This window comes from Ideonella sp. (assembly GCF_041918995.1).
Taxonomy (GTDB): Bacteria; Pseudomonadota; Gammaproteobacteria; order Burkholderiales; family Burkholderiaceae_C; genus Ideonella.
Genome location: NZ_JAYRUN010000002.1, coordinates 165086 through 279403 on the forward strand (window position 1 = coordinate 165086; position 114318 = coordinate 279403).

The window sequence follows — 114318 nt, forward strand, 5'->3', positions numbered from 1 at the left end:
ACATCGACAACACGCCGTTCTACCCGGCCAGCTACCCGAACTCGAACGTGATCGCGGTGGCCTCGCTGAACAGCAACGGCACGATGTCGAGCTTCTCCAACTACGGCCTGAACACGGTGGACCTGGGGGCACCGGGTGCCGGCATCAACTCCACCGTGCCGACCAACTCGTACGCGTCGTACAGCGGCACGTCCATGGCCACGCCGCACGTGGCCGGCGCGATCGCCCTGTACGCCAAGCGCAACCCCGGCCTGAACGCCGCGCAGCTCAAGGCGGCGATCCTCGGCAGCACCACCGCCACCGCCTCGCTCAACGGCAAGACGGTGACCGGCGGCCGGCTGAACGTCGGCGGCTTCTGACGCGCGGAGGCGCAGCGCACGGCGCCTGAGGCGCCGTGCGCCCCACGCCAAGGGCCGGGTTTCCCGGCCCTTTCTCATGGCCGGCCCGCGGCCCCCTGGTACACTGCCGCCAGCCCCGCGAGGTCCAGCCTCGACGGTGGTCTGTCAGTCCTGACAGCGCGCCCGCCCTGCCTCCCATGCAGGGCCCCCTGTGTGGTGCGCACCTTCATCCGGCCGGGCCCCTGGCTGGTCCCCCGACCCCACCGCCTCGGTGGCCTGTGTCGCGGGTGATGGGCCCGGCGTGAAGCCCCCCGCGGGCCCTCCATCACCCATGTCCTTCGATTCCCTCGGCCTGGCCGAACCGATTGTTCGTGCCGTTCGCGAACAAGGCTATTCCCAGCCCACCCCCATCCAGGCGCAAGCCATTCCCGCCGTCCTGCAGGGCGGCGACCTCATGGCCGGCGCGCAGACCGGCACCGGCAAGACCGCCGGGTTCACACTGCCGCTGCTGCACCGGCTGGCCGCGCAGGGCCCCAAGCGCGACGCGCGCGGACGCATCGCCATCCGTGCCCTCATCCTCACCCCCACCCGCGAGCTCGCGGCCCAGGTGGAGGAAAGCGTGCGCACCTACGGCAAGTTCCTGCCGCTGACCAGCATGGTCATGTTCGGCGGCGTCGGCATGCAGCCGCAGATCGACCGCCTGCGCAAGGGCGTGGACATCCTGGTGGCCACGCCCGGCCGCCTGCTGGACCACCACCAGCAAGGCACGCTGGACCTGTCGCAGGTGCAGATCTTCGTGCTCGATGAAGCCGACCGCATGCTCGACATGGGCTTCATCCACGACATCAAGAAGGTGCTGGCCATCCTGCCGCAGCACAAGCAGAGCCTGCTGTTCTCGGCCACCTTCAGCGACGACATCAAGGCGCTCGCCGACCGCCTGCTGAACCAGCCGGCGCTCATCGAGGTGGCCCGGCGCAATGCCACCGCGGACACCATCGCCCAGAAGGTGCATCCGGTGGGCCGCGACGGCAAGAAGGAGCTCCTGGCCCACCTCATCCGCCAGGGCGACTGGCACCAGGTGCTGGTGTTCACGCGCATGAAGCACGGTGCCAACCGCCTGGCGGAGTTCCTGAACAAGAGCGACATCAGCGCCATGGCCATCCATGGCAACAAGAGCCAGGGCGCACGCACCAAGGCACTGGCCGACTTCAAGAGCGGTGAGCTGCAGGTGCTGGTGGCGACCGACATCGCGGCACGCGGCATCGACATCGACCAGCTGCCCCACGTGGTGAACTTCGAGCTGCCCAACGTGCCCGAGGACTACGTGCACCGCATCGGCCGCACCGGCCGCGCCGGCGCCCAGGGCGAGGCGGTCTCGCTCGTGTGCCCGGACGAGGAGCTCTTCCTGCGGGACATCGAGAAGCTGATCAAGCGCCAGATTCCCCGCGAGGCCGTGCCGGGCTTCGACGTGCCGGCCGGTGAGAAGGCCGAGCCCATCGTGCTGGGCCGCATGACCATCGGCGTGGGGGGCACCCGCCGCGGTGGCGCAGGCGGTGGCGGCGGTGGCGGTGGCCGGGGCGGTCGGCCCGGCGGCGCCCACGCCATGGGCGGCGGCGGCCAGCCGTCCTCCCGCGGGCCGGCCGGCCCGTCCCGGGGCGGTCGTGGCGGTGGCGGTGGCGGTGGCGGTGGCGGCGGCCCCCGCGGCGGCCAGGGCGGCCACGGCGGCGGCGGTGGCCGCTCGTCGCGCGGCGGCGGCCGGGGCTGATGCCAGCCAGGCGCGGCCGGCGACCCTGACGCGATCCGGCCCGCTGCGTGCACTCTTGTCGGTGGCTTCGCGCCCGTGGGACACTGCCCCATGGACCGCCACACGCCCCCCCCATTCGACCTCGACGCCCTCACCTGGCTGGAGCTGGGTGAGGCGCATCGCCTGCTGATCGACCGCTTCCCCCGCCTCGTCATGGGGCTGGACCTGGACGGTCGCATCCGCTGGATCAACCCGGCCGGTGCCCAGGCCCTGGGGCACGACCCCGAGGAGCTGGCGGGCCAGCCGCTCATCGGCACGCTGCTGCGCCAGGACGACGTGGTCGCCCGGGCGGCCGAGCTGTCCGAGGACCTCGGCATCGACGTCCCCGCCGATGCCGCCGTCTTCTCGGCCCGGCTGCGCGAGGGCCTGACCGACGACCACGCCTGGGTGCTGCGCCGCCGCGACGGCGAGCCGCGCACCACCGCCCTGTCGCTGGGCACCCTGCGCAACGCCCACGGTGGGGTCACCGGCCTGATCGCCGTCGAGGCCGAGGGCGAGGCGCCCGCGGACGCTCCCATCCCGCTCACGTTGCACGACAGCCTCACCGGCCTGCCCAGCCGCGCCGTGCTCGCCGACCGCGCCGAGATGGCCATGCAGCGGGCGGCCCGCGCCGGCACGCGCCTGGGCGTGCTGCTGATCGAGCTGGAGGGCTTCGACGAGCTGTGCGAGCGCCATGGGCCGACGCTCGGCGACGACCTGCTGCGTGCCACCGCCGGCCGCCTGCATTTCGAGCTGCGCAAGACCGACACCGCCGTCCGCCTGGACCGCGGCCAGTTCGTGGCGCTGCTGGTCGACATCCAGCAGGCCGAGCAGGCCGAGATGGTGGCGCACAAGGTCGCCTCGGCCCTGGCCGGGCCGGTGAACACCGGCGTGGAGGTGCTGCACCCCAGCGCGCGCGTCGGCGTGGCGGTCTACCCCGAGCACGGCGACCAGCTGCTGCCGCTGTTGCAGGCGGCGGAATCGGCCCTGCGCGCGGACGACCAGGGACGCGTGGCCGCCGTGGCCGTGGCGGCGCCGGCCGGGGAGTGACCGCCAGCCCCATGCAGATCGACTTCTTCGGCGCGGCCGACACCGTCACCGGGTCGCGGCATCTCGTCACCTGGGGTGGCCAGCGCGTCCTGCTCGACGCCGGCCTGTTCCAGGGCTTCAAGGTGCTGCGTGAGCGCAACTGGTCCCCAGCGCCCTTCGAGCCGCGCTCGCTGGACGCGGTGGTCCTCAGCCATGCCCACCTCGACCATTCCGGCTACCTGCCGGTGCTGGCCAAGCGCGGCTTCAAGGGCCCCGTGTGGTGCTCGCACGCCACGCGCGACCTGGCCGAGGTGCTGTTGCTGGACGCCGCCCACCTGCAGGAGGAAGACGCCCGGCGCGCGAACCGCTACGGCTACTCGCGCCACGACAAGGCCTTGCCGCTGTTCACCAAGGCGGACGCGAAGAAGGCCCTGTCACTGTTCAAGCCCATCCGCGAGGGCCAGGCGGCCCGCATCGGCGGGCTCAGCGTCACGCTCACGCCGATCGGCCACCTCCTGGGCGCCAGCGCCGTCACGCTGGCGCATGGCCAGGAGAAGCTTGTGTATTCCGGCGACGTGGGCCGCCAGCACGACCTGCTGATGCCGGCGCCCCAGCACCCCGGCGAGGCCGACGTCCTGATCGTGGAATCGACCTACGGCAACCGGCTGCACCCGCCCGAGGACGTGCAGGCGGAGCTCGCTGCCATCGTGCGCGAGACCATCCACCGCGGCGGCTCGGTGCTGCTGCCCGCCTTCGCCGTGGGGCGAGCCCAGGCGCTGCTGGTGGTGCTGCAGCGCCTGAAGGCAGCCGGCGAGATCCCGGCGCACCTGCCCATCTACCTCGACAGCCCCATGGCCATCGAGGCCACCGAGCTGTACCGGCGCCACCGCCGGCTGCTGCGTGTGCCGCAGCGCGAGATGGCCAACCTGTGCGACGGCGTGCGCCTGGTGACCACCGGCGTGCAGTCGCAGCGGCTGGCCAATGCACGCATGCCAGGCGTCATCATCTCCGCCAGCGGCATGGCCACCGGCGGCCGGGTGCTGCACCACCTGAAGGCACTGGCGCCGGACCCTCGGCACCACATCGTCTTCGCGGGCTTCCAGGTCGGGGGCAGCCGCGGGGCGCTGCTGGTGGGCGGCGCGCGCGAGGTGAAGATCCACGGCGAATGGGTGCCGGTGAACGCGTCCGTCACCCACCTGGAGGGCTTCTCCGGCCATGCCGACCAGCGCGAGCTGATCGACTGGATGAGCCGCTTCCACCGCCCGCCGCGCCAGACCTTCATCGTGCACGGCGAGCCGGAGGCCAGCGACGCCCTGCGCCAGCTGGTGGGCCGCGAGCTGGGCTGGGCCGCGCGGGTGCCGCCCCAGGGCGGCCGCTTCATGGCCTGAGCCCACCCGCCCGGGTCGCCCGGGCGGTCAGAAGTGGATGCCGCGCATCATCTGCTGCAACGCCACGGCCTCGGGCGACAGCTGCGGCTTGCCGCCCTTGCCACCCTGCGCCGCGTCGGAGTCGGGGAACATGCGGAAGCTGGTGTTCATCACGATCTGGGCGACGCGCGGCACCAGGGCGTGCATGAGCTGGCCCGTGATGCCCAGGCGCGTGGCGATGCGCACCGGCTTGTACACGCAGGCCTGCGCGATCATGTCGGCCGCCTCCTCGGGGCTCAGCGTGGGCACGTTGTTGTAGATCTTGGTGGGCGCGATCATGGGCGTGCGCACCAACGGCATGTTGATCGTGGTGAAGCTCACCCCCTGGTCGGCGTACTCGCTGGACGCGCAGCGGGTCCAGGCATCCAGCGCCGCCTTGCTGGCGACATAGGCAGAGAACCGCGGGGCGTTCGTCAGCACGCCAATGGAGCTGATGTTCACCACGTGGCCGCGGCGCTTGCTCACCATGCCGGGCAGCAGGCCCATGGTCACGCGCAGGCAGCCGAAGTAGTTCAGCTGCATGGTGCGCTCGAAGTCGTGGAAGCGATCGTAGCTGTTCTCGATCGCCCGGCGGATGGACCGGCCGGCGTTGTTGATGAGGAAGTCGACGCCCCCGAACTGCTCGTTGAGCCAGGCGACCATATCGCCGCAGCTCTGCTCGTTGGCGATGTCGGCCGAGTAGATGTGCACCTGGGCGTCGTCGCCCGCGTGCGCCACGATCTCCGCCTGCGCCTCCTTGAGCTTGACCTCGTCGCGCGCACAGATGACGGTGATGGCGCCGGCTTCGGCGAACTTCCTGGCCGCGGCCAGGCCGATGCCCGAGGAGCCCCCCGTGACCAGCACCACCTTGCCGCCCACCGTGCCGCGCAGTGAACGGTCGATCAGCAGGTCCGGGTCCAGGTGCCGTTCCCAGTAGTCCCACAGCAGCCACGCGTAGTCGTGCAGGTTGGGGCAGGCGATGCCCGAGCCCTTCAGCGCGGCCGTCGTCTCGCGGCAATCGAAGCGCGTGGGGTAGTTGACGAAGGTGAGCATGTCCTCGGGCAGCCCGAGGTCGTTCATCACGGCCTGGCGCACGCGGCGCACCGGGGCGATGGCCATCAGCCCCTTCTTGACGCTCTTGGGAATGAAGCCCAGCAGCGCCGCGTTGACGAACAGGTTCATCTTCGGCGCGTGGGCGGCCTTGGCGAAGATGTCCAGCACGTCGCCCACGCGGTAGCCCACCGGGTCCACCAGATGGAAGCAGCGGCCACGCAGGTCCGCCTTGGCGTGGCTGATGTGGTCGAGTGCGTCCACCACGAAATCCACCGGCACGATGTTCACGCGCCCGCCCTCCAGGCCCACCGCCGGCATCCACGGCGGCAGGATCTGGCGCATGCGCTGGATGAGCTTGAAGAAGTAGTAGGGCCCGTCGATCTTGTCCATCTCGCCGGTGCGCGAGTCGCCCACCACCATGGCGGGGCGGTAGACCGTCCAGGGCAGCTTGCTCTCCTGGCGCACGATCTTCTCGGACTCGTGCTTGGTCATGAAGTACGGGTGGTCCAGCCCCTCGGCCTCCTCGAACATGTCCTCGCGGAACACGCCCTCGTACAGCCCGGCGGCGGCGATCGAGCTGACGTGGTGCAGGTGCCCGGCGTCCACGGCGCGGGCGAACTCCACCACATGGCGCGTGCCTTCCACGTTGACGCGCACCTGCGTCTCCTCGTCGGCGGACAGGTCGTACACGGCCGCCAGGTGGTAGACCGCGTCGATCTGGCCCTTGAGCGTCTTCAGGGTCTCGGCGGCCACCCCGAGCTTCTTCTGCGTCAGGTCGCCGGTCACGGCGACCGCACGCGCCTTGGACACGCCCCACTCCTGCAGCAGGGCGGGCACCTTGTCCTCGCTGCCCGGCCGCACCAGGAAGTACACCGTCGAGCCTCGCCGCCCCAGCAGCTTCCTGACCAGGCGTTTGCCGATGAAGCCGGTGGCACCGGTGACGAAATACCGCATGAAGCTCTCTCCTGGGGGCAATGTCGACGACAGGGGATTGTGCGGCGTCCGTCCCGGTCGGCCGTTCGGCGCTTACCCCAGATGGAGGCGGCGCCCTAGCGCTTTAGGATGCCGCCTCCAGACGCGCTCTCTACACTGACCATTGGCAGTGTCGCCAAGGACCGCAAGAACACGCGCACGCAGCTGCGCTCAGAGGAAGGACCCGACCATGGTCAAGAAGCTCAAGAAGATGGCGCAGCAGAAGGCCAGCTCCCCGGCCGGGCTGCTCGACAACCAGCTGGCCGGCGCCGTGAAGGCCTCCGCGCAGCAGATCTGGCTGGCCGGCATGGGTGCCTTCGCGAAGGCCCAGGAAGAAGGCGGCAAGGTGTTCGAGGCCCTGGTCAAGGAGGGCGTCGGCCTGCAGCGTCGCACCCAGGCCGTGGCCGAGGAGCGCCTGGGCGAAGTGACCGGCAAGATGAGCGCCATGGCTGGCGAGGTCACCACCAAGGCGAACGCCTCCTGGGACAAGCTGGAGTCCATCTTCGAAGCCCGCACCGCCAAGGCACTGGGCAAGCTGGGCGTGCCCACCGCCAAGGACGTGGCCGAGCTGACGGCGCGTGTCGATGCGCTCGCCTCCGCCGTGGCCCAGCTGGGCGGTGACGTGGCCGCTCCCAAGCGCAGCCGCCGCGCCGCGGCCGCCGCCCCCGTGGCCGACAAGCCGGCCGCTGCCAAGAAGGCGGCACCGCGCGCCAAGGCCGCCAAGGCCGCGGCACCGGCACCGAAGAAGGCGGCGCCCGCCAAGGCCGCACCGCGCAAGGCGGCCCCGCGCAAGGCCGCCGCCAAGTCGGCGCCGGCCGCCGAGGCCACCACCGCCTGATCGCGGGCTGACACCGCTTGAGCCGCCCCGCCCGCTCCGCCTCCCCGGCTGCCCCGGCGCGCATCGCGCTGGCGCTGGCCGGTGGCGGGCCGCTGGGCGCCATCCACGAGATCGGCGCCCTGTGCGCCCTCGAAGAGGCGCTGCCGGGGCTCGATTTCACCCAGCTCAACGCCTACGTGGGCGTCTCTGCCGGCGCCTTCATCGCCGCCGGGCTGGCCAACGGCATGACGCCGCGCCAGATGTGCGCCGCCTTCATCGACGGCGACGGCACCGACGACCTCATCGACCCGCGGCTGTTCACGCGCCCCGCCTGGCGGGAGTACCAGCGCCGCCTGCGCCGCCTGCCCGGCATGGCGGCGCGCGCCGGCTGGGACTGGCTGGCCGGCGGGGCCTCGCTGGCCGGCGCGCTCTGCCGCCTCGGCGGCGCGCTGCCCACCGGCCTGTTCGACAACCAGGCCATGCAGGCGCAGCTGGAGCGCGTGTTCTCCGCGTCCGGGCGCACGAACGACTTCCGCCAGCTCGCGCGACCGCTGGTCGTCGTGGCCACCGACCTCGACACCGGCGAGGCCGCACCCTTCGGGCTGCCAGGCTGGGACGACACCCCGATTGCGCGGGCGGTCATCGCCAGCGCGGCGCTGCCCGGCCTGTACCCGCCGGTGGCGATCCACGGGAGGCACTACGTCGATGGCGCGCTGAAGAAGACGATGCACGCCTCGGTGCTGCTCGACCAGGGGCAGGACCTGCTGATCTGCCTGAACCCGCTGGTGCCCTTCGACGCGTCGCAGCGCACGGGCGCCACCGGCGAGGGACACACCGGGCGCATCCCCCACCTGGCCAGCGCCGGCCTGCCGGCCGTGATGAGCCAGACCTTCCGCTCGCTCATCCATTCGCGCCTGGAGCTGGGCATGCGCGGCTACCGCCGCAGCCACCCGGCGTGCGACATCGTGCTGCTGGAGCCGGACCACCACGACCCGCGGCTGTACCACGCCGGCACCTTCAGCTACAAGCGCCGGCGCGAGCTCGCGGAACACGCCTACGGCCAGACGCGCCGGCTGCTGCGCGCGCGCAGCGCCGAGCTCGCCCCGGTGTTCGCTGCCCACGGCGTGCCGCTGGACGCCGACGTGCTGATGCGTGAACGGCGCCTGCTGCCCAAGCTGGCGCTGCGCCGCTCGGGCAACGACCTGGCGGAGCGCCTGCACCACGTGCTGGACCAGCTCGAGGCGCGGGTGCGCGACCACGCGCCCGCGCTGGTGGAGCGCCGCGGCCACGCCCGCTGAGGCCGCCGCCGCGCGCGCCCGGGCGCGTCAGCCCAGGTAGCGCGCCTCCAAGTGCGCCCGGAAGTGGGCCGGGTTGAGCGGCTCGCCGCTGATGCGCCGGGAGAGCTCCTCGGTGGTCCAGCGGCTGCCCTGCTGCCAGATCTGCTCCTTGAGCCAGTCGAACACCGGTGCCAGGTCGCCCGCCATCAGGCGCGCGTCCAGGTCGGGCAGGCTGCGTCGCATGGCGGCAAACCACTGGGCCGCGTACATGGCACCGAGCGTGTAGCAGGGGAAGTAGCCGAACAGGCCCTCCGGCCAGTGCACGTCCTGCATGGGGCCATCGGCAAAGTTGCCGCGCGTGTCGATCCCGAGCAGCTCCTGCATCGCGGCGTCCCACAGCGCGGGGATGTCGGCCGCCTCCGCGTCGCCCGCGATCAGGGCACGCTCGATCTCGAAGCGCAGGATGACGTGGGCGGGGTAGGTCACCTCGTCGGCGTCCACGCGGATGAACCCGGGCTTCACGCGGGTGAGCAGGCGATGCAGGTTGCCGGGCATGAAGGCCGCCTGGTCGCCGAAGGCCTCCACCAGCAGCGGTGAGAGCAGCGCGGCGAAGCCCGCATGGCCGCCCAGCTGCATCTCGAAGGCCAGGCTCTGGCTTTCGTGGATGGCCATGGAGCGCGCCTCGGCCACGGGCTGGCCCAGCAGCGCACGCGGCAGGTTCTGCTCGTAGCGGCCATGGCCGGTCTCGTGGATGGTGCCCATCAGGCTCTGCAGGAAATCGTCCTCGCGAAAGCGCGTGGTCAGGCGCACGTCCTCGGGCACGCCGCCGGAAAACGGATGGGCGCTGACGTCCAGCCGGCCGGCGTCGAAATCGAAGCCGAGCAGGCCCATCACGCGTTCGCACAGCGCGCGCTGCGCGGCGACGGGAAACGGCCCGTGCGGGCTGAGCACCACCTCGCGCGACTGCTTGTCGGCCACGCGGCGGATGAGGTCCGGCAGCCAGGTGCGCAGCTCGGTGAACACCGCGGCCACCTGGGCGCTGGTGGTGCCGGGCTCGTACTGGTCCATCAGCGCGTCGTAGGGCGCGAGGCCGGTGGCGTCCGCCAGGCGCTGGGCGCACTCGCGGGTGACGGCCAGCACCTGCTGCAGGTTGGGCAGGAAGCCGGCCCAGTCGTTGGCGGGGCGCTGCTGTCGCCAGGCGTGCTCGCAGGCGCTGGTGACGCGGCTGCGCTGCTCCACCAGCGCCTGCGGCAGGGCGGTGGCGGACAGCCACTGGCGGCGGATCTCGCGCAGGTTGGCCGCCTGCAGCGCATCCAGCGGCTCCGCGCCGGCGGCATCGAGCTGCTCGCCCAGCGCCGGGTCGGTGCGCATCTGGTGCAGCAGGCCGGTGATCTCGGCCAGCGCATCCGCGCGCGCCGCGTGTCCCTTGGGCGGCATGTTCGCCGCCAGGTCCCAGTACGCGATCTGCTGCAGGTGGTTGAAACGGTGGATGCGCGTGAAGCGGTGGCTGAGCGCGTCGTAGTGCGGGGTCGCGGAAGGCATGGGGGCAGCCGCCGGCCGGTGGGCCGCGGCGAGGCAGAGGAAAGACGGGGTGGGACCGATTGTCCGCGCCCCGGTTCCGGCGACCAGCGGGCTTTCGCCACCCTCTCATGGGGGATGGCGGTCAGCGTACGTAGCCGGACTACGGGGATTGGCCACGGCAGAAGCGTTGCGGCCGATTACCTTGTCGCACCGGGGTAACCCACTACGTTCCCCTGTCGACGCTTGCAGGCCGCCCCATCCGGTAGTGAAACTGCATTCCCCGGCCTTGGCCGGATCCCACCCCGCGGACACGCGTCATCCGGTGGCCTGGTTTGGCCTTTCCCACCACGAGGAGCCCCCATGCCCCAGAGGAGACACGCCCTGAGCGCCGCCGTCGCGGTGGTGCTGACCAGCCTGCCGTTGCCCGGCACCGCCGCGCTGAACCCGAAAGACACCTCCGTCCAGATGTTCCAGTGGAGCTGGCCCGACATCGCCCGCGAGTGCACCGAATGGCTGGGCCCCCAGGGCTACGGCGCGGTGCAGATCTCCCCGCCGCATGCCTCGAAGGTGGCCGACGGCTGGTGGGGCGTCTACCAGCCCGTCAACTACCTCGACCTCACGAGCCGCATGGGCACGCCCGCGCAGCTGCAGCAGATGATCGACACCTGCCACGCCGCCGGGGTGCGGGTGTACACGGACGTGGTGGTGAACCAGATGGCTGACGGCAGCGGCACCGCCACCGACGGCAGCACCTGGGACGGCGGCAGCCTGCGCTACCCCGCCTTCAGTGGCTTCGACTTCCATCCGCACTGTGTCATCCAGCCGGCGGACTACGACGGCCCGTCCGGGCGCCAGCGGGTGATGGACTGCCGCCTCGGCGGTCTGCCCGACCTGGCCACCGAAAGCGGCTACGTGCAGGGCCAGATCACCGACTACCTGCGGCGCCTGCTCGACATGGGTGTGGATGGCTTGCGCATCGACGCGGCCAAGCACATGCCGGTGGCGCCATGGCAGGCGATCCTGTCGGCCGTGCGCAGCACGCATCCGCTGACCCGCCAGGGCGAGCCCCTGTGGGTCACCCAGGAGATCATTCCCGACGGCGGCGTGGACCGCGCGGCGTACTTCGGCCTGGGCACCGTGAACGAGTTCAAGTTCAGCTACGCCATGCGCCAGGTGTTCCGCGGGGAGGACGGCCTGGCCCTCGCCGACATCCCGGCCCTCATGGGCAGCTGGGGCCAGTGGGGCGGCAGCTGGGGCTTCATGCCGCCGCAGCACGCCACCGTCTTCGTGAACAACTGGGACACCGAGCGCAACGGCAGCTCCCTGACCACGGCCAACCACTCACCGGGTGCGGTGAACGACACCGTGGGCACCAAGCGCTACGACCTGGCCAACATCTTCATGCTCAGCCAGGGCTATGGCGAGGCCCAGCTGCACTCCGGCTTCCGCTTCACCCACCATGACGACGACCGTCCCGCCGCGAGCCCCTACCGGGACGGCCAGCCGCAGATCAACGTGGTGTGGGATTTCGTGCACCGCTGGAGCGACATCTCCCCCCTGGTGAAGTTCCGCTCGGCCATGGCGGGCCAGCCGCAGCAGCGCTGGACGGTGGGCGACAACCGCCAGCAGGTGGCCTTCAACCGCGGCAATGCCGGCTTCGTCGCCCTCAGCAACAGCGGCCAGACATGGCAGCGCACCTTCGCCACCGGCCTGCCGGCGGGCACCTACTGCAACGTCGTGCAGGGCACGCTCACCCCCGACGGCAGCGCCTGCACGGGCGCCACCATCACGGTGCAGGCCGACGGCAGCGCCGCGCTCACGATCGGGCCCAACGACGGCAGCAGCGTGCCGGCGGTGGTCATCTACGGGCCAGAGGGTGGCCGGCCCGGGCGGCAGCGGCTGCGCGGTGCGCTTCACCATCGCCGAGGCCCGCACCCAGTGGGGCCAGGAGGTGGTCGTCGTGGGTGACACCCCGGCCCTGGGCCAGTGGAACCCGGCACGCGGCGTCCCCTTGCGCATCCAGGGCAGCGGGGCGGACGCGCCCTGGAGCGGCACGGTGACGCTGCCGGCGCGCAGCCGCGTGCAGTACAAGTACCTGAAGTGGGACGGTCGCCAGGCGGTGTGGGAATCCGCCCACCCCACGCCCAGCGGCAACCGCGAGTTCAGCAGCTGCGCCTCCGGCCGGTCGCAGCGGCGCGAAGACGGCGCGTTCCGGCACTGAACCGGGGCGCGCCGGCGCCTCACCCGGTGGGCCAGTGGAGCTCGCCGGGGAACCACCAGAGCAGGGCCGCCGTCATGCTGACATAGCGCGCGAACTTGCCGATGGCCATGTACAGCACGCACGGCCAGAACGGCAGCTTGAGCCAGCCGGCCACGGCACACAGCGGGTCGCCCACGGCCGGCAGCCAGCTCAGCAGGCAGGCCTTGGGGCCGAAGCGCTGCAGCCACTGCAGCGCGCGCGCCTCGTGCGGGGGCCGGTGCTTGATGTGCTCGTACGCCCGCTCGGCGCCATACCCCATCCACCAGCTGATGGCCCCGCCCAGCGTGTTGCCGACGGTGGCCACCGCCACGGCCGGCCAGAACAGCGTGGGGTCCAGCTTCACCAGGCCGACCACGGCGAACTCCGAGCCGAGCGGCAGCAGCGTGGCCGACAGCACGGAGATGAGGAAGACGGCGGTCAGGCCCAGCTTGGGCACCGCCAGCGCCGTCAACAGCCCCTCCACCCATGACAGGATGCTCGATTCCATCAAGGCCGATTATGGGTGGCGGGCGTCACAATCGCGGCGGGGCCCCGCGCCGCCCCGTTCCCGTTGCCCTGTCACGACCCGAGGCCCACCATGCTGCGTCACCTTCGCCGTTGTCGAGTCGCCCTGATGGCCGCCCTGGCAGCCCTGCTGGGATGGGCGCCGGCCGCCCCCGCGTCGGCCCAGGCCTGCGCGCAGCTGGTGGCCTCGGGCAACCCCGAGTACCCGCCCTACCTCTGGCGCGACCCGGACAACGAGAACCGCCTCATCGGCGCCAACGCCGAGATGATGCAGTGGCTCGCGCGCGAGATCGGCGTGCCCATCGAGGTGCAGTACAGCGGGCCCTGGGGCCGCGTGCAGGAGGAGACCCGGCTGGGCCACCTGGACATGATCGCCGGCGCCTTCTTCACGCTGCCGCGCACCGAGTACATGGACTACTTCCACCCGGCGTTCTACGAGACGCGCTCGGTGATCTGGACGCGCGGCGACGACAGCGGCATGAAGTTCCGGCGCTGGAACGACCTCATCGGCCGTCAGGGCGTCACCGTGATCAACAACAGCTTCGGCGAGGAGTTCGACCGCTACGCCAAGGACAAGCTGCGCATCAACCAGGTGGCCAGCCTGGAGCAGGCGATCCAGATCGTGCAGAACCGGCGCGCCGACTACCTCGTCTATGAGGACTACCCCGGCCAGGCGTTCCTGGCGCGGCGCAACATCAGCGACGTCAAGATGCTCGGCGAGCCGGTGGCGCGCGAGAACCTCTACGTGACCATGTCCCACCGCTCGGCGTGCAACTCGCCCGAGCTGCGCGGGCGCATCGCCCGCGCGCTGTACAAGCTGCAGCGCGACAAGGCCATCATGACGGGTTTCATGGACCGTGCCATCAACCTGTGGCGACGCCAGCAGAACGGCAAGCCCTGACACGCCGTGGATGCACCCGGCGCGCCCGCGCAGGCCGCCGGGCGGGCCACCGGGGCGCGGCCGGTAGAATCCCTGCCTTCTTTTTGAGCAGCCGATGTCGCCCGCCCCTTCGTCCCCCTCCCTGCTGCGGCCCATGCACATCGGGCCCCATCGGCTGGCGAACAACCTGTTCGTGGCGCCGATGGCGGGTGTGACGGACCGGCCCTTCCGACAGCTGTGCCGGCGCCTGGGCGCCGGCCACGCCGTCAGCGAGATGGTCACCTCGAAGCGCGAGCTCTGGGATTCGCTCAAGACCTCCCGGCGCGCCAACCACGAGGGCGAGCCCGGCCCCATCGCCGTGCAGATCGCCGGCACCGAGCCCGCGATGATGGCCGAGGCGGCCGCCTACAACATCGACCGCGGCGCCCAGATCATCGACATCAACATGGGCTGCCCGGCGAAGAAGGTGTGCAACACCTGGGCCGGCTCGGCGCTGATGCGCGACGAGGCGGGCGCCCTGGCCATCGTCGAGGCGGTGGTGGCGGCCTGCGCGCCGCGCGGCGTGCCCGTCACGCTCAAGATGCGCACCGGCTGGTGCGCCGCCGAGCGCAATGCGCTGTCCATCGCCCGGGCCGCCGAAAGCGCCGGCGTGGCGCTGGTCACCGTGCACGGACGCACGCGCGAACAAGGCTATGGCGGCCAGGCCGAGCACGACACCGTGGCGGCCATCAAGGCGGCGCTGCGCATCCCCGTGGTGGCCAACGGCGACATCGACACGCCCGAGCGTGCCGCCGAGGTGCTGCGGGCCACGGGCTGCGACGCCGTCATGGTGGGCCGCGCCGCCCAGGGCCGGCCGTGGATCTTCGCCGACATCGCCCACTACCTGGCTCACGGCGCGCACCGGCCGGCGCCCGCCACGCGCGATGTGCAGCGCTGGCTCACCGAGCACCTGAGCGACCACTACCGCCTGTACGGCGAGGCCAGCGGCGTGCGAAGCGCGCGCAAGCACATCGGCTGGGCCGTGCGCACCCTGCCCGGCGGCGAGGCCTTCCGCGCGGCCATGAACATGCTCGACGACGCCGATGCCCAGTGGCACGCGGTGACCCGCTTCTTCGACCACCTTGCCGACCGCCACGAGCGCCTTCCCGTGCCCGCGGCGGCCAACCCCGACCACTTCACCCTTTCCGCCTGACGCGCGCGCCTGCATCGGCGGTGCGCCCGGCGTGCCGCGGGCGCGCCGTCACCGCCCGGCGGCACGCAGCCCACCCCTTCGCATGAGCAAGAAAAGCATCGAGGACTGCGTCCGCGAGACCCTGACGCAGTACTTCAAGGACCTGGACGGCGCCGAGCCGCATTCGCTGCACGACATGGTGATCCGCACGGTGGAGAAGCCGCTGCTGGATGTGGTGATGCAGCAGGCCGGCGGCAACCAGAGCAAGGCCGCCGAGTGGCTGGGCATCAACCGCAACACCCTGCGCCGCAAGCTGCTCGAACACCAGCTGATCTAGCCGCCCGGCGCGCCCGCCCGGCCGGCCCGAACGATTCCACACTTCACTGAGCCCCTCCCCATGACCCGACTCACCGCCCTGCTCTCGGTCTCCGACAAGACCGGCATCGTCGAACTGGCCCAGGCCCTGCACGGCCACGGCATCCGCCTGCTGTCCACCGGCGGCACCGCCAAGCTGCTGGCCGGCGCCGGCCTGCCCGTCACCGAGGTGAGCGAGGTCACCGGCTTTCCCGAGATGCTCGACGGCCGGGTGAAGACGCTGCACCCGCGCGTGCACGGTGGCCTGCTGGCCCGGCGCGACCTGCCCGAGCACATGGCCGCGCTGCAGGCGCACGGCATCGACACCATCGACCTGCTGGTGATCAACCTCTACCCCTTCGCGCAGGCCACCGCCAAGGCCGACTGCACGCTGGACGACGCCATCGAGAACATCGACATCGGCGGGCCGGCCATGCTGCGCGCCGCCGCCAAGAACTGGCAGGACGTGGGCGTGGTGATCGACCCCGCCGACTACCCGCAGGTGCTGGCCGAGCTGCAGGCGTCCGGCGGCCAGCGCCTGACGCGCACCACCAAATTCATGCTGGCCAAGAAGGTGTTCGCCCACACCGCCGCCTACGACGGCATGATCGCCAACTACCTCACCGCCCTGGAAGCCGGCGCCGAGGACCGCACCGCGGCGGTGCCGGCCCGCGCCGAGTACCCGGCCGTGTACAACCTGCAGCTGCACAAGGTGCAGGGCATGCGTTATGGCGAGAACCCGCACCAGAGCGCCGCGTTCTACCGCGAGGCGCAGGTGGCGCAGGGCCTGCTGGCCGGCTGGACGCAGATCCAGGGCAAGGAGCTGAGCTTCAACAACATCGCCGACGCGGACGCGGCCTGGGAGTGCGTGAAGGCCTTCGACCTGCCGGCCTGCGTGATCGTCAAGCACGCCAACCCCTGCGGTGTGGCGGTGGGCGCCACGCTGCTGGAGGCCTACGAGAAGGCGTTCAAGACCGACCCCACGAGCGCCTTCGGCGGCATCATCGCCTTCAACCGGCCGCTGGACGCCGACGTGGTGGCCGCCATCCACGAGCGCAAGCACTTCGTCGAGGTGGCGATCGCGCCGCAGGTGACGCCCGCCGCGCGCGAGGCCTATGCCAGCAAGACGAACGTGCGCCTGCTCGAGGTGCCCATCAGCGGCGCCGTGAATGCGCTCGACTTCAAACGCGTGGGCGGCGGCCTGCTGCTGCAGTCGGCGGACAACGTCGATGTGGTGGGTGAGCTGAAGGTGGTCACCAAGGTGCAGCCCACCGCGCAGCAGCTGCAGGACCTGCGCTTCGCCTGGACCGTGGCGCGCTTCGTCAAGAGCAACGCCATCGTGTTCTGCAAGGACGGCATGACCTTCGGCGTGGGTGCGGGCCAGATGAGCCGGCTCGATTCCGCCCGCATCGCCAGCATCAAGGCGCAGGCCGCCGGCCTGTCGCTGCAGGGCACGGCCGTGGCCAGCGACGCGTTCTTCCCGTTCCGCGACGGCCTGGACGTGGTGGTGGACGCCGGCGCCACCTGCGTCATCCACCCGGGCGGCTCCATGCGCGACGACGAAGTGATCGCTGCCGCCGACGAGCGCGGCATTGCGATGGTGCTCACCGGCACCCGCCATTTCAGGCACTGAGAAAGCCACCTTGGACCTTGGGCTACTGTATTTCTATACAGTATCTCCATGGACCTGATTGCCAAGCTCGCGGTGCTGGCCGATGCGGCCAAGTACGACGCGTCCTGCGCGTCCAGCGGCAGCACGAAGCGTGATTCGCGCGATGGGGTGGGCCTGGGCTCCACCGAGGGCATGGGGATCTGCCACAGCTACACGCCGGACGGGCGCTGCGTGTCGCTGCTGAAGATCCTGCTCACGAACCACTGCCAGTTCGACTGCCTGTACTGCGTCAACCGGGTGAGCAGCAACGTGCCGCGGGCGCGCTTCCGGCCCGCGGAGGTGGTGCAGCTCACGCTGGACTTCTACCGTCGCAACCTCATCGAGGGGCTGTTCCTGTCCAGCGGCATCATCCGCAGCCCCGACTACACCATGGAGCAGCTGGTGGAGGTGGCACGCGCACTGCGCGAGGACCACCACTTCCGCGGCTACATCCACCTCAAGACGATTCCGGATGCCGCGCCCGAGCTGCTGGCCGCGGCCGGCCGCCACGCCGACCGGCTGAGCATCAACCTGGAGCTGCCCACGCCCGCCGGCCTGGCCGCCCTGGCGCCCGAGAAGGACGCGGTGGGCATCCGCCGCTCCATGGCGCGGCTGCGGCTGCTGATCGACGACGCGAAGGACGCCGGGCGGCCGGCCGCGCCGCGCGCCGGGGCGGCGCTGCGGCCCCGCGCCGCCACGCCGCCGCCCTTCGCGCCGGCGGGCCAGAGCACGCAGATGATCGTGGGCGCCGATGGCGCCGACGACCGCACCATCCTGGCCACCAGCCACACGCTGTACGCCAGCTATGGCCTCAAGCGGGTGTACTACTCGGCGTTCAGCCCCATCCCCGATGCCTCGCGCCAGCTGCCGCCGCATGCGCCGCCCCTGCAGCGCGAGCATCGCCTGTACCAGGCCGACTGGCTGATGCGCTTCTACGGCTTCGCGGCGGACGAGATCGTGCCCGGGCCGTCCCGCCCGGGCGGCGACGCCGGCCTGCTGCGCCTGGACGTGGACCCCAAGCTCGCCTGGGCACTGGCCCATCCCGAGCGCTTCCCCGTGGACCTGAACACCGCGCCGCGCGAGCTGCTGCTGCGTGTGCCCGGCCTGGGTGTCAAGGCGGTGGACCGTCTGCTGGCCAGCCGCCGCGTGCGGCGGCTGCGGGCCGACGACCTGCAGCGCCTGCGCGTGCCGGTGAAGAAAGTGCTGCCGTTCGTGGTGACGGCCGACCACCGGCCGCGCGCGGCGACGCGCGACGCTGTGCCTGCCACCGGCCTGGGCCGTGTGCCGGTGCAGGCGTCGCTGTTCGACGCGCCCGCCGCGGCCTGACACGCAGGCCCTGCCATGCGCTGCGTGTGGCTCGCCGCGGAGACCGACACCGAGGGCTGGCGCCGCGAGGCCCGCGCCCTGCTGCGCGCCGGCGTGGCACCGCACGCGGTGTCCTGGGGCGTGGCCGGCCCGGTGGGCGATCCACGGGGCAGCGGGCCGCTCGACGCCTGTGAGCCGACGCCCGGTCTGTTCGATGGCGCGCCGCCACGCGACGATGACGACGGTGCCCCCGGGTGCGCCGGCGTGCCCGCGCCACGCGTGCCGGCCGCCTTCCCCGCCCTGGCCGACAGCGCGCTGCTGCACCGCGACCCCGGCCGCTTCGCCCTGCTGTACCGCTTGCTCTGGCGCCTGCAGCAGGAGCCCGGCCTGCGCGGCGACCCGCTGGACGCCGACTGGCTGGCCGCGCAGGCGCTGGCCCAGGCGGTGCACCGCGACCAGCACAAGATGCGCGCCTTCGTGCGCTTCCACGAGCGGCCCACGCCCCTGGGCCCGCAGTACGTGGCCTGGTTCGAGCCCGGGCACCACACGCTCGCCTCGCAGGCCGGCTTCTTCCAGCGCCGCTTCGCCCGCATGCGCTGGGCGATCTTCACGCCCGACGCCAGCATCGCCTGGGACGGCCACTGCCTGCACCACGGCGGCCCCGCCCGCCGCGATGAGATCCCCACCGAGGACGCCACCCAGGCGCTGTGGCTCACCTACTACGCCAGCATCTTCAACCCGGCGCGCCTGAAGCTGGCGACGATGGCGCAGCACATGCCGCGCAAGTACTGGCACAACCTGCCCGAGGCGCGCTTGATCGCGCCCTTGGCGGCCGCGGCGGCGCAGCGCGCCGAGGCCATGGTGGAGCGCCCCGGCACCCTGCCCCACCGCCGTCGCACCGTGGCCATGGTGCCTGCCGACCCCTCCCACCGCGATCCGCCCGCCGCCGGCGCCGACCCGCACGCCGCGCTGGCCGCCGTGCGGGCGCAGGCGCAGGCCTGCACCGCCTGTGCCCACGGCCGGCAGGCCACCCAGGCGGTGGCGGGCGAGGGGCCGCCAGGCGCGGCCCTGATGCTCGTGGGCGAGCAACCGGGCGACCAGGAGGACCTGCAGGGCCGCGCCTTCGTGGGCCCCGCCGGCCAGCTGCTGGACCGTGCGCTGGCCGAGGCCGGCATCGCGCGCGAGGCGGTCTACCTCACCAACGCGGTGAAGCACTTCGGCTTCACGCTGCGCGGCACCCGGCGGCTGCACAAGACGCCCGGCCAGCAGGAGGTGCTGGCCTGCAGCCGCTGGCTGGACGAGGAGATCGCGCTCGTGCAGCCCACGCGCCTGCTGGCGCTGGGTGCCACCGCGGCCCGCGCCCTGCTCGGGGCCGCGGTGTCGGTGTCCGCCTCCCGCGGCGCGCCGCCGCTGCGCCGGCCGCAGGACGGCCTCGAGGTGCACGTCACCTGGCACCCCGCCGCCCTGCTGCGCATGCCGCCCGACGAGCGCGAGCGCGCCTGGCCGCGCTGGGTGGCCGACCTGCGGGCGGCGGCCTCTCAGATCGGCGTGGCCAGGTAGGCCCTGCGCACCCCGTGGTGCAGCCCCGTGCCGAGGATCTGCCCCACGTCGTTGATGTCCTCGGCAGTCCTCAGGGTCCAGCCCTGGGCCTGGGCGTCGGCCAGCGTGTTGAGTTCGTGCATCCGGCCGTCCACCCACAGGAATGCCAGCCAGCGGAACGAGCCTGGCGACTGCGACCACATGCCCTGGCCGACGACCATGTCGTGCCGGTTCAGGGCCGTGGCCACGGTGGACGAGGTGGTGCCGGGCAGACGCCCCAGCGTGATCAGCTCCCCCTCGCGCAGCAGGAAGGGAATGTCGGGCCCGCGCGGCACGGCGCGCAGGAAGCCGCAGACGTGTCCGGCGTCGTTGATGCCGCGCACGCCATGGTCGGTGGTGCCGGGCAGGTCCAGCACCCGCACCACGCCATGTTCCATCACGAAGCCGGCCGTCACCAGATGGCGTCCGGTGCGGTACAGCATGCCGCCCACCGTGCCGCTGCCGTTGATGCACAGGGCATCCCAGAAGCTGGCGCGCGCAGGGGGCTCATGCAGACGCACCGCCCCGTCGGCGTAGAGGTAGAGCTGCGCATCGATCGTGAGCCCCACCACCTCGCGGCGCTGGCTGATGTCGCGCGCGCTGCGCAGATGCGGCGCGCCCCGCACCTGGAGGTCGCGGCGTTGCATGCCGTCCCACATCCAGCAGGCGTAGGTGCCTGGGTGGTCGGGCTGGTCGTCACCGACCACCAGGCCGTCGTCGTTGATGCCGTTGCCCCGGTGCGCCACGCCGGTCCACGGCTGGTCGACCAGCGCGCCGGCCGGGCCGCGAAAGGCCACCCCGTTGGCGTCCCGGTCATTCTTCAGCGCCTCGCCGGTGGCGATGCCGTGCAGGTTGAGGGCCCGGGGGCGCACCGCGGGACCACCCAGGTCGCCCAGGTCCTCGATGCGGTAGCGCGGCGGTGAACCGGCGCGGGCCGGGCCGGGCCAGGTGCCGGCGGCAGCGAGGGCCAGGGCGCCAAGCGTCTGGCGACGGTTCAAGGAAACGGACATGGCGGCGGGCTCCGGCGGGCAGGAGCGCGCATTGTGGGCGGGCCGCCCCGGTATGGGCCGCCCGAGCCAGGGGATGGCCAGGGGCTCAGCGGCTGTGCGAGGTCAGCCGCGCCAGCGGCGACGCCAGGGCCACGCCCGCCGCGGCGTCGCCCGTCTCGGCCACGCCCTCGCCGGTGAGCGCCACCGCCGAGCCGGCCTCCGCCGCCTGGCCGCGCATGGCCAGGCCCACGGCCAGGATGTCGATGACCAGCAGGTGCAGGATGCGGCTGACCATGGGCAGGTGGGTGGTCACGTCCTCGGGGTAGTCCACGATGAGCGCCACGTCGGCCTTGCGCGCCAGCGGCGTCTGGCTGGCGGTGATGGCGATGACCTGGGCGCCGCGCGCGCGGGCCTTGTCCACCACCTCCAGCAACTCCGGCCGCTTGCCGCTGGGGCTGATGACCACGGCCACGTCGCCGGCCTTCAGCACGTCGGCCGCCAGCAGCTGCAGGCGCGGGTCGGTGTAGGCCATGCTGGGCAGGCCGAAGCGCAGGAACTTGAACTGCGCGTCCTGCGCCACCACGCCGTAGTGGCCGGCGGCGTAGAAATCCACCCGGTGCGCGGCCAGCAGCAGCTCGGTGGCGCGGTGGCTCATCTCCCGGTTGAGCTGGCTGCGCAGCTGCAGGATGGCCGACGCCGTGTTGCCCAGCACCTTGCTGCCCAGCTCGACCATGGAGTCGTCGGTGGTCACCTGGGTGTGGGTGATCGGCACGGTACCGGTGAGGCTGGAGGCCAGGCGCAGCTTGAAGTCGGACAGGCCCTCGCAGCCGAGCGAGCGGCAGAACCGGATCACCGTGGGCTGGCTCACGTTGGCCGCCTTGGCGATCTCGGCGATGGGGTCGTTGAGCACCGAGCGCGGGTGCGCCAGCACATGGTCGGCCACGCGCAGCTCGGCCGGCGTGAGGTCGCCGCGCGCTCGGCGGATCTGCGTGAGCAGGGTGGACGCCGGCGTGGTGCTGAGGGTGCGCAGCTGGGCATCGAGCACCGCCGACGCGCCGATGAAGGTGGCGTGCTCGGCCGTGATGACGAAGGTGGGGATGTCGCCCACGTAGCGGCTGAAGCGGCCCTTGTCCTCGAAGCGGGCGCGGAACGGGGAGCGGTCGAAGGCGGCGCCCAGGCGCGGCACGATGGTGCCGCCGATGTAGATGCCGCCCAGCGCACCCAGCGTGACGGCCAGGTTGGCGGCCGCGGTGCCGAGCATGGCGCAGAACACCTCCAGCGTGTCCACGCAGACGGGGTCGGTGCCGTCCAGCGCATGCTGGGTGATCTCCGGCGCGGACAGCTCACGCACCGGCTGGCCGGCGTGCGCCGCCAGCGCGCGGTGCATCAGCTCCAGGCCGGGCCCCGAGAGCAGGCGCTCGAAGGAGACGTGGTCGAACTGCGTCCACGCGTGGCGCAGGATGGCGACCTCGCGCTCGTCGCGCGGCGAGAAGCTGGTGTGCCCGCCCTCCGAGCCCAGCGCCATCCAGCCCTCGCCGGCCGGGATGAGGCCCGACATGCCCAGGCCGCTGCCCGAGCCGAGCAGGCCCATGACGTTGCGCTTGCGCGCCGTGCCGCCGCCCACCTGGCGCACATCCTGCGGCCCCAGGCGCGGCAGCGCCATGGCCAGCGCGGTGAAGTCGTTCAGCACCACCAGCGTCTCCAGCCCCAGGCGCTGCCGGGTCTGCTCGATGGAGAACTGCCAGTGGTAGTTGGTCATGCGCACCTGGTCGCCTTCCACCGGGTTGGCGATGGCGACGGCCGCGTGCTGCACACCCAGGCCCGCCGGCAAGGTGGCCAGGTAGGCCGCCACGGTGGCCTGGAAATCCGGGTGGTCCGCGCAGCGCAGGTTGGCCAGGTGCTGGAACTGGCCAGGCGACACCTCGAGGGCGAATCGGGCATAGGTGCCGCCGATGTCGGCGAGCAGCCGGGGGCTGTCGAAGGTGGCCATGCGGTGGGGAGGTGGGCGCGGGGGCGGTGCCGGGATGGGCCGATTATCCGGCCGCCCCCGCCCGGGGCGCCGCCCGGCGGCGTCAGCGCACGAACACCACCGCGCTGCGGGCCGGCACGTCGAAGCGGCCGGTGGCGCGGTGCATGCGGGCCTGCGTGGCGACCCGGCGGTCGGCCGCGCCGCGACGGGCCTGCACCGGGTGCAGCCGCCAAGCGGCCCCGGCCTCGTCCGGCAGGGTGATGGACTGCGGCGTGTCGGCTGCGTTGAGCAGCACCATCACCGCGCCGAAGCGGGCGCCGGGCAGGCCGCGCCCGTCCAGGCGCGCGGCGATGAGCCAGGGGTTCGCGCCCGGGCCGCTGCCCGGGAAGCTCAGGCGCTGCATCACCTCGTCGGCGGTGCGCAGCCGGAACAGCGTCGTGCTGGCGCGCATGGCCAGCAGGTCCAGGAAGCCGGCGCGGGTGAAGGCCATGTCGGCCGGCGTCGGCGCGAGGCGGGCCGCGTCCGCCAGCAGCGGCTGGAACACCGGCCAGCTCGCCTCGTTGTCGCCGGCGGGCGGCAGGCCGCTGCCGAAGGCGCTGCGGCGGCCGGACCAGTCGATGCGGTTGAACCAGTCGCCCGAATCGAAGCTGTTGCGGTCCAGGCTCTTGCTGCGCAGCAGCTCGCCGCCGGCATGGAAGTAGGCCACGCCCTGGCTGAAGGCCACGCTGGCCAGCGACAGCAGCTGCACCCGCGCGCGCTCGTGGCCGTCCAGGCCGCGCGGCAGCTTGAGCAGGTGGTTGTCGAACAGGGTCTGGTTGTCGTGGTTCTCCACGTAGTTCACCACCTCGGCGGGCTCGCTCGCATAGCCTGCGGGCTGGCCGGCATAGTCCAGCGCCGCCAGCGGGCGGGTGCGGCCGTCCGCGGGCGTGAGGCGGTAGCCGCGCAGCGTGCCGGCCAGTCCGGCGCGGACCAGGTCGGCCTGGGTGCGGGCCTCCTGCGCGCGCGCGTGGTCGGCGGCCACGCCGCCGTGCACCCAGCCGCGGCGCTGCGTCAGGGCGATGCCTGAATCACCTGCCGAGCCACCGCGCACCGCGTCACGCGCGCGGTCGCTGAAGGTGCCGATGCCCGTGCCGTTCAGGCTCAGCTGCGAGGCCTGCACGAAACGGCGGCCGTCGGCCACCTCGCCGAAGTTCCAGCCTTCGCCGATCAGGTGCACGGGCCGGCCGGCCGCCGCGTCCACCACCGCCTGCAGGCGCTGCATGGCCTCGCGCGGCTGGTGGCCCATCAGGTCGAAGCGGAAGGCGTCGATGCGGTAGGCGCGCGCCCACAGCGCCACCGAGTCGATCATGAGCCGCGCCATCATGGCGTGCTCCGTGGCGGTGTTGTCGCAGCAGGTCGAGCGCTCCACCCGGCCCTGCGCATCGAGACGGTGGTAGTAGCCGGGCACGATGCGGTCCAGCACCGAGGGCAGCGACTGCCCCGAGGCGGAGGTGTGGTTGTAGACCACGTCCATGCCCACGCGCAGGCCGGCGCGGTGCAGCGCCATCACGGCGGCGCGCAGCTCGCGCACGCGCACCGCCGGGTCGACCGCGTCGGTGGCGTAGCTGCCCTCGGGGGCGTTGTAGTGCCAGGGGTCGTAGCCCCAGTTGAAGCAGTCGGTGGCGGCCACCGCCCGCAGCGCGGCCTGCGGCGCCGGGCTGTCCGGCGCGGCCGCGGGAAGGCGGGGGGTGACGCAGCCGCGCTCGGGCACGCTGGCCAGGTCGAACACCGGCAGCAGGTGGACGTCCGTCAGGCCGGCGCGCGCCAGGTCGCGCAGGTGGCGCATGCCCCGCGAGCCGGCATGGGTGAAGGCCAGGTAGCGGCCGCGGTGGGCGGCTGGCACGTCCGGGTCGTGCAGCGAGAAGTCCCGCACGTGCAGTTCGTAGATCACCGCATCGGTGGGCGCGGCCAGCGCGGGCGCCCGGTGGCCGTCCCAGCCCGGTGGCTTCAGGGCGGCATCGTCCAGGTCGAGCAGCGCGGCACGCGCGCTGTCGGCGGTGAGGCTGACGGCGTAGGGGTCGGTCACCCGGTTGCGCACCCAGCCGGTGCCCGGCACGTACACCTCCACCAGGTAGGTGTAGGTGCGGCCCCGCCAGTCGGCCGGCGCGCGCGCCTGCCAGGCGCCGGTGCGCGGGTCGCGCTGCAGGGGCAGCCACGCGGTCGCCGGCCCCTCGGGGGCCGCATGCACGCAGACCCCGACGGCGCGCGCCGTGGGGGCCCAGAGATGGAAGCCGGTGGGCTGGCCGCGCCGCGTCACCGCGCCCAGCTGCGGCAGCACCGCCGGGTCCGCCGCGGCCGGGAAGAGCGCGTCGAGCAAGGCGGCATGCTGCGGCGCCGTCGCGGCCTGCACGCGCGGCGCCCCCGATGACACCCCGTCGGGCGACGTGCGCACCAGCCACCAGGCCCCCGGCAACCGTCCGGCGACACCGGCCGCGGCCGCGGCAGGCAGCGCCAGCGTCATGCCCGGCGCCAGGTGCCGCCAGCGCTCTCCCGGCGCGGCGGCGGGGGCGCGCCCCTCACCCTGCGACCCGGCCGCGTCCAGGCGCCAGGCGCTGGCCGTGGGCGGCAGCGGCTGGCCCGGCCGAGGCGCCTCGCGGGCCTCGGGGTCGTGCAGCAGCCAGAAGGCGGCAGGCGCGGCGGAGCCAGCCTCCGCCGTGGGCGCGCCCGGCCAGTGCAGCCGCCGGTCGTCCAGCCACACCGCCTCGGCGTGGGCCGGCTCGCCGGCGGGGGCAGGGCTGAGCAGGGTGGTGTGGCCGGGCGCGTCGCAGGCCGCCGGAACCGCCGCGGCCACCGGGCCGGCGAGGGCCGCGGCGCTCACTCCGGCCGCGACGGCGGCGGCGACGGCGACGGCGGCAGGCCCCCGCCGGAAGCAGGACATGGGCGCTCGCATCGTGCAGGTCGGGGAAATCCGGTGGAACATAGGTAGCAAAACTACATCATGCCGCCACAACGGATGGTGCGGATCCAGGAGTTGCCCTATGCTCCGCACGCACTGCATGGCCTGGTGATCCCATCGATGAAGTACCTTTACTACATTGTCTGCCTGGGGGCGCTGTGCGCCACCGTGGCCGCTGCGCCGGCTCGGGCGCAGCCGCCCGCCGACAGTGCGCGGGCCGCGGCAGCGGTGGACCGCCGGCCGGTGCCGTGGGCGCCGACGTCCAGTGGCCTGCCCGCCGGGTGGCAGCACGGCGTCTTCATGGAGATCTTCGTCCGCGCCTACCAGGACTCCGACGGCGACGGCATCGGCGACCTGCGCGGCCTCGTCCAGCGGCTCGACCACCTGGCGGACCTCGGCGTGCGCGGGCTGTGGCTCATGCCCATCCAGCCGAACGCCGACGGCGACCACGGCTACGCCACGACCGACTACCGCGGCATCGCCCCGGAGTACGGCACGCTGGCCGACTTCGACCTGCTCATCCGCGAGGCGCACGCACGCGGCATCGGCGTGGTGATGGACTACGTCATCAACCACAGCGCCGCCGAGCACCCCTGGTTCGTGGACGCGCGCAGCCGGCCGGACAGCCCCTGGCGCGCCTGGTACGTGTTCCGCCCGCAGCGGCCCGCCGGCTGGGACATCTGGGGCAAGAACCCCTGGTACAGCACCGCGGCGCAGCCCTGGCGCTTCACCGGCCCTCCCAAGGACCTGCCCGAACCCACGCCGGCGCAGGCCGCGTCGCCCCTGGGGGCCTACTTCGGCACCTTCGGTCCGCACATGCCGGACTTCGACCTGACGAACCCCGAGGTGCTGGCCTACCACCTGGACAGCCTGCGCTTCTGGCTCAACCGCGGCCTGGACGGCTTCCGGCTGGACGCCGTGCCGCACATGGTGGAGCGCGACGCGGTGCACTGGAACGACCAGCCGGAAAGCCGCGCCCTCACGCGGCGGCTGCAGCAGGAGATCCACCGCTACCCCGGCCGGTACGTCGTCTGCGAGGCCACCGCCGAGCCCGCGGCCTATGCCGACGAGGCGGTGTGCGGCGGCGCCTTCGCCTTCGGCCACGTGCAGCACTACGTGGCCGCCGCACGCGGCGATGCAGCCGCCGTGCAGGCGCTGGCGCGCTTCCCTGTGGCCGCCACGCCGCGCCTGGCCACCTTCGTGTCCAACCACGACATCTTTGCCGGCCTGCGCCTGTGGGACCAGGTGGGCGGCGACGAGGCGCGCTACCGCCTGGCGGCCGCGGGCTACCTGCTGCAACCCGGCACCCCGTTCGTCTACTACGGCGAGGAGATCGGCCAGGCCAGCGTGCCGGGCCTGGCCGAGGACCTGCCCATCCGCTCGCCCATGAGCTGGGCCGCCGACGCGCGCGGCCCGGGCGCCTTCACCACCGGCACGCCCTTCCGGCCGGCGGCGCCCAACGCCGCCTCGCACCACGTCGCCGCGCAGCGCAGGGACGCCGGCTCGCTGCTGGCCTTCTACCGCACGCTGATCCGGCTGCGCAACGACCGGCCCTCGGTCGCCCGCGGTGGCTACGAACACCCCGTGGCCCAGGGGCACACGCTGGCCTTCCAGCGCCGCCTGGGCAGCGAGCGCACGCTGGTGGTCATCCACTACGGCAGCGAGCCGGCGCGGCTGGTGATCCCGGGGCTGGCCCCCGGCGCGGTGCTGACACGGCTGTTCCCGCCGGGTGACGGCGCGGACGGCCTGCCGCCCGACCCCCGTGGCCTGTCGCTGCCGCCGCAATCCGTCCACGTCTTCGACATCCGATGAGCCACGCCCTTCTCCGTCAGCTCGCCATGGCCGGCCTGGCCGCCATCTGCGCGCTCGCCAGCGCCGCGCGGGCCGCGTCCATCGCCCGGGTGGACCCGCCGCACTGGTGGGCCGGCATGCGGGCGCCCACCGTGCAGCTGCTGCTGCAGGGCCAGGACCTGGGCGGCCTGCAGGCCCGGGTGCAGTCCGGCCCCGCGGGGGTGCGCGTGGCCCGCACCACCGCCCTGCCCAACCCGCGTTACCTGGCGGTGGAGCTGGCCGTGCCGCCCGGGGCGGCGCCCGGGCCGGTGACGCTGGCACTGCAGCGTGGCGGCCGCACGCTGCTGACCCACCGCTACACGCTGCGCGCCCGGGCGCCCGGCTCGGCCGGGCGCGCCGGCTTCGGCCCGCAGGACGCGGTGTACCTGCTGGTGCCGGACCGCTTCGCCAACGGTGACCCGGCCAACGACGACCATGACGGGCTGGGCGACCCCACGAACCGCGCCGAGCCCGGCGGCCGCCACGGCGGCGACCTGGCCGGCATGACCGCCGCCCTGGACTACATCGCCCGCCTGGGCTTCACCCAGGTGTGGCCCACGCCCCTGCTGGAGAACCGCCAGCCGCGCTACAGCTACCACGGCTACTCGGCCACCGACCTGTACCGGATCGACCCCCGCTTCGGCACGCACGCCGACTACCTGCGCTTCACCGCCGAGGCGCGCGCCCGCGGCATCGGCGTGATCCAGGACCTGGTGCCCAACCACATCGGCTCCGGCCACCCCTGGCTGGCCGACCCGCCCGCGCCCGACTGGTTCAACCGCCAGGGCGCCCCGTATGCGGAGACCAACCACCGCCACGTGACGGTGGCCGACCGCTACGCCGCCCGGGCGGATGCCGAGGCCTTCCAGGACGGATGGTTCGTGCCCACCATGCCCGACCTGAACCAGCGCCATCCGGTGCTGGCGCGCGCCCTCATCCAGCAAGCCATCTGGTGGGTGGAGGAAGCGGGCCTGTCGGGCATCCGCGTGGACACGCACCCGTACTCGGACAAGGCCTTCCTCGCACGCTGGGTGGCCGCCATCCGCGCCGAGTACCCCCGGCTCGCGTTGGTGGGCGAGGAGATGACCGAGCACCCCGTGCTGGTGGCCTACTGGCTGCAGGGCTCGCCGGTGGCCGACACGGCGCCCGAGGCGCGCTCGGCCATGCCGGCGATGATGGACTTCCCGCTGTACGGCGTGCTCAGGCAGGCCCTCACCGAGCCGGAGGGCCAGGGCTACGGCGTGGGGCTGGGGCGGCTGTACGAGGCGCTGGTGAACGACCGGCTCTATCCCGCCCCTGAACGCCTGTGGCTGTTCGACGGCAACCACGACACCTCGCGCGTGTTCTCCGCGCTCGGCGAGGACCTGGCGCTGAACCAGCTGCTCGTGGCCTACCTGGCCACCGCCGTGCGCACGCCACAGTTCTTCTACGGCGGCGAGGTTCTGATGACCAGCCCGCTGCACCGCGACGACGGCATCGTGCGCAGCGATTTCCCCGGCGGCTGGCCGGGTGACCGCGTCAACGCCTTCACGGGCGCGGGCCTGAGCGCCGCGCAGCGCGAGATGCAGGCGACCGTGCAGCGCCTGTTCACCTGGCGCCGCACGGCCACGGCGGTGCACCGCGGCCGCTTCCTGCACTTCGCGCCCGACCGCGGCACCTACACCTACTTCCGCCGCGACGATGCCACCGGCGCCACGGTGATGGTGGTGCTGAGCAAGGCCACCGAACCGGTCACGCTGGACACGCGGCGCTTTGCCGAGGTGCTGCCGGCCGGCACGCGCGGCGTGGACGTGCTGAGCGGCGCGGCGGTGGACTTGGGGCATGCGCTGGTGGTGCCGCCGCGGCGGGCGATGGTGATCGAGCTGGCGAGGTAGGACCCGGCGCCCACCCTCGATCGGTTCGGACTGGGCTCGTCCCACCCCGTTCTGCATGAGCTGGTCGAAGGCCCTGTCCCTTACCGTTCAGCCTGAGCCCTTCGACAAGCTCAGGACAGGCCTGTCGAAGGCCCGCGTGCCAAGGCCGGCGCGCGCCACCCCCGACACCCGCCCCACCGGGCTCATGCGTCCGCGCCCTCGGCCTGGCGGCCGAGGGTCCGCTGCGATGCTCGGCCGGCCGGCACGCCGCCGAACTCGCTGCGCGGGCTGTCGCCCGCTGCGCTCAGACACCGGACGGCGAGTCAGAGGACGAGGCGCGCCAGACCGGCGCGCTGCCGGCCGTCCTGCGCTTCTCGCCGCTCCCGAAATCGCCCGGCGTGGCGGGTGTCGGGGGTGCCGGGGAGGCGTGGGTGCGGCGGCGAGGGAGGGCCCTCGACAGGCTCAGGCCGAACAGGTGGGGTGGCTCAGCCGAACGGTCCGTGAGCGAGCGGAGCCCTCCCCGTTCGCCCTGAGCTCGTCGAAGGGCTGCGTGACAGGACGAGCCGCTCGCCTGCCGGCGCCGGCGCCCGCCCCGGCCGGCGATTTGGGAGCGCCGAGAAGCGCAGGACGCGGGTCGGCGCGCGTCAGCGCGCATCGTGATCTGACTCGCGGCGACTGTCCGAGCGCAGTGAGCGCAGCGAACGAAGCGAGTTGAGCCGCGCGACCCGGGGCCGAGCATCGCAGGGCACCCTCGGCCTTCAGGCCGAGGGCGCGGACGCATGAGCCGGCCGGGGTGGGTGCCGGTGCGGGCTGGCACACCCCTTGAACGCCAAGGGCCTCCGACAGGCCTGTCCTGAGCTTGTCGAAGGGCTCAGGCCGAACAGAGAGCTGTGCGGGCCTTCGACAGGCTCAGGCCGAACGGCCAGGGGGTGCTCGGGCCGAACGGCCAGGGGGTGCCCAGGCCGAACGGCCAGGGGGTGCCCAGGCCAAACGGCCCGGGGTGGCTCAGGCGGAAACGCATTCCACCCAGCGCCAGCCCCAGCCGGGCAGCTCCACGGTTCCCAGCCCATCGACCGGCGCGCACGCCGCCTCGCCGCCCAGGTTCACCACCACCGTCAATGCCTGCCCGCCGCGCGCCCGGCGGAAGGCGAAGAGGGCGGGATGAGGCACATCGATGGGCTCCAGCGGCCCTCCCCAGGCCCCATTGGCGAGCGCCGGGTGGCGCCGCTTGAGCTGCAGCAAGGACGTGAAGAACGCCTCCAGAGGCCGGTCGCCCCAGGCGATGGGGTCCTTCTCGAAGAAGGCCAGGCGCCGGTCGAGCCCCGCCTCCTGGCCGCCGTACACCAGCGGCATGCCGGGCAGCGTGGCGGCCAGCACCGCCATGGCGCACAAGGCCTCGCCGAACAGCTCCACGTCACTGCCCTTCCACGCATTGATGTCGTGGTTGCTCGTGAAGGTCATGCGGTAGGCGTCGGCGGGAAACGCCGTCGCCCGCTCGTGCAGGTGGCGCAGCAGATCCGGCTTGCCTGCCCGCCCCTGCGCCATGGCCACCATCAGCTCCTGCAGCGCCCAGTCGTAGGTCATGTCGAAGGCCCGCGCGTGCAGGCCCGGGTCGCTCCATTCGGCCAGCAGGAACACCGGCTTGATCGCATCGAGCGCGGCGCGCGCACCGTTCCAGAAGTCGGTCGGCACCAGGCCCGCCACGTCGCAGCGAAAGCCGTCGACGTCCACCTCGCGCACCCACCAGGCCATGGCCTCCACCATGGCGGCGCGCAGCGCGGGCTGGCGGTAGTCCAGCGCCACCACGTCAGTCCATTCTTCCCTCGCCGCCCCCTCGCCGAAGGTGACCGAGGCGATCTCGCCGCGGGCATCGGTCTGGTACCACTCGGGGTGCGCCGACAGCCATGGGTGGTCCCACGCGGTGTGGTTGGCCACCCAGTCGAGGATGACGCGCAGGCCCAGCGCATGCGCCCGCGCCACCAGCGCACGCAGCTCGTCGAGCGTGCCGAACTCGGGGTTCACGGCGAGGTGGTCCCGCACCGCGTAGCCGCTGCCGAGCGTGCCCTTGCGGTGCCGCTGGCCGATGGGGTGCACGGGCATGAGCCACACGATGGCCACGCCCATGCGCTGCAGCCGTGGCAGGTGGGCGGCGAAGGCGTTGAACGTGCCCTCGGGCGTGTACTGCCGCAGGTTGACTTCGTAGATCGTCGCCTGACGCGACCAGGCGACATGCGCCACCGGGTCCACCGACTCCTGCGACGCGCGGACCATCTCAGGGCAGGCGCAGCAGCTCGAAGGGCCCGCGCCCGCTGGCGGCGGTGATGAGCCCCAGCACCCGCGTGATCTCGTCGCTCACCATCGGCCAGGTGAAGCGCCAGCTCCAGTTGCCGCCCAGCACGCCGGGGATGTTCATGCGGTGCTCGCTGGGCAGGCCCAGCACGTCCTGCAGCGGGAACACCGCCATCGCCGCCACCGAGTTGCAGCAGGCGCGGATCATGGCCCAGTGCACATCGTGCTCGCCACAGGCCAGGTAGCTGCCCGCGAAGGCCCGCTCGCGCACGCCGGCGTGCTGCCACCATCCGCGCACGGTGTCGTTGTCGTGCGTGCCCGTGTAGGCCACGCAGGCCGGCGTCCAGGTGTGCGGCAGGAACTCATGGTCGGCCTGCGCGCCGAAGCCGAACTGCAGGATCTTCATGCCCGGGAAGCCGCAGGCGTTCCGCAGCGCATGCACGTCCGGCGTGATGTAGCCCAGGTCCTCGGCCACGATCGGCAGGCGGCCCAGCTCGGCCTCGATGGCCGCGAACAGCGCGCGGCCCGGGCCAGGCAGCCAGCGCCCCTGGCGTGCGTCCGGGCTGTCGCCCGGGATCTCGTAGTACTCCGCGAAGCCACGGAAGTGGTCGATGCGGAAGATGTCGGCGCTCACCAGCGCGCGGCGCACGCGTGCCGTCCACCAGGCGTAGCCTTCGTCGGCCATGCGGTCCCAGCGGTACAGCGGGTTGCCCCAGCGCTGGCCCAGCGGGCCCAGGTCGTCGGGCGGCACGCCGGCGACCACGGTGGTGCGGAACTGCCCGTCCAGGTGGTACAGGTCCGGCCGCGACCAGCAGTCGGCCGAATCGTGCGCCACGAAGATGGGCAGGTCGCCCATCAGGGCCACGCCGCGGGCCTTGGCGTACGCCTTCAGCGCCGCCACCTGCTCGGCGAAGCACCACTGCACGAAGCGCCAGAAGGCGGTCTCCTCGGCATGCTCGCGCCGCGCCGCGGCCAGCGCGGCCGGCTCGCGCCGCGCCAGCGGGGCGGGCCACTCCCACCACGGCTGGCCGCCGCGCGGCGAGCGGATCGCCATGAACAGCGCGTAGTCGTCGAGCCAGCCGGCCTCGGCGGCGCAGAACGCGTCGTGCGCCGCGCGGTCGGCCGCGCCCGCCTGCGCGCGGAAGCCCGCGAAGGCGTCGCGCAGCCGCGCCTCGCGCCAGGGCAGCACCCGCCCGTAGTCGACCCGTTCGGCGCAGAAGCCGCCGGCCGGCAGCGCCGGCGACACCAGCCAGCCGCGCTGGACGAGCGGCTCCAGCGCCACCATCCACGGGCTGCCGGCAAACGCGCTCACGCCCTGGTAGGGCGAGTCGCCGGGGCCGATGGGCGTGCTGGGCAGCCACTGCCACACGCGCTGCCCCGCGGCCTGCAGCCAGTCCACGAAGCGGTAGGCATCGGGGCCGAAGTCCCCCAGGCCGTGCGGGCCGGGCAGCGAGGTGATGTGCAGCAGCACGCCGGCGCGGCGCTGCGTCAGGTCCTGGAGCGCATGGGTGGCGGCGGGCGCAGCGGAGCAGGTGGTCATGGCAGGAAGTCGGGGTCGGGGTCGAAGGTGTCGGGCAGCTCGCACAGCACCAGCAGGCTGCGCGCCGGCGCGGTGAAGTGGTGGCTGGCCGCGCGGCCGTGGCCGCCGGGCAGCTGGCCGCTGCTGTCCAGGCGCAATGCCCAGTCACCGGCCGGCAACACGAAGGGCACCGGCTGGGGCGTGGGGTTGAAGATCAGCAGCCAGTCCAGCACGCGCTCGTGGCGCGCGGCGGCATGGCCATGCAGGCGGCAGGCGAAGGGCAGGGACGCGGCCGCGTCGCCGCCCGCGGCCGGGGGCGTCTGCCAGTCGACGGGCTGCATCGCCGTGCCGTCGGCGGTGAGCCAGGCGATGGCGGCGTCCCCCGGGCCCGGCGGGCCGGCCACGAACCAGCGCGGGTGGCGCAGCAGCGCGGCCTCCTGCCGCAGCGCGGCCAGCGCCTCCACGAATCGCTGCAGCGGCTCGTCGGCATGGTCCCAGTCCAGCCAGCTGGTGGGGTTGTCCTGGCAGTACGCGTTGTTGTTGCCACCCTGGCTGCGGCCGAGCTCGTCGCCCGCCTGCAGCATGGGCGTGCCCTGGGCCAGCATCAGCGTGGCCAGCAGCGCGCGCTGCACGCGGGCGCGGGTGTCGCGCACGGCGGGGTCGTCGCTCGGGCCCTCGGGGCCGAACGCCGCGCACAGCTCGCCGTCGCGGCCGTCACGGTTGTCTTCGCCGTTGGCGTGGTTGTGCTTGGTGTCGTGGCTCACCAGGTCCGCGAGCGTGAAGCCGTCGTGGACCGCGATGAAGTTCACCGACGCCGCCGGCGCCCGGCCGGCGTGGTGGAACAGGTCGCTGCTGGCGGTGAAGCGGCGGGCGAACTCGCCCCGCGACACGCCCCGGCCCAGCCAGTAGCCCCGCGCGGCATCCCGGAAGCGGTCGTTCCACTCCAGGAAGCGGCCCGGGAAGTGGCCAAGCTGGTAGCCCTGCGGGCCGGCGTCCCAGGGCTCGGCGATGAGGTGCGCGCGGGCCAGCACCGGGTCCTGGCGCAAGGCGGTGAAGAACGCCGCCTGCGGATCGAAGCCCGCCTCCGTGCGTCCCAGCACCGGCGCCAGGTCGAAGCGGAAGCCGTCCACGCCCATGTCCTGCACCCAGAAGCGCAGGGAATCCAGCACGAACTGGGTGACACGCGGGTGCGCCAGGTTCAGGGTGTTGCCGCAGCCGGTGTGGTCGGCATGGCGGCCGGGGTCGGCCGGGTCGAGCCGGTACCAGCTGCGGCTGTCCAGGCCGCGCCAGCTCAGCGTGGGCCCGTGCTCGTTGCCTTCGGGCGTGTGGTTGTAGACCACGTCCAGCACCACCTCGATGCCCTGCGCATGGAGCGCGTCCACCATGGCCCGGAACTCGGCCGCCACCGCCGCGGGGTCGTCCGGCTGGCTCGCCAGGCGCGGGTCCGGGCAGAAGAAGCCCAGCGTGTTGTAGCCCCAGTAGTTGACCCGGCCGCTGCCGTGCAGGTGCGGCTCGTCCAGGTGGTAGTGCACCGGCAGCAGCGACACCGTGGTCACGCCCAGCGCGCGCAGGTGGGCTACCGCCGCCGGGTGGCCCATGCCGGCATAGGTGCCGCGCCACGGGGGCGGGATGGCGGGATGCAGCCGGGTGAAGCCCTTGACGTGCACCTCGTACAGCACCAGCCGGTCGGCCGCGTGGCGCGGCGGTGACGGGCGTCGCGAGGCCGGCGGCGGCGCCGCCACGCGCGCCTTCAGCGCCGACGCCGCGTTGTCGCGCGCATCGAAGGACCGCGGGCCGTCCGGATGGCCCAGCGTGTAGCCGTGGTGCTCGGGCCGGCCCTCGAAGCGGCCGACGATCTCGCGGGCATACGGGTCCAGCAGCAGCTTGTGCGGGTTGAAGCGGTGGCCCTGCCCGGGCGCATGGGGCCCGTGGGCACGCAGCCCGTACACCAGGCCCGCGCGGGCGCCGGGCAGGAAGCCATGGAACACGCCGTCGACGGGGCCGTGCAGCGGCACGCGCGCGGTCTCCTCGCCGCCTGCCGCATCGAACAGGCACAGCTCGATGCGCTCCGCATGCTCCGACCACACGGCCACGTTCACCCCGCCGTCGCGCACATGGGCGCCCAGCGGCTCGGGGCGGCCGGCGAGCAGAGGGAAGGACGACGCGGACGGCATGTCGCTACGGCGCCGGTGGGCGGCGGGCCACGCCGCACAGGAGGCGGGCGGATCTGGCGAACGGGCAGGTCATCCCCGCTCCCCCGCCAGGAACACCACCGACAGCGGCGGCAGGTGCAGGGCCACCGACACATCGCGTCCTTCGCATGCCACCGGCTCGGCCACCCGCGGCCCCTCGTGCCGCAGGCCGCTGCCGCCGTACGCCGTGGCGTCGGTGTTCAGCAGCTCGCGCAGGCGCAGCACACCGGCCGGCAGGCCGATGCGGTAGCCCGGCCGCGGCACCGGCGTGAAGTTGCAGACCACCACCACCGTGCCACCCGCGCCATCGTGCCGCGCCCAGGCGAAGACCGAGTTCTCCGCGTCCTCCTGGGCCAGCCATTCGAAGCCGGCGGCCTGGGCATCCAGGCGGTGCAGCGCGGGCGTGCCGGTGTACAGGTGGTTCAGGTCGCGCACCAGCGCGTGCACGCCGGCATGCCGCGGATCGTCCAGCCGGCGCCAGGGCAGGAACGCGTCGTGGTGCCACTCGTCGGGCTGGGCGAACTCCTGGCCCATGAACAGCAGCTTCTTGCCCGGGTGGCCCCACATGAAGCCGTAGTAGGCCCGCAGGTTGGCGAAGCGCTGCCAGTCGTCGCCCGGCATCTTGGCCAGCATCGAGCCCTTGCCGTGCACCACCTCGTCGTGCGAGATGGGCAGCACGTAGCGCTCGCTGAACGCATAGCTGAGGCCGAAGCGGATCTTGTCGTGGTGCCAGCGGCGGTAGATCGGGTCCTGGCGGATGTAGGCCAGGGTGTCGTTCATCCAGCCCATGTTCCACTTGCAGGCGAAGCCCAGGCCGCCCTCGCCCACCGGCGCCGTGACGCCGGGGAAGGCGGTGGATTCCTCGGCCATCGTCACCGTGCCGGGGGCGTCCGCCGAGACGCGCGCATTCACCTCGCGCAGCAGCGAGATGGCCTCCAGGTTCTCCCGGCCGCCGTGCACGTTGGGCACCCACTGCCCCTCGGGGCGCGAGTAGTCGCGGTACAGCATGGAGGCCACCGCGTCCACGCGCAGGCCGTCGACGCCGTGGCGCTCCAGCCAGTACAGCGCGCTGCCGGCCAGCCAGTTGCGCACCTCGTGGCGGGCGAAGTTGGGGATCAGCGTGTTCCAGTCCCGGTGCACGCCCTCGCGCGGGTCGGCGTACTCGTACAACGGTGTGCCGTCGAACTGCGCCAGGCCATGCCCATCGCTCGGGAAGTGCGCCGGCACCCAGTCCAGCAGCACACCGAGCCCGCGGGCGTGGCAGGCCTCGACGAAGCGCGTCAGCCCCTCGGGCGGCCCGAAGCGCGCGCTGGCGGCGTACTGGCCCAGCGTCTGGTAGCCCCAGGAGCCGTCGTACGGGTGCTCGGTGATGGGCAGGAGCTCCACATGGGTGAAGCCCATGCCCGCGGCGTACTCGGGCAGCGCCGCCGCCAGGTCGTCCCAGGTGGGGAAGGCGCCCGAGCCGAGCCGCTTCCAGGAGGGCAGGTGCACCTCGTAGATGGACACCGGCGCGTCGGTGCGATTGGCCTGCGCGCGGCCGGGCGGCAGCGCGCGCGGTGCGGGCAGCCCCGCCACGCGGCTGGCGGTGTCGGGCCGCAGCTGCGCGGCGCGGGCATAGGGGTCGGCCTTGAGCGGCAGCAGGGCCCCGTCGCGCGCCACCACCTCGAACTTGTAGAGGTCGCCCTCGATGACGTGCGGAACGAAGATCTCCCACACCCCGCCCTCGTGGCGGTAGCGCATGGGATGGCGTCGGCCGTCCCACTGGTTGAAGTCGCCCACGACGCTCACGCGACGGGCGTTCGGCGCCCACACCGCGAAGCGCACGCCCGCCACCCCCTGCAGCGTCATGGCGTGCGCGCCCAGCACGGTGTAGGGCCGCGGGTGCCGGCCCTCGCGCAGCAAGTCCAGGTCGGCATCGGCCAGCAGCTTGCCGAAGGCATAGGCGTCGGCCACCTCGGCCAGCAGCGCGCCGTGGGCGTCGTGCAGGCGCAGCCGGTAGGCGAAGCGCTGGTGGCGGCGCGGAATCGGCGCCTCGAAGAAGCCCTCGGGGTCGCGTGCCTTCAGCCGCGTGAGCAGCCGGCTGCTGCGGGCATCGAGCACATCGATGGCGGACACACTGGGCCAGATGACCCGCAGCCACAGCTGGCCATCGTCTTCATGGTGCAGGCCGAGCACCGAAAACGGGTCGCCATGGCGGGCGGCCAGCAGGGCCTGGACATTCGTGTCGTCGAGCATGCGGCGTCTTATACGCTGACCGGGCAGCCCGCTCAGCCGCGCTCGGGCACGGCCCAGACACGTTCCACGTAGTCGCGGATGGTGCGGTCGGCCGAGAACGCGCCCATGCCGGCCACGTTGCGCAGCGCCTGCCCGGCCCACGCCGCGGGTTGCCGGTACAGCGCATCCACGCGCTGCTGCGCGGCCACGTAGTCGGCGAAATCGGCCAGCAGCAGGTAGCGGTCGGTGTGCAGCAGGCTGTCCACCAGCGCCCGGTAGCGCGCCGGCTCGTCCGGGCTGAACTGCCCGCCGGCGATGGCGTCGAGCACCCGCTGCAGCGGGGGGTGCGCCCGCGCCACCTCGGCGGGGCGGTAGCCCGCGGCGACCGTGCGCACCACCTCGTCGGCACGCAGGCCGAACACGAACATGTCCTCCACGCCCATGGCCTCGGCCATCTCGATGTTCGCGCCGTCCCAGGTGCCGATGGTCAGCGCGCCGTTCAGGGCGAACTTCATGTTGCCGGTGCCCGAGGCCTCGGTGCCTGCCGTGGAGATTTGCTCGGACAGGTCCGCCGCGGGCAGGATCGCCTCGGCCAGGCTCACGCCGTAGTTGGGCAGGAACACGAGCTGCAGCCGCCCGGCCACGCGCGGGTCGGCATTCACCACGGCGCCGATGTCGTGCGCCAGCCGGATCACCTGCTTGGCCGTGTGGTAGGCCGAGGCCGCCTTGCCGGCGATCAGCACCGTGCGCGGCTGCCAGTCGCCCCCGGGGGCGTCGACGATGGCCTGGTAGCGGGCCACCACGTGCAGCAGGTTGAGCAGCTGGCGCTTGTATTCGTGGATGCGCTTGATCTGCACGTCGAACAGGCTGTCGACGTCGACGCGCAGGCCGGTGTCGCGCAGGACGCGCTCGGCCAGCCGGCGCTTGTTCGCCCGCTTCACGGCCAGGAACTCGCGCTGCAGCGTCGCGTCGCCCGCATGCGCCTTGAGCGTCGCCAGCTGCGACAGGTCCTTGCGCCAGGCGGTGCCGATGTGCGTGTCCAGCAGGCGCGCCAGGCCGGGGTTGGCCTGGGCCAGCCAGCGCCGGGGGGTGACGCCGTTGGTCACGTTGTGGAAGCGCTCGGGCCAGAGCGCGGCGTATTCGGCGAAGATGGTCTGCACCATCAGCTCGCTGTGCAGGGCCGAGACGCCGTTGACCCGGTGCGAGGCCACGATGGCCATGGCCGCCATGCGCACCCGCCGCTCGCCGTGGCCGCCGGGCTGCCCGGCCGCGCCTTCGTCGATGAGCGACATGCGCGCCACGCGCGCGGCGTCGCCGGGGAAGCGGGTGCGCACCTGCGCCAGGAAGCGCTGGTTGATCTCGTACACGATCTGCAGGTGCCGCGGCAGCAGGCGCTCGAACAGCGCCACCGGCCAGGTCTCCAGCGCCTCCGGCATCAGCGTATGGTTGGTGTACGAGACGGCCGTGGTCGTGATGGCCCAGGCGGCGTCCCATGCCAGGTGGTGCTCGTCCAGCAGCAGGCGCATCAGCTCGGCGGGCGCCAGCGCCGGGTGGGTGTCGTTCAGGTGGACGGCGTTGCGCTGGCCCAGGGTGGCCAGGGGCTGGCCCTCGGCCAGGTGGCGGGCGATCAGGTCCTGCAGCGAGGCGCTGACGAGGAAGGCCTCCTGCTTCAGGCGCAGCGCGCGACCGGCGTCCGTGGAGTCGTCGGGGTAGAGCACCCAGTTCAGCGCGTCGGCCGCCACCAGGTGCCGGGCCGCGCCGGCATGGTCGCCGTGGCAGAACGCACCGAAGTCGATCGGGTCCGCGGCCCGGGCCTGCCACTGGCGCAGCGTGGCCACACGCTCGCTGTGGTGGGCCGGCACGATGAAGTCGAAGGCCTCGGCCTCCAGACGCTCCGCGGGGCGCCACTGGTGGCGGCCCTCGCCGTCCACCTGCACCTCGCCGCCGAAGCCCACGGGATAGCGCAGTTCGGGGCGGCGCAGCTCCCAGGGCTCGCCATGGGCCATCCAGTCGTCCGGGCGCTCCACCTGGCGGCCGCCGGCGATGCCCTGGGCGAACATGCCGTAGCGGTAGCGCAGGCCGTAGCCGAAGGCGGGCAGGCCCTGCGCCGCGAACGCGTCCAGGAAACAGGCCGCCAGCCGGCCCAGGCCACCGTTGCCCAGCGCGGCGTCCGGCTCGCGCTCGAGCACATCGGACAGCTCCAGCCCGTGGTCGGCCAGCAGCGTGCGCAGCTCCGCCTCCAGGCCCAGGGCGGCCAGGGCATTGCCCAGCGCCCGCCCCATCAGGAACTCCATCGACAGGTAGTGCACCCGGCGCGAGACACGCTCGTCGTCCGGCGCCGCGTCCTCCGCCTGGGTGCGCGCCCAGCGCTGCTGCAGCAAGGCGCTGCAGGCCGCCGCGGCGGCGCGCAGCAGCAGCTCGGGTCCCGGCCGCGCGGCAGACACGGCCAGGGCGGCCTGCACCTGCTGGCGGAAGGCCGCGCGCAGGGACAGGGCCGGCTCGGCCGCGGGAGAGGGGGGACGCGGAGGACGGGAAGCAGCGGTCATCGTCATGGTGAATGGCGTACGGCCGGCGCGGCAGGCGCGCACGGGCAATGAAGAGGGCGGCAGCGGCGGGCGTCCGCCGCGCGGTCGAAAAGTATCGCCGGATTCGCCGTATTTCTGTAGTTTGACTACATATGGTTAACCCGAACGCCATCCTAAGTGCATGATTTCCCTATGGCAATACCTCGCCGTCGGCATCGAAGAGACGTTGTCGTCGGCCACGACGGAATGTATATTGTCTACATCAAGCAAACGAGCGAGACAAGCCGATGCGCCGTCGCGTGCACCGGCCGAAAGGCATTGACGTGGCAGACGTGAAGCTGCAAGGCGTGGCCAAGGCCTATGGCGAGACCACCATCCTGCAGGGCGTGGACCTGGAGATCCGCGACGGCGAGTTCATGGTGTTCGTGGGTCCGTCGGGCTGCGGCAAGTCCACGCTGCTGCGGGTGATCGCCGGCCTGGAGGACATCACGCGCGGCGAGCTGAGCATCGGCGGTCGGGTGGTGAACGACGTGCCGCCGGCCGAGCGCGGCATCGCCATGGTGTTCCAGAGCTACGCGCTCTACCCCCACATGAACCTGTACGACAACATGGCGTTCGGGTTGCAGCTGGCCAAGGTGCCCAAGGGCGAGATCGACCGCGCCGTGCGCCAGGCGGCGCGGGTCCTGCACATCGAGCACCTGCTGGACCGCAAGCCCAGGGACCTGTCCGGCGGCCAGCGCCAGCGCGTGGCCATCGGCCGCGCCATCGTGCGCCAGCCGCAGGTGTTCCTCTTCGACGAGCCGCTGTCCAACCTGGACACCGCCCTGCGCGTGCGCATGCGCTACGAGTTCGCCAAGCTGCACCAGGACCTCAAGACCACGATGGTCTACGTGACGCACGACCAGGTGGAGGCCATGACGCTGGCCGACCGCATCGCCGTGCTCTCGGCCGGCCGCCTGGAGCAGGTGGGCGCGCCGCTGGGGCTGTACGAGCACCCCGCCAACCTGTTCGTCGCGCGCTTCATCGGCTCGCCCGAGATGAACGTGCTGGACGCGACACTGGAATCGGCGGACGCCCTGGGCGCCGCCGTCCGCCTGGCGGACGGCACGCGCCTGCGCTGCGCGGTGGACGCCACGGGCGCGGCCCCCGGTGCACCGGTGAAGCTGGGCCTGCGGCCCGAGCACCTGAAGCAGGCGGCCGAGGACGCCGCCCAGGCCATCGAGGTGCGCGTCACCTTCGTCGAGCCCCTGGGCGGGACCACCTATGCGTACTGCGAGCACGCCAGTGCGGAAGCCCGCACGCTGACCTGCCAGCTCGACGGGCAGGTGCTGCCTCGCGCGGGTCAGGCCTTGCGGCTGGCCGTGCAGGAGGACCGGGCGTACCTGTTCGATGCGGACGGGCGGGCCTTTGCCCGGCACAGCGCGGCGGGTCGCGCGTGAGGCTGCGCATGAGGCTGCGCATGGCCGCCGTGGTGCTCACGGCCACCCTGGCCGCCTGCGACGGACCGCCCGTTGCCGGCGGCACCGAGGCGCCGCGCCTGCTGGTGTGGATCAACGGCGACAAGGGCTACCACGGCCTGCAGCAGGTGGGCGACGCCTTCACCGCGGCCACCGGCGTGCCGGTGGTGGTGCAGCACCCCGAGGGCGCGCCCGACAAGTTCCAGGCGGCGGCCGGCGCCGGCAAGGGCCCGGACATCTTCTGCTGGCCGCACGACCGCGTGGGCGAATGGGCCAAGTCCGGCCTCATCGTGCCGGTGCACCCGCCGCAGCGCCTGCGCGACGAGATCGAGCCCGCCGCCTGGCAGGCCTTCACCTACCAGGGCCGCACCTGGGGCTACCCGCTCGCCATCGAGGCCATCGGCCTCATCTACAACAAGGCGCTGGTGAAGCAGCCACCGGCCCAGTTCGAGGAGGTCATCGCGCTCGACCGTGCGCTGCAGGAGCAGGGCAGGCACGCCATCCTGTGGGACTACAACAAGTCCTTCTTCAGCTGGCCGCTGCTGGCCGGCCCGGGCGGCTTCGTCTTCGGACGCACGCCGTCGGGCGAGCTGGACCCGCAGCAGGTGGGCGTGAACACCGCCGGCGCGCTGCTGGGCGCGCAGATGCTGGAGCGCCTGGTGCGCGACGGCCACATGCCGCGCGGTGCGCGCTACTCGGAGATGGAAGCCGCCTTTGCCCGTGGCGAGGTGGCCATGATGCTCAGCGGCCCCTGGGCCTGGGACAACGCGCGCAAGGCCGGCATCGACTTCGGCGTGGCGCCCGTGCCCGGCGTCGCCGGCCATGCGTCCAGGCCCTTCGTCGGCGTGCTGGGCTGCATGGTCACCGCCCCCAGCCCGGTGAAGGACCTGGCGCGCGAGTTCATCGAGCACCACCTGCTGACGGTGGACAGCCTCAAGACGATCTCCGCGGACGTGGCCCTGGGCACACCGGCCCACAAGGCCTACTACGCCGAGCTGGCCAGCGACCCGGCCATCCGCGCCACCATGGCCAACGCCCAGGCGGGCGAGCCCATCCCCAATATCCCGGAGATGCAGCGCTTCTTCCCCGCGATGGACGCCGCGCTGGAAGCCATCACCAACGGCCGCCAGGCGCCCAAGGACGCGCTGGACGGTGCGGCGGCACGGATGCGGGCGCAATGACGGCCGTCTTCGCGACACCCCGCCGCCTACCCTGCCTGCCCGCCGTGCGGCCTGTGGGGCGGGGCGATGCGGGGAGCGCCGAGGCGCGCAGCGGGTGCCCGCGCGCGCGCCGCGCGCATCGTCTTCTGACTCGCCGCCGGTGCCTGCGCTGCGCGAACGCCGTTCGCGCAGCGAGTGCGAATGGGCCCGGGCCGGCAGGCCGCACGGGGGGCCCGCACCCACCGCTGCAGTGCACCTCTCGCACCGCCCCACACCCTGCCGATCGCCACACCCCGCGATGACCGCCACGACCATTCCGGCCCCCGCCTCCGTCCGCCCGGCCCCGCCGCGCTCGCGGGCCCTCACCCTCGCCGTGGCCGCCACGGTCGAGCTGCTCGTGCTGTGGTTCACCTGGCGCCTGGCCGCCAGCGGGCAGCTGCTGCTGGGCACCGCCACGCTGGTCCTGGGCACCTTCGCCGTCTACACCTACAGCGCCGCCACCTCGCTGGCCTGGCGCTACCTGCTGCCCGGCGTGGCCGGCATGCTGCTGTTCGCCGCCTTCCCGCTGCTCTACACCGTGCAGCTGGGCTTCACCAACTACTCCTCCGCCCACCTGCTGAGCGAGCAGCGCGCGCGCGCCTACCTGCTGGACCAGACCGACGTGGACGAGGCCCGCGCCTTCGCCAGCCAGGTGTTCGCTGCGGGACAGGGGCTGCAGCTGGTGCTCACCCATGCCGACGGCCGGACCCGCCTGGCCACGCCCGCCCTGCCCCCCGGCGCCCTGCCACGCGAGCCCGTGGCGCTGCAGCCCCTGGTGGACGCGCCGCCCGGCACGCCCCTGGGCCTGCGCGAGGTGATCGCGCACCGCGAGCGCCTGCGCGCCCTGACGCTGCGCGCACCGGACGGCACGCTGCTGCACTACACCGGCGTGCGCGAGTTCGGCCCGCTCGAGCGGCTGTGGACGGCCGGCGACGACGGTGGCCTGGTGCACGCCGCCACCGGCCAGGTGTGGCGCCCGAACCGCGACACCGGCTACTTCGAGAACGCCGCCGGCGAGCGCGTCTCGCCCGGGTTCAAGGTGAACATCGGCTGGGCCAACTACGCCCGCATGCTGGGCGACGCCGACTTCCGCGGCCCCTTCGTCAGCATCTTCGGCTGGACGGTGGTGTTCTCGGCGCTCACCGTGCTGTTCGCCACCGCCATCGGCATGACCCTGGCCGTGCTGCTGAACTGGGAGGCGCTGTCGCACCGGGCGCTCTACCGCACCCTGCTGTTCCTGCCCTACGCCGTGCCGGGGTTCATCAGCATCCTGGTGTTCAAGGGGCTGTTCAACCAGAACTTCGGCGAGATCAACGCCATCCTCGATGCGCTGTTCGGCATCCGCCCGGCCTGGTTCGCCGACCCCACGCTGGCGCGCGCGATGCTGCTGATCGTCAACACCTGGCTGGGCTACCCCTACATCATGGTGCTGTGCACCGGCCTGCTCAAGGCCATCCCGGCCGACCTGTACGAGGCCTCGGCCATCGCCGGCGCCGGCCCGCTGACCAACTTCTTCCGCATCACGGCGCCGCTCATCGCCCGGCCGTTGACGCCGCTGCTCATCAGCGCCTTCGCCTTCAACTTCAACAACTTCGTGCTCATCGCGCTGCTCACCGACGGGCGGCCCGACTACCTGAACACCAAGCTGCCGGCCGGCACCACCGACATCCTGGTGAGCTACACCTACCGCATCGCCTTCACGGACGCCGGCGCCAACTTCGGCCTGGCCGCGGCCATCTCCACCCTGATCTTCGTGGTGGTGGCGCTGATGTCGCTGCTGAATCTGCGCCTGACCGGTGCGGCCACCCCCGCCCCGAGGAGCTGACCCATGCCCATCGTCACCGGCCGGCGCCAGCGCTGGCGCATCCTGGCGGCCCATGCGGGGCTGTGGGTGCTGATCGCCGTCACGCTGTTCCCCTTGCTGGCCGTCATCTCCATCTCGCTGCGGCCGGGCAACTTCGCCACCGGCTCGCTCATTCCCACCGACATCAGCCTGGAGCACTGGAAGCTGGCGCTGGGCTTCGCCCACGTGCTGCCCGACGGCACGCGGGTGGAGCCGCCCTTCCCCGTGCTGCGGTGGCTGTGGAACTCGGTGAAGATCGCCACGGTCTCGGCGGCGCTCATCGTGGCGATCTCCACCACCGCGGCCTACGCCTTCTCGCGCCTGCGCTTTGCCGGCAAGCGTGCGCTGCTGTCGTCGATGCTGCTGCTGCAGATGTTCCCGGTGGCGGTGGCGCTGGTGGCCATCTACGCCATCTTCGAGGGCCTGGGCGGGCTGGTGCCCGGGCTGGGCATCGAGACACACGCCGGCCTGGTGCTCGCCTACCTGGGCGGCGTGGCCACCCATGTCTGGACCATCAAGGGCTACTTCGACACCCTCCCCGCCGAGATCGAGGAGAACGCCGTGGTGGACGGCGCCAGCCACTGGCAGGCGTTCCGCCTGGTGCTGCTGCCCATGGCCGTGCCCATCCTCATGGTGGTCTTCGTGCTGGCCTTCATCGGCACCATCATCGAGTACCCGGTGGCCTCGGTGCTGCTGCGCGAGGAGCCGCACCTCACGCTGGCCGTGGGGTCCAAGTTCTACCTGTACGACCAGAAGTACCTCTGGGGCGACTTCGCCGCCGCGGCGGTGCTGTCGGGCCTGCCGATCACGCTGGTGTTCCTGGCGGCCCAGCGCTGGATCGTCTCGGGCCTCACGGCCGGCGGGGTCAAGGGGTGAGGGCCCGCGGCTGGCTCGCCGCCGGCGCCGCCGCACTCGCTGCCGCGATCGCCCATGCCCCCGTGGCGGCCTCGGCCACGCCCTCACTGGACACCTTGCGCATGCACGATCCCGCCCCCCGCCCCGTGGCCGGCTGCACCGCGGCCCCCCCGCCCGCCCACACGCCGGCGGCCACGCCCGCTCCCTTCGGCGACACCGTGCTGTACCTGCGCGGCAGCATGAACAACTGGGGCGCGCTCGACGAGCACGCCTTCCAGTTCCACTGCGACGCGTACTACCTCAACGTCCGTCTCGCCGGCCGCCACGAGTTCAAGATCGCCGACGCGGCCTGGACACCGTCGCTGACCTCGCCCGCGCAGACGCTGGCGTTCGACGGCAGCGAGCAGACGCTGCGCGCGGTCATCGTGGCCGACCGGGTGCTGCTCAGCCTCGGCCCGAAGGCCTTCGACGACCCGGCCACCCGGCCGGTGGTGCACCCGGTGGCAGCCAGCCTGCGCTTCGATTCGCGCAGCGCGGCCCACAAGCGCCCCTTCGGCGCCGTCACCGAAGGCAGCGCCATCGACTTCACCGTCACCGCCCTGCCGGGGGTGCAGCGGCTCACGCTGGTGGTGGAGCGGCGGCGCCTGGAAGGCAACCAGGAACGGCTGGACTACGAGCCGGTGGCGCGCGTGCCCATGCGGCGCCAGCCCGCCCCGACCCCCGGCGGGCACGAGCGCTGGACCGCGCGCCACACCTTCGGCGACAAGGCCATCTACGGCTACTGGTTCGAGGCCTGGGTGGCCGGGCCCGACGGTCCCGACGCCCCGGCCGGAGGCCCGCCCCAGCGCGTCCTGCTGCAGAACAACGCCGAGAGCGTGTTCTGGACACGCGAGCGCGGCACCCACGGCGCCGGCGTGGTGGGCCACCCGCCCAGCCGCGACAGCGCCATCCGGCGCTTCCGCCAGACGGTGTACGACCCGAAGTTCGAGGTGCCGGCGTACGCGGCCGACCTCGTGTACTACTACGTCTTCCCCGAGCGCTTCCGCAACGGCGACCGCGAGAACGACCCCCGCCCTGGCGGCGGCCGCCCGCAGGACCGCTACCAGGACCACCCGGTGGAGCGCCACGCCCGCTGGACCGAGGCCCCCTGCAAGCCAGGCACCGGCGACGGCTCGGACGCGGTCTACAACAACGATTTCTTCGGCGGTGACCTCGCCGGCCTGATCGACAAGCTCGACGACATCCGCGAACTGGGCGCCAACGCGCTGTACCTGACGCCCATCTTCCAGGCCGCCAGCAACCACAAGTACGACACCGCCGACTACCACCGCATCGACCCCGCCTTCGGCAGCAACGCCGACTTCGAGCGCCTGACGCGCGAGGCCGCGCGGCGCGGCATGCGGGTGGTGATCGACGCCTCGTTCAACCACGTGGGCAGCGACTCGGTGTACTTCAACCGCCACGGCCGGTTCGGCAGCGACGGCGCCTTCCAGGGCGGGCGGGTGAACCCGGCCTCGCCCTACGCCAGCTGGTTCCGGCTCGACCCGACGCAGACGGATCCCGACAGGCAGTACCGCGGCTGGGTGGGCGTGGCCGACCTGCCGGAGCTGGACAAGTCCTCGCGCGCCTGGCGCGACTTCGCCTACGGCCGACCCGATGCGGTGACCCGCGTCTGGCTGGACCGCGGCGCCGCCGGCTGGCGCATGGACGTGGCGCCGTGGGTGCCCGACGACTTCTGGCGCGAGTGGCGCCAGGCCGTGAAGGCGCACCGGCCCGACGCGATCACCGTGGCCGAGACGTGGTTCGATGCCGCCAAGTACTTCCTGGGCGACACCTTCGACTCGACCATGAACTACATCTTCCGCAACACCGTGCTGGCGATGGCCGGCGGCGGGGATGCGGCGCTGCTCTACCGCAACCTGGAGCTGCTGCGCGAGGCCTATCCACCCCCTGCCTTCCATGCCCTGATGAACCTGCTGTCCACCCACGACCAGGCACGCTCGCTGCATGTGCTGGGGTGGACGGACGGTGCCCCCCCGGCGGCGGTGGCGCAGGCCAGGCGCCGCTACCGCCTGGCCCTGCTGTGGCAGATGACCTACCCCGGCGCCCCGGCCATCTACTACGGCGACGAGGTCGGGGTGACGGGCGGCGACGATCCCTTCAACCGCGCCACCTACCCCTGGCCAGACGAAGGCGGCCAGCCCGACCTCGCCCTGCGCGCCGAGGTGCAGCGCCTGGTGCAGCTGCGCCACCGCGAGCCGGTGCTGCGACGGGGCAGCCTCGATGCGCCGCTGTTCGCCGATGCGCAAGCGATCGTGCTGGCGCGGCGCCTCGGCCACCGCTGGGCCCTCACCGCCTTCAACCACGCCGACACCCCGCGCGAACTCACCCTCGCGCTGCCCGACGGTGCGCCCGCCGGCCCGTGGGCCGACGCGCTGGCCCCGGACGCGCCGGTGCACGCGGCAGCCCGGGACCGCACCCTCACCCTGCGCCTGCCGGCACTCGGCGGGCAGGTGCTGCTGGCCGGCGACGGGCCCACGCCTTGAGCGCGGCCCGCGCGGCGCCGGACAGCCGGCGCCCGCGCCTGTTCGCCGTGGCGTGGCCGCTGTTCGTCGAGCTCGGCCTGGGCATCGCCGTCAGCGTGGCCGGCACGCTGCTGGCCGCCCGCGTGTCCGACACGGCCGGCGCCGCCTTCGCGCTCGCCAACCAGGTCGGCGCCACGCTCTTCGTCGTGTTCCGCATCATCGGGGCGGGCATCGGCGTGGTGCTCACCCAGGCCCTGGGCGCGGGCCACGCCGCGGCAGCCGACCGCGTCGCCCGCGCAGCGCTGGCCGCCCGCACCTGGGTGGGCGGCGCCGTGGCGCTGGCGGCCGCCGGCGGCGCGCGGGCGCTGCTGTCGGCGATGAACGCGCCGCCGGACGTGCTGGCCCTGGCCGCCCCCTTCCTGCTGGCCCTGGCGCCCGCGCTGCTGGGCGACGCCTGGAACGCCGCCATGGCGAGCGTGGTGCGCAGCCACCTGCACACCCGCGACACGCTGGTGGTGATCGTCTGCATGCACCTGGCGCACCTGGCACTCGCCGTGCCGCTGATGACCGGCGCGGCCGGCTGGCCCGCGCTGGGCCTGACCGGCTATGCCCTGGCGCTGGGCGCCAGCCGCGCGCTCGGCCTGGTGCTGCACCTGGGGCTGTGGCGCTGGCGGCTGGGGCTGCGGCCGCGCTGGCGCGACTGGCTGTGGGCGCCCCGCGCCGAGCTGGCGGCCATGCTGCACATCGGCCTGCCCGGCGCGGCCGAGAACATCGGCTACCGCCTGGCCTTCATGGCCAGCGTGGCCGCGGCCACGCAGCTCGGCGCCGGCGCGCTGGCCACGCACGCCTACACCTCGCAGCTCATGTACGGCGTGCTGCTGTTCGGCCTGGCCACCGGGCTGGCGGTCGAGATCCTCACCGGCCACCTCATCGGCGCCGGCCAGTGGCACGCCGCCCACCGCCTGGTGCGCCGGGCCCTGGCGCGCGGCCTCGCGGCCAGCATCGCCATCGCCGCCGCGGTGGCCCTGCTGTCCCCGGCGCTGCTGCGCGGCTTCACCGACGACCCCGCCATCGTGCAGGCCGGCGTGGGGCTGATGTGGATCACCGTGGCACTGGAGCCAGGCCGCACCTTCAACCTGGTGCTGGTGAACGCCCTGCGCGCCGCCGGCGACGCCCGCTACCCGGCCCTGGCCGGCGCCGCCTCGATGGTGGGGGTGCTCGCCGGCGGTTCGTGGCTGTTCGCGGTGGTGCTCGGCTGGGGGCTGCCCGGCCTGTGGCTGGCCTACACCGCCGACGAGTGGATCCGCGGCCTGCTCATGTGGCACCGCTGGTCCACGCTGGGCTGGCTGCCGCACGCCCGGGCCGCGCGGCGGCGTCTGCGCGCCCGCGCCCTGGACAGCGCGCGGGCCTGAGCCGGCATACTGCGGCGCGCGCCTGCGCCCCGTCCACCGCTGCCTCCAGCCCCCGCCATGTCCGACCTGCCCCCGCTGCCCCCCCTGGCCCCTGGCCGCTACCGCCACCACAAGGGCCGGGACTACGAGGTGCTCGGCGTGGCGCGGCACAGCGAGACGCTGGAACCGGTCGTGGTGTACCGGCCGCTGTACGGCGACGGTGCCCTGTGGGTGCGCCCGCATGCCATGTTCGTGGAAGCCGTCCAGGTGGACGGACGCTGGCAGCCGCGCTTCGCGCCCGTCGCCCCGGCCGAGCGCCCATGACAAAGGCCTCCGGCGGTTGAACCGCGGGAGGCCTCGGGGCCGCTGGGGGCGCCGCGGGTGGCGGCGCTGGAAGGCGGCGGTGGAAGGCCGCGCTGAAGGGCAGCTTCAGCGCGGAGGCATCACAGCTTGTAGTTGATGCCCAGCAGGTAGGTCGTGCCCACGTTGACCGTCTCCACGATGTTGTTGGGCGTCTCGGCGTAGCGCTTGTACTTGGTGTTGCCGATGTTGTAGCCCTGCAGCACCACGCCCAGGCCCTTGAGCCAGCCCTGCTGGAACTCGTAGCCGATCTGCGCGTCGTTGATCGTCTCGCCCTTGATGTAGACGAGCTGGCGGTCACCCACGTCGTTGCGGCGTTCGCCCACGAAGTCGGAGCGCTGGCGCTGCGAGTAGCGGACCTGGAAGCCGCCGTTCTCGTAGTAGGCGGTCAGGCTGCTCACCTCCTTGGACAGGCCCGGCAGCTCCATGCGGCCGTTGCCGCCGTCGGTCAGGTCGGGCGGGTTCAGCGAGCTGTCGGTGTTGGAGTAGCTCGCCACCAGGCCGAAGCCGGCCAGCGGCTTCCACAGCATGTCCAGCGGCAGCGAGGCGGACAGCTCCACACCGCTGATCGAGCCACCCTTGCCGTTGATGGTGGTGCTGTAGGTGCCGATGGTGGACGGCAGGCGCGGCATGTCGGGCGTGAGGTAGGGCTCGAAGTCGCGCAGGACGACCTCGTTCAGGACGTAGCTCTTGATGTCCTTGTAGAAGCCGGCGATGCCCACGTAGGCCTTGTTGCCCCAGTACTTCTCGTAGGACAGGTCGATCGCGTTGGCGCGGAAGGGCCGCAGGAACGGGTTGCCGCCGCTGCCGTTGTAGACCTGGGTGGTGGGGGTCACGCCATCGATGGAGTTGCTGGCCCGCATCTGCTGCATGTTCGGGCGCGCCATCACCTTGGCCAGGCCGAAGCGCACGATGTTCTGGTTGCCCAGGTCGAAGGCCAGGTTCAGGCTGGGCAGCACATCGCCGTAGGTGGCGCCGCGCGTCACCTCGGTGGCCTCGCGGTTGGAGTCGTCGGAGCCGGAACCCAGGTCCACCGAGAAACCGGTGGATTGCTGGTCCGTGTGGACGTACTGCAGGCCGAGGTTGCCGCGCACCGGGATGCCGAACAGCTCGGTGTCGATGTCGCCCTTCACGTACAGCGTGGTGAGCTTCTCCTTGACCGTCCAGTCCTTGTTGTAGATGTCCGGGTGGCGCTTGGACTCGATGTCGTAGATGGCGTCGAGGTTGGCCACGGGGTCGAACACGGCGATGGGAATGCCGCTGTCGCCCGCCACCATCGTGCTGCCGCCGGGCATGGCCGCGAAGCCGTACGGGTCGCCACCCTTGATGACCAGGCGGCCCTCGATGAACTCGCGCTGCTTCTTGCGGTCGGCGTAATTGACGCCGAAGTCCATGCCGCTGAACCAGCCGTTGCCCTCCAGGTCCTTGCGGCCGGACAGGCGCAGCGACGACAGGTCGTCCTCCACGTGCGGCTGCTTGGTGTAGCCGGCCTGCGGGAAGTTGGGGCCACCGCCCCAGCCCATGACGTCGGTGAGCACCATCTCGTTCGGGTCGGCGTACGAGCGGCCCGGGGTCACGCGCAGGCGGCCGCCGGTGCTGTCGAAGGCCAGCGTGTCGCCCTCGAAGGCGGCGGTGCTGGCCGTCGTCTCGACGATCACTTCCTCGCGGTCGGCGTGCGAGTAGCTCAGGTCCAGCGCGGCGCTCCAGCCGTCGGCCAGCTTGAGCTTGTTGTTCCAGCCGAAGGCCTGGGTCTCGTCCTGGATGCTCTGGGCGTCGTTGCGCACAATGCCGCGGAAGTTGTCCCAGGTGCCGCTGACGGCGACGCCGTCGACCACCGTGTAGTCGCGCAGCGTGCGGCGCTGGCCGTAGGGCAGCGTCTCGCCGCCACCCCAGATGAGCGCGCCCTGGAAGCCCTTCTTGTCCAGCTGCTTGTCGTACGTGGAGTACATCAGGTCGAAGGTGGAGCTGAAGTGGCGGGTGGGCCGCCACTCGAGCACCGCCATGACGCCCTCGCGCTTCTCGGTGATCTGGTCGGTGAAGAACTCGAAGCCGCCCGGCGCCTGGAAGCTGGGCCCGGTGCAGACGCCGTCCACCACGTCGCCGTCGCAATAGCCCGTCAGGCCCCAGCTGCCGCCGCGCGTCTGCGCGCCCAGGTCACGGTCGGTCTTGGCATAGCCGATGGCCAGGCCGAGCGTGCGGTCCAGGTACTGGTCGATGTAGGACAGGCTGTAGCGGTTGCCGCTGCCCTCGCTGGCCGCGCCGATGCCGTTCTGCTCCTGGCGGTAGTTGACGACGATCTGCCGGCCGTTGAAGTTCAGCGGCCGCACCGCCAGCATGTCCACCGTGCCGGCCAGTCCCTGGCCGATCAGGCCGCCGTCGGGCGTCTTGTAGACGTTCACGCCGGCGAGCATCTCCGACGGGTACTGGTCGAACTCGACCGTGCGGCTGTCGCCGGTGGAGACCACCTCCCGGCCGTTGAGCAGCGCGGTGGAGAAATCCGGCGACATGCCGCGGATGCTGATGAGCTGGGCCGAGCCGCCCTGCGGGTTGCGCTGGGCCGTCAGGCCCGGCAGGCGGGCGATGGACTCGGCGATCGACGCGTCCGGCAGCTTGCCGATGTCCTCGGCCGAGATGGATTCGACGATGTTGTCGGCGTTCTTCTTCACCGAGATGGCGCTCTCGATGCCCTTGCGGATGCCGGTGACGGTGACCTTCTGCACCGTCTCCTCGGCCTGCTTCTCCTCGGCCGCCGGCGCGCTCTGCGCCCAGGCGGCACCGGTGGCCAGCAGCAGGGCCGAACACGCGGCCGCCACGGGGCTCACCCGGAAGGCGCCGCGCCCCGGGCGGGCCGCCCGGCGCTGGTCCATCGTCGATGTCATGGGGGACTCCTCAAGCTTTTGTCGAACAACACACGCACCACGCCGACCTCGGCCCCGCCCCTCACAAGACGAAAGTACCGATCGATCAGTCTGCCGAGAATTCTGTACTAAAACTAGATTACGCCGTACCTCAGGCAATCCCTTAGTGGCCCACCGTCTCCGCGATCGGCCGCGCAATCTCCCTGTAAGAATGCCCGCGCACGTCTCGGTCTCTCCTCGTTCGCCTACCCGCCGTCGCGATGTAGTCGGGGTTTTCAGAGTCTGTAGTGTCACTACAGCACGTGCGACGCATGGACGGCCGCGCGCCGCCGCGGCCGGGTGCCGCGGCGGACGAAGCCGAAGGGGAAAGGCGCCGGGCGGCGGCCGGCCGGCAGCCGCTCAGCGCGGGCGCGGCACGCCGGTGCCCACCTCGGCGTCGATGGCCGCGGCGGCGCCGGTGAGGGCGACGAGGGTGTCGGTGATGAGCGCCGTGGGGACGGCGCGCAGGTAGGCGGCGAACCGGCCCTTGGCCTCGAAGCGGTCGCGGAAGGGCGAGGCGAAGAAGCGCTCCGCCATGCGCGGCACGATGCCGCCGCCGATGTACACGCCGCCACGGGCGCCCAGCACCAGCGCCACGTTGCCGGCGAAGCTGCCCAGCAGGCTGCAGAAGACGTCGAGCGTGCGATCGCTGGCGGCGTCGCTGCGCGCCAGGCCCGCGGCCATCACCTGCTCGGCCGACCAGGGCGCGGCCACCGGCTGGCCCAGCACCTCGGCCACGGCCGCGTGCAGCACGGGCAGGCCGATGCCCGACAGCAGCCGCTCGGCCGACACATGCTCGTACTGCCGCCGCACGCAGCGCAGCAGGTCGGACTCGAAATCGTCGCCCGCGGCCAGGGTGGCATGGCCGCCCTCGCCGGGCAATGCCTGCCACCCGTGGCGCGTGGGCACCACGCCGGCCACGCCCAGGCCGGTGCCGGGCCCGATCACCGCGCGGGCGCCGGGCCCACCGGGCGCGGCGCCGTGCGTGCGCAGCTGCGCCGGGCCCAGCCAGGGCAGCGCCAGGGCCAGCGCCTCGAAGTCGTTGAGCACGAGCAGGCTGTCCAGCGCGAGATCACGCTGCAGCGCCTGGCGCGAGAAGGCCCAGTGGCTGTTGGTGAAGGCCACCCGGTCGTCCACCACGGCGGTGGCCACCGCGACCGCCGCATGGCGCGGCACCGCGCGCGTGCCCATGGCGGCGGCCAGCTGCTCCAGGTAGGCCCGCGCGGCATCGGCGGGCACCGCGAACTCCGGCACCGCCAGCTTGCGCACGTGCGACACCGGCTCCCCGGCCGCCGCCACCCAGCCGAAGCGGGCGTTGGTGCCGCCGATGTCGGCCACCAGTCGGGGGAAGCCCGCGTCGCTCGGAAGGGGGGTGCAGGGGGCAGGCGTGGGCGTCATGGGACACAGCAGGCAAAAGGGGAAGGTAGCAAAACTACCGGCGTTTCACAACCAGAGCGACCCGACCAACCAGTGACGGCGTAGCGGAAGTACAGACGATCCCCTGAACATCCCCCAGGCGCCCGGGCCCCAGACGAGTGCAGCAATGCGGGTACCATGGCTCGCATGACGCGTGCCGACCTGATGGGCCGTCTGCTCGCTTTCGTGGCCCGGCTCATCACCGGCGCCCAGGGCCACTGGAAAGGGTGCGCGCCAGAGGCGGTGCAGCGCATCTACTTCGCCAACCACCAGAGCCACCTGGACTGGGTGCTGATCTGGGCCGCCCTGCCCGGCGAGCTGCGCACCCACACCCGCCCCATCGCCGCCAAGGACTACTGGACGGCCAGCCCGTTTCGCCACTGGCTCACCCGCGAGGTGTTCCACGCGGTGTACGTGAACCGCACCCGCACCGACGACCAGGACCCGCTGGAGCCGCTGGTGCACGCCCTGGCCGCCGGTGATTCGCTGGTGATCTTCCCCGAGGGCACGCGCAGCCTGAAGGGCGACCCCATGCCCTTCAAGAGCGGCCTTTTCCACCTGGCCGAGCAGTTCCCGCAGGTGCAGCTGGTGCCGGCCTGGATCGACAACGTGCAGCGCGTCATGCCCAAGGGCGAGGTGGTGCCGGTGCCGATCCTGTGCACCGTCACTTTCGGCCCGCCGCTCGTGCGCCAGGCGGGCGAGGACAAGCGCGACTTCCTGGTGCGGGCGCGCCAGGCGGTGCTGGCCCTGCGGCCGCGCGTGCAGTGAGCGCAGCGACCATGGTCTCGACCCTGCGCGCCCTCACGCCCGAGCAGCAGGTGGGCCTGCTGTTCCTCCTCGTCTTCGGCCTGCTGGGCGCGGTGACCATCGGCGCACTGCTGCTGGGCCTGCGCGACCGCCCCGCCGCCTGGATGGCCGCCTACGACCGCTTCCAGCGCGACCTGCGCGCGGTGTGGGTGGGCGCGGTGGTGTTCTGGCTGGCCTGGGTGTCCGGCCCACTGGGCGCCACGCTGCTGTTCGGCGCGTTCTCGTTCTTCGCGCTGCGCGAGTTCATCACGCTCAGCCCCACGCGGCGCGGGGACCACCGCAGCCTGCTCCTCGCCTTCTTCGTGGTGCTGCCGGTGCAGTACCTGCTGGTGGGCCACCGGCATTTCGACCTGTTCACGGTGTTCATCCCCGTCTACGCGTTCTTCGCCATCCCGGTGGTCAGCGCCCTGGCCGGCGACCCCGAGCGCTTCCTGGAGCGCAACGCCAGCATCCAGTGGGGGATCATGGTGTGCGTCTTCGGGCTGTCGCACGCGCCCGCGCTGCTGCTGCTCAACTTCCCGGGCCAGCCGCCGGGGCGCGGCGCCTTCCTCGTGTTCTTCCTCGTGGTGGTGGCCGCGGTCGCGCAGATCGTGCAGGAGGCGGCCAGCCGCTGGCTGCGCCGCCGGCCGCTGGCGCGCCACATCAGCCGCAGCTTCTCGTGGCAGGCGTGGGTGCTGGGCTCGGCCACCGGCGCGCTCGCCGGCGGGCTGCTGTTCTGGATCACGCCCTTCAAGCCGCCGCAGGCCCTCGCCATGGCGCTGCTGGCGGGCGCCGCGGGCACCCTGGGCGAGTTCGTGATGAAGGCGCTGAAGAAGGACGCGGGCGTGGCCTACTGGGGCAACCAGGCCGCCGTGACGGGCGCCGTCGGCCTGCTGGACCGCGTCGCCCCGCTGGCCTTTGCCGCCCCGGTGTTCTTCCACTCGGTGCGCTGGTACTTCCGGCTCTGAGCATGACCCGCATCCTCGGCATCGACCCCGGCCTGCAGACCACCGGCTTCGGCGTGGTGGAGCGCGACGGCGCGCGGCTGCACTACGTGGCCAGCGGCACCATCCGCACCACCGGCGCAGGCGCCCGCGGCGTGACCATGGGCGACCTGCCCAGCCGCCTGAAGATCATCTTCGACGGCGTGCGCGAGGTGGCCGAGCGCTACCAGCCGGTGGAGTCCTCGGTGGAGATCGTGTTCGTGAACACCAACCCCCAGAGCACCCTGCTGCTGGGGCAGGCACGCGGTGCCGCGATCACAGCCTTGGTCAGCGCGGGGCTGCCGGTGGCCGAGTACACCTCGGCCCAGTTGAAGAAGGCCATCGCCGGCCACGGCGGCGCCGCCAAGGCCCAGGTGCAAGCCATGGTGATGCGCATGCTGGCGCTGCCGGGCCTGCCGGGGCCGGACGCCGCCGACGCGCTGGGCCTGGCCATCACGCATGCGCACGCGGGCGGCTCCTTCGCGGCGCTGGCGGAAGCCACGACGCTGGCACGCCGGCCGCACGCCCAGTTCCGCAAGGGCCGCACCTACTGAGGCATCGCGCACGCTGCCGGACAGCCGTCAGCCGGCAGCGGCCTCCTGCGGCCCTGCGGCGGCGGCAGGCAGCGGCGCCAGGGTGGCCTCCCACAGCGTCAGGCGGACCCGGCGGCCGGGGGACTGCTCGGCATCGGACTGCGCCAGCACGCGCGGCGGCCGGGCCAATGCGGCGCGCAGCCCCGCCGGCAGCTCCCCGGCGCTGACCACCCACACCAGCCGGGGCTGGCGCGCCGGCCGCAGCGGGGCCGACAGCTCGAAGTGGTTCATCGGCGGCCGCCCCGCCTCCTGCCAGGCCACCCAGCCAGGCGCAGGCGCCGGTGCGGTGGCCGCCAGGGGCGTCGTGCCCGCCCAGGCCGCGGTCATCAGCCCCGTCGGGGCGGCCACGCCGGGCCCGTCCGTCGGCACCGGCGGGCCCGGCGGCAGCAGGCCGCGCCAGGCCCACGCGCCGTGCGCCAGCACCGCCCGGTCGGCGCCCAGCACGGCCGGCGCGGGCGCATGCGGGTGACGGCGCACATGCGCGGCCAGCGCCTCGGCGAGCGCCGGGCGCAGCCCGTCGAACGCCGGCTCCCAGCCGCGCATGCGGGCCCACACGTCCAGGCGTCGCGGCAACGGCTCGCCCACGGCATGCGCCAGGTCGCCCGCCAGCGTGACGGCGGACAGCACCACCGCCTGCACCGCCAGCACGGCATGCCAGCGCGACAGCCGCTCCACCCCGCCGGTGCGCTGCGGCGCCACCACCAGCGTGATCGCCAGGATGGCGCCGATCAGGGCCGGCGCAGCCCAGTTCAACTCGGCCTGCGCATGCAGCGCCTGCGCCAGGCCCGCCAGCAGCACCGGCCCGGCCAGCCAGGCGGCGAAGACGAGCCCCGTGCGTCGTGCGGTGTCCGGCGCCCGGGCCGGCCCCGACCCGACGCCCTGGCCCTGCCGCCACGCGTGCAGCGCCTGCCAGGCGCCCCAGGGCGCCACCACCGGGCCGAGCAGCAGCACCAGGCCGCCCAGGTAGCCGGCGAGCGTGCGGCCCAGCGGTTCGGCCTGCGCACCGAGCGTGATCTCGGCCGTGTGGCGCAGGGTGGGCCAGCCATGCAGGGCGTTCCACATCAGGTGCGGCGCGAACAGGAGCGCGGCCACCGCGCCCGCCACCATCGGGCCGGCCAGCCGCCGGGGCCGGGCCAGCGTCAGGCCCACGCCGGCGACCGACACGGCGAACGCCGCCATCGTGTACTTGGACAGCAAGCCCAGGCCCAGCCACAGGCCCACCCAGAGCCAGTCGCGCCACCGGTCGCCGCGTGCCGCGCGCCACAGCGCCCGGCTGGCCAGCGCCCAGGCCAGCAGCAGCGGGGCGTCGGTGGTGGCCACCAGGCCCAGCAGGGCCGCCACCGGCGACACCATGAACAGGCCGGCCGCGAGCCAGCCCGCGCGCTCCGCCCGCCCCGTGCTGCCGCCTCCCCCTGCCTCGCCCGCCATCTCGGTGGCCAGGCGGTACAGCACCCAGGCGGTGAGCGGATAGCACAGCATGGCCAGCGCCTTCACGCCCAGCAGGCTGTCGCCCAGCACGGCGGTGGACGCGGCGATCAAGGCGGCGATGGCCGGCGGCTTGGAGTAGTAGCCCCAGTCCAGCGCGCGCGACCAGGCCCAGTACTGCGCCTCGTCCACGTGCAGGCCGGCGTCGACATGCACCACCGTCCAAGCCCGGCTGAGCGTGATGCCCAGGAGCACCAGCACGAGCAGGCCCCCCTGCACGAGCCAGGCGCCGAGCGGCGCGATGCCGCCGGCGCGCTCGCCCTCGCCGTGGCCGGGGCGAGCGCCGCCACACGGCGGCCGGCCAGGGCTGCCGCAAGGAGATCCCGGTCGCATGGGCGCGCCTCAGGGCATGCCGGGTTCCTCGCCCCCCAGCGCCTTGTACAGCGCCAGCCGGTTGAGGAGTTCACCCAGGCGGGCCTGCACCAGCGACTGCTCCGCGGCCGCCACCGAGCGCTCGGCATCGAGCAGCTCGAGCAGGCTGGCCGCGCCGGCCTCGTGGCGCAGGCGCGTCAGGCGCAGGCGCTCGCGTTCGCCGTCCTGCAGCTGCTGCAGGGCCTGCACCTGGCTGCGCCAGGCCCCCTGCGCCCGCAGCCCGTCGGCGGTCTCGCGGAACGCCACCTGGATGGCCTTCTGGTACTGCGCCAGGGCGATGTCACGCAACACCTCGGTGCTGCGCAGGTTGGCCTGGTTGCGGCCGGCGTCGAAGAGGGCCACCGCCGCCTGGCCCGCGAGCGTCCACGCGAAGGTGCCCGACTCGACCAGCCCGCGCAGCGTGTCGCTGACCACGCCGGCGCTCGTGCTCAGCGTGAGGCGCGGGAACAGCGCGGCGCGCGCGGCGCCGATGTTGGCGTTGGCGGCGATGAGCTGCTGCTCGGCCTGCATCACGTCCGGGCGCGCCAGCAGCACGCTCGACGGCAGCTCGGGCACCGGCGCCAGCAGCGCGTCCGACAGCGTCACGCCGGCCGGCGCATGGCGCCCGGCGGCAGCCGCCTGCTGGCCCACCGGCTCGCCCACCAGCAGCGCCAGGGCGTTGGCGTCCTGCGCCACCTGGCGCTCGAGCGCGGCCACGCTGGCGCGCGACTGCGCCGTCAGGCCCCGCGTGCCATGCAGCTCCACGTCCGACGCGGCCCCCACCTGCACGCGCAGCTCGGTGAGCTGCAGCGTGCGCTCACGGGCGGCGAGGGTCTGGCGTGCCAGCGCCAGCTGCTCCTCGTCGGCGGCCAGCGTGAACCAGGTGGCCGCCACCTGGGTGACCAGGGCCAGCCGCGCCGCGCGCGCCCCGGCTTCGGTGGCCAGCAGGTTCGCCGCCGCGGCGTCGCTCAGGCTGCGCACGCGGCCCAGCAGATCGAGCTCGTAGCTGGTGACCTGCAGCCCGGCCTGGAAGGTGTTGGTCTGGTCGCCTGCCGTGTTGGGCGCGCGGCTGGCGCTGACCGCGGCCGCCACCGTGGGCCAGCGGTCCGCCTCGGTGATGCGCAAGGCCGCGCGGCTGCGCTCCACGTTGAGCAGCGCCACGCGCAGGTCGGTGTTGTTGGCGAGCGCCTGGTCGACGAGGGTGCGCAGGCGCGCGTCGCGCAGGAACTCGCGCGTGGCGGGCAGCGAAGCGGCGGGTGCCGAGACGCCCGCGGCGGGTGCGTCCACCAGCGGGGAGGTGGGCCGCTGGTAGTCCGGCGCCAGGCTCATGCAGCCGGCGGCGAGCAGCGCGGTGGCCAGCGCCGTGGGGATGAGAGCGGCACGGGTCCACCGGCCGCCGCGGGCCGCCCGGGGGGCGGACATCGTCTGGCCGTGCATCACCGGCCCTCCTTGTTCGAGTTGTTGTCCAGGTGCAGCGCTTCGGCCGCGGCCGCATCCGCCTCGGGCGAGGAGATGGAGGTGCCGTGGCCGGCCACATGGCCGCCCGGGAACAGGCGGCGGATGACCACGAAGAACACCGGCACCAGCAGCACGGCCAGCACCGTCGCCGTGATCATCCCGCCCATCACGCCGGTGCCGATGGCACGCTGGCTCGCCGAGCCGGCGCCCGAGGCGATGGCCAGCGGCAGCACGCCCAGGATGAAGGCGAAGCTGGTCATCAGGATCGGCCGGAAGCGCAGGTGGCAGGCTTCCAGCGTGGCCACCAGCAGGCTCTTGCCTTCGGCCTGCAGGTCCTTGGCGAACTCGATGATCAGGATCGCGTTCTTCGCCGACAGGCCGATGATGGTGATCAGTCCGACCTTGAAGTACACGTCGTTGGGCATGCCGCGCAGCCACACGCCGGCCAGCGCGCCCAGCACGCCCAGCGGCACCACCAGCAGCACGGCCACCGGGATGCTCCAGCTCTCGTAGAGCGCGGACAGGCAGAGGAACACCGCCAGCATCGAGAACGCGAGCAGGATGGTGGCCTGCGCACCCGAGAGCTTCTCCTCGCGCGACTGGCCGGTCCACTCGAAGCCGAAGCCCGGCGGCAGCTGCGACACCAGCCGCTCCATCTCGGCCATGGCCTCCCCCGTGGACACGCCCGGCGCCGCGTCCCCGGCGATCTTCATCGCCGGGTAGCCGTTGTAGCGCACGGTCTGCAGCGGGCCGGTGACCCAGCGCGTGCTGGCGAAGGCCGACAGCGGCACCTGCTGGCCGCGGTTGTTGGGCACGTGCAGCTGCAGGATGTCCTCCGGCTGCATGCGCGACCGCGCCTCGGCCTGCACGATGACGCGCTGCAGGCGGCCGGCATTGGGGAAGTCGTTCACGTAGCTGGAGCCAAGCGCGGTGGACAGCACGGCGCCGACGGTGTCGAAGCCCACGCCCAACGCGGCAGCGCGCTCGCGGTCCACGTCCAGCTGCAGCTGCGGCGCGTCCTCCAGGCCGTCGGGGCGCACGCCCGCGAGCAGCTTGCTCTGCGAGGCCATGCCCAGCAGCTGGTTGCGCGCGCCCAGCAGGGCCTCGTGCCCCTGGCCGCTGCGGTCCTGCAGCCGGAAGTTGAAGCCGGTGGCCGTGCCCAGCTCGGGGATGGGCGGCGGCGAGAGCGGGAAGATGAACGCATCGCGGATGCCCATGAGCGCGCCGAACGCCCGGCCCGCGAGCGCCTGCGCGGTGTGCTCCGCGCCCTGGCGCTCCTCCCACGGCTTGAGCGGCACGAAGGCCAGGCCCGCGTTCTGGCCGGAGCCGGAGAACGAGAAGCCCAGCACGGCGACGATCTTGTCGACCTCGGGCTGCGCCAGGAAGAACTGCTCGACCTGCTTCATCACCGCCTCGGTGCGCGCCTGCGAGGCGCCGGGCGGCAGCTGCACGTTGACGACCAGGTAGCCCTGGTCCTCGTTGGGCAGGAAGGACGTGGGCAGGCGCGTGTACATCAGGCCCGCGGCGGCGAGGATCACCGCGTACAGCACCAGGAAGCGCCCGGCGCGCGGCAGGATGCGCGCCACCACCGACTCGTAGCCCTTGGCCGTGCGGCGGAAGCCGCGGTTGAACCAGCCGAAGAAGCCCTTCTTCTCGTGGTGGCCGGCAGGCACCGGCTTGAGCAGCGTGGCGCACAGCGCCGGCGTCAGCGACAGCGCCATGAAGGCCGACAGCAGCATGGACGCCACCATCGCCAGCGAGAACTGGCGGTAGATGTTGCCCACCGAGCCGCTGAAGAAGGCCATCGGCACGAAGACCGACACCAGCACCACGGTGATGCCGATGATGGCGCCGGTGATCTGGCCCATGGCCTTGACGGTGGCCTCGCGCGGCGGCAAGCCCTCCTCGGCCATGATGCGCTCGACGTTCTCCACCACCACGATGGCGTCGTCCACCAGGATGCCGATGGCCAGCACCATGCCGAACAGCGTGAGCACGTTGATGGAGAAGCCGAAGGCCAGCATCGCGGCGAAGGTGCCCATCAGCGCCACCGGCACCACGATGGTGGGAATCAGCGTGTAGCGGATGTTCTGCAGGAACACCAGCATCACGATGAACACCAGCGCGATCGCCTCGATCAGCGTCTTGACCACCTCCTCGATGGAGATGCGCACGAACTTCGAGCTGTCGTAGGGCACGTCGTAGCTCATGCCCTCGGGCATGAACTGCTTGAGCTCGTCCATGCGCTCGCGGATGGCCGTGGCCGTGGCCAGCGCGTTGCCCGTGGGCGACAGCTGCACGCCGATGCCGTTGGCGGTGACGCCGTTCAGCCGCGCGGAGGTGGCGTAGGCCTGGCCGCCCAGCTCCAGCCGCGCCACGTCCTTCAGCCGCACGGACGAGCCATCGGCGTTGGTGCGCAGCAGGATGTTGCCGAACTGCTCGATGCTGGCGAGCTGGCCGTTGACGGTGATGGTCGCGTACAGCGTCTGCTCGCTGGTGGCGGGCAGCCCGCCCACCGTGCCGGCGGACACCTGCAGGTTCTGCGCACGGATGGCGGCGTTCACGTCGGCCGTGGACAGGCCATAGCCCACCAGCTTGGCCGGGTCCACCCACACGCGCATGGCGCGCTCGCTGCCGAACAGCTGCGCCTGGCCCACGCCGGGCACCCTCAGCAGCTCGGGCACGATGTTGCGCGCCGCGTAGTCACCCAGGGCGATGGGGTCGTGGTCCGGGTTGGTGGAGGTGAGCATCACCACCAGCAGGAAGTTCGCGCGCGCCTTGTCGATGCGCACGCCCTGCTGCGTCACGGCCGCGGGCAGCCGCGGCGTGGCCCGCGACACGCGGTTCTGCACCTCGATCTGGGCGATGGAGATGTCGGTGCCCGGCTCGAAGGTGGCCGTGACGGTGCCGGTGCCGCTCGCGTCGGCGCTGGACTCCATGTAGATGAGGCCCGGCGCGCCGTTGAGCTCCTGCTCGATGACGGACAGCACGCTGTCCTCCATCACCTTGGCGGAGGCGCCGGGGTAGGCACTGGAGATGACGATCGCCGGTGGCGCCACCGTGGGGTACTGGGCCACGGGCAGCCGGGTGATGGCGGCTGCGCCAATGACCACGATGAACAGGGCGATCACCCACGCGAAGATGGGTCGGTCGATGAAGAAGCGGGAGTTCATGGTCGTGTGCTCGTTGGCTCCCGGGTCAGCGGCTGGCGGCGGAGGCGGCGGGGGCCGCGCCGGCGGGCGCGGATGCACCGGCCGCGCCGGAGGCGGCCACCGGGCTCCACGGCACCGGCTTGACCGGGGCGTTCGGGCGGATCTTCTGGAAGCCGTCCACCACCACCTGCTCACCGGCCTTCAGGCCGCCCAGCACCACCCATTGCGGGCCCTGTGCCGTGGTCTGGGTGCCGCCGAGCTGCACGCCACGGGTGGACACCATGCCGTCGGCACCCACCACCATCACGGTGTCGCCGCCCGCGCCGCGGGTGACGCCCTGTTGCGGCACCAGCATGCCGTCCGACCGCGTCGCCTGCGCCAGCCGCACGCGCACGTACAGGCCGGGCAGCAGCTCACCCCGGGGGTTGGGCACCTCGGCGCGCAGCATCACCTGGCCGCTGGTGGCGTCCACGGTGAGGTCGGCGAACAGCAGCCTGGCCGGCAGCGGGTAAAGGCTGCCGTCGTCCAGGATGACGCGCGCATCGGACTGCGCCGCCTTCAGCTGCCCGGATTCGAAGGCGCGCTTCAGGCGCAGCGCCTCGGTGGCCGATTGGGGGATGTTCACGTACAGCCGGTCGGTCTGCTGGATGGTGGCCAGCAGCGTGGCCTCGGCCTGGCTCACCAGCGCGCCCTCGGTGACCTGCGCCCGGCCGATGCGCCCGCCGATGGGCGCCTGCACGGCCGCGTAGCCCACGTTCAGCCGAGCCTGCGCCACGGCGGCCTGGGCCGCGGCCACGTCGGCCACGGCCTGCTTGTGCGCAGCCTGGGTGGCCACCCACTCCTGCTGGCTGATGGCACGCGCCTCGGCCAGCGGACGGTTGCGCGCCAGCTGCGCCTCGGCCTGCGCCAGGGCGGCTTCCGCACGCGCCTGCGTGGCCAGGGCACTGTCGAGCGCGGCGCGGTAGGCGGCGTCGTCGATCTGGAACAGGCTCTGGCCGGCGCGCACGGTGCTGCCCTCTTCGAACAGGCGCTTGTTCACGACGCCGGTCACGCGAGCGCGCACCTGCGCCGTGCGCCAGGCCTCCAGGCGACCCGGCAGCTCGGTGGACAGCGTCACGCCGGACGGCTGCACCGTCACCACGCCCACCGGCATGGCGGGCATCTGGCCGCCTGGGCCGCCTGCGCCACCGGCCGCGGTGGAGCCACCGCAGGCCGTGAGCAGGAAGGCCGCGGCCGCGAGCGCCGTCAGTGCCGTGAGCGCGGTGATGGCGCGCGGAAAGCGGCGTCGGGCCGCCGCGGAAGAGGGGTTGGGTGCGTGCATGGCGTCGGGTGTCATGGGCGGTGTTCTTATTGGGTTCGACGATCGGCAAACCACGCGCTCGACAAGGAGGCGTCTGCCGGGCTGGTCAAGGCGGCGCAGTATACATACAATCGTGTATGTATGTTGACACCGCCCTGCTGACAACGGGCCGTCAGCAGGCGTGCAGCGACAATCCCCCTAGCTCTGATTGCCCCCTCATGGTCCGCCGCACCAAGGCCGAAGCCGAATCCACCCGCCACCAGATCCTGGATGCCGCCGAGCGCGAGTTCCTCGCCCGCGGCGTGGCGCACACCCGCCTGCAGGACGTGGCGGTGGCCGCCGGCGTGACACGCGGTGCCATCTACTGGCACTTCGAGGACAAGGCGGCCCTGTTCAACGCCATGATGGAGCGGGCGTTCCTGCCCTGCGAGGCGGGTGAATGCCCCGGCTGCCCGCCGGCCGACGACCCGCTGGGCCGGCTGATGCGCCAGGCCACCTGGCCGCTGCGTGTGCTGGCCGAGAACGAGCAGGTGCAACGCGTCTTCCGCATCGCCATGCACCAGACCGAGTACACCGAGGAGCTCGCCTCGGTGCAGCAGCGCTACCTGGAGGGCATCAACCAGTTCCGCGACGACCTGCAGGCGCAGCTCGAGGTGGCCAGCCAGGCCGGCCTGCTGCGCCCCGGGCTGTCGCTCAAGGCCGTGGCGCTGGGCCTGTTCGCCCTGGTGGACGGCCTGATGCACCACTGGACACTGCAGCCCGGCGGCTTCGACCTCGTGGAGTGTGGCGACGCCGCCGTCAAGGCCTACGTGAATGGCCTGCGCGCCGCGCTGCCCGCCGCCCCCCCGTCGGCTACAGCAGCAGCGCCAGCCGCTCCAGGACGAGCACCGCGAGCGCGCCGATCGCCGCCAGCACGGTCCACTTGACGATCACCAGGCCGCGGCGCCGCCATACCGGGTCCTTCGTGGCGATGTAGGTGGCCAGGCAGGCCAGGCCGGCCACGAGCAGCAGGCCGAAGACGAGGCGAAAGAGCATCATGGGGTGGGTCTCGGCGACAGCCCATGGCCGTCACCAGGCAGGTGCCAGCTCGGCGAAACCGGTGGGGGCGAGCGACTCGTCCTCGAAAGTGACGAGCTCCCAGGCGGACGCATCGGCCAGCAGCGTGCGCAGCAGCCGGTTGTTCAGCGCGTGCCCGCCCTTGTACGAGGTGTAGGCGGCCAGCAGCGGGCGGCCGGCCACGTAGAGGTCGCCGATGGCGTCGAGGATCTTGTGCTTGGCGAACTCGTCGTCGTAGCGCAGGCCCTCGCTGTTGAGCACGCGGTAGTCGTCGATGACGATCGCGTTGTCCATGCTGCCGCCGAGCGTGAGGCCGCGCGCGCGCATGGCCTCCACGTCCTTGGTGAAGCCGAAGGTGCGCGCGCGGGCGATCTCCTGCTTGTAGCGGCCGGAGCCCATGTCGAAGGTGGTCTCCTGCCCGGTGGCGTCCACCGCAGGGTGGTTGAAGTCGATCTGGAAGCTCAGCTTGTAGCCGTGGTGCGGCTCCAGGCGGGCCCACATCAGGCGCGCGCCCTCGCCCTCGCGCACCTCGACGGTCTTCTTCACCTTGATGAAGCGCTTGGGCGCGTTCTGCAGCTCGATGCCCGCGCTCTGCAGCAGGAACACGAAGCTGGCCGACGAGCCGTCGAGGATGGGCACCTCGTCGGCGGTGATGTCCACGTACAGGTTGTCCAGCCCCAGGCCCGAGCAGGCGGACATCAGGTGCTCGATGGTCTGCACCTTGGGTGCGCCCGGGTCGCCGCCCGGCGAGATGGTGGACGCCATGCGGGTGTCGCACACCGAATCGAAGCGCACCGGGATGTCCACCGGCTGGGGCAGGTCGACCCGGCGGAAGACGATGCCGGTGTCGGGCGCGGCCGGACGCAGGGTGAGCTCCACCCGCTGGCCGCTGTGCAGGCCCACGCCCACGGCGCGGGTGATGGACTTGAGGGTGCGTTGCTGCAGCATGGCGGGGCCATTGTCCGTCAGGGCGCGGTGTCCCGCCCCAAGGGCAGGTCAAGCACCACCCGCGTGCCGCGGCCCACCACGCTGTCCACCTGCAGGCGCCCGCCCAGGCGCGCCGCCCGCAGCGCCAGGTGGCGCAAGCCCCGTCCCGTGGCCGCGGGGCCAGGCTCGAAGCCGCAGCCGTCGTCCTCCACCTGCACCCGCACGTGCTCGCCCAGCGGGCGCGTGGCAATGCTCACATGGCGCGCCGCCGCATGCTTGAGCACGTTGGTGAGCACCTCCTGCACGATGCGCAGCACCTGCAGCGCGTCCGGCGGGTTGAGCCAGGGCAGCGGCGGCAGGTCCTGCACGTCCCAGTGCAGCACCAGGCCTGCGTCCTCCAGGCGGCGGCCCAGGCGGTGGCGCAGCGAGGCCAGCAGCGTCACCAGGTCGTGCTCGATGGGCTCGAGCGAGTCGATGACCAGCCGCAGGTCATCCAGGCACTCGCGCAGCACGCCGGCCAGCGCATCGGGGGCGAAGCGGCCCTGCTCGGCCAGCACCAGCGACGACATCAGCGTGGAGCCCAGCCCGTCGTGCATGTCGCGCATCAGGCGCTGGCGCTCCAGCAGCAGGGCCTGGTCCCGCTCGACGGCGCGCAGGCGCTCGTGCTGCAGGCGCAGCTCGGCTTCCCGTTCGGCCAGCCGCGCCTCCAGCCCGGCGTTGACGCGCTCCACCGCCTCCATGGCGGCGCTGTAGCGGCGCTGCACCGCGTACAGGAAGGCCAGCAGCATGACGAAGGTGCCCACCGGCAGCAGGTAGGCCGATTCCACCGGGGCCCGGCCGGCCACCAGCAGCAGGTCGTGAGCGCCGAGCGCGAGGTTGAACCACAGCACGCCCACGATGGCCCGGAACTCCGGCCCCCCGCCGCGCCAGGCCACCCCCGTCAGCCAGGCCGTGACCGCCAGGGCCACCACCGCGTTCAGCGCATGCAACTGGGCCAGAGAGCTCAGCGGCGAGCCCGGCACCGGCATGGACAGCAGAGACACCGAGGCCACGAACACGGTGAGCAGGCGCTCCACGCGCGGGTAGCTGCGCGCGTCGAAGCGGAAGGCGAACAGGTAGATCAGCAGCATGCCCCAGGACAGCGAGGCCTGGCTCGCCCACCAGAACCAGCCGTACGCGGCGCGGTCGGCGGGCATGTCGATGGTGTAGTGCAGCGCGCGCAGCGCCCAGACCGCCGAGCTGCAGAAGAACAGCAGGTACGCCGGCTCGCGCGGCCGACGCAGCCAGTGCAGCAGGGCGCACGCGCCGAGCGCCAGGAAGGTGAGCGATCCCACCTGTGGCAGCGACAGCTGCAGCAGGCGCCGCCAGCCGTCGCGCCGGGCCAGCGGCTCGCGCGGGCCGACGAGCACGCGCGACAGCTGGTGCTGGCCGCTGTCGTAGCGCACCAGCCCCAGCGCCAGGTGCACGGTGGTGCCGGCCGGCGGCGCCGCGCCCAGGTCCACGAAGACCGGGCGGTTCCACTGCTCGCGCCAGCGCTCGGCACCGTCCCACAGCAGTGCCCAGTGATCACCCTCGTGGCGTATCACCTGCACCGGCCCGCCGACGACGCGCGGCACGTACAGCGCGAGCGGGCCCTCCACGCCACTGGGCACGGTGTAGTCGACGCGGTACCACCAGACGCGCAGCGGCCGGGGTTGCGCCTGCGCGGGCAGATCCCGCCGGGCCGCCTCGCGCAGCGGCAGCTCCACCGCCTGCCAGGCGGCTGCGTCGCCGGGCGACGGGGCGTCCACCTGCGGCCGCACCCGCCCGTCGCGTCGCAGGCGCGCCGCCTCGAAGGGACGCGAATGCACCCAGGCGGCACCCGCGGCCGCGGTGGCGCGGTCCACGGCCGGCGCCCAGGGCGCGTGCGCCCGGCCCAGCAGGCCCAGGCCGGCGGCCAGGCCCGCCAGCAGCGCCAGGCCCCAGGCCGCCCGCCATCGACGCCGCGCACGCTGGGCGCCCGGCGCCGCCGCGTCAGGCGGCCCGGCGGGCACCGTCGGGCCCGCCAGCTCGGCTTCAGTCACGCACCAGGCCCAGCTTGCGCGCCTCGTAGATTGCCTCGGTCTTCGAGTGCACCTGCAGCTTGCGGTAGCTGCGCTTCACGTAGGTCATGACGGTATGGCGGGACACCCCCAGCATGCGCGCGATCTCCTCGAAGCTGAAGCCCTTGGCGGAGTAGGTGAGCACCTGCCGCTCCTGCGGCGACAGCAGCGCGTCGCCATCCACCGGCCCGGCGGGGGCCGGCGCCAGGCGCTGCAGCAGGTGGCGCGCGATCACCGGGCTGATGGGGCTACCACCGGCCCGCAGGGCACGCACCGCGGCGGCCAGGTCCGCGGGGTCGCTGTCCTTCAGCAGGTAGCCGGTGGCGCCGGCCTCGAGCGACGCCATGATGTGCGCGTCGTCACCGAACACCGACACCACCATCACATCGGTGGCCGGCAGGTGCAGGTGGGCATGGCGGATGAGCTCGATGCCGCTGCCGCTGGGCAGGCCCAGGTCCACCAGCAGCACGTCCGGGCGCAGCTCCACGAGCAGCCGGCGTCCCTGTGGCAGGTCACCCGCCGTGCCGGCCAGGCGCAGACCGGGCGCGCTCGCCACCACCTCCGCGAATATCGTGAGAATACGCGTGTCGTCGTCGACGATGAGCACGGAGATCGGGGCCATCGCGCGCAGTGTGGGACGTGGACCGGCCGGGCGCTATCCCTCGTCCGCGTGCCCCCAGGGCAGCATCAGGGCCAGGTACAGCAGCTGCTCGAACTCGGGGCGGAAGCGGTCGACCACCGCCTGGGGGTCGGGGCACAGCGCATCGTCGGTGATGAGCCCGAACTGCACGCCGCCGCCATAGCTGAGCACGCTCACCCCCACGCCGATGTCACCGCTCTGGGGAACCCAGAACATGACCTGGCGCACCGTGCGGCCACAAAACGCCAGCGGGTGGCGCGGACCGGGCACGTTGGTCATCACCGCCGTGGCCTTGCGGGCAAAGAGGTTCAGCAGCGCGTCCTGCATGGGCTTGATGAGCAGGCCCGCCACGGCCAGCAGGGCGAAGGCCAGCACCGGCTGGTAGCCGCCCTTGAGCTCGTTCATGCGGGCGCGCACCGCCGCCAGCCGCTCCACCGGGTTGGCGATGCCGATGGGCAGCACCAGCGGCACCAGGCCGAAGCGGTTGCCCAGCTTCCAGGCTTCCTCCATGGGCCGCAGGTTCACCGGCACCATGGCGCGGATCTCCTGGCCGGTGGGGTCGTCGCCGTGGGCGCGCAGGTAGCTGCCGATCGCCCCGGCCACGCTGGCCAGCAGCACGTCGTTGATGGAGGCCCCGAAGGCCTGGGCCACCGCCTTCACCTCGTCCAGCGGCAGCGGCTGGCCCCAGGCCACGCGCTTGCCCGGCGTGGCCTTGCCCTTGAGCCGCGTGGGCGAGTCGTCGGGCATGAGGGCCAGCGCCGCCGCGTCCTGCACCACCTGCATGCCGGCCCGGGCCACGTCCAGGCCACCAGCCAGCGGCTGCACGGGGTTGCTCATCCATTCCACCGACTTGACCACCCCGTCGCCGTACAGGCCGATGGCCTTGAGGGTGAGGTCGGTCATGGGCTTGAGCAGCAGGTCGGCGAAGGCGTCGCCCTCGGCCTGCCCCTCGGGCGGCCGCACGCGCTCGGGCGGCGGCTGGCCGTCGTCGGTGATGGACAGCATCACCGAGATGAGCGCGATGCCGTCGCCGATGCAGTGGTGCACGCGGATGATGACCGCGCTGCAGCCGGGCTCCAGCGCCTCGACCAGGCGCAGCTCCCACAGTGGGCGCGTGCGGTCCAGCGGCGTGGCGGCGAGTTCGCCCACGCGCGCCTGCAGCGCCTCGGTGGGCGTCTGGCCGGCAGCCGGACGGAGCGTCTCGGCCACCACGTGGGCCGAGAGGTCGACTTCGCCGTCCTCCACCCAGCTGGCGCCCATGGCGTCTTCCACCACGCGCTGGCGGAAGCGGTCGTAGCGCAGCAGCCGCTCGGCCACGCGCCGGCGCAGGTCGTCCAGGCCCAGCTGCGGCTCGATCAGCCAGACGCCCACGATCATCATGAGGTTCGCGTCGTTGTCCATGCGCAGCCAGGCGGTGTCGACCCTGGACATGCGTTCGGACACGGCGGCGGGGCGGCCGGACATGGGTGTCTCCCTCTAGGAATTCGGTGCAGTGGCGGCCACGATGCTGGGTAACATCCTGCGCGTCAATTCTGCTTTACCCACCACGTTCCTTACCATCAGGAGGCACCCATGGCCGACCTCAAGGCGCAATTCGAGACCGCCGTCGCCGAGAGCAAGCAGCTGCCGGAGAAGCCGGACAACATGACGCTGCTGAAGATCTACGCGCTGTACAAGCAGGCCACCGCGGGCGACGTGGACGGCAAGCGCCCGGGCTTCACCGACATGGTGGGCCGGGCCAAGTGGGACGCCTGGAACGAGCTCCAGGGCACGTCCGCCGACGAGGCGATGCAGCAGTACATCGACCTCATCGAATCGCTGAAGTAATCACCGGGCGCCCGCCAGGGCGCCTGCTTCCGTTCAGGCCTTGCTGCTCTTGGCCTGTTCCTTGGCCAGGGCGGCGTCGAGCTGCTTGCAGACCTCGGTCTCGATCTGGCCGGCGAACGCGCCGAGCAGCAGGCCCAGCTTGGCGTCCACCTCGAAGTGGTCGGCGGTGACGATCATGCTGCCGGACACGCCGGACCGCTTGAACTGCACCGTGTCGCTGGTCTCGCCTTCGAGCACGGTGCACTCCATCTCGAACTTCTTCTCCACGTGCTCGGCCCATTTCCAGGCCACCTTGCGGGCACGGGCGAGGCCGAGGGTGTGGTCGCGACGGATGTGGATCTGGGCCATGGGACAGCGGTGTGCAGCAGCGGTTCAGGGGGTGGAGGAAGGCCCGGCCGCGGTGGAAGCCGGCGGTGCGAGCGCGCGCAGTGTCGCCTCCCGCTCGCCGCGCGGCAAGCCGGCCAGGCGCTGCACCTCGGCATAGAACCGGGGGAAATCCTCACCCTGCTGGGCGAACAGGCGGGTGAACGCCGGCACCCAGTCGTGGTAGGTGGCCTGCATGCCGAGCGACGCATTGTTGGCGTTGGCGATGAAGGCGTCGTAGCCGGCGTAGCCGTTCCAGGAGGACGCCTTGAGCGCCGCATGCCCCGCGCGCAGCTCGGCCAGGATCTGCGCCTTGCGCGCGCGCTGCGCCTCGGGGCCGAGGCGGCTGCGGTACAGCGCGTCCAGGGCCTGGCGGGCCTGCAGGGTGAGCGCGCGGAACTCGCTGCGCCGGCGGTCGATGGCCCGCAGCGCGGCGGGGTCGGCCGCGCCGCCCTGCGCGGCCTGCCAGCGCGCGCCGCCGAGCTGTTCCACCGCCGTCGCGAAGGACTCGTTGAACATGCTGTCGCCGGGCGCGTAGGCCACCTGGTGGGCCAGCTCGTGGAAGATCAGCCGCGCCAGCTCCAGCTCCGACCCGCCGATGAAGGTATTGAGCAGGGGGTCCCCACCCAGCCATTCGGCCTTGCCCAGCGTGGAATAGGCCGCCACGGGGTACAGCGTCACGTCCAGCCCCTGGGCCCGCAGTGCCTCGGCGGCGGCTTCGGCCTCGGCACGGTCGTAGAAGCCCCGATAGCTGACGCATCCCACCACCGGGTAGCACCAGGTGTGCAGCGTGAGCGAGAGTTCCGGCGCCGCCGCCACGTTCCACACCGCGGCGGCGCGCTTCAGGTCGGCATAGCTGCGGTAGCTGCGGTTGTCCGGCAGGGCGAGCTCGCTCACCGCGAAATCGCGCATGCGCTGGCTCAGCACGAGGCGCGTGCGCAGCGTGTCCGGCGTGTCCGCGCGGGCCAGCCACTCGTCCACCGGGCGGGCGCTGTTCAGCAGGGCCAGGTGCCCTGCCACGGAACCGGCGAGGTAGCCCACCGAGCTGCAGCCGCTGCTCAGGCACACCGTGAGCAGGGCCACCCCGGCCAGCCCCGCGGCGCCCAGCCCGGCCATCAGCAGCGCCCGGCGCCAGCCAGGGCGGGGCAGGCCGGTCGCCATGCGCTCACAGGGGAGCCACCTCGACCAGGCAGTCGTAGAACGACGGCGCCGCGCCGAGGTCGGTGAGCCGCTGGTGGGTGAGCTGGTTCACGTTGGTGCCGTTGCGGCCCAACTTGCGCCACCACACGCCCAGGCCGTTCACCACCCCGGGCCGGGCCCGCGGGCTGACGCGCGCCACGCATTCGTAGCTGCCGCGGTCGTTGAACACCCGCACGGGCTGGCCGTCCGCCACGCCACGGGCGGCCGCGTCGCTGGCGTGGATCTCCACCAGCGGCTCGCCCTCGATGTCGCGCAGGCTTTTCACGTTCACGAAGGTGGAATTGAGGAAGTGGCGGGCCGGCGGGGAGATCATGGCCAGCGGATAGCGCGCGGCCAGCTCGGGCGCGGACAGGGCGCACTCATGGTTGCGCACATGCGTGGGCAGCGGCACGCCCGGCGCGGCGGCCACCGCCTGGCCGCTGGGCGTGGCGAAGCCGCCCTCGGCGAACGGGGCCTCGGGCACCGCCAGCTTGACGAAGCCGTCGCGCCGCAGCGCCTCGCGGTCCACCGCGTCGGTGAAGGCGTTGGCGGCGAGTTGCTCGTCGCCGTCAAGGAAGCAGGGCTCGGGGAAGCCCATGCGAGCGGCCAGCTGGCGGAAGATCTCGGCGTTCGAGCGCGCCTGGCCACGCGGCGGGAGGGCCGGCTCGTTGATCAGCACCCAGGTGTGGCCGTAGCTGGCGTGGGCGTCCCAGTGCTCCAGCTGGGTGGTGGCCGGCAGCACGTAGTCGGCATGGTCGGCCGTGTCGGTGAGGAAGTGCTCCAGCACCACGGTGAACAGGTCGTCGCGGCGGAAACCCGCCACCACCTTGGCCGACTCCGGCGCCACCGCCACCGGGTTGCTGTTGTAGACCACCAGCGCCTCGATCTTCGGCCCGAAGCCGCCGGGCGAGGTGTCCGTCTCCCGCAGCAGGTCGTCGCCGATGGTGCTCATGTTCACCACCCGCGGCTGGCGGCCGGCCAGCAGGTCGGGCCGCTCCAGCCAGGCGGTGTTCTTCACGGGCTTGGCCCAGCCCGAGGCGGACAGCAGCAGGCCACCGGCCCGGTGGCGCCATGCGCCCACCAGGCAGGGCAGCAGCGCCACCAGCCGCACCGCGTTGCCGCCGCCGTGCACGCGCTGCATGCCGTAGTTCAGGCGGATGGCCGCGGGCGCGGTGGTGCCGTAGTCGCGCGCCAGGGCGCGCACCTCGTCCGCCGTGATGCCGCACTCGGCCGCCGTGCGCTCGGGCGACCAGGCCAGCGCTTGCTCACGCAGCTCGGGCCAGCCCTGCACATGGCGGGCGAGGTAGTCGTGGTCCAGCCAGTCGTTGACGATGAGCTCGTGCATGAGCCCGAGCGCCAGGGCGCCGTCGGTGCCGGGCAGCAGGGCGATGTGCTGGTGGCACTTCTCGGCCGTCTCGGTGCGCCGCGGGTCGATGGCGATGAGCTTGGCGCCGGCCCGCTTGGCCGCCTGGGCGAAGGTCCAGAAATGCAGGTTGGAGGCGATGGAATGGCTGCCCCAGATGAGGATCAGCCGGCTCTCGGCGAAGTGCTCCAGGTGCATGCCCAGCTTGCCGCCGTAGGTCATCTCCAGCGCCTGGCCCCCGGCGGACGCGCAGATGGTGCGGTCCAGGCGCGAGGCCCCCAGCCGGTGGAAGAAGCGCGCCGCCATGCTCTCGCCCTGCACCAGCCCCATGGTGCCGGCGTAGCTGTACGGCAGGATGGCCTGCGGGTCGCGCGCCGCGATGGCACCGAGGCGACCTGCGATGTCGTCCAGCGCCTCGTCCCAGGACACCGGCTGGAACTGGCCGGACCCCTTGGGACCGACACGCCGGAGCGGCGTGAGCACACGTTCCGGGTGGTCCACGCGCTCGGCATAGCGCGACACCTTGGTGCACAGCGCCCCATGGGTGGGCGGATGGTCCGAGTCGCCCTGGATGCGCACGATGCGCTGCGCGGCCGTGTCCACCGTGACGCGCATGGCGCAGGTGTCGGGGCAGTCGTGGGGACAGGCGGCGTGGACGGTGCGCAGGCTCATCCGGGAATGATGGCACAGCGCCCGCGCCCCGCCGCGCCGCAGGGCCGCCCGCGCGCCGACGGACCGGCGGCGCATCCGATCAGCGAGACCGTGGCAGGCTGCACGCCCGTTGCGGTTTGTAACGACGCGGCGCGACAGCCTGACGTCAATCGATGTGGAAGCGCTGTCGACAATGCCGGCATGCCATCTTTCCCCCCTTCCCACTCCGACCCCGCCGACGCCCGCCCCACGACCGCCGACGTCACCGGCCCGCAGCCGGCCGACGCCGGGCGGCGGCGGACGCTGGGCCGGCTGGCCGCCGGCGGCCTGGCCATCGCGGGCGCGCCCGTGTTCGCCCAGAGCAGCGGACGCATCGTCCTGGGGCAGTCGGCCGCGTTCACCGGCCCGGCCGCCCAGCTGGGCATCCAGATGAACCAGGGCGCCCGCCTGGCCTTCGACGCCTTCAACGCCGAAGGCGGCCTGGGCGGTCAGCGCATCGAACTGCGCACGCTGGACGACGGCTACGACCCCGCGCGCTGCAAGACCAACACCGAGAAGTTCCTGGAGCAGGACGTCTTCGCGCTGTTCGGCTACGTGGGCACGCCCACCTCGCTGGCCGCGCTGACGCTGGTCAAGGACGGGCGCACGCCCTTCTTCGCCCCCTTCACGGGCGCCATGGCACTGCGCGAGCCGGTGCTGCGCTCGGTCTTCCATGTGCGCGCCTCCTACGAGGACGAGACGGCCCTGATCGTCAAGCAGCTCACGTCGCTGGGCCTGAACCGGGTGGCCGTGTTCCGCCAGAACGACAGCTACGGCCAGGCCGGCCTGGACGGGGTGACCAAGGCGCTCAAGGCCAAGGGGCTGGAGCCGGCCGCGGTGGGCACCGTGGAGCGCAACAGCGTCGACGTCGCCGGCGCCGTGAAGGCGCTGGTGGCCGCCAAGCCGGACGCCATCGTGCAGATCAGCGCCTACAAGAGCTGCGCGGCCTTCATCCGCGCGGCCCGCCAGGCGGGCTATGGCGGCACCTTCTACAACGTGTCCTTCGTGGGCACGCAGGCGCTGGCCGACGAACTCGGCGCGGAGGCCAACGGCGTGGTGGTCAGCCAGGTCATGCCGTACCCGTACACCAACTCGGTGGGCATCGTGCGGGACTACCTCGGCGCCATCCAGGCCGCCCGTGACCCGAAGATCCAGCCCAACTACTCCAGCATGGAAGGCTACGTGGCGGCCCGCGTCTTCATCGAAGGCCTGAAGCAGGCGCGCAGCGCCAGCTACGACGCCTTCGTGAACGGCCTGGAGTCGCTCAGCAAGCTCAACCTGGGCGGCTTCACCGTGGCCTTTGGGGCGCGCCAGCATGTGGCCTCGCGCTTCGTCGAGCTGTCCATGCTCACCAAGGACGGGGGCGTGCGGCGCTGACGGCCCCGCCGCCGGCCGGGCCAAGGGCCCTCGCGTAACATCGTCCGGCACGCCCGCCGCCCGCGGCGGCCGAACGAGACACACGCGAGACATCAGCGCCCATGGCCCTCATCGACGACCTGCAGGCGGATGCCGCCACCCTCGCGGCGCTGACCGCGCTGCGACGCGACATCCACGCCCACCCCGAGCTGTGCTTCGAGGAGGAGCGCACCTCGGACCTCGTGGCCCGCCAGCTGGCCGAATGGGGCATCCCGGTGCACCGCGGCCTCGGCAGGACGGGCGTGGTGGGTGTCGTCAGCAACGGCAGCAGCCCCCGGGCCATCGGCCTGAGGGCGGACATGGACGCGCTGCCGATCACTGAGCGCAACACCTTCGCGCACGCCAGCCGCCACGCGGGGAAGATGCATGCCTGCGGCCACGACGGCCACACCGCCATGCTGCTGGCCGCGGCCCACCATCTGGCGCGGCACCGCCACTTCGACGGCACCGTCTACCTGATCTTCCAGCCGGCCGAGGAAGGCGGTGGCGGGGCGCGCGAGATGGTCAAGGACGGCCTGTTCGAGCGCTTCCCCATGGACGCGGTGTTCGGCATGCACAACTGGCCCGGCTACCCCGCCGGGCACTTCGCGGTGTGCGACGGGCCCGCCATGGCCTCCAGCAACGAGTTCAAGGTGGTGGTGCGCGGCAAGGGCGCCCACGCCGCCCTGCCCCACCTGGGCCTGGACCCGGTGCCGGTGGCCTGCCAGATGGTGCAGGCCTTCCAGACCATCGTCACGCGCAACAAGAAGCCGCTGGACACGGCCGTGATCTCGGTGACCATGATCCATGCGGGCGAGGCCACCAACGTGGTGCCGGACCACTGCGTCATCGAGGGCACCGTGCGCACCTTCAGCGTCGAGGTGCTGGACCTGATCGAGCGGCGCATGGAGGAGGTGGCGCGCCACACCGCGGCCGCCTTCGGCTGCACCGCGGAGTTCGAGTTCAGGCGCAACTACCCGCCCACCGTGAACCATGCGCGCGAGGCGCAGTTCCTGCGCGGCGTGATGCAGGAGCTGGTGGGCGAGGCGGCCACGCACGAGTTCGAGCCGGCCATGACGGCCGAGGACTTCAGCTTCTTCCTGCTGGAGCGGCCAGGCGCCTACTTCGTGATCGGCAACGGCGACGGCGGCCACCGTGAGGCCGGCCACGGGCTGGGGCCCTGCACGCTGCACAACCCCAGCTACGATTTCAACGACCAGCTGCTGGCGCCGGGCGCCGCGCTGTGGGTGCGGCTGGCCGAGCGTTTCCTCGCGCGCGGCTGACGCGCGATGTCCTGATTTGACCGCAACCGGTCCGGCGCTGACCTGACTGGCGGCGCGTTTGCGGGCCAACATGGCGCATCATCCACTTCCTGTCTGGTGCTGCCCATGTCCGCTGCTGTCCGCCCCACCGCCGGCTCCACCGCCCTGCTGCTGATCGACGTGCAGCAGTCCTTCCGTGCCCGCCCCTATTGGAGCGACGCGGAGGCGCCGGCCTTCCTGGCCGCCACGAACCGGCTGGTGGCCGGTGCCCAGGCAGCGGGCATCCCGGTGGTGCAGGTGTTCCACACCGACGGGCCGCAGGCGGCCGACAACGCGTTCTCGCACGCCAGCGGCCTCGTCCGCCCGCTCGACGGCCTGGCGCCGTTCGACCCGGCCCTGGTGGTGGACAAGCACCGGCACAGCGCGCTGGTGGGCACCGGCCTGGCCGTCTGGCTGCACCAGCAGGGCATTCGCCGCCTGATCGTGGCGGGCATCCGCACCGAGCAGTGCTGCGAGACCACCACCCGCCATGCCAGCGACGAAGGCTGGGCGGTGGACTTCGTGACCGAGGCGACGCTCACCTTCGACATGACGACCCCTTCGGGGCAGACGCTGAGCGCCGCGCAGATCCGCGAGCGCACCGAGACCGTGCTGGCCGGCCGCTTCGCCACCCTGTGCACGGTGGACGACGCGCTGCAGCGTGCCCGCGACGGGGAGGGCCGCTGATGACCCGCCAGATCGTGCTGCTGATGTTCGACGAGGTCGAGCTGCTCGACTTCGCCGGGCCCTACGAGGTGTTCACCACCGCCAACCGCATGGCCCAGCGGCTGACGCCCGGCGAACCGCCCCCCTTCGCCCTGGCCACCGCCTCGCCGCATGGCCGCCCCGTGCATGCGCGGGCCGGGCTGGTGCTGCAGCCCGACAGCGCGCTCGCCGACGCACCGGCGGCGCAGCTGCTGCTGGTGCCCGGCGGCGTGGTGGACGCCCTGCTGACCGACACCGCCCTGCTGGCGCAGATCGCCCGCCGCGCCGACACGGCCGAGATCACGGCCTCCATCTGCACCGGCGCCTTCGTGCTGGCGGCGGCCGGTGTGCTGCACGACGCCCCCGCCACCACCCACTGGGAAGACGCCGCCGACCTCGCCGCGCGCCACCCCGACCTGCAGCTGCAGCCCGACCGGCGCTGGGTGGACCACGGGGCGGTGGTCACGTCGGCGGGCATCGCGGCCGGCATCGACATGAGCCTGCACCTGGTGGCGCGCTGCGCGGGCGAGGCGCTGGCGCGCCGCACCGCGCGCCAGCTGGACGTGCCGTGGATCGGCGCCTGACCGCCCCGCGGGCCGCGCCCGCTCCCAGGGCGGTGGACGTGCTGTTCGTGGTGCTGCCCGACACGCTGCTGCTGGACCTGGCCGGACCGGCCGAAGCCTTGCGCCTGGCCAACCAGCAGTGTGCCCGCCGCGGCCTGCCGCCGGCCTTCCGCCTGCGCTACGTCGGCCCGCAGGCCAGCACATCCTCGTCGGTGGGCCTCACGCTGGCGGGCATCGAGCCGCTGCCGGACGCGCTGGCCGCGCCCAGCTGGGTGGTGCTGCTGGGCCGCCCGGGCGACGCGGCGCAGGTGGTGCGCCACCAGCGCCCCTGGCTCGACACGCGGCAGTGGCTCAGCCGGGTCGTCGCGCCGGCCCTGGCCGGTCCCGCCCCGGCGCACCGCCTGGTCACCGTGTGCGTGGGCGCCCTGCTGGCGGCCGACGCGGGCCTGCTGGCCGGCCGCCGCGTCACCACGCACCACGAGCTGCTGGCCGACCTGGCGGCGCTGGCGCCCGCGGCGCGTGTGCTGGGCAACCGCGTGTTCGTGGAGGACGGCCCGGTGCTCACCAGCGCCGGCATCACCGCCGGCATCGACCTGGCACTGCACCTGGTGGCCGCCACGCTGGGCGAGCCGCTGGCGTCCGCGGTGGCCCAGGTGATGGTGCTGTACCACCGACGCGGCACCGACGACCCGGAGCACTCCCCGCTGCTGGCCGGCCGGCGCCACCTGCACCCGGCCGTGCACGCGGTGCAGAACGCGGTGCTGGACGCGCCGGGCGCGGACTGGTCGCTGGAGCGGCTGGCCGAGGTGGCCCACGTGACGCCACGCCACCTGACGCGGCTGTTCCAGGCCCATGTGGGCCAGACCCCGCGTGAACACGTGGAGCAGGTGCGCCTGGCGCTGGCCCAGCAGGCCCGCGCCGCCGGGCTGTCCAGCGCCGAGTCGCTGGCCCTGGCGGGCTTCAGCTCGGACCGGCAGTGGCGCCGTGCCCGCCAGCGGGCGGCGACAGCCCCCGCCCCGGGCGCCTCACAACACGCCGATTGAACGCAGGGCCTCGGCCAGGGGCTGGTGGCCGGTGAACACATGGCCGCGCCAGCCGCGGGCCTGGGCGGCCGCGACGTTGGGGGCGTGGTCGTCCACGAAGTACAGCGCGTGGGGCGCACGGCCGAAGCACTGCTCGGCATGCGCGTACAGGGCGGGATCCGGCTTGTTGCGCTGGGCGCGCGACGAGAACACGCCGCCATCGAAGCACGCGAGAAAACCGTGCGTGCGCTCCAGGTGTTCGGCATAGGGGGCCGGCATGTTGGACAGGAAGTACAGCGGGCGACCCGCGGCCTTCAGGTCCAGCAACAGCTGCACCGTCCCCGGCAGGGGCTGCAGCGCCTCGGGCACCGCGTCCACCACCGCCTGCACCTCGTCGGGTGCCAGGCCGGTGCGCGCGGCGATGCGCTGCACGAGGGCCGGCACCTCCACCACGCCGCGGTCGAAGTCGCCCCAGTCGCCGGTATAGCCCTGGAACACCTGCGCCACCCAGTGCGCGGCGCTCGCCTCGTCGACCACCCGGTGGGGCAGCACCTGCGCCAGCAGGCGCTCGGGCTGCCAGTCGAACAGCACGCGGCCGAAATCGAAGACGACGGCGGTGTCCGCCTCCGGGGCGGCATTCCCGCTCATGAACGCAGCCGGGCCAGCAGGCCCGCGGTGGACGCGTCCAGGCCGCTCGCGTCGCCCGAGGCGAAGCGCGGCAGCAGTTGGCTGCACAGCGCCTTGCCCAGCTCCACGCCCCATTGGTCGAAGCTGTTGATGCCCCAGACCGCACCGCTGGTGAACACGCGGTGCTCGTACAGCGCGATGAGCGCGCCGAGCGAGCGCGGGGTGAGCGCATCCAGCACGAGCGTGGTGCTGGGCCGGTTGCCGGGGAATCGGCGGTGCTGCGCCAGCACGGCCCGGTCGAGCGTGGCCGAGGCGGTGGGGGCGGTCTCGGCGGCCGCCTCGTCGGCGGTCTTGCCCTGCATGAGCGCCTGGCTCTGGGCCAGGCAGTTGGCCAGCAGCTTGGTGTGCAGGTCACGGTGCCCGTGGGCGGGCTGCTTGACGGCGATGAACTCCACCGGCACCACATCCGTGCCCTGGTGCAGCTGCTGGAAATAGGCGTGCTGCCCGTTGGTGCCGGGCTCGCCCCACACCACCGGGCTGGTGGCATAGGGCAGCGCGCGCCCCGCCGTGTCCACCGACTTGCCGTTGGACTCCATCTCCAGCTGCTGCAGGTAGGCGGGCAGCCGAGCCAGGCCCTGGTGGTAGGGCGCGACCGAACGGCTGGTGAAGCCGTGGAAGTTGCGGTACCAGACGTCCAGCAGGCCCAGCTGCACGGGCAGGTTCTGCGCCAGCGGGGCCTCGGCGAAATGGCGGTCCATGGCGTGCGCGCCCGCCAGCAGCTCGCGGAAGGCGGCCGCCCCGATGGCGATGGCCAGCGGCAGGCCGATCGCGCTCCACAGCGAGTAACGCCCTCCGACCCAGTCCCAGAAGCCGAAGGTCTCGGTGATGCCGAAGGCGGCGGCGGCCGGCAGGTGGGTCGTGACGCCGATGAAATGGCGAGCCACGTCCGCCGGACGCCCCTGCGCCTCGCACTGCGACACGAACCACTCGCGCGCCACGGCCGCGTTGGCCATGGTCTCCTGCGTGGTGAAGGTCTTGCTCGCGATGATGAACAGCGTGCGCTCCGGCCGCAGGCCCTGCAGCACCGGCGTGATGTCGTGGCCGTCGACGTTGGAGACGAAGTGCAAGCGCAGCGCGTCGTGCGCGAAGGGCTGCAACGCCTGCGCCGCCATGCGCGGGCCGAGGTCGGAGCCGCCGATGCCGATGCTCACCACGTCGGTGAAGCCGTCCGGCCCGGCGGCTGCGCGCACGCGCTCGGCACACGCCAGCAGGCGGTCCAGCACCTCGTGCACCTCGTCGCTGAACGGTGCCGCGCCGCGCGGCGCGCGCAGCGCCGTGTGCAGCACCGCCCGCCCCTCGGTGGTGTTGATCGGCTCGCCCGCGAACAGGGCATCGCGCCGCGCCTCGAGCCCGCACTGTCCGGCCAGCTCCACGAGCAGCCGGCGCGTCACCTCGTCCCACAGGTTCTTGGACAGGTCGGCGAAGACCTCGGGGGCCTGCAGCGCGAAGCGCTCGAAGCGGGCCGGGTCGTCCGCGAAGACCTGGCGCAGGTCCAGCTCGCGGCCATGGGCCTCGAAGTGCCCTCGCAGCGCGGTCCAGGCCACCGTCTCGTCGCAGCGGGTCATGGGCACGGGCATGGGCGTCAGGCCTCCTGGATCAGGCGGTCGAGTCGGGCCGCGTCGGCCGCGAACAGGCGGATGCCCTCGGCCAGCTTCTCGGTGGCCATCGCGTCCTCGTTCAGCGCGTAGCGGAAGGCCGGCTCGGCGTAGGTCACCGCGTGCAGGTCCATGCGGGCCGAGGCGGCCGGGTCCAGCGCCCGCTGCACCGGCGCCTCGCTGCCCTGCAGCTGGCCGAGCAGGTCGGGGCTGATAGTGAGCAGGTCGCAGCCCGCCAGCGCCAGGATCTGCCCCGTGTTGCGGAAGCTGGCACCCATCACCTCGGTGGCGATGCCGAACTTCTTGTAGTGGTGGTAGATGCGCGCCACCGACTGCACGCCCGGGTCGTTGGCGCCCGCCATGGCGGCGTCGTCCCAGCCGGCGCCGGCCTGCTTCTTGTACCAGTCGTAGATGCGCCCGACGAAGGGGCTGATCAGCGTCACGCCGGCCTCGCCGCAGGCCACCGCCTGGCAGAAGCTGAACAGCAGCGTGAGGTTGCAGTGGATGCCCTCGCGCTCCAGCGCGCGGGCCGCCTGGATGCCCTCCCAGGTGGAGGCGATCTTGATCAGCACCCGCTCGCGTGGCACGCCGGCCGCCTCGTACAGGCCGATCAGGCGGTGCGCGCGGGCGATGGTGGCCGCCGTGTCGAAGGACAGGCGCGCGTCCACTTCGGTCGACACGCGGCCGGGCACGACCTTGAGGATCTCGAGCCCGAAGCGCACCAGCACCTGGTCCACGATGTCGGCCAGCGGCTCGCCGCGGTGCGCCGCCACCGCCTCCTGCAGCAGCGGTGCGTACTCCGCCTGCTGCACCGCCTTGAGGATGAGCGACGGGTTGGTGGTGGCATCGCGCGGCGCGTACTGCGCCAGCTGGCGGAAGTTGCCGGTGTCGGCCACGACGGTGGTGTGGGCCTTGAGCTGATCGAGCTGGTTCATGGCGGCGGGAACGAAAAAAGCCCGGCCCCGATGGCCGGCGGTCCAAGGGCGGATTAGAACGCCCCGGCCGCTGTCCGCGGCGACGACCGGGTGATAGCCGGTCGCCGCCTCGCCTGGGGGTGCTGCCGGTTGACCCGTCCACGAAACGCCGGCATCATCGGTAATGTAACTTTGTTTCATCCGCGGGCGGCCGCGGCGCTCCTGATGTCCTTCGACCTCGTCTTCTTCGGCGGCACCGGCGACCTCACCTGGCGCAAGCTCATGCCGGCCCTGTTCCAGGCCTTCCGGCACGGCAAGCTGCCCGCCGGCGGCCGCATCCTCGCCGTGGCGCGCGACGACCGCAGCGACGCGGACTACCGCGCCTTCATCCAGGAGCGCTTCGCCGAGGTGGAGCCGTCCAAGCGCCCGAGCGACGAGGAGTTCGCCCGCTTCGCCGCCCTGCTGCACTACCGTCGCATGGACCTGTCGCAGCCCGACGACTACACCGGCCTGAAGGTGTGGCTGGACAGCCGCGGCGCCGACACCAAGGTGCTGTACCTGGCCACCAGCCCCCACCTGTTCCCGGTGGTCTGCGAGCAGCTCGGCGCGGCCGGCCTGAACGGGCCGGACGTGCGGGTGGTGCTGGAGAAGCCGCTCGGCCACGACCTGGCCAGCGCGCAGGAGATCAACCGGGTGGTGCGCTCGGTGTTCACCGAGGCCCAGGCCTTCCGCATCGACCACTACCTCGGCAAGCCGGCGGTGCAGAACCTCATGGCGCTGCGCTTCGCCAATGCCCTGTTCGAGCCGCTGTGGCGGCGCGAGAGCATCGCCAACATCCAGATCACGCTGGCCGAGTCGATCGGCGTGGGCACGCGCGGCGACTTCTACGACCGCACCGGCGCCTTGCGCGACATGGTCCAGAACCACGCGCTGCAGCTGCTCACCATGATCGCCATGGAGCCCCCCTCGTCCAGCGACGCGGACGCGATCCGCGACGAGAAGCTCAAGGTGCTGAAGTCGCTCAAGCCCTTCACCGCCGCCAGCGTGGCCCGCGACGTGGTGCGCGGCCAGTACCGCGCCGGCACCGTGGACGGCAAGGCGGCCGTCGGCTACCTCGACGAGCTCAAGGTGCCGCCCGGCAGCCGCTGCGAGACCTTCGTGGCGCTGCGCACCGAGGTGCAGAACTGGCGATGGGCGGGCGTGCCCTTCTACCTGCGCACCGGCAAGCGGCTGGCGGCGCGCGACGCGCAGATCGTGGTGAACTTCCGCGAGGTGCCGCACCCCATCTTTCCGGGCACCACGCGGGCGAACAAGCTCGTCATCAAGCTGCAGCCCGAGGACGGCCTGGAGCTGCACCTGCTGGCGGCCAAGGGCTCCGGCCAGGGGGACGCGCTGTCGACGGTCTCGCTGGACCTCGATTTCGACAAGGCCTTCCCCACCGAGCGCGTGGGCGCCTACGAGCGGCTGCTGCTCGACGCGATCGCCGGCCGGCTGAACCTGTTCGTGCGCAGCGACGAACAGGAGCAGGCCTGGCGCTGGGTGGAGCCCATCCTGTCGGCGTGGCGCGACGACGGCGGCGACCTCAAGACCTACGCCGCCGGCAGCTGGGGCCCGCCCGCCGCCAGCGCCCTGGTGGCGCGCGACGGCTTCGCCTGGGCGGAGGAGCAATGACGACGGTGCCTGCCGCCGCGGGCCGCAGCGCTGGGCCGCTCCCGAGCAAGGCCCGATCCCCCCGGGGGATCGCCCCATGTGCCCACGGGGCGAGGGGCTGACATCACCATGCTGGACCGCATCCGCGCCTGCATTCCCGCCCTGCCCCCCGCCGAGCAGCGGGTGGCCAAGCTCGTGCTGGCGGACCCGCGCAGCTTCGCGTCCATGCCGGTGAGCGAGCTGGCCGAGCGCGCCCACGTGAGCAAGCCCACCGTCGTGCGCTTCTGCCGCAGCGTGGGCTACGACGGGCTGGCCGACTTCAAGCTCAAGCTGGCCGGCACGGTGAACGAGGGCGTGCCATTCGTGCACCGGGCGGTGGACGAGGACGACAAGCCCGCCGACATCATCGTCAAGGTGATCGACAACGCGGTGAGTGCGCTGCTCAAGTACCGCAACGACGCCGCTGGCCATGCCTTCGAGCGCGCCATCTCGGCGCTCGCACGCTGTGCGGACCAGCGCGGCCGCGTGGAGTTCTACGGCGTGGGCAACTCGGGCATCGTGGCCCAGGACGCACAGCACAAGTTCTTCCGCCTGGGCGTGAACGCGGTGGCGCTGGTGGACGGCCACGTGCAGGTGATGAGCGCCACCATGCTCAAGCCGGACGACTGCGCCGTGATCATCAGCAACTCGGGTCGCAGCCAGGACCTGATCGGCGCCGCCGAGATCGCGCTGAAGAAGGGCGCGACGCTGGTCGCCATCACCGCGAGCGGCTCACCGCTCGCCCAGCTGGCGCAGGCGGCCGGCCACATCGTGCTGGCAGCCGACCACCCCGAGGACTACGACCGCTACAGCCCCATGGTGTCGCGCATGCTGCACCTGATGGTGATTGACATCCTCACCACCGGCGTGGCGCTGCGCCTGGGCCCGGCGCTGCGGCCGCTGCTGCAGGAGATCAAGCGCAACCTGCGCACGCGGCGCCATGCCGCGGCGGCGTCGGGCCCCTTGTCGGCCGCCACGGCCGCCGACTGACGCCCCGGCGCACTGCGCCTCAGGCCAGGCCGAGCAGTTCGGCCACGCCGTACAGGCGCGCCAGGTCGACCAGGCGGGCCGGTGCGTTCACCACGGCAAAGCCGCGGCCCCGCTCCTCGGCCAGCCGTCGGCATTGCAGCAGCACGGCCAGGGAGGCGGAATCGATGTGGGTGAGCGCCGCGGCATCGATGCGCACCGTGCGCTCGTCGGTGGCGGCGATGGCGGGCCCGAGCGCCGCCATGGCCGAGCGCGCGTCGCGCAGCGTCAGCGCGGCCGGCAGCACCAGGCCTGCCGGCACCGGCGCCGTCGCCGCGGGAGACAGGTTCGCCTCGGCCATGTGCATCAGCCCTTCGCCGCCGGCGCGGCCGCCGCCGCCGCCTTGTTCTTCTCGGCCAGCTTGCCGATCAGGCCGTCCACGCCGACAGCGCCGATCTCCTGCGCGAAGCTGGTCTTGTACTGCTCGACCAGCCACACGCCCATGACGTTGACGTCGTAGATCTTCCAGCCGGCGTCCGCCTTCTCCAGGCGGTAGTCGAGCTGGATGGGCTCGCCCTTGCCCTTGACCTCCGTGCGCACCACCACCTCGGTGTCGGTGGGCGCGGCGCGGAAGGGCTTGAGCTGCACGGTCTGGTCCTTCACCTGGGTGAGCGCACCGGAATAGGTGCGCACCAGCAGGACCTTGAACTCGTTCTGCAGCTTCTGCTGCTGGTCGGGCGTGGCGGTGCGCCAGTGCCGGCCCACGGCGGACGCCGTCATGCGCTGGAAATTCACGTGCGGCATGACCTTGGTGTCGACCAGGGCGATGATGCGGGAGACGTCGCCGGCCTGGATGGCCTTGTCGGCCTTCACGGTGTCGATCACCTCGGTGGAGACCTGCTTGATGAGCTGGTCCGGCGCGGCGGCGTCGGCGGCGCGGGCCACGGTGCTGGCCAGCGGGCCCGCCAGGGCCAGGGCGGCGACGGCGGCAAGGGCCACGCGGCGCGTGGTGAAGGCGGGGGAAAGCGTCACGGACATGTGGTTCATTCCTCGGTTCGGCGGGCAGCGAGCAAGCGTCGCGCCCGGTCAGCGTTCAACGCGGGCCATGGCCGGGCGGTCGACCGGGCACGGTAACAAAAAGCAGCCATCCAGGCGGCCGCCCCATCCGCCTGGGACCGCTCAGCGGGCCGCCGGTTCCGACGCGGCCGCCGGCGGGGGCGCCGGTTCGTCGTCCTCGGCAGGCTCCTCGGGCGGGTTGCCGTCGTGCACCTGGTTCTGCCGCCGCGCGAGGTAGGCGTCGCGCAGGAAGCTGTACTTGTCGAGGGCGATGTCGTCGAGCACACGCGAGGCGCCCAGCAGGTTGGCACGCGTGTTGACCACGTTCAGCAACGTCACCGCCAGCACCCGGGCGCGCGTGTCGTCCACGAGAGCCGAGGGGCTGGCCTGCATGTCGACCGGCAGCGCCGCCGTGTCGCGCACGGTGGACGGTCCGAGCAGCGGCAGCACCAGGTACGGCCCCGACGGCATGCCCCAGCGGCCGAGGGTCTGGCCGAAATCCTCCGGCTGCTTGTCCAGCCCGATCTCCGTGCCGATGTCCAGCAGGCCGCCGAAGCCGAGGCCCGTGTTGACGACGACGCGGAAGCCCATCTGCAGGCCGCTTTCCACCTTGCCCTGCAGCAGGTGGTTGATGGCCGACCAGGCGTCGGCGACGTTGCCGAACACGTTGTCCACCAGGCCCCGCAGGTACTCGGGCACCCAGTCACGGTAGGCCGTGGCCACCGGCTTGAGCACGGCCGCGTCGAGCGCCTCGTTGAACGAGAACACCGAGCGGTTCCAGGGTTCGAGGGGGTCGCGGGGGGACCGGGGGGCGGCCGTCGGCGACGGTGGAGCGTCCGTGCCCGCGGCCGACGCGGCCGCTGCCGGCGCCAGTGGCGCCGGCGCCTGGGCGTGGGACGGAGACGTCACCGCGGCGAGCGCCGCGGCCAGCACCAGGCCGGCGGCCAGCCCGCGGGCGCCCGGGGCTGCGCTCACTTGGCCCCCTCCGCCGGGGCCTGCGAGCCCGCGTCCGCCGCCTTGTTGAACAGGAACTGGCCGATCAGGTTCTCCAGCACCACCGCGGACTGCGTCTGCGTGATCAGCGTGCCGGGAGTGAAGTTCTTCTCGTCGCCCCCGGGCTCGATGCCGATGTACTGGTCACCCAGCAGGCCCGAGGTGAGGATCTTGGCCGACGAGTCGCGCGGGAACTGCACGTCCGAGCGGATGGCCAGCGTGACCACGCCCTGGTAGGTCTTGGGATCCAGCGTGATGGACGTGACGCGCCCGACCACGACGCCCGCCGAGCGCACCGGCGCGCGGGACTTCAGGCCGCCGATGTTGTCGAAGCGGGCCTGCAGCGTGTAGGTCTCGCCGTTGGTGGTGGTGGTGAGGTTGGCCGCCTTCAGCGCCACGAACATCAGGGCCCCCAGGCCCATCAGCACGAACAGGCCGACCATGATCTCGATGCTCTTCTTTGCCATCGTTGCAAGTCCAAAAGGGTGTCGCGTCGCTTCAGCGGGTGGAGAACATCAGCGCGGTGAGGATGAAGTCCATGCCCAGCACGGACAGCGAGGAGATGACCACCGTGCGCGTGGTGGCATAGGCGACCCCTTCGGGTGTCGCCTCGGTCTCGTAGCCCTGGTACAGCGCCACGGCGGTGCAGATGACGCCGAACACGAAGCTCTTGACGACGCCGTTGCCCACGTCCCGCCAGACATCCACGCCGCTTTGCTGGATGGACCAGAAGTTGCCGGGGTCGATGCCGATCAGGCCCACGGCCACCAGCCAGGCCCCGAGGATGCCCACGGCCGAGAACATGATGGCCAGCAGGGGCATGGCGATCAGGCCGGCCAGGAAGCGCGGGGCCAGCACCCGCTCGCGCGGGTCGATGGCCATCAGCTCCAGCGCGGCGATCTGCTCGCCCGCCTTCATGAGGCCGATCTCGGCGGTGAGCGAGGTGCCCGCCCGGCCCGCGAACAGCAGCGCGGCGACCACCGGGCCCAGCTCGCGCACGAGCGACAGGTTCACCACCAGGCCCAGCTGCTCGGCCGCGCCGTAGGTGGCCAGGGCGTAGTACATCTGCAGCGCCAGCACGAAGCCCACCGCCATGCCCGACGCGAGGATGATCACCAGCGAGCGGTTGCCGATGGCATGGATCTGGGTGACCACCAGGCCGAAGCGCCGCAGCGAGGCCGGCAGCGCGCGCAGCAGGTCGGCCAGGAACAGCGCGGCCCGGCCCCAGCCACGCAGCACGCGCAGGGCCCAGGCGCCGATGAGGGCGAGGAAGTTCATGCGCGGGCCTCCGCCGTGCCGAGGCCGAAATCCTCGGCCAGCGGCCTGGCGGGGTAGTGGAACTTGACCGGGCCGTCCGGCTCGCCACGCACGAACTGGCGCACCTCGGGATCGGTGCTGTCCATCAGCTCTGCCGGCGTGCCCTGGGCCACCACGCGCCCGCCGTTGGCCAGGAGCACCACCCAGTCGGCGATGGCCATGCACTCGGGCACGTCGTGCGAGATGACCAGGGAAGTGGCGCCCGTCACGTCGTTGAGCGTGCGGATGAGCTTGGCCGCCACCCCCATGGAGATGAGGTCCAGGCCCGCGAAGGGCTCGTCGTACATGATGAGCTCGGGGTCCAGCACGATGGCGCGGGCCAGGGCGACGCGCCGTGCCATGCCACCGGAGACTTCGCTGATCCTGAGCGAGGCCGCCCCGCGCAGGCCGACGGCGTTGAGCTTCATGAGCACGATGTCGTGGATCAGCGGCTCCGGCAGATCCGTCATCTCGCGCAGTGGGAAGGCCACGTTGTCGTAGACCGTGAGGTCGGTGAACAGCGCCCCGAACTGGAACAGCATGCCCAGGCGGCGGCGCAGGCGGTACAGCTGGGCGCGGTCGTGCACGTCGACCACCTCCCCGTCGAAGACCACGCGGCCGCTGTTGGCGGCGTGCACGCCGCCGATGAGCCGCATCAGCGTGGTCTTGCCGCAGCCGGAGCTGCCCAGCACGGCCGTGACCTTGCCGCGCTGGAAGCGCAGGCTCAGGTCAGTGAGGATGTTGCGGCTGGCGTCGTACCCGAAGGTGACGCGGTCGATCTCGATGAAGGTGTCGCTCATCTCGGGCAGGGGTGACCCGAGGGATTCTCGCATGCGGCCCGGCAGGGTGCCGGGCCGGTCCTTCACCGCTCCGTCAGCGCGGCAGCACCGAGGCGCCCGTCAGGAACTCGTCCACCGCGCGGGCGGCCTGACGGCCCTCGCGGATGGCCCAGACCACCAGCGACTGGCCGCGGCGCATGTCGCCGGCGGCGAACACCTTGTCCACGTTGGTGCGGTAGCCCACGGCGGCGTCGGTGGCCGCCTTGGCATTGCCACGTGCATCGAGCTCCACGCCGAAGGCCTGCATCACCGAGGCGACCGGGTTCACGAAACCCATCGCCAGCAGCGCGAGGTCGGCCTTGAGCACCTGCTCGGTGCCGGGCACCTCGACCATCTTGCCGCCTTCCCACTGCACGCGCACCGTCTTCACGCCGGCGAGCTTGCCCTTCTCACCGACGAACTCCTTGGTGGCGATGGCGAACTCGCGCTGGCAGCCTTCCTCGTGGCTGGACGAGGTGCGTAGCTTGATGGGCCAGTAGGGCCACACCAGCGGCTTGTTCTCGGTCTCGGGCGGCATGGGCATCAGCTCGAACTGCGTGACGCTGGCCGCCCCGTGGCGGTTGCTGGTGCCCACGCAGTCGCTGCCGGTGTCGCCGCCGCCGATCACGATGACGTGCTTGCCGTCCGCGCGGATCTGGCCCTTGAGCTTGTCGCCCGCGTTCACCTTGTTCTGCTGCGGCAGGAACTCCATGGCGAAGTGCACGCCGTCCAGGTCACGCCCGGGCACCGGCAGGTCGCGGCTCTGCTCCGCGCCACCGGCCAGCAGCACGGCGTCGAATTCCGCCTTGAGCTGCTCGGCGCTCACGGTCTCCTTGGCCCAGTTCGTCACCTTGGAGCCCTTGGGCATCTCGCCCACGAGCACGCCGGTGCGGAAGACCACGCCCTCGGCCGCCATCTGCGCCACGCGGCGGTCGATGTGCGACTTCTCCAGCTTGAAGTCGGGGATGCCGTAGCGCAACAGGCCGCCGACGCGGTCGTTCTTCTCGAACACCGTCACGTCGTGGCCCGCGCGCGCCAGCTGCTGCGCTGCCGCCAGGCCGGCCGGGCCGGAGCCGACCACGGCCACTTTCCTGCCGGTCTTGTGGGCGGCCGGCTGCGGGGTGACCCAGCCCTCCGCCCAGGCGCGGTCGATGATGGCGTGCTCGATGGACTTGATGCCCACCGGGTCGTCGTTCACGTTCAGCGTGCAGGCGGCCTCGCAGGGGGCCGGGCAGATGCGGCCGGTGAACTCGGGGAAGTTGTTGGTGCTGTGCAGCACCCGGATGGCGTTGCGCCAGTCGCCCCGGTACACGAGGTCGTTGAAGTCCGGGACGATGTTGTTGACCGGGCAGCCGCTGTTGCAGAAGGGCGTGCCGCAGTCCATGCAGCGTGCGCCCTGCACCTTGGCCTGCTCGGGCACCAGGCCGATGACGAACTCCTTGTGGTGCTTCAGGCGGTCGGCGACGGGGGCGTAGCCCTCCTCGATGCGCTCGTACTCCAGAAAGCCGGTGACTTTTCCCATGATGCGGTTCCGGTGGATGCGGGGGTGCGGGTCGTGCGGGGCGCTTACTTGGCCGCCAGCGTCTTGCCGGCCTTGCCCGGCTTGGCGGCGGGGCGGCCCACGGCCTTGTCGATGACCTCGGTGGTCTCGCGGGCAGCCTGCAGCTCGGCGAGCGCGCGCTTGTACTCGGTGGGGAAGACCTTGACAAACTTGGCGCGCGAGTCGGCCCAGTGGTCGAGGATGTCGCGTGCGCGCAGGCTGCCGGTCCACTTGTGGTGGTCCTCGATCAGCTTCTTGAGCAGCGCCTCGTCCGTCTGGCCGCGGTGCCACACGGCGCGGTCCACCGTCTCCTCCTGCACGCTGGCCGGCAGCACCGGCTCCAGCGTCACCATGGCGGTGTTGCAGCGGCGCGCGAACTGGCCGTCCTCGTCGAAGACGTAGGCCACGCCGCCCGACATGCCGGCAGCGAAGTTGCGGCCGGTGCGGCCCAGCACCGCCACCGTGCCACCCGTCATGTACTCGCAGCCGTGGTCACCCGTGCCCTCGACCACCGTCGTGGCGCCGGACAGGCGGACCGCGAAGCGCTCACCGGCCACGCCACGGAAGAAGGCCTCGCCGCTGGTGGCACCGTACAGCGCCGTGTTGCCGACGATGATGTTCTGCGTGGCATCGCCGCGGAAGTCGATGGACGGGCGCACCACCACCCGGCCGCCGGACAGGCCCTTGCCGGTGTAGTCGTTGGCCTCGCCGATGAGGTACAGCGTGATGCCCGGGGCCAGGAAGGCCGCGAAGCTCTGGCCGCCGGTGCCTTCCATCTGGATGAACACCGTGTGGTCGGGCAGGCCCTCGGGGCGCTGGCGGATCAGCTCGCCGGAGAGCATGGCGCCCACCGAGCGGTTGACGTTGCGCGCGTCCTGCATGAACTGGATCTTCTCGCCGGTGGTGAAGGCGTCCTGGCACTTCTGGATCAGCTTGCGGTCCAGCGACCTGTCCAGCCCGTGGTCCTGCGCCTCCACGTGAAAGCGGGCCACGCCGGCGGGCACCTGCGGGCGGTGGAACACGCGGCTGAAGTCCAGGCCGCGGGCCTTCCAGTGGGTGACGGCCTTGCGCGTGTCCAGCAGGTCGGCGCGGCCGATCAGGTCGTCGAACCTGCGGATGCCCAGCTGCGCCATGAGCTGGCGCGCCTCCTCGGCCACAAAGAAGAAGTAGTTGACGACGTGCTCGGGCTTGCCGGCGAACTTGCGGCGCAGCACCGGGTCCTGCGTGGCCACGCCCACCGGGCAGGTGTTGAGGTGGCACTTGCGCATCATGATGCAGCCTTCCACCACCAGCGGCGCGGTGGCGAAGCCGAACTCGTCCGCGCCCAGCAGCGCGCCGATCACGACGTCGCGTCCGGTCTTCATCTGGCCGTCGGCCTGCACGCGCACTCGGCCACGCAGGCGGTTGAGCACCAGCGTCTGCTGCGTCTCGGCCAGGCCGAGCTCCCAGGGCGTGCCGGCGTGCTTGATGCTGGACCACGGCGAGGCGCCGGTGCCGCCGTCGTGGCCGGCGATCACGATGTGGTCGGCCTTGCACTTGGCCACGCCCGCGGCGATGGTGCCCACGCCGACCTCGGACACCAGCTTCACGCTGATGGACGCACGCGGGTTGGCGTTCTTCAGGTCGTGGATGAGCTGGGCCAGGTCCTCGATGGAATAGATGTCGTGGTGCGGCGGCGGGCTGATCAGGCCCACGCCCGGCACCGAGTAGCGCAGGAAGCCGATGTACTCGCTGACCTTGCCGCCCGGCAGCTGGCCGCCCTCACCCGGCTTGGCGCCCTGGGCCATCTTGATCTGGATCTGGTCGGCCGACACCAGGTACTCGGTGGTCACGCCGAACCGGCCGGACGCCACCTGCTTGATGCGCGAACGCAGGCTGTCGCCGGCACGCATGACGTAGTCGGACTCGACCACCTGCGCGCCCAGCACCTCGGACACCTTGGTGCCATCGGTGATCGCGATGCCCTTGAGCTCGTTGCGGTAGCGCGCCGGGTCCTCGCCGCCTTCACCGGTGTTGCTCTTGCCACCGATGCGGTTCATGGCGATCGCCAGCGTGGTGTGCGCCTCGGTGGAGATCGACCCCAGCGACATGGCGCCCGTGGCGAAACGCTTGACGATCTCCGCCGCCGGCTCCACCTCCTCCAGCGGGATCGCCTGGGACGGGTCGAAGCGGAACTCGAACAGGCCGCGCAGCGTGAGGTGGCGCCGGCTCTGGTCGTTGATGAGCTGGGCGTATTCCTTGTACGAATCGAACTGCCCGGAGCGCGTGCTGTGCTGCAGCTTGGCGATGGCGTCGGGCGTCCACATGTGCTCCTCGCCACGGGTGCGCCAGGCGTACTCGCCACCGGCGTCCAGCATGCCCTCGAGCAGCGGGTCGTCACCGAAGGCGGCGCGGTGGTTGCGCAGCGCCTCCTCCGCCACCTCGAACACGCCGATGCCTTCGACCTGCGTGGCGGTGCCGCGGAAGTACTTGTCCACCATGGCCTTGTTCAGGCCGATGGCCTCGAACAGCTGGGCGCCGCAGTACGACATGTAGGTCGACACGCCCATCTTGGACATGATCTTCGACAGGCCCTTGCCGATGGCCTTGACGTAGTTGGCGATGGCCTTGTCGGCCGACAGCTCGCCGGGCAGCTCCTGGTGCATCCCCGCCAGGGTCTCCATGGCGAGGTAGGGGTGCACGGCCTCGGCGCCATAGCCGGCCAGCACGGCGAAGTGGTGCACCTCGCGCGCCGAGCCGGTCTCGACCACCAGGCCGGCGGTGGTGCGCAGGCCCTCGCGCACCAGGTGGTGGTGGATGGCCGACAGCGCCAGCAGCGCGGGAATGGCCACCTGGCCGCGCGCCATGCGGCGGTCGGTGATGATGAGGATGTTGTGGCCGCTCTTGATGGCGTCCACGGCTTCCGCGCACAGCGAGGCCAGCTTGGCCTCGATGCCCTCACGGCCCCAGGCCAGCGGGTAGGTGATGTCCACCTCGCAGGTCTTGAACTTGCCGCCGGTGGCCGACTCGATGTTGCGCAGCCGCGCCATGGCCTGGAAGTCCAGGATGGGCTGGGCCACCTCCAGTCGCATCGGCGGGTTCACCGCGTTGATGTCCAGCAGGTTGGGCTTGGGGCCGATGAAGCTGTTCAGGCTCATCACGATGGCCTCGCGGATCGGGTCGATCGGCGGGTTCGTCACCTGGGCGAACAGCTGCTTGAAGTAGTTGTACAGCGGCTTGTTCTTGTCCGACAGCACGGCCAGGGGCGAGTCGTTGCCCATCGAGCCGATGCCTTCCTCGCCGGCCGTGGCCATGGGCGCCAGCAGGAACTTGATGTCCTCCTGGGTGTAGCCGAAGGCCTGCTGGCGGTCGAGCAGGGATTCGCTGAAACCGGCCTGCACGGCGTCGCCCGCGGGGATGGCGTCGAGCCGCACCCGCACGTTGTCGATCCATTGGCGGTAGGGGCGCGCGCTGGCGAACTGGGCCTTGAGCTCCTCGTCGTTGACGATGCGGCCCTGCTCCAGGTCGATGAGGAACATCTTGCCCGGCTGCAGGCGCCACTTCTTGACGATGCGGTTCTCCGGGATGGGCAGCACGCCGGATTCGGAGGCCATCACCACCAGGTCGTCGTTGGTGACGATGTAGCGCGCCGGACGCAGGCCGTTGCGGTCCAGCGTGGCGCCGATCTGCTTGCCGTCGGTGAACACCATCGCCGCCGGGCCGTCCCAGGGCTCCATCATCGACGCGTGGTACTCGTAGAACGCGCGCCGACGCTCGTCCATCATCTCGTGCTGTTCCCAGGCCTCCGGGATCATCATCATGGCGGCGTGGGCCAGCGGGTAGCCCGCCATGGTGAGCAGCTCGAGCGTGTTGTCGAAGGTGGCGGTGTCGCTCTGGCCCTCGAAGCTGATGGGGTAGAGCTTGCGCAGGTCCTCGCCCAGCACGGGCGACTTCATCACGCCCTCGCGCGCGCGCATCCAGTTGAAGTTGCCCTTGACCGTGTTGATCTCGCCGTTGTGCGCCACCATCCGGTAGGGGTGGGCCAGCGGCCATTCGGGGAAGGTGTTGGTGGAGAAGCGCTGGTGCACCAGGGCGAGCGCGGACACCGTGCGCGGGTCGGCCAGGTCCTTGAAGTACTGACCCACCTGGTTGGCCAGCAGCAGGCCCTTGTAGATGATGGTGCGGCAGCTCATGCTGGGCACGTAGTACTCGCGGCTGTGCGTGAGCTTGAGCGCCTGGATGGCCGCCGACGCGGTCTTGCGGATCACGTAAAGCTTGCGTTCCAGCGCGTCCGGCACGATCACATCGGCGCCGCGGCCGATGAAGACCTGGCGGATCACCGGCTCGGTCGTGCGCACGGCGGGCGACATGGGCATCTCGGTGTCCACCGGCACGTCGCGCCAGCCCAGCAGCACCTGGCCTTCGGCCTTGATGGCGCGCTCGAGCTCCTGCTCGCAGGCCAGGCGGGAGGCATGCTCCTTGGGCAGGAAGATCATGCCCACGCCGTATTCGCCGGGCGGCGGCAGCGTGATGCCCTGGGCCGCCATCTCGGCGCGGAAGAACTCGTCGGGAATCTGGATGAGGATGCCGGCCCCGTCACCCATGAGCGCGTCGGCGCCCACCGCGCCGCGGTGGTCGAGGTTCTCCAGGATCTTCAGGCCCTGCTCGACGATGGCATGGGCCTTCTGCCCCTTGATGTGGGCGACGAAGCCCACCCCGCAGGCGTCCTTCTCGGCGGCCGGGCGGTACAGGCCGCGCTCGGCCAGCTGCTCGATCTCGTGGCGCGACGCCGGGGTGGCGGCGGCCTCGGGAGCGGTGGGCGAAACGGGGGCAATGGCGGTGGGCTGGGCGCCCGGCGCGGCCTGGGACATGGCGACGCTCCTCACGAGACTTAGGGGAAACGCGAGGGTAGGCCAAAGACCCTGACGGGACAAGCGCTTTAAATTAGGGTCAGGCTTCCATATTATTGTTTGAGATCAGCAGCCATTGTTTAATTGGGGACAGCCTTTTGCAGCTTGCGGGGTCGACCGCGCGGGCGCGCCACCAAGCTCCTGCCAACTTGCTTCTCCACCGACTGGAGCGCTGCCGGCGTCCCCCATGGGCGGCCCGACCTGAGTGCTGCGTCCACCGCCGCCTGCTCGGCCGGGGTGACACCCTGCTCCACCGCCTGCCGGTAGGCGGCTTCGCGGTCGAAGGGGGTGTTGCCCAGGGCCCAGTAAGCCGGCGGGTCCGTCACCAGCGGGTCGCGGCGCTGGCCCAGGTGGTGGGGCAGGCTGCTGGCGTCGCGCTGGCCGGCCTCGGCCGCGGCAAGCTCCAACAGGCGCAGGCACGCCAACAGCGAGGTGTCGTCGGCCACCAGGTGCGCCCGGTAACGCCCCTCCCAGAGTGAGCCACTGCGGCCATGGCGCGCATTGAAGGCACTGACATAACGGCGGCTCAGGCTCTGCAGCAGGCGCCCCACGTCGTCGGATTGCGCCGGCGTGACGAGCAGGTGAAGAGCCGTCGGGAGCACCGCGTAGCCGTGCAGAGGCACCTGGTGCTCCCGCAGGGCATCGCGCAGGTCCGCGAGCAGCCGGCGCCGGTCCTCCTCGTCGTGACAGATCGGTTGCCGGTTGTGGCCGCGCAGCTGCAGGTGGTGCGGGACACCGGGAAGGGTGATGCGAGGTTGGCGCGCCATGGCGGGGTTGAAAAGCCTGGCCCCATTTTCGCCGGGATCCGCCGTGGCGGTGCGCCAGGCGCCCTCAGTCGGCGAACAGGCGCTGCCCGGTCAGGCGCTGGTGCTCACGCAAGGCGAAGCGGTCGGTCATGCCGGCGATGTAGTCGGCCAGGCCGCGCAGCCGCGAGCCGCGCTGTCGAAATTCCTCGGGCCACTCGGCATCCCGGTCGCGGTAGATCGCGAAGAGCTCGGTGATGACGCGCTTGCCTGCGTCGGTGTTCGCCATGACCCGGGGATGGCGGTAGAGCGCCCGGAAGAGAAAGCGCTTGAGGGCGGCGCTGGATGCCTTCATGCCCTCACTGAAACCCACGAGCGGCGGCAGCGTGCGCGCGGCCTCGGCGTCCTCGGGACGGTGATGGGCAAGGCGCACCGCGGTGGCATCGATGACGTCGTAGACCTGCGCCGAGAGCATGCGGCGGATGATCTCGGCCAGGAGCCGGCGCTGCGCCGTGCCGGCCAGCGCCGGATGCGCCGCCAGGGTCTCCTGGTGGAAGCGCTCGAACAAGGGCACTTCGCGCAGCATCTCCACGCTGAGCAGCCCCGAACGGACGCCGTCGTCCACATCGTGGGCGTTGTAGGCGATCTCGTCGGCCAGGTTGGTCAGCTGCGCTTCGAGGCTGGGCTGCAGGCCCTGCACGAAGCGCCGGCCGGGTCCGCCGGGTTCGTCCCGCTCCCACGCCTGTGCCAGCGGCAGCGGACAGCGCTTCAGGATGCCCTCGCGCGTCTCCAGGCACAGGTTCAGGCCATCCCACTCGGGGTAGCGCTGTTCCAGCGCGTCCACCACCCGCAGGCTTTGCAGGTTGTGCTCGAACCCGCCCTGCCCCGCCATGCAGGCGTCCAGCGCGTCCTGCCCCGCGTGCCCGAAGGGCGTGTGCCCGAGGTCATGGGCCAGGGCAATGGCCTCCACCAGATCCTCGTTGAGGCCCAGGCTGTGGGCCATGGAGCGGGCCAGCTGCGCCACCTCCAGGGAATGGGTGAGGCGCGTGCGAAACAGGTCGCCCTCATGGTTGAGGAAGACCTGGGTCTTGTAGACCAGGCGCCGAAACGCGCTGCAGTGCACGATGCGGTCGCGGTCGCGCTGGAACTCGCTGCGCGTCGGCGCAGGCGGCTCCGGCCGGCGCCGCCCGCGGCTGCGCGAGGCATGCACGGCCCAAGGGGCGAGACCCTGGTCGCGCAGCCGCGCCACGAAGGGCCCGTCGGGCGCGCCGTTCGGCGGGGTCATCCTTGGGCCGTGTGGGCACGGACGCACTCGGCCACCAGGCCGTCCGGCGCGGGACGCACCACCGCACGGCCGATGCCTTCGATCAGCACGAAGCGGATGTCACCCCCTTCCGCCTTCTTGTCCACGCGCATGTGGCGCAGGTAGTCCTGCGCCGTGAGCGATGCCGGGCCACGCACGGGCAGCCCGGCCGCATCGAGCAGACGCACCAGGCGGGCCGTGAAGCCGGTCGCGGCCAGGCCGAGCCGCTCCGACAGTTCAGCCGCCATGACCATGCCCGCGGCGACCGCCTCCCCGTGCAACCACACCCCGAAGCCCAGCCCCGCTTCGATCGCGTGCCCGAACGTGTGCCCGAAGTTGAGGATGGCGCGCAGCCCGCCCTCCCGCTCGTCCGCCGCCACCACCGCCGCCTTGATCTCGCAGGACCGCTTCACCGCCTGCTGCAGCGCCGTCATGTCACGCCGGCGCAGGTGGGGCATGTGGGCCTCCAGCCATTCGAGGAAGACGGGGTCCGCGATGGGACCGTACTTGATCACTTCGGCGAGGCCGGCGCTCAGCTCCCGGTCCGGCAGCGTGGCAAGCGTGTCGAGGTCGCACAGCACCCGCACGGGCTGGTAGAACGCCCCGATCATGTTCTTGCCGAGCGGATGGTTGATGGCCGTCTTGCCCCCCACGGACGAATCGACCTGCGCCAGCAGCGTGGTCGGCACCTGCACGAAAGGGACGCCCCGCATGTAGCAGGCGGCCGCAAAACCGGTCATGTCCCCGATCACACCGCCCCCCAGCGCGAACAGCACGGTCTTGCGGTCACAGCCGGCCCCCAGCAGCGCATCGAAGATGCTGTTCAGGGCGGGCCAGTCCTTGTGGGCTTCGCCATCCGGCAGCACCACACGCAGCACACGCCGGTAATGCGGCGACAGACGGTCCGCGAGCCGGTCGGCATACAGCGGCGCCACGGTGTCGTTGCTGACGATGACCGCATCGCTGGCGCGGGGCAGGCCCTGCCAAGGCGACTCCCGGTGCAGCAGGCCCGGGCCGATCAGGATGTCATAGGCACGGTCGCCCAGGGCGACAGGGACGGTGAGGTCGGCGGGGACCGACGCCGACAGCAAGGTATCAGGGCTGACCATGCGGCCAGTGTACGGGGCCACGTGGCCGCACCCCCACGGGGATCAGAGCGCCTGGCTCAGCCCCGCCATGTCCATTTGCATGCACAGCCGGTGCACCAGGGACGGCACCGAGGTGCGACCCGCGTCGAGCACGAAGGTGGCCACCTCGCGGTACAGCGGGTCACGCACCCGGTACAGGTCGCGCAGCTTGCGCAGGGCGTCGCCGCCTTGCAGCAAGGGGCGCTGGGTGTCGTGGCGCAGGCGCCGGGCCAGTTCCTCCGGGGAGGCGCGAAGGTACACGACGACATTGCCCTCGCGCTTCATCGCCGCCCGGTTGGCAGGGCGCAGCACGGCACCTCCGCCGGTGGCAAGCACACGCCGGCCCGGCTGGGCGAGGTGGTCGATCGCCTGCTCCTCCCTGTCCCGGAAGGCGTCCTCACCGTGGTCGGCGAAGAAGTCCCGGATGGTCGTGCCGAATTCGCGCTCCAGCTCGTGGTCGGAGTCGGCGAACGGCCAGTCCAGGTGCCGGGCCAGCTGCCGGCCCGCAGTGGATTTGCCGCTGCCGGGCAGGCCGACAAGGATGACGGTCATTGCGTCCGAATCGGGCCTGCTCGACGGCGTCGGCGCGCTGCAAGTCGGCAGCGCGATGCGTCCACCGCCGTGTGGCTCAGTGGACCGTGCAGGATGGCGTGATTCCGTACGGGCTTTCCTGGAACGCGGGGGAGCTGTCCGTGCTGTTCACCGCGCTCGCCGGCACCGCCAGCCAATCCGACCGGCTGGCGCGCCCCTCCGTACCGCTGACACCGCTCGCCGTGACGGTGAGCTGGAACCGCACCCAGCTGGCCACATCCTGCGGATACTCGATCTGCAGGAGGGCGAGCCCACTGCTGTCGGTCTTCGCCGAACCCACCATGCGCACGGAGACATCGGCCTTGCGAGGCTCGAGGATCCCATCACGGTCGATGTCTTCACCCGGATCGAGGACGCCGTCGCGGTCGAGATCCTCGTTGGCGCACTCGCGCTCCACATCCAGGCTCCACGCACCGAAGTCCGGCACCCACATGCCTTTGCGGTAATCGGTCAGGTCGACCGTCGGCGTGATGGTGACGCCGGGCATCGCGTAGCCAGCCGAATCCACCACCATGGCCACGAACTGCTTGGTGTAGGTGACTCCCTGCTCACCTTCAGCGATGGTGCCATTGCCGCCCAGGGTGACGGAGATGGCTTGGGAGGTCACCGTGAGCGTGGTGGTGACCTCGTTCGGGCACAGGCCGGCCGCGAAGTCGGTGTAATCCCAGCATGCCCGCACCGTCACCCCGTCCGTCGGGCTGGAGCGCGTGCCAGGAATATAGGACACCGTCACGATGCCGTTGGCCGAGCTGTACAGCATGTCCGAGCCAGAGCTGAAGGTGCCGCCCACCCGGTTGGGATCACCGCCCAGGTCGAAGCGGACGCGCAGGTTCTGCACCGCGCTGTTGTCTTCACGAACAAACAGCGCACGCACCTGGGTCTGGTTGGCGGTACTTCCCGCGGTATTGACCAGGACGGTGCTCGGGCTGACTGCCAGGGAAGCAGAGCCGACCGTGCCGGTGGCCGGCGGGACGGTACCGCTTCCGGCGACCTGGATCGCCGCGACGTCACTCACCCCCGCCACCGTGGCGGTGACCACCAGCGATCCCGTCGCGGTGGGCGCGCTGTAGGTGTAGGTGAAATGCCCTGATCCATCGGTCGTGCCGGTCACGGACGTGAGACCCGGCGCGGACACCGTGATGGCCTGTCCGGCCATGCCGACGCCGTTGATGTCGGTGACGAGGTACTCGATGGTGTTGTCGGCCGACCCAGGGGCCACCGTGCTGGCATAGGACGAACTCACCCGGGTGCCTGTGACTTGCACGCTGATCTGCTGCGTCACCTCACCGCTGCGGGCCACGAACGTGACCGTCCGGTTGGACTTGTCCGCACCGACCCCGATGGTGGCGGTGATGCTGCCCGTCGCGTCCGTCGTGTTGCTGCCGACCGTGGCCACCGCGTTGGCATCCACCGCCACCTCGACCGTTGCGCCTGGAATGGCCACACGATTGGGGTTGAGCGCCGTGACGGTAGCAGTGACGGTATCCGTCCCGCCGTTGCTCAGGCTCGGTTCGCTGAGCGTGATGACCAGGCTGCTCACCCTGGTGTCGCTGCCGCCACAGAGCTGGCATTCGCCAGGATCACCGCCGCCACCGCCGCAGGCCGACAGCAGGGCCGTCGTCGCCAGGCCCAGGGCCCAGGCCTTCATCCATCGAATCATTGATAACTCCCGATCGTGTCGTTCGCGGCGCCTGCTCTGTCAGCGGGCGGCGGCGCGGTCGTTCAGCACCTTGGGCGTCAGGAAGATGAGCAGCTCGGTGCGGTTGCTCAGCTTGACGCGGTCCTTGAACAGGTTGCCCAGGTAGGGAATGTCGCCCAGCAGCGGGACCTTGTTGACGTCCTCGCGGTCGGTCTGCGTGAAGATGCCGCCGATCACGACCGTGCCGCCGTTCTCGACGAGCACCTCGGTCTGGACCTGCTTCTTGTTGATGGCCGGGCCTGCCACGGTGCCTTCGCCGCGGCTGTCCTTGGACACGTCGACGCTCAGGATCACGTTGCCCTCGGGCGTGATCTGGGGCGTCACCTCCAGCTTCAGCACGGCATCTCGGAACTGAACCGAGGTGGCACCGCTGGATGTGGCGACCAGGTACGGAATCTCTTCACCCTGCTTGACCACCGCGCGTTTCTGGTCCGCCGTGATGACGCGCGGGCTGGACAGGATCTTGCCCTTGCCTTCGGCCTCCAAGGCGGACAGTTCGAGGTTCAGGAACCGGTTGGCCGTGGCACTGAACAGCGACAGGGCGAAGTTGGCTGCCGACGCCGTGCTGATGTTCGAGGTGTTGGCGGGCAGGTTGACGAACTGCGTGTCGTTGTAGAGGAAGTCGTCCGGATCCATCTGGCCCGTCTGGCCGCCCACGGCGTTGTAGTTGCCGCCGATGGTCACGTAGTTGCTGCCACCCACGCTGTAACCCGGCGTGCCGCCACGCAGACCACGCAGGTCGGAAGCGCCCAGCTTGACGCCCAGCGCACGGCCGAACTTGTCGTCTGCCTCGACGATGCGGGCCTCGATCAGCACCTGCCGCACCGGCACGTCGATGCGCGCGATCATGGCGGCGATTTCCTCCAGCTTGGAGGGAATGTCGGTGACGAACAGCTGGTTCGTGCGGGGCTCTGGCAGCACCGAGCCCCGCGGGGACAGGACACGCACGTTGTTGGCCGCACCGCCGCCACCTCCAGCGGACGTGACAGAGATGGCCTTGCCGTCCACCCCGATGATCTGCCCGAGCAGCAGCCGGGCGATCTCGTCGGCCTTGGCGTAGTTGAACTGGAAGGCCTGCGTGCGCACCGGCTCGAGGTCGGAGATCTTCTTCTTGGCCTCGAGGTCGACCTGCTCCTTGGTGGCCAGCTCCTCCTTGGGAGCGATCCACAGCACGTTACCGGACTTGCGCATGCCCAGGCCCTTGGCCTGCAGGATGATGTCGAGGGCCTGATCCCACGGCACGTCCTTCAGGCGCAGCGTGACGTTGCCGGTCACGGTGTCGCTCGTGACGACGTTGAAGTTGGTGAAGTCGGCGATCACCTGCAGCAGCGACCGCACCTCGATGTTCTGGAAGTTGAGCGACAGCTTCTCGCCCGTGTAGCCGGGGCCCTGGCTGACCTTGTTCGGGTCCAGCTTCACCGGGCGCACCTCCAGCACGAACTGGGTGTCCGTCTGGTAGGCGCTGTGCTCCCACGCGCCACGCGGCTCGACGACCATGCGCACCTTGTCGCCGCTCTGCACGGTGGAGATCGACTGCACCGGCGTGCCGAAGTCGGTCACGTCCAGGCGACGCCGCAGCGATTCCGGCAGGCCCGAGCGCAGGAACTCGACCACCAGGTTCTGGCCCTGCTGGCGAAGGTCCACGCCGACCTGGGTGCTGGCCAGTCCGACGATGACCCGGCCCGAGCCATCCGGCCCGCGGCGGAAGTCGATCTCGCGCAGAGGCAGCTGCTCGGTGTTCTGGCTGGGTGCGAACTGGACGGTCGGGCCGCTGGTCTGCGCCGCCGCGACAGGCGCCTGCGGCTCCACATGGATGAGCAGCGATCGGCCCTGCAGCTCGGTGCGGTAGTTGGCGGGCGCGCGCAGGCTCAGCACCAGGCGCGTGCGCTCACCGGCACTGGCCACGTTCACGCTGCGCACGTTGGTGGAGTTGATCTCCACCGACGAGCGACCCAGGCCGTTGGTCACCATGGGCAGGTCGATGGCCACCCGGGGCGGCGATTGCACCGCGAAACCCGTGGGCGCCGCAGGCAGGGCCTCGCTCAGGTCGACGCGGATCACCTCGCCGGTGGCCTGCTGGTTGCTGCTGATCGAGCGAATCAGGTTCTGCGCCCAGGACATGCCGGGCATGGCCAGCGCCAGGGTCGCCACCAGGGCGCCCAACGTCGTACTCCGCATCTTGCGACACTCCAACTGTGTGTTCATCGCGCCTTCTCCTGCAGCTGGAGAGTCGTGGTGCGCTCGATCCATTCACCGGCCGCGTCCTGCACCAGCTCGCGCAAGGTCAGCTCGGTTTCGTCGATCCGCGTGATCTGGCCGTAGTTCTGGCCGATGTATTCGCCCGCCTTGACATAGTGGAGCAGCTTGTCCACCTCGATCAGGGCGTGCGGCCGTCCTTGCCTGGAGACCGTGCCGACCATCTTCATGGCATCGAGCGGATAGGCCTCCAGCGGCTCCTTGCGGCGGCGCATCTGCGCCGCCAGGATGGGGTTGCCCTGGCCACCTTCGAGCCGCGTGCCGCTGCCGATCTTCTGGGCGCTGAACGGGTCCATGGACGCAATCGCCGCATAGGGGTGCGGCTCGAACTTTTTCGGGGCCTCGATCGGCTGCACGCTGGGCTTGGCGGCGCGCTTCTGCTGCTCCATCCAGTCCGTGAGCTCGTCGGTATTGGCGCCGCAGCCCGCCAGCGACAACGCGGCGACCGCCAGGACACATGACAGGCGCGTCATCACTTCTTGCCCTTCTTCTTCGCCTTGGCGGCCTCGGCGGCCGCGCGCTTGACCTCGGCCACTTCGGTCGCATCAAGGTACCGGTAGGTGCGGGCGGTGGCTTCCATCACCAGCGTGCCCGAGGTGTCCTTGGGCGGCGGGGCGATGCTGACGTTGTGCAGCGTGACGATGCGCGACAGGTTGGCCACGTCCGCGACGAAGGAGCCGATGTCGTGGTAGCGCCCCGACACCTTCACGGCAATCGGCAGCTCGGCGTAGTAGTCCTTGATGACCACCTGACCGGGCCGGAACAGCTCGAACTGCAGGCCGCGGCCGATGCCTGCCTGGTTGATGTCCGACAGCAGCGCGTCCATCTCGGCCTTGCCGGGCAGCTGCTTCTCCAGCTGCGTGACGTACTCCTGGACCTGTTCCTTCTGCTTCTTCAGCTCGTTCAGGTTCACCGCCTGGGCGAGCTTGTCCCGGTACTCCGCCTTGAGCTTCGGCTCCTTGGCGCGGGCAGCCTCGAGGCTCTGGTTGGCATCACTCAGCACGAGCAGCCAGCCGAGTCCGACGGCAATGCCGGTGACGGCGAGGCAGGCGGCGATCTTGGGCAGGACGGGCCACTGGCCCGGCTCCTTGGGATTGAGGTCGCGGAACTGGGCGGCCGCGCGCTGCAGGCTGGCGCCGAGGTCGATGCGGGGCGAGGACTTTGCGGTGGCCATCATGCGCCTTTGGCCTTGCTGCCGGCCTTGGCCGGCTTGGACGACTTGGCCGGTGCAGCGCCGCCCTCGGGCGCACTCGCCGCACCGGGCGCCTGCGGCCGCTTGATGGACAGGCGCATGGAGAAATCGAACAGGCGGCGCGCCGCGCGATCCTTGCCGATGGTGACGGCCTTGATCTCCACCAGTTCGGGCTTCTCCAGCCAGGACGAGTTGTAGGCCGTGTTGCGCAGCATCTCGGACACGCGCTCATTGGTGGAGGACTGGCCGCTCACGGTGACGACGTTGCCCGCTTGCTTGACGGCCGTGAGGTAGATGCCCTCGGGCGTCTGCCGGACCAGTTCGTCGAGCAGGTAGACCGGCACGTTGCGGTCGGTCTGGAGATCCTCGACCGCCTTCTGGCGCGCCTTGAGCTGATCGATCTCGGTGCGCAGGTCGGCCACGTCCTTGATCTGCTCCTCGAGCTTCTTGATCTCTTCGGAGAGGAACCGGTTGCGACCTTCCTGCGCGGCCTTCATCTGCTGGATCACGCCGAACCAGAGCAGGACGACACCGGCACCGACGATGGCGGCCAGCAACAGGGCAGACAGGAACTGGCGCTTGCGCTCCTGGCGCCGCGCTTCGCGGTGCGGGAGCAGGTTGATGAGGATCACTGCACGAACCTCCGCATCGCCAGGCCACAGGCCGTGAGGTAGGAGGGCGCCTCGCGACGCAGCTTGGCCTCGCGGACCGAGGACCCGAGCTTCATGCCCTCGAAGGGATTGACCACCTTGGAGGTGAAGCCGGTGACGTCCTTGACGCGCTCGCGCAGCCCGGGCATGGCGGCCGTGCCGCCGGCAAGCATGACGTAATGCACCTTGTGGTGGGGCGTGCTGGTGAAGAAGTACTGCAGGGCCCGGCCGATCTCATGCGCCAGGCTGTCGACGAAGGGCGTGAGCAGGGTGGACTCGTAGTCCTCCGGCAGGTCGCCGCTGATCTTCTTCTGCTCGGCCTCCTCGTAGGAGAAGCCGTACTGACGGGAAATGAGCTGGGTGAGCTGGGAGCCGCCGAAGGACTGGTCCCGGTCGTACAGCATCTCGTCTTCGCGCAGCACCTTCAGGCTGGTGGTGTCGGCACCGATCTCGAACAGGGCGACGAGCGATTCCTTGCCCTGCTCGGGCAGGGCGGAGATGAGGCGTCCCATGGCCAGGCGGGAGGCGTGCGATTCGATGTCCAGCACCACGGGCGTGAGGCCGGCAGCCTCCGCCAGACCCTGGCGGTCCTGCACCCGGTCCTTGCGGGACGCGGCGATGAGCACGTCCACGTCACCCGCGGAGGCCGCGTTGGGCCCGATGACACAGAAGTCCAGGCTCACCTCGTCCAGCGAGAAGGGGATGTACTGGTGCGCTTCCGATTCGACCTGGAGCTCCATCTCCTCTTCGCGCAGGCCGGCGGGCAGCACGATCTTCTTCGTGATGACCGCCGATTGCGGCATCGCCATGACGACCTGGCGGGTCTTGGTGCCGCTGCGGGTGACCACCCGGCGAACGGCGTCGGCCACCTCGTCGAACTTCTCGATCTGGCCGTCGACGATCCAGCCCTTCTCGAAGGGCTCACTGGCCAGACGCTCGAGCACGAGCTCGCCTGGCGCAGACCGCGACAGCTCGACCAGCTTGACGCTCGACGAACTGATATCCAGGCCAATCATCGGCGGATGCTTCTGGCCCAACAGGCGATCAAGAAAACCCACGAGTCAAGGCTCCAGCGGCCCTACGACAGGACGCAAAGTTAACAAAGCACTTCAATCCTAGCAGCAAGGATGTTGTGAAACCAAGGAAAAACGCCCTTTGAGCCGGCCTGTTCGTTGCGGTTCGCACACTCTCTTCCGCGGCGCGAGAAAGGGTTCTCGGGTTCCCGCGTTCAGCTGTGACAAACCGTTTTGACGGGCAAGCAACTGTGATGGCGAAAACCCGTTGGCCGTAAGTCGCTGACGGGGGGAACCCCATTTCTATAATCAGCCGTCCCCACCCCGCAGCCCTCCATGAGCGACGATTCCCCCGCCGATTCCTCCGACCCCGCTGGCCGCGGGCGCACCGCGCCCCGGTGGTGGGCGGTGCCGGCGAGGGCCGCCGCGTTCGTCGCGGGCAGCATCGCCGCGGTGGTCCTGCTCGGGCTCATCGCCGCGGCCATCGCCCTGGCGGTGGCCTATCCCAACCTGCCCGAGCTGGACTCGGTGACCGACTACCGGCCACGCCTGCCGCTGCGGGTGTACTCGGCCGACGGCACGCTGCTGGGCGAGTTCGGCGACGAGCGGCGCACCTTCACGCCGATCGGCGAGATCCCGCTGGTCATGAAGCAGGCGGTGCTGGCCATCGAGGACGCGCGCTTCTACGAGCACAGCGGCGTGGACTACGTGGGCGTGCTGCGCGCCGCGCTGGCGCAGTTCGGCGCGGTGGGCAGCCAGGGCGCCTCGACGATCACCATGCAGGTGGCGCGCAACTTCTACCTGTCTTCCGAGAAGGTGCTGTCGCGCAAGCTGTACGAGGTGCTGCTCGCCCTGAAGATCGAGAGCCAGCTCAGCAAGGACCAGATCCTCGAGCTGTACATGAACCAGATCTACCTCGGCCAGCGTGCCTACGGTTTCGCCGCCGCCAGTGACATCTATTTCGGCAAGCCCCTGAAGGACATCACCGTGGCCGAGGCCGCGATGCTGGCCGGCCTGCCCAAGGCGCCATCGGCCTACAACCCGATCGTGAATCCGCGCCGGGCGACGGTGCGGCAGCAGTACATCATCGACCGCATGCTGGACAACGGCTTCATCACGGCCGAGCAGCATGCGGCCGCCAAGGCGGAGAAGCTGCGCTACCGCGCGCCGGCCGACGTGCCGGTCCACGCCGAGTACGTGGCCGAGCTGGCGCGCCAGATGGTGTTCAACCAGTACGGCCCCGACACCTACACGCGCGGCCTGCAAGTGCAGCTCACCGTGCGCGCCGCCGACCAGGTGGCGGCGTACCGCGCCCTGCGCAGGGGCCTCATGGACTACGAGCGCCGCCAGCGCTACCGCGGTCCCGAGGCCTACATCGACCTGCCGGCCGACCCCAAGGCGGTGGACGCGCGGGTGGCCGAGGCGCTGGCCGAGCACCCCGACAACGACGAGCTCAAGGCGGCGGTGGTGCTGGAGGCCTCCCCGAAGAAGGTGGTGGCCGTGCTGCAGTCGGGCGAGTCGATCACGGTGACGGGCGACGGCCTGAAGCCCGTGACATCCGGGCTCGCCGCCAACGCCGAGCCCAAGCGCCAGATCCGCCCCGGCGCGGTGGTGCGCGCGGTGCGCGGCGCGAAGGGCGAGTGGACCCTCACGCAGCAGCCGGAAGTCGAAGGCGCCTTCGTGTCCATGGACCCGCAGACCGGCGCCATCCTGGCCATGGTCGGCGGCTTCGACTTCGGCAAGAACAAGTTCAACCACGTCACCCAGGCGTGGCGGCAGCCGGGCTCCAGCTTCAAGCCCTTCATCTACTCGTCGGCCCTCGAGAAGGGCTTCACCCCCGCCACGGTGGTGAACGACGCCCCGCTGTTCTTCGACGCCGGCAGCACCGGCAGCCAGCCGTGGGAGCCGAAGAACTACGACGGCAGCTTCGACGGCCCCATGCCGCTGCGGCGGGCCCTGGCGAAGTCCAAGAACATGGTCTCGATCCGGGTGCTGCAGTCGGTGGGCGTGGACTACGCGCGCGACTGGGTCACGCGCTTCGGCTTCGACCGCGACAAGCACGACCCCTACCTGACGATGGCCCTCGGGGCCGGATCCGTCACGCCGATGCAGATGGCCACCGCCTACAGCGTGTTCGCCAATGGCGGCTACCGCGTGGCCCCGGTGCTGATCGCGCGCATCACCGATGCCCGCGGCAAGCTGCTGCACGAAGTGCCGCTGCGCGGGCCCGAGGAGTCGGCCCGGGTGATCGACGCCCGCAACGCCTTCGTCATGGGCAGCCTGCTGCAGGAGATCACCCGCTCGGGCACCGCCGCCAAGGCGCAGGCCACGCTCAAGCGGCCCGATCTCTACGGCAAGACCGGCACCACCAACGATTCCATGGACGCCTGGTTCGCCGGCTTCCAGCCCACCGTGACGGCGGTGGTGTGGATCGGCTACGACAACCCGCGCAAGCTGGGCGACCGCGAGACCGGCGGCGGCCTGTCACTGCCGGTGTGGATCGAGTACATGGGCCAGGCGCTCAAGGGCGTGCCCGTGAGCGAGCCGCCCGCGCCGGAGGGGGTGGTGAACGTGGGCGGCGAGTGGTACTACGACGAGTACAGCCCTGGGCGCGGGGTCGACACCCTGGGCGCCGAGGAGCACCTGCCGCAATCGCCGACCGAGGACGAGAAGAAGGGCATCCTCGACCTCTTCCGCTGAGCCGGCCTCAGCCGGCCGCGAAGACCAGCGGGCGCCCGGCCTGGGCGCTCGCCTGCTGCGACAGGCGTTCGAAGAAGTCGGCGCCGTCACGCGTGTCGCGCCAGCTGCCATCGGCCTGCAGCCGGAAGTGGAAGCCGCCGGCCCGGGCCGCGAGCCAGATCTCGTGCAGCGGCGGCTGGGTGTTCACGATGAGCTTGCTGCCGTCGGGCAGCGACAGCTCCAGCAAGCCCCCCGTGCGGTGGCTGTCGATGTCGATGACGTCCTCGTCCAGCCAGCGGTCGACCTGCCGCTCGACGGCGGCCAGGGCGGCGGCTGCACGCTGGTGGTATTCGGCGTCCGAGAAGGCAGAGGCGCTCATGGGATCGGTACACTTCGCGGCATGCCGTACCGCGCTGCGTCGAGTGTAGTGGCGCCCTCGCGGCGCCGTTCGTCCATGGGCTTGTGGCACCGCCGTGCCGCGGTCGCGTCCGGCATGGCCGTCGCCCTGCTCGCGTCGGCCTGCGGGCAGCGCGGCCCCCTCACCCTGCCCACCCCCACCACACCGCCCACGGCCACGCCCTCGCCGGGCACCCCGCCGGCGCCGGCGGTGCCCACGCCCACCGCCTCCTCACCGGGCGGCCGCGCGCTGCCCGTGCCCCGATGACCCTGCCCGGCCACCCTTTCCTCGCCCTGCACGACCGCCATCTCCAGCTGGAGGGGCATGCACTCGTCGACCTGGCCCGCCAGTTCGGCACCCCCCTGTACGCCTACTCGCGCAACGCCATGCGCGAGCAGGTCCGCAGCTACCAGCGGGCGCTGGCGGGCCGCCCGCACCTGCTGTGCTATGCCATGAAGGCCAACTCGAGCCTGGCCGTGCTGCAGACCTTTGCCGAGGCGGGCTGCGGCTTCGACATCGTCTCGGGTGGCGAACTGCAGCGCGTGCTGGCCGCCGGCGGGCGGGCCGACCAGGTCGTCTTCTCGGGCGTCGGCAAGACGCGCGACGAGATGCGCCTGGCGCTGGACGCCGGCGTGCGCTACTTCAACGTGGAAAGCGAGGCGGAATTGCTCGTGCTGTCCGACGTGGCCACCGGGGCCGGGCGCCGGGCTCCGGTGAGCCTGCGCGTGAACCCCGATGTGGACGCCGGCACGCACCCCTACATCTCCACCGGCCTGAAGGGCAACAAGTTCGGCATCGCCCATGAGCGGGCGCTGGCGGTCTACGCCCAGGCGCGGGCGCTGCCGGGCATCGAGGTGGTCGGCATCGATTGCCACATCGGCTCGCAGATCACCCACGCCAGCCCCTACCTCGATGCGCTCGACCGCCTGCTCGATCTGGTGGAGGCCCTGGCCGGCGAGGGCATCGAGCTGCAGCACATCGACCTGGGCGGCGGGCTGGGCATCACCTACACCGACGAGGAGCCGCCCAGCCCCGAGTCGCTGGTGCGGCAGATGCTGGAACGCATCGACGCGCGTGGTCACGGCCACCGCGAGGTGCTGCTGGAGCCCGGCCGCTCGCTGGTGGGCAACGCCGGGGTGCTGCTCACCCAGGTGCTCTACCTCAAGCCCGGCGACGAGAAGAGCTTCTGCATCGTCGACGCCGCCATGAACGACCTGATGCGCCCGGCCATGTACCAGGCCTGGATGCGCATCGAGCCGTGCCACCGGCACGACGGCACGCCACGCACCTGGGACGTGGTCGGTCCGGTGTGCGAATCCGGCGACTGGCTGGGCCGGGACCGCCGGCTGGTCGTGCAGCCGGGCGACGTGCTCGCCGTGCTGTCCGCGGGGGCCTATGGCATGACCATGGCGAGCAACTACAACACCCGGCCGCGCGCGGCCCAGGTGATGGTCGACGGCGAGCGGGGGCACCGCGGCCCCGCGCGGGGGTCGGGGGCGCAGCTGCTGGCGGGCGAGCGCCTCATCGGCTGATAGCCGTCTGGCCGGGGCGCGCGGCGTTCAACCGAGCCGCCCCTCCTCCACCGCGTGGCAGGCCACGGCGCCGCCCGCCGGCAGCACCCGCCACACGGGCACCTCGGCACGGCAGCGCGGTGTCGCATGCGGGCAGCGCGGGTGGAACGTGCAACCCGTGGGCGGCGACAGGGGATTGGGCACCTCGCCCTGCACGGGCGTGCGTGCGCGCCCCGTCGCGTGCAGGTCCGGTATGGCGTCCAGCAGCATGCGCGTGTAGGGGTGGCGCGGCTGCGCGAACAGCTGGCGCCGCGGCGCGAGCTCGACGAGCCGGCCCAGGTACATCACCCCCACCTCGTCGGCCATGTGGTGCACCACCGCCAGGTTGTGCGAGATGAACAGGTAGGTGAGCCCCAGCGACTGCTGCAGGTCCTTCATGAGGTTCAGCACCTGGGCCTGGACCGACACGTCCAGCGCCGAGGTGGGCTCGTCGCACACCAGGAACTCCGGCCCGGAGGCGAGCGCCCGCGCGATGGAGATGCGTTGCCGCTGGCCGCCCGAGAACTGGTGCGGGAAGCGCCCGGCATCCGCGCCGTCCAGGCCGACGGCAGCCAGCAGCTGATCCACCCGTTCCCGCGCCTGCCGGCGATCGCCTGCCAGGCCGTGCACCAGCAGCGGCTCGGCCACGATGTCGGCCACCCGCCAGCGCGGGTTCAGGCTCGCATACGGGTCCTGGAAGATCATCTGCAGGCGGCGACGCAGCCCGGCCGCCCGGCGACCGGCACGCCACGCCGCCAGTGCATCCTGGCCATCGAAGTGCACCTGTCCCCGGTCCGGCGCCTGCAGGCCCACCAGCATGCGGGCGACGGTGCTCTTGCCGCAGCCCGATTCGCCCACCAGCGCCAGCGTGCCGCCGCGCCGGATGCGGAAGGACACGCCGTCCACCGCCCGCACCGTGCGCCTGGGCTCGCGGGCGAGCACGCGGGTGAGCCAGGGCGCGGACACATCGAAGCGCTTGGCCAGGTCGTTCACCTCCACCAGCGGCGTGGGTGTCGGCGGTGCGACCATGGGCTCCTGACAGGCGATGGGCGAGGTCATCCGTGTCCTCCCGCCGGCGGCGCGGCGTGCAGCCAGCAGGCAGCCCGGGTCGCCCCCGCGTCCAGCATGTCGGGCCGGTCCACCCGGCACGGTGCGTGCACCTGGGCGCAGCGGGGATGGAATGCACAGCCGCCGGGGATGGCGTCCAGGCGTGGCATCGCACCGTCGATCTGCGCCAGGCGATCCATGCCGTCGGCCAGCGAAGGAATCGCCGCCATCAGGCCCCGCGTATAGGGATGGGCCGGCCGATGGATCACCTCAGCCACCGGACCGGTCTCCACCACGCGGCCCGCGTACATCACGGCGACCCGGTCACAGGCCTCGGCGATGACGCCCATGTCGTGGGTCACCAGCATGACCGCGGTCCCGTGCTCGCGCGCCAGCCGACGCAGCAGGCCGATGACCTGCGCCTGGATGGACACGTCGAGCGCCGTGGTCGGCTCGTCCGCCACGATGAGCCCGGGCTCGGCGGCCAGGGCGAGCGCGATCACCACCCGCTGCCGCATGCCGCCGGAAAACTGGTGCGGGTAATGGTCCACGCGCGCTTCCGGCGCGGGGATGCCCGTCTGGCGCAGCAGCTCCACCGCGCGGGCGCGGGCCTGGGTGGCATCCATCGGCAGGTGGGTGCGGATGGTCTCCACCAGCTGACGACCCACGGTGTAGAGCGGGTTCAGCGAGGTCAGCGGGTCCTGGAAAATCGCGCCGATGTGCCGCCCGCGCAGCTGCCGCATGCGCTCCGGCGGCAGGTTGTCGATGCGCTGGCCGCGCAGGCGGATGACCCCGGAGGCGATGCGACCCGGCGGCTCCAGCAGCCCGATGACCGCCGCCCCGGTGAGCGACTTGCCCGCGCCCGATTCGCCCACCACACCGAGGATCTCGCCCGGCGCGATGTGCAGGCTGACGCCGTCGAGTGCACGCAGGGTGCCCCGCCGCGTGGGGAACTCCACGACGAGGTCCTGCACCTCGAGCAGTGTGTGGACCGGCTGGGCGGACAGTGTCATTGCAGCCTCGGGTTCAGCGCGTCGCGCAGCCAGTCGCCCAGCAGGTTCACCGACAGCGCGATGGCCATCAGCATGGCGCCGGGAAACACCGTGATCCACCACTCGCCGGACAGCAGGTAGTCGTTGCCCACGCGGATCAGCGTGCCGAGCGACGGGCTGGTGGGCGGCACGCCCACGCCGAGGAACGACAGCGTCGCCTCGATGATCACCGCGGCCGCCACGTCGATGGTGGCCAGCACGAGCACGGGCCCGGTCACGTTGGGCAGCACGTGGCGCAGCATGATGCGCCAGGGCGCGACACCGATCACCTGGGCCGCCTGCACGTATTCCTTGCGGCGCTCCACGAGGGTGGAGCCACGCACCGTGCGGGCGTACTTGACCCAGCCGGTGAGCGCGATGGCCAGGATGAGCACGCCGAAGGCCAGGCTCCCGTGGGCGCCGGGCCACAGCGCCCGTCCCACGCCGTCGATCAGCAGGGCCACCAGGATGGCGGGGAACGACAGCATCACGTCGCACACCCGCATGAGCAGGCTGTCCAGCCAGCCGCCGACAAAGCCCGACAGCAGGCCGAGCCCGACCCCCGCCAGCAGGGACAGCAGAACCGCCGCGCCGCCGACGAACAGGGAGATCCGCGCGCCGTGCATCAGGGCCGAGAGCACGTCGCGTCCCTGGTCGTCGGTCCCCAGCGGGAAGCGCCAGCTGCCCCCCTCCAGCCAGGCCGGCGGCAGGCGCGCGTCCATCAGGTCCACCGTGGCGAGGTCGAAGGGATTGTGAGGGGCCAGCCATGGCGCACCCAGCGCCGCGATGCTGCAGACGAGCGCCAGCACCGCCGCCAGCTGCGCCACCGGCGATTGGCGGAAGCTGTGCAGCAGGTCGCTGTCCCAGGCCCGGCGCCAGGCGGACGGCCGGCGCACCGGTGGAGGGGTCAGGACGGAGGACATGGGAACAACGGATCAGTGCCCTGCCGAGCGGCCCGCCAGCAGGCGCGGGTCGACCACCAGGTAGAGCAGGTCCACGACGAGGTTGATGACCACGAAGATCAGCGAAATCAGGCACAGGTAGGCGGCCATCACCGGAATGTCCGCGAACTGGACGGCCTGGATGAACAGCAGGCCCATGCCGGGCCACTGGAAGACGGTCTCCGTGATGATGGCGAATGCGATCAAGCTGCCCAACTGCAGGCCGGTGATCGTGATCACCGGGACCAGCGTGTTCTTCAGCGCGTGGCCGAAGTGCAC

89 protein-coding genes (2 of these 89 only partly in view) are annotated in these 114318 nt (G+C 72.0%); 38 read left to right on the forward strand and 51 right to left on the reverse strand.

The features are described from left to right. The 4 genes from ACE3UN_RS02585 to ACE3UN_RS02600 form a co-directional block, all read left to right on the forward strand. Positions 1-359, forward strand: the end of a protein-coding gene (locus tag ACE3UN_RS02585; RefSeq protein WP_374673348.1) for a S8 family peptidase. The gene continues 979 nt to the left of window position 1, outside the view; only the last 359 of its 1338 coding nucleotides appear in the window; its start codon lies beyond the left edge, outside the window; its stop codon occupies positions 357-359. 310 nt (positions 360-669) lie between these two features. Then, the gene (locus ACE3UN_RS02590) at positions 670-2103 is read left to right on the forward strand and encodes a DEAD/DEAH box helicase (protein WP_374673349.1); all 1434 of its coding nucleotides are present in this window, start codon (positions 670-672) and stop codon (positions 2101-2103) included. A 90-nt stretch (positions 2104-2193) separates the two neighbouring features. After that, positions 2194-3171, forward strand: coding sequence for a diguanylate cyclase domain-containing protein (locus ACE3UN_RS02595; RefSeq protein WP_374673350.1), 978 nt, complete (start codon positions 2194-2196; stop codon positions 3169-3171). An 11-nt stretch (positions 3172-3182) separates the two neighbouring features. Further along, positions 3183-4538, forward strand: a complete 1356-nt coding sequence (locus ACE3UN_RS02600; RefSeq protein ID WP_374673351.1) for an MBL fold metallo-hydrolase RNA specificity domain-containing protein — start codon at positions 3183-3185, stop codon at positions 4536-4538. Positions 4539-4565: 27 nt separating this feature from the next. Here the strand turns inward: ACE3UN_RS02600 and ACE3UN_RS02605 are convergent, their stop codons facing one another. Then, a complete protein-coding gene (locus ACE3UN_RS02605; RefSeq protein ID WP_374673352.1) occupies positions 4566-6563 on the reverse strand; it encodes an SDR family oxidoreductase in 1998 nt (665 codons plus the stop codon). A 208-nt stretch (positions 6564-6771) separates the two neighbouring features. On the opposite strand from ACE3UN_RS02605, the gene ACE3UN_RS02610 reads away from it, so the two are divergent. Next, positions 6772-7419: a phasin family protein gene (locus ACE3UN_RS02610; protein WP_374673353.1), complete on the forward strand. Its 648-nt coding sequence runs from the start codon at positions 6772-6774 to the stop codon at positions 7417-7419. A gap of 17 nt (positions 7420-7436) precedes the next feature. Beyond that, positions 7437-8696 carry a patatin-like phospholipase family protein gene (locus tag ACE3UN_RS02615; RefSeq protein ID WP_374673354.1) on the forward strand — a complete coding sequence of 420 codons (1260 nt, stop codon included), beginning with the start codon at positions 7437-7439 and terminating at the stop codon, positions 8694-8696. 27 nt (positions 8697-8723) lie between these two features. Here the strand turns inward: ACE3UN_RS02615 and ACE3UN_RS02620 are convergent, their stop codons facing one another. Further along, entirely contained in the window at positions 8724-10217 is a 1494-nt protein-coding gene (locus ACE3UN_RS02620) for a carboxypeptidase M32 (RefSeq protein ID WP_374673355.1), read from the reverse strand. Between the two features lie 339 nt (positions 10218-10556). Between ACE3UN_RS02620 and ACE3UN_RS02625 the strand changes: the two genes are divergently transcribed. Further along, positions 10557-12164: an alpha-amylase family protein gene (locus tag ACE3UN_RS02625; protein ID WP_374673356.1), complete on the forward strand. Its 1608-nt coding sequence runs from the start codon at positions 10557-10559 to the stop codon at positions 12162-12164. Then, complete coding sequence (locus ACE3UN_RS02630; RefSeq protein WP_374673357.1) at positions 12157-12417, forward strand: carbohydrate-binding module family 20 domain-containing protein; 261 nt, start codon at positions 12157-12159, stop codon at positions 12415-12417. Before ACE3UN_RS02625 ends, ACE3UN_RS02630 begins: the two co-directional genes overlap by 8 nt. 19 nt (positions 12418-12436) lie before the next feature. On the opposite strand, the gene ACE3UN_RS02635 is transcribed toward ACE3UN_RS02630, so the two are convergent. Beyond that, positions 12437-12943, reverse strand: a complete 507-nt coding sequence (locus tag ACE3UN_RS02635) for a YqaA family protein (RefSeq protein ID WP_374673358.1) — start codon at positions 12941-12943, stop codon at positions 12437-12439. A 90-nt stretch (positions 12944-13033) separates the two neighbouring features. Between ACE3UN_RS02635 and ACE3UN_RS02640 the strand changes: the two genes are divergently transcribed. The 6 genes from ACE3UN_RS02640 (at position 13034) to ACE3UN_RS02665 (ending at position 19881) form a co-directional block, all read left to right on the forward strand. Then, positions 13034-13861 (forward strand): substrate-binding periplasmic protein, encoded by an 828-nt coding sequence (locus ACE3UN_RS02640; protein WP_374673359.1) that lies wholly within the window; start codon positions 13034-13036, stop codon positions 13859-13861. A 133-nt stretch (positions 13862-13994) separates the two neighbouring features. Then, positions 13995-15032 carry a tRNA dihydrouridine synthase DusB gene (gene dusB, locus ACE3UN_RS02645; protein ID WP_374673448.1) on the forward strand — a complete coding sequence of 346 codons (1038 nt, stop codon included), beginning with the start codon at positions 13995-13997 and terminating at the stop codon, positions 15030-15032. A gap of 82 nt (positions 15033-15114) precedes the next feature. Beyond that, entirely contained in the window at positions 15115-15348 is a 234-nt protein-coding gene (locus tag ACE3UN_RS02650; RefSeq protein ID WP_374673360.1) for a Fis family transcriptional regulator, read from the forward strand. 60 nt (positions 15349-15408) lie between these two features. Continuing rightward, a complete protein-coding gene (purH, locus tag ACE3UN_RS02655; RefSeq protein WP_374673361.1) occupies positions 15409-16998 on the forward strand; it encodes a bifunctional phosphoribosylaminoimidazolecarboxamide formyltransferase/IMP cyclohydrolase in 1590 nt (529 codons plus the stop codon). 48 nt (positions 16999-17046) lie between these two features. Continuing rightward, on the forward strand, positions 17047-18342 hold the full coding sequence (locus tag ACE3UN_RS02660; protein ID WP_374673362.1) for a putative DNA modification/repair radical SAM protein: 1296 nt from the start codon (positions 17047-17049) through the stop codon (positions 18340-18342). 15 nt (positions 18343-18357) lie between these two features. Further along, entirely contained in the window at positions 18358-19881 is a 1524-nt protein-coding gene (locus ACE3UN_RS02665; protein ID WP_374673363.1) for a UdgX family uracil-DNA binding protein, read from the forward strand. Here ACE3UN_RS02665 and ACE3UN_RS02670 read toward each other — a convergent pair. The 3 genes from ACE3UN_RS02670 to ACE3UN_RS02680 form a co-directional block, all read right to left on the reverse strand. Beyond that, the gene (locus tag ACE3UN_RS02670; protein ID WP_374673364.1) at positions 19860-20909 is read right to left on the reverse strand and encodes a hypothetical protein; all 1050 of its coding nucleotides are present in this window, start codon (positions 20907-20909) and stop codon (positions 19860-19862) included. The genes ACE3UN_RS02665 and ACE3UN_RS02670 overlap by 22 nt on opposite strands. Positions 20910-20994: 85 nt before the next feature. After that, positions 20995-22878, reverse strand: a complete 1884-nt coding sequence (locus ACE3UN_RS02675) for a glucokinase (protein WP_374673365.1) — start codon at positions 22876-22878, stop codon at positions 20995-20997. An 82-nt stretch (positions 22879-22960) separates the two neighbouring features. After that, entirely contained in the window at positions 22961-25714 is a 2754-nt protein-coding gene (locus tag ACE3UN_RS02680) for an alpha-1,6-glucosidase domain-containing protein (protein WP_374673366.1), read from the reverse strand. A gap of 120 nt (positions 25715-25834) precedes the next feature. Between ACE3UN_RS02680 and ACE3UN_RS02685 the strand changes: the two genes are divergently transcribed. Next, positions 25835-27604 (forward strand): alpha-amylase family glycosyl hydrolase, encoded by a 1770-nt coding sequence (locus tag ACE3UN_RS02685; protein ID WP_374673367.1) that lies wholly within the window; start codon positions 25835-25837, stop codon positions 27602-27604. Further along, positions 27601-29496 carry an alpha-amylase family glycosyl hydrolase gene (locus ACE3UN_RS02690; RefSeq protein ID WP_374673368.1) on the forward strand — a complete coding sequence of 632 codons (1896 nt, stop codon included), beginning with the start codon at positions 27601-27603 and terminating at the stop codon, positions 29494-29496. The genes ACE3UN_RS02685 and ACE3UN_RS02690 overlap by 4 nt, the downstream gene beginning before the upstream one ends. A gap of 984 nt (positions 29497-30480) precedes the next feature. Here ACE3UN_RS02690 and ACE3UN_RS02695 read toward each other — a convergent pair. From ACE3UN_RS02695 to ACE3UN_RS02715, 5 genes are all read right to left on the reverse strand, one after another. After that, positions 30481-31746, reverse strand: coding sequence for an alpha-amylase family glycosyl hydrolase (locus tag ACE3UN_RS02695; RefSeq protein ID WP_374673369.1), 1266 nt, complete (start codon positions 31744-31746; stop codon positions 30481-30483). A 1-nt stretch (position 31747) separates the two neighbouring features. Then, on the reverse strand, positions 31748-33304 hold the full coding sequence (malQ, locus tag ACE3UN_RS02700) for a 4-alpha-glucanotransferase (protein ID WP_374673370.1): 1557 nt from the start codon (positions 33302-33304) through the stop codon (positions 31748-31750). Beyond that, entirely contained in the window at positions 33301-35457 is a 2157-nt protein-coding gene (glgX, locus tag ACE3UN_RS02705; RefSeq protein ID WP_374673371.1) for a glycogen debranching protein GlgX, read from the reverse strand. The genes malQ and glgX overlap by 4 nt, the downstream gene beginning before the upstream one ends. Positions 35458-35526: 69 nt before the next feature. Further along, a complete protein-coding gene (gene glgB / locus ACE3UN_RS02710; RefSeq protein ID WP_374673372.1) occupies positions 35527-37710 on the reverse strand; it encodes a 1,4-alpha-glucan branching protein GlgB in 2184 nt (727 codons plus the stop codon). A gap of 32 nt (positions 37711-37742) precedes the next feature. Further along, the gene (locus ACE3UN_RS02715) at positions 37743-40241 is read right to left on the reverse strand and encodes a glycogen/starch/alpha-glucan phosphorylase (protein WP_374673373.1); all 2499 of its coding nucleotides are present in this window, start codon (positions 40239-40241) and stop codon (positions 37743-37745) included. Between the two features lie 296 nt (positions 40242-40537). Here ACE3UN_RS02715 and ACE3UN_RS02720 point away from each other — a divergent pair, with 296 nt between their 5' ends. From ACE3UN_RS02720 to ACE3UN_RS02750, 7 genes are all read left to right on the forward strand, one after another. Next, positions 40538-41653 (forward strand): ABC transporter ATP-binding protein, encoded by a 1116-nt coding sequence (locus ACE3UN_RS02720; RefSeq protein ID WP_374673374.1) that lies wholly within the window; start codon positions 40538-40540, stop codon positions 41651-41653. A gap of 8 nt (positions 41654-41661) precedes the next feature. Beyond that, the gene (malE, locus tag ACE3UN_RS02725; protein ID WP_374673375.1) at positions 41662-42852 is read left to right on the forward strand and encodes a maltose/maltodextrin ABC transporter substrate-binding protein MalE; all 1191 of its coding nucleotides are present in this window, start codon (positions 41662-41664) and stop codon (positions 42850-42852) included. A 277-nt stretch (positions 42853-43129) separates the two neighbouring features. Further along, positions 43130-44695: a maltose ABC transporter permease MalF gene (gene malF / locus ACE3UN_RS02730; RefSeq protein ID WP_374673376.1), complete on the forward strand. Its 1566-nt coding sequence runs from the start codon at positions 43130-43132 to the stop codon at positions 44693-44695. A 3-nt stretch (positions 44696-44698) separates the two neighbouring features. Continuing rightward, the gene (malG, locus tag ACE3UN_RS02735) at positions 44699-45589 is read left to right on the forward strand and encodes a maltose ABC transporter permease MalG (RefSeq protein ID WP_374673377.1); all 891 of its coding nucleotides are present in this window, start codon (positions 44699-44701) and stop codon (positions 45587-45589) included. A gap of 101 nt (positions 45590-45690) precedes the next feature. Further along, the gene (locus ACE3UN_RS02740) at positions 45691-48114 is read left to right on the forward strand and encodes a glycoside hydrolase family 13 protein (RefSeq protein ID WP_374673378.1); all 2424 of its coding nucleotides are present in this window, start codon (positions 45691-45693) and stop codon (positions 48112-48114) included. Beyond that, positions 48111-49505 (forward strand): MATE family efflux transporter, encoded by a 1395-nt coding sequence (locus ACE3UN_RS02745; protein ID WP_374673379.1) that lies wholly within the window; start codon positions 48111-48113, stop codon positions 49503-49505. Before ACE3UN_RS02740 ends, ACE3UN_RS02745 begins: the two co-directional genes overlap by 4 nt. A gap of 57 nt (positions 49506-49562) precedes the next feature. Further along, positions 49563-49808, forward strand: a complete 246-nt coding sequence (locus tag ACE3UN_RS02750; protein ID WP_374673380.1) for a DUF1653 domain-containing protein — start codon at positions 49563-49565, stop codon at positions 49806-49808. Positions 49809-49927: 119 nt separating this feature from the next. Here ACE3UN_RS02750 and ACE3UN_RS02755 read toward each other — a convergent pair whose 3' ends face one another. Both ACE3UN_RS02755 and glk read right to left on the reverse strand, forming a co-directional pair. Beyond that, a complete protein-coding gene (locus tag ACE3UN_RS02755) occupies positions 49928-52723 on the reverse strand; it encodes a TonB-dependent receptor (protein WP_374673381.1) in 2796 nt (931 codons plus the stop codon). Between the two features lie 378 nt (positions 52724-53101). Next, positions 53102-54139 (reverse strand): glucokinase, encoded by a 1038-nt coding sequence (glk, locus tag ACE3UN_RS02760; RefSeq protein WP_374673382.1) that lies wholly within the window; start codon positions 54137-54139, stop codon positions 53102-53104. A 165-nt stretch (positions 54140-54304) separates the two neighbouring features. Between glk and ACE3UN_RS02765 the strand changes: the two genes are divergently transcribed. The 3 genes from ACE3UN_RS02765 to ruvC are packed head-to-tail and all read left to right on the forward strand — an operon-like array spanning position 54305 to position 56480. Next, positions 54305-54925 carry a lysophospholipid acyltransferase family protein gene (locus ACE3UN_RS02765; RefSeq protein WP_374673383.1) on the forward strand — a complete coding sequence of 207 codons (621 nt, stop codon included), beginning with the start codon at positions 54305-54307 and terminating at the stop codon, positions 54923-54925. 11 nt (positions 54926-54936) lie between these two features. Further along, on the forward strand, positions 54937-55911 hold the full coding sequence (locus tag ACE3UN_RS02770; protein WP_374673384.1) for a phosphatidate cytidylyltransferase: 975 nt from the start codon (positions 54937-54939) through the stop codon (positions 55909-55911). A gap of 2 nt (positions 55912-55913) precedes the next feature. Then, positions 55914-56480: a crossover junction endodeoxyribonuclease RuvC gene (ruvC, locus tag ACE3UN_RS02775; protein WP_374673385.1), complete on the forward strand. Its 567-nt coding sequence runs from the start codon at positions 55914-55916 to the stop codon at positions 56478-56480. A gap of 27 nt (positions 56481-56507) precedes the next feature. Here ruvC and ACE3UN_RS02780 read toward each other — a convergent pair whose 3' ends face one another. The 4 genes from ACE3UN_RS02780 to ACE3UN_RS02795 are packed head-to-tail and all read right to left on the reverse strand — an operon-like array spanning position 56508 to position 64301. Next, complete coding sequence (locus ACE3UN_RS02780) at positions 56508-58337, reverse strand: ArnT family glycosyltransferase (RefSeq protein ID WP_374673386.1); 1830 nt, start codon at positions 58335-58337, stop codon at positions 56508-56510. Positions 58338-58346: 9 nt separating this feature from the next. After that, entirely contained in the window at positions 58347-59792 is a 1446-nt protein-coding gene (locus ACE3UN_RS02785) for an efflux transporter outer membrane subunit (RefSeq protein ID WP_374673387.1), read from the reverse strand. Next, positions 59792-62986, reverse strand: coding sequence for an efflux RND transporter permease subunit (locus ACE3UN_RS02790; RefSeq protein ID WP_374673388.1), 3195 nt, complete (start codon positions 62984-62986; stop codon positions 59792-59794). The genes ACE3UN_RS02785 and ACE3UN_RS02790 overlap by 1 nt, the downstream gene beginning before the upstream one ends. A 25-nt stretch (positions 62987-63011) precedes the next feature. Continuing rightward, positions 63012-64301 (reverse strand): efflux RND transporter periplasmic adaptor subunit, encoded by a 1290-nt coding sequence (locus ACE3UN_RS02795; protein WP_374673389.1) that lies wholly within the window; start codon positions 64299-64301, stop codon positions 63012-63014. Positions 64302-64483: 182 nt separating this feature from the next. On the opposite strand from ACE3UN_RS02795, the gene ACE3UN_RS02800 reads away from it, so the two are divergent. Further along, positions 64484-65191, forward strand: a complete 708-nt coding sequence (locus tag ACE3UN_RS02800; protein WP_374673390.1) for a TetR family transcriptional regulator — start codon at positions 64484-64486, stop codon at positions 65189-65191. Here ACE3UN_RS02800 and ACE3UN_RS02805 read toward each other — a convergent pair. From ACE3UN_RS02805 to ACE3UN_RS02825, 5 genes are read right to left on the reverse strand one after another with little or no spacing between them, the layout of a single operon-like run. Further along, positions 65118-65303 carry a hypothetical protein gene (locus ACE3UN_RS02805; protein WP_374673391.1) on the reverse strand — a complete coding sequence of 62 codons (186 nt, stop codon included), beginning with the start codon at positions 65301-65303 and terminating at the stop codon, positions 65118-65120. The two genes, ACE3UN_RS02800 and ACE3UN_RS02805, sit on opposite strands and share 74 nt — an antisense overlap. 30 nt (positions 65304-65333) lie before the next feature. Continuing rightward, entirely contained in the window at positions 65334-66269 is a 936-nt protein-coding gene (gene lpxC, locus ACE3UN_RS02810; protein ID WP_374673392.1) for a UDP-3-O-acyl-N-acetylglucosamine deacetylase, read from the reverse strand. A 17-nt stretch (positions 66270-66286) separates the two neighbouring features. Continuing rightward, on the reverse strand, positions 66287-68311 hold the full coding sequence (locus tag ACE3UN_RS02815; RefSeq protein WP_374673393.1) for an ATP-binding protein: 2025 nt from the start codon (positions 68309-68311) through the stop codon (positions 66287-66289). After that, entirely contained in the window at positions 68304-68951 is a 648-nt protein-coding gene (locus ACE3UN_RS02820; RefSeq protein ID WP_374673394.1) for a response regulator, read from the reverse strand. Before ACE3UN_RS02820 ends, ACE3UN_RS02815 begins: the two co-directional genes overlap by 8 nt. A gap of 33 nt (positions 68952-68984) precedes the next feature. Next, on the reverse strand, positions 68985-70433 hold the full coding sequence (locus tag ACE3UN_RS02825; protein ID WP_374673395.1) for a wax ester/triacylglycerol synthase family O-acyltransferase: 1449 nt from the start codon (positions 70431-70433) through the stop codon (positions 68985-68987). 108 nt (positions 70434-70541) lie between these two features. Here ACE3UN_RS02825 and ACE3UN_RS02830 point away from each other — a divergent pair, with 108 nt between their 5' ends. Next, positions 70542-70796, forward strand: coding sequence for an acyl-CoA-binding protein (locus ACE3UN_RS02830; RefSeq protein WP_374673396.1), 255 nt, complete (start codon positions 70542-70544; stop codon positions 70794-70796). Positions 70797-70829: 33 nt separating this feature from the next. On the opposite strand, the gene ACE3UN_RS02835 is transcribed toward ACE3UN_RS02830, so the two are convergent. From ACE3UN_RS02835 to ACE3UN_RS02845, 3 genes are read right to left on the reverse strand one after another with little or no spacing between them, the layout of a single operon-like run. Further along, positions 70830-71144 carry a polyhydroxyalkanoic acid system family protein gene (locus ACE3UN_RS02835; protein ID WP_374673397.1) on the reverse strand — a complete coding sequence of 105 codons (315 nt, stop codon included), beginning with the start codon at positions 71142-71144 and terminating at the stop codon, positions 70830-70832. Positions 71145-71168: 24 nt separating this feature from the next. Further along, entirely contained in the window at positions 71169-72320 is a 1152-nt protein-coding gene (locus ACE3UN_RS02840; RefSeq protein WP_374673398.1) for an aminopeptidase, read from the reverse strand. Positions 72321-72324: 4 nt separating this feature from the next. Then, positions 72325-74373, reverse strand: a complete 2049-nt coding sequence (locus ACE3UN_RS02845) for a molybdopterin-dependent oxidoreductase (RefSeq protein WP_374673399.1) — start codon at positions 74371-74373, stop codon at positions 72325-72327. A 180-nt stretch (positions 74374-74553) separates the two neighbouring features. Here ACE3UN_RS02845 and ACE3UN_RS02850 point away from each other — a divergent pair, with 180 nt between their 5' ends. From ACE3UN_RS02850 to ACE3UN_RS02870, 5 genes are all read left to right on the forward strand, one after another. Then, on the forward strand, positions 74554-75768 hold the full coding sequence (locus ACE3UN_RS02850) for an ABC transporter substrate-binding protein (protein WP_374673400.1): 1215 nt from the start codon (positions 74554-74556) through the stop codon (positions 75766-75768). A gap of 101 nt (positions 75769-75869) precedes the next feature. After that, entirely contained in the window at positions 75870-77069 is a 1200-nt protein-coding gene (locus ACE3UN_RS02855) for a M20 aminoacylase family protein (protein ID WP_374673401.1), read from the forward strand. Positions 77070-77174: 105 nt separating this feature from the next. Then, positions 77175-77774, forward strand: coding sequence for an isochorismatase family protein (locus ACE3UN_RS02860; RefSeq protein ID WP_374673402.1), 600 nt, complete (start codon positions 77175-77177; stop codon positions 77772-77774). Further along, positions 77774-78376 carry a DJ-1/PfpI family protein gene (locus ACE3UN_RS02865; RefSeq protein WP_374673403.1) on the forward strand — a complete coding sequence of 201 codons (603 nt, stop codon included), beginning with the start codon at positions 77774-77776 and terminating at the stop codon, positions 78374-78376. Before ACE3UN_RS02860 ends, ACE3UN_RS02865 begins: the two co-directional genes overlap by 1 nt. Further along, a complete protein-coding gene (locus ACE3UN_RS02870; RefSeq protein ID WP_374673404.1) occupies positions 78361-79398 on the forward strand; it encodes a GlxA family transcriptional regulator in 1038 nt (345 codons plus the stop codon). Before ACE3UN_RS02865 ends, ACE3UN_RS02870 begins: the two co-directional genes overlap by 16 nt. Here the strand turns inward: ACE3UN_RS02870 and ACE3UN_RS02875 are convergent. Genes ACE3UN_RS02875 through tal form a run of 3 tightly spaced genes read right to left on the reverse strand, consistent with a single transcriptional unit; the run spans position 79381 to position 82594 of the window. Continuing rightward, entirely contained in the window at positions 79381-80025 is a 645-nt protein-coding gene (locus ACE3UN_RS02875) for an HAD family hydrolase (RefSeq protein ID WP_374673405.1), read from the reverse strand. The two genes, ACE3UN_RS02870 and ACE3UN_RS02875, sit on opposite strands and share 18 nt — an antisense overlap. After that, the gene (gene pgi, locus ACE3UN_RS02880; protein ID WP_374673406.1) at positions 80022-81641 is read right to left on the reverse strand and encodes a glucose-6-phosphate isomerase; all 1620 of its coding nucleotides are present in this window, start codon (positions 81639-81641) and stop codon (positions 80022-80024) included. Before pgi ends, ACE3UN_RS02875 begins: the two co-directional genes overlap by 4 nt. A gap of 5 nt (positions 81642-81646) precedes the next feature. After that, positions 81647-82594: a transaldolase gene (gene tal / locus ACE3UN_RS02885; RefSeq protein ID WP_374673407.1), complete on the reverse strand. Its 948-nt coding sequence runs from the start codon at positions 82592-82594 to the stop codon at positions 81647-81649. Between the two features lie 204 nt (positions 82595-82798). On the opposite strand from tal, the gene zwf reads away from it, so the two are divergent. Both zwf and ACE3UN_RS02895 read left to right on the forward strand, forming a co-directional pair. Next, positions 82799-84244, forward strand: a complete 1446-nt coding sequence (gene zwf, locus ACE3UN_RS02890; RefSeq protein ID WP_374673408.1) for a glucose-6-phosphate dehydrogenase — start codon at positions 82799-82801, stop codon at positions 84242-84244. A 108-nt stretch (positions 84245-84352) separates the two neighbouring features. Next, positions 84353-85252, forward strand: a complete 900-nt coding sequence (locus ACE3UN_RS02895; RefSeq protein WP_374673409.1) for a MurR/RpiR family transcriptional regulator — start codon at positions 84353-84355, stop codon at positions 85250-85252. 19 nt (positions 85253-85271) lie between these two features. Here the strand turns inward: ACE3UN_RS02895 and ACE3UN_RS02900 are convergent, their stop codons facing one another. The 18 genes from ACE3UN_RS02900 to ACE3UN_RS02985 form a co-directional block, all read right to left on the reverse strand. Continuing rightward, on the reverse strand, positions 85272-85595 hold the full coding sequence (locus ACE3UN_RS02900) for a lipid asymmetry maintenance protein MlaB (RefSeq protein WP_374673410.1): 324 nt from the start codon (positions 85593-85595) through the stop codon (positions 85272-85274). Beyond that, positions 85595-86266 (reverse strand): phospholipid-binding protein MlaC, encoded by a 672-nt coding sequence (locus tag ACE3UN_RS02905; protein WP_374673411.1) that lies wholly within the window; start codon positions 86264-86266, stop codon positions 85595-85597. The genes ACE3UN_RS02900 and ACE3UN_RS02905 overlap by 1 nt, the downstream gene beginning before the upstream one ends. Before the next feature lie 141 nt (positions 86267-86407). Next, positions 86408-87259: a VacJ family lipoprotein gene (locus ACE3UN_RS02910; RefSeq protein WP_374673412.1), complete on the reverse strand. Its 852-nt coding sequence runs from the start codon at positions 87257-87259 to the stop codon at positions 86408-86410. Continuing rightward, positions 87256-87744: an outer membrane lipid asymmetry maintenance protein MlaD gene (gene mlaD, locus ACE3UN_RS02915; RefSeq protein ID WP_374673413.1), complete on the reverse strand. Its 489-nt coding sequence runs from the start codon at positions 87742-87744 to the stop codon at positions 87256-87258. The genes ACE3UN_RS02910 and mlaD overlap by 4 nt, the downstream gene beginning before the upstream one ends. 31 nt (positions 87745-87775) lie before the next feature. Next, positions 87776-88555, reverse strand: a complete 780-nt coding sequence (gene mlaE, locus ACE3UN_RS02920) for a lipid asymmetry maintenance ABC transporter permease subunit MlaE (RefSeq protein WP_374673414.1) — start codon at positions 88553-88555, stop codon at positions 87776-87778. Then, positions 88552-89373, reverse strand: coding sequence for an ABC transporter ATP-binding protein (locus tag ACE3UN_RS02925; protein ID WP_374673415.1), 822 nt, complete (start codon positions 89371-89373; stop codon positions 88552-88554). The genes mlaE and ACE3UN_RS02925 overlap by 4 nt, the downstream gene beginning before the upstream one ends. A gap of 73 nt (positions 89374-89446) precedes the next feature. Continuing rightward, a complete protein-coding gene (locus ACE3UN_RS02930) occupies positions 89447-90913 on the reverse strand; it encodes a glutamate synthase subunit beta (protein ID WP_374673416.1) in 1467 nt (488 codons plus the stop codon). A gap of 44 nt (positions 90914-90957) precedes the next feature. Further along, positions 90958-95781 (reverse strand): glutamate synthase-related protein, encoded by a 4824-nt coding sequence (locus ACE3UN_RS02935; protein ID WP_374673417.1) that lies wholly within the window; start codon positions 95779-95781, stop codon positions 90958-90960. Between the two features lie 119 nt (positions 95782-95900). Beyond that, positions 95901-96587, reverse strand: a complete 687-nt coding sequence (locus ACE3UN_RS02940) for a transposase (protein ID WP_374673418.1) — start codon at positions 96585-96587, stop codon at positions 95901-95903. A 64-nt stretch (positions 96588-96651) separates the two neighbouring features. Beyond that, entirely contained in the window at positions 96652-97848 is a 1197-nt protein-coding gene (locus tag ACE3UN_RS02945) for a deoxyguanosinetriphosphate triphosphohydrolase (RefSeq protein ID WP_374673419.1), read from the reverse strand. Beyond that, positions 97845-98975, reverse strand: coding sequence for a 3-dehydroquinate synthase (gene aroB / locus ACE3UN_RS02950; RefSeq protein ID WP_374673420.1), 1131 nt, complete (start codon positions 98973-98975; stop codon positions 97845-97847). The genes ACE3UN_RS02945 and aroB overlap by 4 nt, the downstream gene beginning before the upstream one ends. A 42-nt stretch (positions 98976-99017) precedes the next feature. Then, positions 99018-99545, reverse strand: coding sequence for a shikimate kinase (locus ACE3UN_RS02955; protein ID WP_374673421.1), 528 nt, complete (start codon positions 99543-99545; stop codon positions 99018-99020). A 76-nt stretch (positions 99546-99621) separates the two neighbouring features. Next, entirely contained in the window at positions 99622-101232 is a 1611-nt protein-coding gene (locus tag ACE3UN_RS02960) for an Ig-like domain-containing protein (RefSeq protein WP_374673422.1), read from the reverse strand. Between the two features lie 51 nt (positions 101233-101283). After that, a complete protein-coding gene (gene pilQ / locus ACE3UN_RS02965) occupies positions 101284-103461 on the reverse strand; it encodes a type IV pilus secretin PilQ (RefSeq protein WP_374673423.1) in 2178 nt (725 codons plus the stop codon). A 23-nt stretch (positions 103462-103484) separates the two neighbouring features. Further along, positions 103485-104012: a pilus assembly protein PilP gene (locus ACE3UN_RS02970; protein WP_374673424.1), complete on the reverse strand. Its 528-nt coding sequence runs from the start codon at positions 104010-104012 to the stop codon at positions 103485-103487. Then, positions 104012-104713 carry a type 4a pilus biogenesis protein PilO gene (locus ACE3UN_RS02975; protein ID WP_374673449.1) on the reverse strand — a complete coding sequence of 234 codons (702 nt, stop codon included), beginning with the start codon at positions 104711-104713 and terminating at the stop codon, positions 104012-104014. Before ACE3UN_RS02975 ends, ACE3UN_RS02970 begins: the two co-directional genes overlap by 1 nt. Continuing rightward, a complete protein-coding gene (locus tag ACE3UN_RS02980; protein WP_374673425.1) occupies positions 104713-105363 on the reverse strand; it encodes a PilN domain-containing protein in 651 nt (216 codons plus the stop codon). The genes ACE3UN_RS02975 and ACE3UN_RS02980 overlap by 1 nt, the downstream gene beginning before the upstream one ends. Next, positions 105360-106397 (reverse strand): pilus assembly protein PilM, encoded by a 1038-nt coding sequence (locus ACE3UN_RS02985; protein ID WP_374673426.1) that lies wholly within the window; start codon positions 106395-106397, stop codon positions 105360-105362. Before ACE3UN_RS02985 ends, ACE3UN_RS02980 begins: the two co-directional genes overlap by 4 nt. Positions 106398-106730: 333 nt before the next feature. On the opposite strand from ACE3UN_RS02985, the gene ACE3UN_RS02990 reads away from it, so the two are divergent. Next, positions 106731-109094: a penicillin-binding protein 1A gene (locus ACE3UN_RS02990; RefSeq protein WP_374673427.1), complete on the forward strand. Its 2364-nt coding sequence runs from the start codon at positions 106731-106733 to the stop codon at positions 109092-109094. Positions 109095-109101: 7 nt separating this feature from the next. Here ACE3UN_RS02990 and cyaY read toward each other — a convergent pair whose 3' ends face one another. Further along, complete coding sequence (gene cyaY, locus ACE3UN_RS02995; RefSeq protein ID WP_374673428.1) at positions 109102-109452, reverse strand: iron donor protein CyaY; 351 nt, start codon at positions 109450-109452, stop codon at positions 109102-109104. A gap of 21 nt (positions 109453-109473) precedes the next feature. On the opposite strand from cyaY, the gene ACE3UN_RS03000 reads away from it, so the two are divergent. Further along, positions 109474-109737: a hypothetical protein gene (locus ACE3UN_RS03000; protein ID WP_374673429.1), complete on the forward strand. Its 264-nt coding sequence runs from the start codon at positions 109474-109476 to the stop codon at positions 109735-109737. Next, positions 109734-111002 (forward strand): diaminopimelate decarboxylase, encoded by a 1269-nt coding sequence (lysA, locus tag ACE3UN_RS03005; RefSeq protein ID WP_374673430.1) that lies wholly within the window; start codon positions 109734-109736, stop codon positions 111000-111002. Before ACE3UN_RS03000 ends, lysA begins: the two co-directional genes overlap by 4 nt. A 27-nt stretch (positions 111003-111029) precedes the next feature. Here lysA and ACE3UN_RS03010 read toward each other — a convergent pair whose 3' ends face one another. The 4 genes in view from ACE3UN_RS03010 to ACE3UN_RS03025 are tightly spaced (at most 12 nt apart) and all read right to left on the reverse strand, a layout consistent with a single transcriptional unit that may run on beyond the window. Further along, on the reverse strand, positions 111030-112079 hold the full coding sequence (locus tag ACE3UN_RS03010) for an ABC transporter ATP-binding protein (protein WP_374673431.1): 1050 nt from the start codon (positions 112077-112079) through the stop codon (positions 111030-111032). Then, positions 112076-113080 (reverse strand): ABC transporter ATP-binding protein, encoded by a 1005-nt coding sequence (locus ACE3UN_RS03015; RefSeq protein ID WP_374673432.1) that lies wholly within the window; start codon positions 113078-113080, stop codon positions 112076-112078. Before ACE3UN_RS03015 ends, ACE3UN_RS03010 begins: the two co-directional genes overlap by 4 nt. Next, a complete protein-coding gene (locus ACE3UN_RS03020; protein ID WP_374673433.1) occupies positions 113077-114021 on the reverse strand; it encodes an ABC transporter permease in 945 nt (314 codons plus the stop codon). Before ACE3UN_RS03020 ends, ACE3UN_RS03015 begins: the two co-directional genes overlap by 4 nt. A 12-nt stretch (positions 114022-114033) precedes the next feature. Beyond that, positions 114034-114318, reverse strand: partial view of an ABC transporter permease gene (locus ACE3UN_RS03025; protein WP_374673434.1) — the final stretch only. The gene runs 696 nt beyond the window's last position; only the last 285 of its 981 coding nucleotides appear in the window; its start codon lies beyond the right edge, outside the window — the gene reads right to left on this strand; it ends in the stop codon at positions 114034-114036.

Excerpts from the sequence above, each read along its gene's own strand:
- ruvC (WP_374673385.1), top strand. The coding sequence starts at position 55,914 with ATGACCCGCATCCTCGGCATCGACCCCGGCCTGCAGACCACCGGCTTC.
- ACE3UN_RS02930 (WP_374673416.1), bottom strand. The coding sequence starts at position 90,913 with ATGGGAAAAGTCACCGGCTTTCTGGAGTACGAGCGCATCGAGGAGGGC.
- ACE3UN_RS02895 (WP_374673409.1), top strand. The coding sequence starts at position 84,353 with ATGCTGGACCGCATCCGCGCCTGCATTCCCGCCCTGCCCCCCGCCGAG.
- malQ (WP_374673370.1), bottom strand. The coding sequence starts at position 33,304 with ATGACCACCTGCTCCGCTGCGCCCGCCGCCACCCATGCGCTCCAGGAC.
- ACE3UN_RS02590 (WP_374673349.1), top strand. The coding sequence starts at position 670 with ATGTCCTTCGATTCCCTCGGCCTGGCCGAACCGATTGTTCGTGCCGTT.
- aroB (WP_374673420.1), bottom strand. The coding sequence starts at position 98,975 with ATGGTCAGCCCTGATACCTTGCTGTCGGCGTCGGTCCCCGCCGACCTC.
- ACE3UN_RS02695 (WP_374673369.1), bottom strand. The coding sequence starts at position 31,746 with ATGGTCCGCGCGTCGCAGGAGTCGGTGGACCCGGTGGCGCATGTCGCC.
- malF (WP_374673376.1), top strand. The coding sequence starts at position 43,130 with ATGACCGCCACGACCATTCCGGCCCCCGCCTCCGTCCGCCCGGCCCCG.
- ACE3UN_RS02620 (WP_374673355.1), bottom strand. The coding sequence starts at position 10,217 with ATGCCTTCCGCGACCCCGCACTACGACGCGCTCAGCCACCGCTTCACG.
- ACE3UN_RS02765 (WP_374673383.1), top strand. The coding sequence starts at position 54,305 with ATGACGCGTGCCGACCTGATGGGCCGTCTGCTCGCTTTCGTGGCCCGG.
- ACE3UN_RS03010 (WP_374673431.1), bottom strand. The coding sequence starts at position 112,079 with ATGACCTCGCCCATCGCCTGTCAGGAGCCCATGGTCGCACCGCCGACA.
- ACE3UN_RS02610 (WP_374673353.1), top strand. The coding sequence starts at position 6,772 with ATGGTCAAGAAGCTCAAGAAGATGGCGCAGCAGAAGGCCAGCTCCCCG.
- dusB (WP_374673448.1), top strand. The coding sequence starts at position 13,995 with ATGCACATCGGGCCCCATCGGCTGGCGAACAACCTGTTCGTGGCGCCG.
- ACE3UN_RS02855 (WP_374673401.1), top strand. The coding sequence starts at position 75,870 with ATGGCCCTCATCGACGACCTGCAGGCGGATGCCGCCACCCTCGCGGCG.
- ACE3UN_RS02740 (WP_374673378.1), top strand. The coding sequence starts at position 45,691 with ATGCACGATCCCGCCCCCCGCCCCGTGGCCGGCTGCACCGCGGCCCCC.
- ACE3UN_RS02935 (WP_374673417.1), bottom strand. The coding sequence starts at position 95,781 with ATGTCCCAGGCCGCGCCGGGCGCCCAGCCCACCGCCATTGCCCCCGTT.
- mlaE (WP_374673414.1), bottom strand. The coding sequence starts at position 88,555 with ATGAACTTCCTCGCCCTCATCGGCGCCTGGGCCCTGCGCGTGCTGCGT.
- ACE3UN_RS02670 (WP_374673364.1), bottom strand. The coding sequence starts at position 20,909 with ATGTCCGTTTCCTTGAACCGTCGCCAGACGCTTGGCGCCCTGGCCCTC.
- ACE3UN_RS03000 (WP_374673429.1), top strand. The coding sequence starts at position 109,474 with ATGCCGTACCGCGCTGCGTCGAGTGTAGTGGCGCCCTCGCGGCGCCGT.
- ACE3UN_RS02790 (WP_374673388.1), bottom strand. The coding sequence starts at position 62,986 with ATGAACTCCCGCTTCTTCATCGACCGACCCATCTTCGCGTGGGTGATC.
- cyaY (WP_374673428.1), bottom strand. The coding sequence starts at position 109,452 with ATGAGCGCCTCTGCCTTCTCGGACGCCGAATACCACCAGCGTGCAGCC.
- tal (WP_374673407.1), bottom strand. The coding sequence starts at position 82,594 with ATGAACCAGCTCGATCAGCTCAAGGCCCACACCACCGTCGTGGCCGAC.
- pgi (WP_374673406.1), bottom strand. The coding sequence starts at position 81,641 with ATGCCCGTGCCCATGACCCGCTGCGACGAGACGGTGGCCTGGACCGCG.
- ACE3UN_RS02955 (WP_374673421.1), bottom strand. The coding sequence starts at position 99,545 with ATGACCGTCATCCTTGTCGGCCTGCCCGGCAGCGGCAAATCCACTGCG.
- ACE3UN_RS02640 (WP_374673359.1), top strand. The coding sequence starts at position 13,034 with ATGCTGCGTCACCTTCGCCGTTGTCGAGTCGCCCTGATGGCCGCCCTG.
- ACE3UN_RS02625 (WP_374673356.1), top strand. The coding sequence starts at position 10,557 with ATGCCCCAGAGGAGACACGCCCTGAGCGCCGCCGTCGCGGTGGTGCTG.
- mlaD (WP_374673413.1), bottom strand. The coding sequence starts at position 87,744 with ATGGCAAAGAAGAGCATCGAGATCATGGTCGGCCTGTTCGTGCTGATG.
- ACE3UN_RS02900 (WP_374673410.1), bottom strand. The coding sequence starts at position 85,595 with ATGCACATGGCCGAGGCGAACCTGTCTCCCGCGGCGACGGCGCCGGTG.
- ACE3UN_RS02805 (WP_374673391.1), bottom strand. The coding sequence starts at position 65,303 with ATGATGCTCTTTCGCCTCGTCTTCGGCCTGCTGCTCGTGGCCGGCCTG.
- ACE3UN_RS02845 (WP_374673399.1), bottom strand. The coding sequence starts at position 74,373 with ATGAGCCTGCGCACCGTCCACGCCGCCTGTCCCCACGACTGCCCCGAC.
- purH (WP_374673361.1), top strand. The coding sequence starts at position 15,409 with ATGACCCGACTCACCGCCCTGCTCTCGGTCTCCGACAAGACCGGCATC.
- ACE3UN_RS02750 (WP_374673380.1), top strand. The coding sequence starts at position 49,563 with ATGTCCGACCTGCCCCCGCTGCCCCCCCTGGCCCCTGGCCGCTACCGC.
- malG (WP_374673377.1), top strand. The coding sequence starts at position 44,699 with ATGCCCATCGTCACCGGCCGGCGCCAGCGCTGGCGCATCCTGGCGGCC.
- ACE3UN_RS02755 (WP_374673381.1), bottom strand. The coding sequence starts at position 52,723 with ATGACATCGACGATGGACCAGCGCCGGGCGGCCCGCCCGGGGCGCGGC.
- ACE3UN_RS02635 (WP_374673358.1), bottom strand. The coding sequence starts at position 12,943 with ATGGAATCGAGCATCCTGTCATGGGTGGAGGGGCTGTTGACGGCGCTG.
- lysA (WP_374673430.1), top strand. The coding sequence starts at position 109,734 with ATGACCCTGCCCGGCCACCCTTTCCTCGCCCTGCACGACCGCCATCTC.
- ACE3UN_RS02905 (WP_374673411.1), bottom strand. The coding sequence starts at position 86,266 with ATGTCCGTGACGCTTTCCCCCGCCTTCACCACGCGCCGCGTGGCCCTT.
- ACE3UN_RS02820 (WP_374673394.1), bottom strand. The coding sequence starts at position 68,951 with ATGGCCCCGATCTCCGTGCTCATCGTCGACGACGACACGCGTATTCTC.
- ACE3UN_RS02660 (WP_374673362.1), top strand. The coding sequence starts at position 17,047 with ATGGACCTGATTGCCAAGCTCGCGGTGCTGGCCGATGCGGCCAAGTAC.
- ACE3UN_RS02675 (WP_374673365.1), bottom strand. The coding sequence starts at position 22,878 with ATGGCCACCTTCGACAGCCCCCGGCTGCTCGCCGACATCGGCGGCACC.
- ACE3UN_RS02945 (WP_374673419.1), bottom strand. The coding sequence starts at position 97,848 with ATGACCCCGCCGAACGGCGCGCCCGACGGGCCCTTCGTGGCGCGGCTG.
- ACE3UN_RS02940 (WP_374673418.1), bottom strand. The coding sequence starts at position 96,587 with ATGGCGCGCCAACCTCGCATCACCCTTCCCGGTGTCCCGCACCACCTG.
- ACE3UN_RS02770 (WP_374673384.1), top strand. The coding sequence starts at position 54,937 with ATGGTCTCGACCCTGCGCGCCCTCACGCCCGAGCAGCAGGTGGGCCTG.
- ACE3UN_RS02825 (WP_374673395.1), bottom strand. The coding sequence starts at position 70,433 with ATGTCCGGCCGCCCCGCCGCCGTGTCCGAACGCATGTCCAGGGTCGAC.
- ACE3UN_RS02985 (WP_374673426.1), bottom strand. The coding sequence starts at position 106,397 with ATGATTGGCCTGGATATCAGTTCGTCGAGCGTCAAGCTGGTCGAGCTG.
- ACE3UN_RS02865 (WP_374673403.1), top strand. The coding sequence starts at position 77,774 with ATGACCCGCCAGATCGTGCTGCTGATGTTCGACGAGGTCGAGCTGCTC.
- glk (WP_374673382.1), bottom strand. The coding sequence starts at position 54,139 with ATGACGCCCACGCCTGCCCCCTGCACCCCCCTTCCGAGCGACGCGGGC.
- ACE3UN_RS02650 (WP_374673360.1), top strand. The coding sequence starts at position 15,115 with ATGAGCAAGAAAAGCATCGAGGACTGCGTCCGCGAGACCCTGACGCAG.
- ACE3UN_RS02970 (WP_374673424.1), bottom strand. The coding sequence starts at position 104,012 with ATGACGCGCCTGTCATGTGTCCTGGCGGTCGCCGCGTTGTCGCTGGCG.
- glgX (WP_374673371.1), bottom strand. The coding sequence starts at position 35,457 with ATGCCGTCCGCGTCGTCCTTCCCTCTGCTCGCCGGCCGCCCCGAGCCG.
- ACE3UN_RS02875 (WP_374673405.1), bottom strand. The coding sequence starts at position 80,025 with ATGAGCGGGAATGCCGCCCCGGAGGCGGACACCGCCGTCGTCTTCGAT.
- ACE3UN_RS02860 (WP_374673402.1), top strand. The coding sequence starts at position 77,175 with ATGTCCGCTGCTGTCCGCCCCACCGCCGGCTCCACCGCCCTGCTGCTG.
- ACE3UN_RS02780 (WP_374673386.1), bottom strand. The coding sequence starts at position 58,337 with ATGCGACCGGGATCTCCTTGCGGCAGCCCTGGCCGGCCGCCGTGTGGC.
- ACE3UN_RS02715 (WP_374673373.1), bottom strand. The coding sequence starts at position 40,241 with ATGACGATGACCGCTGCTTCCCGTCCTCCGCGTCCCCCCTCTCCCGCG.
- pilQ (WP_374673423.1), bottom strand. The coding sequence starts at position 103,461 with ATGCGGAGTACGACGTTGGGCGCCCTGGTGGCGACCCTGGCGCTGGCC.
- ACE3UN_RS02830 (WP_374673396.1), top strand. The coding sequence starts at position 70,542 with ATGGCCGACCTCAAGGCGCAATTCGAGACCGCCGTCGCCGAGAGCAAG.
- ACE3UN_RS02975 (WP_374673449.1), bottom strand. The coding sequence starts at position 104,713 with ATGGCCACCGCAAAGTCCTCGCCCCGCATCGACCTCGGCGCCAGCCTG.
- ACE3UN_RS02605 (WP_374673352.1), bottom strand. The coding sequence starts at position 6,563 with ATGCGGTATTTCGTCACCGGTGCCACCGGCTTCATCGGCAAACGCCTG.
- lpxC (WP_374673392.1), bottom strand. The coding sequence starts at position 66,269 with ATGCTGCAGCAACGCACCCTCAAGTCCATCACCCGCGCCGTGGGCGTG.
- ACE3UN_RS02685 (WP_374673367.1), top strand. The coding sequence starts at position 25,835 with ATGCCGCCACAACGGATGGTGCGGATCCAGGAGTTGCCCTATGCTCCG.
- ACE3UN_RS02960 (WP_374673422.1), bottom strand. The coding sequence starts at position 101,232 with ATGAAGGCCTGGGCCCTGGGCCTGGCGACGACGGCCCTGCTGTCGGCC.
- ACE3UN_RS02795 (WP_374673389.1), bottom strand. The coding sequence starts at position 64,301 with ATGACACCCGACGCCATGCACGCACCCAACCCCTCTTCCGCGGCGGCC.
- ACE3UN_RS03015 (WP_374673432.1), bottom strand. The coding sequence starts at position 113,080 with ATGACACTGTCCGCCCAGCCGGTCCACACACTGCTCGAGGTGCAGGAC.
- ACE3UN_RS02785 (WP_374673387.1), bottom strand. The coding sequence starts at position 59,792 with ATGCACGGCCAGACGATGTCCGCCCCCCGGGCGGCCCGCGGCGGCCGG.
- malE (WP_374673375.1), top strand. The coding sequence starts at position 41,662 with ATGAGGCTGCGCATGGCCGCCGTGGTGCTCACGGCCACCCTGGCCGCC.
- ACE3UN_RS02690 (WP_374673368.1), top strand. The coding sequence starts at position 27,601 with ATGAGCCACGCCCTTCTCCGTCAGCTCGCCATGGCCGGCCTGGCCGCC.
- ACE3UN_RS02990 (WP_374673427.1), top strand. The coding sequence starts at position 106,731 with ATGAGCGACGATTCCCCCGCCGATTCCTCCGACCCCGCTGGCCGCGGG.
- zwf (WP_374673408.1), top strand. The coding sequence starts at position 82,799 with ATGTCCTTCGACCTCGTCTTCTTCGGCGGCACCGGCGACCTCACCTGG.
- glgB (WP_374673372.1), bottom strand. The coding sequence starts at position 37,710 with ATGCTCGACGACACGAATGTCCAGGCCCTGCTGGCCGCCCGCCATGGC.
- ACE3UN_RS02835 (WP_374673397.1), bottom strand. The coding sequence starts at position 71,144 with ATGGCCCAGATCCACATCCGTCGCGACCACACCCTCGGCCTCGCCCGT.
- ACE3UN_RS02840 (WP_374673398.1), bottom strand. The coding sequence starts at position 72,320 with ATGGCGACCGGCCTGCCCCGCCCTGGCTGGCGCCGGGCGCTGCTGATG.
- ACE3UN_RS02600 (WP_374673351.1), top strand. The coding sequence starts at position 3,183 with ATGCAGATCGACTTCTTCGGCGCGGCCGACACCGTCACCGGGTCGCGG.
- ACE3UN_RS02800 (WP_374673390.1), top strand. The coding sequence starts at position 64,484 with ATGGTCCGCCGCACCAAGGCCGAAGCCGAATCCACCCGCCACCAGATC.
- ACE3UN_RS03020 (WP_374673433.1), bottom strand. The coding sequence starts at position 114,021 with ATGTCCTCCGTCCTGACCCCTCCACCGGTGCGCCGGCCGTCCGCCTGG.
- ACE3UN_RS02925 (WP_374673415.1), bottom strand. The coding sequence starts at position 89,373 with ATGAGCGACACCTTCATCGAGATCGACCGCGTCACCTTCGGGTACGAC.
- ACE3UN_RS02850 (WP_374673400.1), top strand. The coding sequence starts at position 74,554 with ATGCCATCTTTCCCCCCTTCCCACTCCGACCCCGCCGACGCCCGCCCC.
- ACE3UN_RS02595 (WP_374673350.1), top strand. The coding sequence starts at position 2,194 with ATGGACCGCCACACGCCCCCCCCATTCGACCTCGACGCCCTCACCTGG.
- ACE3UN_RS02665 (WP_374673363.1), top strand. The coding sequence starts at position 18,358 with ATGCGCTGCGTGTGGCTCGCCGCGGAGACCGACACCGAGGGCTGGCGC.